At 71.4% G+C, this 113,895-nt stretch carries 106 protein-coding genes and 2 riboswitches (1 of these 108 only partly in view); of the genes, 48 read left to right on the forward strand and 58 right to left on the reverse strand.

Annotated elements, in window-relative coordinates:
- Positions 1–39: 39 nt before the first annotated feature.
- Complete coding sequence (locus tag IH26_RS0135145; protein ID WP_030440582.1) at positions 40–285, reverse strand: helix-turn-helix domain-containing protein; 246 nt, start codon at positions 283–285, stop codon at positions 40–42.
- A 303-nt stretch (positions 286–588) separates the two neighbouring features.
- Here IH26_RS0135145 and IH26_RS0135150 point away from each other — a divergent pair, with 303 nt between their 5' ends.
- Positions 589–798 carry a hypothetical protein gene (locus IH26_RS0135150; RefSeq protein WP_157437549.1) on the forward strand — a complete coding sequence of 70 codons (210 nt, stop codon included), beginning with the start codon at positions 589–591 and terminating at the stop codon, positions 796–798.
- 156 nt (positions 799–954) lie between these two features.
- Here IH26_RS0135150 and IH26_RS0135155 read toward each other — a convergent pair whose 3' ends face one another.
- Genes IH26_RS0135155 through IH26_RS0135165 form a run of 3 tightly spaced genes read right to left on the reverse strand, consistent with a single transcriptional unit; the run spans position 955 to position 4,508 of the window.
- The gene (locus tag IH26_RS0135155) at positions 955–1,383 is read right to left on the reverse strand and encodes an SseB family protein (RefSeq protein ID WP_245665800.1); all 429 of its coding nucleotides are present in this window, start codon (positions 1,381–1,383) and stop codon (positions 955–957) included.
- Positions 1,380–2,513, reverse strand: coding sequence for a hypothetical protein (locus IH26_RS0135160; protein WP_051809118.1), 1,134 nt, complete (start codon positions 2,511–2,513; stop codon positions 1,380–1,382). The genes IH26_RS0135155 and IH26_RS0135160 overlap by 4 nt, the downstream gene beginning before the upstream one ends.
- Before the next feature lie 6 nt (positions 2,514–2,519).
- Positions 2,520–4,508, reverse strand: a complete 1,989-nt coding sequence (locus IH26_RS0135165) for a phage holin family protein (RefSeq protein ID WP_030440586.1) — start codon at positions 4,506–4,508, stop codon at positions 2,520–2,522.
- A gap of 110 nt (positions 4,509–4,618) precedes the next feature.
- On the opposite strand from IH26_RS0135165, the gene IH26_RS0135170 reads away from it, so the two are divergent.
- A complete protein-coding gene (locus IH26_RS0135170) occupies positions 4,619–5,833 on the forward strand; it encodes a glycosyl hydrolase family 18 protein (protein ID WP_030440587.1) in 1,215 nt (404 codons plus the stop codon).
- Between the two features lie 57 nt (positions 5,834–5,890).
- Here the strand turns inward: IH26_RS0135170 and IH26_RS0135175 are convergent, their stop codons facing one another.
- Positions 5,891–7,174 carry an NAD(P)/FAD-dependent oxidoreductase gene (locus IH26_RS0135175; RefSeq protein WP_030440588.1) on the reverse strand — a complete coding sequence of 428 codons (1,284 nt, stop codon included), beginning with the start codon at positions 7,172–7,174 and terminating at the stop codon, positions 5,891–5,893.
- 287 nt (positions 7,175–7,461) lie between these two features.
- Between IH26_RS0135175 and IH26_RS0135180 the strand changes: the two genes are divergently transcribed.
- Positions 7,462–7,977 (forward strand): SigE family RNA polymerase sigma factor, encoded by a 516-nt coding sequence (locus IH26_RS0135180; protein ID WP_030440589.1) that lies wholly within the window; start codon positions 7,462–7,464, stop codon positions 7,975–7,977.
- Complete coding sequence (locus tag IH26_RS54390; protein ID WP_034216670.1) at positions 7,974–9,158, forward strand: TolB family protein; 1,185 nt, start codon at positions 7,974–7,976, stop codon at positions 9,156–9,158. Before IH26_RS0135180 ends, IH26_RS54390 begins: the two co-directional genes overlap by 4 nt.
- Positions 9,159–9,162: 4 nt before the next feature.
- On the opposite strand, the gene IH26_RS0135190 is transcribed toward IH26_RS54390, so the two are convergent.
- The 6 genes from IH26_RS0135190 to IH26_RS0135215 all read right to left on the reverse strand — a co-directional run bounded on the left by IH26_RS0135190 (position 9,163) and on the right by IH26_RS0135215 (position 15,929).
- On the reverse strand, positions 9,163–9,828 hold the full coding sequence (locus tag IH26_RS0135190) for a tetratricopeptide repeat protein (protein WP_030440590.1): 666 nt from the start codon (positions 9,826–9,828) through the stop codon (positions 9,163–9,165).
- Positions 9,829–9,856: 28 nt separating this feature from the next.
- Positions 9,857–11,116 carry a tetratricopeptide repeat protein gene (locus IH26_RS0135195; RefSeq protein ID WP_030440591.1) on the reverse strand — a complete coding sequence of 420 codons (1,260 nt, stop codon included), beginning with the start codon at positions 11,114–11,116 and terminating at the stop codon, positions 9,857–9,859.
- Positions 11,113–12,066 (reverse strand): cyclase family protein, encoded by a 954-nt coding sequence (locus IH26_RS0135200; RefSeq protein ID WP_030440592.1) that lies wholly within the window; start codon positions 12,064–12,066, stop codon positions 11,113–11,115. The genes IH26_RS0135195 and IH26_RS0135200 overlap by 4 nt, the downstream gene beginning before the upstream one ends.
- Before the next feature lie 10 nt (positions 12,067–12,076).
- Positions 12,077–12,664, reverse strand: a complete 588-nt coding sequence (locus IH26_RS0135205) for a TMEM165/GDT1 family protein (protein WP_030440593.1) — start codon at positions 12,662–12,664, stop codon at positions 12,077–12,079.
- 356 nt (positions 12,665–13,020) lie between these two features.
- Positions 13,021–14,613 carry an alpha/beta hydrolase gene (locus tag IH26_RS0135210; RefSeq protein WP_030440594.1) on the reverse strand — a complete coding sequence of 531 codons (1,593 nt, stop codon included), beginning with the start codon at positions 14,611–14,613 and terminating at the stop codon, positions 13,021–13,023.
- A 101-nt stretch (positions 14,614–14,714) separates the two neighbouring features.
- A complete protein-coding gene (locus IH26_RS0135215) occupies positions 14,715–15,929 on the reverse strand; it encodes an MFS transporter (protein WP_030440595.1) in 1,215 nt (404 codons plus the stop codon).
- A gap of 81 nt (positions 15,930–16,010) precedes the next feature.
- Between IH26_RS0135215 and IH26_RS0135220 the strand changes: the two genes are divergently transcribed.
- Positions 16,011–16,601, forward strand: coding sequence for a TetR/AcrR family transcriptional regulator (locus tag IH26_RS0135220; protein WP_030440596.1), 591 nt, complete (start codon positions 16,011–16,013; stop codon positions 16,599–16,601).
- Between the two features lie 4 nt (positions 16,602–16,605).
- Here IH26_RS0135220 and IH26_RS0135225 read toward each other — a convergent pair whose 3' ends face one another.
- Together IH26_RS0135225 and IH26_RS0135230 are read right to left on the reverse strand one after the other, a co-directional pair.
- Positions 16,606–18,363, reverse strand: a complete 1,758-nt coding sequence (locus IH26_RS0135225; protein ID WP_034216672.1) for an MFS transporter — start codon at positions 18,361–18,363, stop codon at positions 16,606–16,608.
- A 25-nt stretch (positions 18,364–18,388) separates the two neighbouring features.
- A complete protein-coding gene (locus IH26_RS0135230) occupies positions 18,389–18,829 on the reverse strand; it encodes a MarR family winged helix-turn-helix transcriptional regulator (RefSeq protein ID WP_030440598.1) in 441 nt (146 codons plus the stop codon).
- Positions 18,830–18,956: 127 nt separating this feature from the next.
- On the opposite strand from IH26_RS0135230, the gene IH26_RS58690 reads away from it, so the two are divergent.
- Positions 18,957–19,970 (forward strand): DUF4240 domain-containing protein, encoded by a 1,014-nt coding sequence (locus tag IH26_RS58690; RefSeq protein ID WP_084599349.1) that lies wholly within the window; start codon positions 18,957–18,959, stop codon positions 19,968–19,970.
- 48 nt (positions 19,971–20,018) lie between these two features.
- Positions 20,019–21,119 carry an alpha/beta hydrolase family protein gene (locus IH26_RS0135240; RefSeq protein WP_030440600.1) on the forward strand — a complete coding sequence of 367 codons (1,101 nt, stop codon included), beginning with the start codon at positions 20,019–20,021 and terminating at the stop codon, positions 21,117–21,119.
- 6 nt (positions 21,120–21,125) lie between these two features.
- Here IH26_RS0135240 and IH26_RS0135245 read toward each other — a convergent pair whose 3' ends face one another.
- Positions 21,126–23,384, reverse strand: a complete 2,259-nt coding sequence (locus IH26_RS0135245; RefSeq protein WP_157437550.1) for a putative bifunctional diguanylate cyclase/phosphodiesterase — start codon at positions 23,382–23,384, stop codon at positions 21,126–21,128.
- Positions 23,385–23,637: 253 nt separating this feature from the next.
- Between IH26_RS0135245 and IH26_RS0135250 the strand changes: the two genes are divergently transcribed.
- The 8 genes from IH26_RS0135250 (at position 23,638) to IH26_RS0135285 (ending at position 30,923) form a co-directional block, all read left to right on the forward strand.
- Positions 23,638–24,399, forward strand: coding sequence for a DeoR/GlpR family DNA-binding transcription regulator (locus IH26_RS0135250; protein WP_030440602.1), 762 nt, complete (start codon positions 23,638–23,640; stop codon positions 24,397–24,399).
- 50 nt (positions 24,400–24,449) lie between these two features.
- A complete protein-coding gene (locus IH26_RS0135255; protein ID WP_030440603.1) occupies positions 24,450–25,799 on the forward strand; it encodes an ABC transporter substrate-binding protein in 1,350 nt (449 codons plus the stop codon).
- Positions 25,799–26,728, forward strand: coding sequence for a carbohydrate ABC transporter permease (locus tag IH26_RS0135260; RefSeq protein WP_030440604.1), 930 nt, complete (start codon positions 25,799–25,801; stop codon positions 26,726–26,728). The genes IH26_RS0135255 and IH26_RS0135260 overlap by 1 nt, the downstream gene beginning before the upstream one ends.
- The gene (locus tag IH26_RS0135265; protein ID WP_030440605.1) at positions 26,725–27,540 is read left to right on the forward strand and encodes a carbohydrate ABC transporter permease; all 816 of its coding nucleotides are present in this window, start codon (positions 26,725–26,727) and stop codon (positions 27,538–27,540) included. Before IH26_RS0135260 ends, IH26_RS0135265 begins: the two co-directional genes overlap by 4 nt.
- Positions 27,537–28,526 carry a zinc-dependent alcohol dehydrogenase family protein gene (locus IH26_RS0135270; RefSeq protein WP_030440606.1) on the forward strand — a complete coding sequence of 330 codons (990 nt, stop codon included), beginning with the start codon at positions 27,537–27,539 and terminating at the stop codon, positions 28,524–28,526. Before IH26_RS0135265 ends, IH26_RS0135270 begins: the two co-directional genes overlap by 4 nt.
- 94 nt (positions 28,527–28,620) lie before the next feature.
- A complete protein-coding gene (locus IH26_RS0135275) occupies positions 28,621–30,141 on the forward strand; it encodes an APC family permease (RefSeq protein ID WP_030440607.1) in 1,521 nt (506 codons plus the stop codon).
- 21 nt (positions 30,142–30,162) lie between these two features.
- Positions 30,163–30,645 carry a hypothetical protein gene (locus IH26_RS0135280; protein ID WP_030440608.1) on the forward strand — a complete coding sequence of 161 codons (483 nt, stop codon included), beginning with the start codon at positions 30,163–30,165 and terminating at the stop codon, positions 30,643–30,645.
- Positions 30,633–30,923, forward strand: a complete 291-nt coding sequence (locus IH26_RS0135285) for a hypothetical protein (RefSeq protein WP_030440609.1) — start codon at positions 30,633–30,635, stop codon at positions 30,921–30,923. Before IH26_RS0135280 ends, IH26_RS0135285 begins: the two co-directional genes overlap by 13 nt.
- 152 nt (positions 30,924–31,075) lie before the next feature.
- Here the strand turns inward: IH26_RS0135285 and IH26_RS0135290 are convergent, their stop codons facing one another.
- Together IH26_RS0135290 and IH26_RS0135295 are read right to left on the reverse strand one after the other, a co-directional pair.
- Entirely contained in the window at positions 31,076–31,669 is a 594-nt protein-coding gene (locus IH26_RS0135290; RefSeq protein ID WP_030440610.1) for a hypothetical protein, read from the reverse strand.
- Positions 31,670–31,685: 16 nt separating this feature from the next.
- A complete protein-coding gene (locus tag IH26_RS0135295) occupies positions 31,686–33,944 on the reverse strand; it encodes a putative bifunctional diguanylate cyclase/phosphodiesterase (protein WP_030440611.1) in 2,259 nt (752 codons plus the stop codon).
- 135 nt (positions 33,945–34,079) lie between these two features.
- Between IH26_RS0135295 and IH26_RS0135300 the strand changes: the two genes are divergently transcribed.
- The 4 genes from IH26_RS0135300 to IH26_RS0135315 all read left to right on the forward strand — a co-directional run bounded on the left by IH26_RS0135300 (position 34,080) and on the right by IH26_RS0135315 (position 37,710).
- Positions 34,080–35,102, forward strand: a complete 1,023-nt coding sequence (locus tag IH26_RS0135300) for a glycosyltransferase family 2 protein (RefSeq protein WP_084599351.1) — start codon at positions 34,080–34,082, stop codon at positions 35,100–35,102.
- Positions 35,103–35,106: 4 nt separating this feature from the next.
- Positions 35,107–35,559 (forward strand): GNAT family N-acetyltransferase, encoded by a 453-nt coding sequence (locus tag IH26_RS0135305; protein WP_030440613.1) that lies wholly within the window; start codon positions 35,107–35,109, stop codon positions 35,557–35,559.
- Entirely contained in the window at positions 35,559–36,587 is a 1,029-nt protein-coding gene (gene pseI / locus IH26_RS0135310; RefSeq protein WP_030440614.1) for a pseudaminic acid synthase, read from the forward strand. The genes IH26_RS0135305 and pseI overlap by 1 nt, the downstream gene beginning before the upstream one ends.
- Before the next feature lie 163 nt (positions 36,588–36,750).
- Positions 36,751–37,710 (forward strand): NAD-dependent epimerase/dehydratase family protein, encoded by a 960-nt coding sequence (locus IH26_RS0135315; RefSeq protein WP_030440615.1) that lies wholly within the window; start codon positions 36,751–36,753, stop codon positions 37,708–37,710.
- Between the two features lie 277 nt (positions 37,711–37,987).
- On the opposite strand, the gene IH26_RS0135320 is transcribed toward IH26_RS0135315, so the two are convergent.
- From IH26_RS0135320 to IH26_RS0135365, 10 genes are all read right to left on the reverse strand, one after another.
- Positions 37,988–39,814: a class I SAM-dependent methyltransferase gene (locus IH26_RS0135320; RefSeq protein ID WP_030440616.1), complete on the reverse strand. Its 1,827-nt coding sequence runs from the start codon at positions 39,812–39,814 to the stop codon at positions 37,988–37,990.
- 400 nt (positions 39,815–40,214) lie between these two features.
- A complete protein-coding gene (locus IH26_RS0135325) occupies positions 40,215–42,392 on the reverse strand; it encodes an MMPL family transporter (protein ID WP_030440617.1) in 2,178 nt (725 codons plus the stop codon).
- Between the two features lie 71 nt (positions 42,393–42,463).
- Positions 42,464–43,108 carry a response regulator gene (locus IH26_RS0135330; RefSeq protein WP_030440618.1) on the reverse strand — a complete coding sequence of 215 codons (645 nt, stop codon included), beginning with the start codon at positions 43,106–43,108 and terminating at the stop codon, positions 42,464–42,466.
- Between the two features lie 28 nt (positions 43,109–43,136).
- On the reverse strand, positions 43,137–44,441 hold the full coding sequence (locus tag IH26_RS0135335; RefSeq protein ID WP_030440755.1) for a sensor histidine kinase: 1,305 nt from the start codon (positions 44,439–44,441) through the stop codon (positions 43,137–43,139).
- A gap of 53 nt (positions 44,442–44,494) precedes the next feature.
- The gene (locus IH26_RS54395; protein WP_034216673.1) at positions 44,495–46,789 is read right to left on the reverse strand and encodes a hypothetical protein; all 2,295 of its coding nucleotides are present in this window, start codon (positions 46,787–46,789) and stop codon (positions 44,495–44,497) included.
- Positions 46,786–47,970, reverse strand: a complete 1,185-nt coding sequence (locus tag IH26_RS0135345) for an acyl-CoA reductase (protein ID WP_157437553.1) — start codon at positions 47,968–47,970, stop codon at positions 46,786–46,788. Before IH26_RS0135345 ends, IH26_RS54395 begins: the two co-directional genes overlap by 4 nt.
- Positions 47,967–49,001 carry a LuxE/PaaK family acyltransferase gene (locus tag IH26_RS0135350; protein ID WP_030440620.1) on the reverse strand — a complete coding sequence of 345 codons (1,035 nt, stop codon included), beginning with the start codon at positions 48,999–49,001 and terminating at the stop codon, positions 47,967–47,969. Before IH26_RS0135350 ends, IH26_RS0135345 begins: the two co-directional genes overlap by 4 nt.
- On the reverse strand, positions 48,998–50,230 hold the full coding sequence (locus IH26_RS0135355) for an AMP-binding protein (RefSeq protein WP_030440621.1): 1,233 nt from the start codon (positions 50,228–50,230) through the stop codon (positions 48,998–49,000). Before IH26_RS0135355 ends, IH26_RS0135350 begins: the two co-directional genes overlap by 4 nt.
- Positions 50,227–50,964, reverse strand: coding sequence for an SDR family NAD(P)-dependent oxidoreductase (locus IH26_RS0135360; protein WP_030440622.1), 738 nt, complete (start codon positions 50,962–50,964; stop codon positions 50,227–50,229). Before IH26_RS0135360 ends, IH26_RS0135355 begins: the two co-directional genes overlap by 4 nt.
- The gene (locus IH26_RS0135365) at positions 50,957–51,202 is read right to left on the reverse strand and encodes an acyl carrier protein (RefSeq protein WP_030440623.1); all 246 of its coding nucleotides are present in this window, start codon (positions 51,200–51,202) and stop codon (positions 50,957–50,959) included. The genes IH26_RS0135360 and IH26_RS0135365 overlap by 8 nt, the downstream gene beginning before the upstream one ends.
- A gap of 231 nt (positions 51,203–51,433) precedes the next feature.
- Here IH26_RS0135365 and pseB point away from each other — a divergent pair, with 231 nt between their 5' ends.
- The 6 genes from pseB (at position 51,434) to IH26_RS0135400 (ending at position 57,671) form a co-directional block, all read left to right on the forward strand.
- Positions 51,434–52,417, forward strand: coding sequence for a UDP-N-acetylglucosamine 4,6-dehydratase (inverting) (pseB, locus tag IH26_RS0135370; RefSeq protein ID WP_030440624.1), 984 nt, complete (start codon positions 51,434–51,436; stop codon positions 52,415–52,417).
- Positions 52,417–53,541, forward strand: coding sequence for a DegT/DnrJ/EryC1/StrS family aminotransferase (locus IH26_RS0135375; RefSeq protein ID WP_030440625.1), 1,125 nt, complete (start codon positions 52,417–52,419; stop codon positions 53,539–53,541). The genes pseB and IH26_RS0135375 overlap by 1 nt, the downstream gene beginning before the upstream one ends.
- A gap of 4 nt (positions 53,542–53,545) precedes the next feature.
- On the forward strand, positions 53,546–54,376 hold the full coding sequence (locus IH26_RS0135380) for a hypothetical protein (RefSeq protein ID WP_030440626.1): 831 nt from the start codon (positions 53,546–53,548) through the stop codon (positions 54,374–54,376).
- A complete protein-coding gene (locus tag IH26_RS0135385; RefSeq protein ID WP_030440627.1) occupies positions 54,373–55,827 on the forward strand; it encodes a hypothetical protein in 1,455 nt (484 codons plus the stop codon). Before IH26_RS0135380 ends, IH26_RS0135385 begins: the two co-directional genes overlap by 4 nt.
- 19 nt (positions 55,828–55,846) lie before the next feature.
- Entirely contained in the window at positions 55,847–56,572 is a 726-nt protein-coding gene (locus tag IH26_RS0135390) for a cytidylyltransferase domain-containing protein (RefSeq protein ID WP_030440628.1), read from the forward strand.
- 100 nt (positions 56,573–56,672) lie between these two features.
- Complete coding sequence (locus IH26_RS0135400) at positions 56,673–57,671, forward strand: PseG/SpsG family protein (RefSeq protein WP_030440629.1); 999 nt, start codon at positions 56,673–56,675, stop codon at positions 57,669–57,671.
- On the opposite strand, the gene IH26_RS0135405 is transcribed toward IH26_RS0135400, so the two are convergent.
- Both IH26_RS0135405 and IH26_RS0135410 read right to left on the reverse strand, forming a co-directional pair.
- Positions 57,668–58,681 carry an NADPH:quinone reductase gene (locus tag IH26_RS0135405; RefSeq protein WP_030440630.1) on the reverse strand — a complete coding sequence of 338 codons (1,014 nt, stop codon included), beginning with the start codon at positions 58,679–58,681 and terminating at the stop codon, positions 57,668–57,670. The genes IH26_RS0135400 and IH26_RS0135405 overlap by 4 nt on opposite strands.
- 129 nt (positions 58,682–58,810) lie before the next feature.
- Positions 58,811–59,074 carry a helix-turn-helix transcriptional regulator gene (locus tag IH26_RS0135410; RefSeq protein ID WP_030440631.1) on the reverse strand — a complete coding sequence of 88 codons (264 nt, stop codon included), beginning with the start codon at positions 59,072–59,074 and terminating at the stop codon, positions 58,811–58,813.
- Positions 59,075–59,239: 165 nt separating this feature from the next.
- Between IH26_RS0135410 and IH26_RS0135415 the strand changes: the two genes are divergently transcribed.
- Together IH26_RS0135415 and IH26_RS0135420 are read left to right on the forward strand one after the other, a co-directional pair.
- Positions 59,240–59,713 (forward strand): response regulator transcription factor, encoded by a 474-nt coding sequence (locus IH26_RS0135415; RefSeq protein WP_030440632.1) that lies wholly within the window; start codon positions 59,240–59,242, stop codon positions 59,711–59,713.
- A gap of 22 nt (positions 59,714–59,735) precedes the next feature.
- A complete protein-coding gene (locus tag IH26_RS0135420; protein ID WP_030440633.1) occupies positions 59,736–61,214 on the forward strand; it encodes an MFS transporter in 1,479 nt (492 codons plus the stop codon).
- Here the strand turns inward: IH26_RS0135420 and IH26_RS0135425 are convergent.
- Both IH26_RS0135425 and IH26_RS0135430 read right to left on the reverse strand, forming a co-directional pair.
- A complete protein-coding gene (locus tag IH26_RS0135425; protein ID WP_030440634.1) occupies positions 61,208–62,227 on the reverse strand; it encodes a S66 family peptidase in 1,020 nt (339 codons plus the stop codon). The genes IH26_RS0135420 and IH26_RS0135425 overlap by 7 nt on opposite strands.
- 12 nt (positions 62,228–62,239) lie before the next feature.
- Entirely contained in the window at positions 62,240–62,863 is a 624-nt protein-coding gene (locus tag IH26_RS0135430) for a helix-turn-helix transcriptional regulator (protein ID WP_030440635.1), read from the reverse strand.
- A 229-nt stretch (positions 62,864–63,092) separates the two neighbouring features.
- Here IH26_RS0135430 and IH26_RS0135435 point away from each other — a divergent pair, with 229 nt between their 5' ends.
- Together IH26_RS0135435 and IH26_RS0135440 are read left to right on the forward strand one after the other, a co-directional pair.
- Positions 63,093–66,377, forward strand: a complete 3,285-nt coding sequence (locus IH26_RS0135435; RefSeq protein ID WP_051809126.1) for an ATP-binding protein — start codon at positions 63,093–63,095, stop codon at positions 66,375–66,377.
- A 9-nt stretch (positions 66,378–66,386) separates the two neighbouring features.
- Positions 66,387–67,247, forward strand: a complete 861-nt coding sequence (locus IH26_RS0135440) for an oxidoreductase (RefSeq protein ID WP_030440637.1) — start codon at positions 66,387–66,389, stop codon at positions 67,245–67,247.
- Here IH26_RS0135440 and IH26_RS0135445 read toward each other — a convergent pair.
- The 3 genes from IH26_RS0135445 to IH26_RS0135455 form a co-directional block, all read right to left on the reverse strand.
- Positions 67,244–67,954, reverse strand: coding sequence for a zf-HC2 domain-containing protein (locus tag IH26_RS0135445; RefSeq protein WP_030440638.1), 711 nt, complete (start codon positions 67,952–67,954; stop codon positions 67,244–67,246). The two genes, IH26_RS0135440 and IH26_RS0135445, sit on opposite strands and share 4 nt — an antisense overlap.
- Positions 67,951–68,472, reverse strand: a complete 522-nt coding sequence (locus IH26_RS0135450) for a sigma-70 family RNA polymerase sigma factor (protein WP_030440639.1) — start codon at positions 68,470–68,472, stop codon at positions 67,951–67,953. The genes IH26_RS0135445 and IH26_RS0135450 overlap by 4 nt, the downstream gene beginning before the upstream one ends.
- Before the next feature lie 144 nt (positions 68,473–68,616).
- Positions 68,617–69,792 carry a neprosin family prolyl endopeptidase gene (locus tag IH26_RS0135455; protein WP_051809128.1) on the reverse strand — a complete coding sequence of 392 codons (1,176 nt, stop codon included), beginning with the start codon at positions 69,790–69,792 and terminating at the stop codon, positions 68,617–68,619.
- Between the two features lie 275 nt (positions 69,793–70,067).
- Between IH26_RS0135455 and IH26_RS0135460 the strand changes: the two genes are divergently transcribed.
- From IH26_RS0135460 to IH26_RS0135475, 4 genes are read left to right on the forward strand one after another with little or no spacing between them, the layout of a single operon-like run.
- Positions 70,068–71,060 carry a magnesium transporter CorA family protein gene (locus IH26_RS0135460; RefSeq protein ID WP_169789871.1) on the forward strand — a complete coding sequence of 331 codons (993 nt, stop codon included), beginning with the start codon at positions 70,068–70,070 and terminating at the stop codon, positions 71,058–71,060.
- A gap of 39 nt (positions 71,061–71,099) precedes the next feature.
- Positions 71,100–71,375, forward strand: coding sequence for a protein kinase family protein (locus tag IH26_RS0135465; RefSeq protein ID WP_157437554.1), 276 nt, complete (start codon positions 71,100–71,102; stop codon positions 71,373–71,375).
- A 44-nt stretch (positions 71,376–71,419) separates the two neighbouring features.
- Positions 71,420–71,893, forward strand: a complete 474-nt coding sequence (locus IH26_RS0135470; protein WP_030440643.1) for a cysteine dioxygenase — start codon at positions 71,420–71,422, stop codon at positions 71,891–71,893.
- Between the two features lie 26 nt (positions 71,894–71,919).
- Complete coding sequence (locus tag IH26_RS0135475; RefSeq protein ID WP_051809164.1) at positions 71,920–72,330, forward strand: rhodanese-like domain-containing protein; 411 nt, start codon at positions 71,920–71,922, stop codon at positions 72,328–72,330.
- On the opposite strand, the gene IH26_RS0135480 is transcribed toward IH26_RS0135475, so the two are convergent.
- Positions 72,327–73,988 (reverse strand): MFS transporter, encoded by a 1,662-nt coding sequence (locus IH26_RS0135480; protein ID WP_030440645.1) that lies wholly within the window; start codon positions 73,986–73,988, stop codon positions 72,327–72,329. The genes IH26_RS0135475 and IH26_RS0135480 overlap by 4 nt on opposite strands.
- Before the next feature lie 84 nt (positions 73,989–74,072).
- Between IH26_RS0135480 and IH26_RS0135485 the strand changes: the two genes are divergently transcribed.
- The 4 genes from IH26_RS0135485 to IH26_RS0135500 all read left to right on the forward strand — a co-directional run bounded on the left by IH26_RS0135485 (position 74,073) and on the right by IH26_RS0135500 (position 77,136).
- A complete protein-coding gene (locus tag IH26_RS0135485) occupies positions 74,073–74,774 on the forward strand; it encodes a TetR/AcrR family transcriptional regulator (RefSeq protein ID WP_030440646.1) in 702 nt (233 codons plus the stop codon).
- A gap of 81 nt (positions 74,775–74,855) precedes the next feature.
- A complete protein-coding gene (locus IH26_RS0135490; RefSeq protein WP_030440647.1) occupies positions 74,856–76,391 on the forward strand; it encodes a GGDEF domain-containing protein in 1,536 nt (511 codons plus the stop codon).
- Positions 76,392–76,462: 71 nt separating this feature from the next.
- The gene (locus IH26_RS0135495) at positions 76,463–76,822 is read left to right on the forward strand and encodes a type II toxin-antitoxin system RelE/ParE family toxin (protein WP_030440648.1); all 360 of its coding nucleotides are present in this window, start codon (positions 76,463–76,465) and stop codon (positions 76,820–76,822) included.
- The gene (locus IH26_RS0135500) at positions 76,819–77,136 is read left to right on the forward strand and encodes a helix-turn-helix domain-containing protein (protein WP_030440649.1); all 318 of its coding nucleotides are present in this window, start codon (positions 76,819–76,821) and stop codon (positions 77,134–77,136) included. The genes IH26_RS0135495 and IH26_RS0135500 overlap by 4 nt, the downstream gene beginning before the upstream one ends.
- 7 nt (positions 77,137–77,143) lie before the next feature.
- Here IH26_RS0135500 and IH26_RS0135505 read toward each other — a convergent pair whose 3' ends face one another.
- Positions 77,144–77,701 (reverse strand): hypothetical protein, encoded by a 558-nt coding sequence (locus IH26_RS0135505; protein WP_030440650.1) that lies wholly within the window; start codon positions 77,699–77,701, stop codon positions 77,144–77,146.
- A gap of 17 nt (positions 77,702–77,718) precedes the next feature.
- Positions 77,719–78,750, reverse strand: coding sequence for a LacI family DNA-binding transcriptional regulator (locus IH26_RS0135510; RefSeq protein ID WP_034216677.1), 1,032 nt, complete (start codon positions 78,748–78,750; stop codon positions 77,719–77,721).
- Positions 78,751–78,823: 73 nt separating this feature from the next.
- On the opposite strand from IH26_RS0135510, the gene IH26_RS0135515 reads away from it, so the two are divergent.
- Complete coding sequence (locus IH26_RS0135515; protein WP_051809130.1) at positions 78,824–80,056, forward strand: MFS transporter; 1,233 nt, start codon at positions 78,824–78,826, stop codon at positions 80,054–80,056.
- A gap of 271 nt (positions 80,057–80,327) precedes the next feature.
- Here IH26_RS0135515 and IH26_RS0135520 read toward each other — a convergent pair whose 3' ends face one another.
- Together IH26_RS0135520 and IH26_RS0135525 are read right to left on the reverse strand one after the other, a co-directional pair.
- On the reverse strand, positions 80,328–80,672 hold the full coding sequence (locus IH26_RS0135520; RefSeq protein ID WP_030440653.1) for an Atu4866 domain-containing protein: 345 nt from the start codon (positions 80,670–80,672) through the stop codon (positions 80,328–80,330).
- A gap of 122 nt (positions 80,673–80,794) precedes the next feature.
- Positions 80,795–81,388: a TetR/AcrR family transcriptional regulator gene (locus IH26_RS0135525; RefSeq protein ID WP_034216679.1), complete on the reverse strand. Its 594-nt coding sequence runs from the start codon at positions 81,386–81,388 to the stop codon at positions 80,795–80,797.
- A 178-nt stretch (positions 81,389–81,566) separates the two neighbouring features.
- Here IH26_RS0135525 and IH26_RS0135530 point away from each other — a divergent pair, with 178 nt between their 5' ends.
- Together IH26_RS0135530 and IH26_RS0135535 are read left to right on the forward strand one after the other, a co-directional pair.
- Positions 81,567–82,463: an ABC transporter permease gene (locus IH26_RS0135530; protein ID WP_030440655.1), complete on the forward strand. Its 897-nt coding sequence runs from the start codon at positions 81,567–81,569 to the stop codon at positions 82,461–82,463.
- Positions 82,420–83,232 (forward strand): ABC transporter ATP-binding protein, encoded by an 813-nt coding sequence (locus tag IH26_RS0135535; RefSeq protein ID WP_051809132.1) that lies wholly within the window; start codon positions 82,420–82,422, stop codon positions 83,230–83,232. The genes IH26_RS0135530 and IH26_RS0135535 overlap by 44 nt, the downstream gene beginning before the upstream one ends.
- A 34-nt stretch (positions 83,233–83,266) precedes the next feature.
- Here IH26_RS0135535 and IH26_RS0135540 read toward each other — a convergent pair whose 3' ends face one another.
- Entirely contained in the window at positions 83,267–84,226 is a 960-nt protein-coding gene (locus tag IH26_RS0135540; RefSeq protein ID WP_051809134.1) for a coiled-coil domain-containing protein, read from the reverse strand.
- Between the two features lie 51 nt (positions 84,227–84,277).
- A riboswitch (cyclic di-AMP (ydaO/yuaA leader) is annotated at positions 84,278–84,418 on the reverse strand.
- A 208-nt stretch (positions 84,419–84,626) separates the two neighbouring features.
- A riboswitch (cyclic di-AMP (ydaO/yuaA leader) is annotated at positions 84,627–84,765 on the forward strand.
- Positions 84,766–84,770: 5 nt separating this feature from the next.
- Here IH26_RS0135540 and IH26_RS0135545 point away from each other — a divergent pair.
- Positions 84,771–85,838, forward strand: coding sequence for a coiled-coil domain-containing protein (locus IH26_RS0135545; RefSeq protein ID WP_030440658.1), 1,068 nt, complete (start codon positions 84,771–84,773; stop codon positions 85,836–85,838).
- A 53-nt stretch (positions 85,839–85,891) separates the two neighbouring features.
- Here the strand turns inward: IH26_RS0135545 and IH26_RS0135550 are convergent, their stop codons facing one another.
- From IH26_RS0135550 to IH26_RS0135580, 7 genes are all read right to left on the reverse strand, one after another.
- Positions 85,892–88,258 carry a glycoside hydrolase family 65 protein gene (locus tag IH26_RS0135550; RefSeq protein WP_030440659.1) on the reverse strand — a complete coding sequence of 789 codons (2,367 nt, stop codon included), beginning with the start codon at positions 88,256–88,258 and terminating at the stop codon, positions 85,892–85,894.
- A 58-nt stretch (positions 88,259–88,316) separates the two neighbouring features.
- Entirely contained in the window at positions 88,317–89,057 is a 741-nt protein-coding gene (locus IH26_RS0135555) for an HAD family hydrolase (protein ID WP_030440660.1), read from the reverse strand.
- A 91-nt stretch (positions 89,058–89,148) separates the two neighbouring features.
- Positions 89,149–89,631: an ATP-binding protein gene (locus IH26_RS0135560; RefSeq protein WP_051809136.1), complete on the reverse strand. Its 483-nt coding sequence runs from the start codon at positions 89,629–89,631 to the stop codon at positions 89,149–89,151.
- 57 nt (positions 89,632–89,688) lie between these two features.
- Positions 89,689–90,567 (reverse strand): hypothetical protein, encoded by an 879-nt coding sequence (locus IH26_RS0135565; protein ID WP_030440662.1) that lies wholly within the window; start codon positions 90,565–90,567, stop codon positions 89,689–89,691.
- Positions 90,568–90,662: 95 nt separating this feature from the next.
- Entirely contained in the window at positions 90,663–91,961 is a 1,299-nt protein-coding gene (locus IH26_RS0135570; RefSeq protein ID WP_030440663.1) for an ABC transporter ATP-binding protein, read from the reverse strand.
- 144 nt (positions 91,962–92,105) lie between these two features.
- Positions 92,106–94,226 (reverse strand): bifunctional glycosyltransferase/CDP-glycerol:glycerophosphate glycerophosphotransferase, encoded by a 2,121-nt coding sequence (locus tag IH26_RS0135575; protein WP_030440664.1) that lies wholly within the window; start codon positions 94,224–94,226, stop codon positions 92,106–92,108.
- On the reverse strand, positions 94,223–96,067 hold the full coding sequence (locus IH26_RS0135580) for a DUF5941 domain-containing protein (RefSeq protein ID WP_030440665.1): 1,845 nt from the start codon (positions 96,065–96,067) through the stop codon (positions 94,223–94,225). The genes IH26_RS0135575 and IH26_RS0135580 overlap by 4 nt, the downstream gene beginning before the upstream one ends.
- 141 nt (positions 96,068–96,208) lie before the next feature.
- On the opposite strand from IH26_RS0135580, the gene IH26_RS0135585 reads away from it, so the two are divergent.
- The gene (locus tag IH26_RS0135585) at positions 96,209–96,391 is read left to right on the forward strand and encodes a PspC domain-containing protein (RefSeq protein ID WP_211268815.1); all 183 of its coding nucleotides are present in this window, start codon (positions 96,209–96,211) and stop codon (positions 96,389–96,391) included.
- Positions 96,392–96,527: 136 nt separating this feature from the next.
- Here the strand turns inward: IH26_RS0135585 and IH26_RS0135590 are convergent, their stop codons facing one another.
- The 7 genes from IH26_RS0135590 to pdxH are packed head-to-tail and all read right to left on the reverse strand — an operon-like array spanning position 96,528 to position 102,362.
- Positions 96,528–97,265 carry a DUF4230 domain-containing protein gene (locus IH26_RS0135590; RefSeq protein WP_030440667.1) on the reverse strand — a complete coding sequence of 246 codons (738 nt, stop codon included), beginning with the start codon at positions 97,263–97,265 and terminating at the stop codon, positions 96,528–96,530.
- A gap of 39 nt (positions 97,266–97,304) precedes the next feature.
- Positions 97,305–98,477 (reverse strand): acyl-CoA dehydrogenase family protein, encoded by a 1,173-nt coding sequence (locus IH26_RS0135595; protein WP_030440668.1) that lies wholly within the window; start codon positions 98,475–98,477, stop codon positions 97,305–97,307.
- Between the two features lie 2 nt (positions 98,478–98,479).
- The gene (locus IH26_RS0135600; RefSeq protein ID WP_014687530.1) at positions 98,480–98,776 is read right to left on the reverse strand and encodes a type II toxin-antitoxin system VapB family antitoxin; all 297 of its coding nucleotides are present in this window, start codon (positions 98,774–98,776) and stop codon (positions 98,480–98,482) included.
- 37 nt (positions 98,777–98,813) lie between these two features.
- Positions 98,814–99,479 carry a nitroreductase family protein gene (locus IH26_RS0135605; protein ID WP_030440669.1) on the reverse strand — a complete coding sequence of 222 codons (666 nt, stop codon included), beginning with the start codon at positions 99,477–99,479 and terminating at the stop codon, positions 98,814–98,816.
- Positions 99,479–100,399: an aldose 1-epimerase family protein gene (locus IH26_RS0135610; protein WP_030440670.1), complete on the reverse strand. Its 921-nt coding sequence runs from the start codon at positions 100,397–100,399 to the stop codon at positions 99,479–99,481. The genes IH26_RS0135605 and IH26_RS0135610 overlap by 1 nt, the downstream gene beginning before the upstream one ends.
- Positions 100,396–101,709 carry an MFS transporter gene (locus IH26_RS0135615; protein WP_030440671.1) on the reverse strand — a complete coding sequence of 438 codons (1,314 nt, stop codon included), beginning with the start codon at positions 101,707–101,709 and terminating at the stop codon, positions 100,396–100,398. Before IH26_RS0135615 ends, IH26_RS0135610 begins: the two co-directional genes overlap by 4 nt.
- The gene (gene pdxH / locus IH26_RS0135620; protein ID WP_157437555.1) at positions 101,706–102,362 is read right to left on the reverse strand and encodes a pyridoxamine 5'-phosphate oxidase; all 657 of its coding nucleotides are present in this window, start codon (positions 102,360–102,362) and stop codon (positions 101,706–101,708) included. The genes IH26_RS0135615 and pdxH overlap by 4 nt, the downstream gene beginning before the upstream one ends.
- 173 nt (positions 102,363–102,535) lie before the next feature.
- Here pdxH and IH26_RS0135625 point away from each other — a divergent pair, with 173 nt between their 5' ends.
- From IH26_RS0135625 to thpR, 4 genes are all read left to right on the forward strand, one after another.
- On the forward strand, positions 102,536–103,642 hold the full coding sequence (locus tag IH26_RS0135625; protein WP_030440673.1) for a citrate synthase 2: 1,107 nt from the start codon (positions 102,536–102,538) through the stop codon (positions 103,640–103,642).
- Between the two features lie 47 nt (positions 103,643–103,689).
- Entirely contained in the window at positions 103,690–104,808 is a 1,119-nt protein-coding gene (gene serC, locus IH26_RS0135630; RefSeq protein ID WP_030440674.1) for a phosphoserine transaminase, read from the forward strand.
- 287 nt (positions 104,809–105,095) lie between these two features.
- Positions 105,096–106,172: a septation protein SepH gene (sepH, locus tag IH26_RS0135635; protein WP_030440675.1), complete on the forward strand. Its 1,077-nt coding sequence runs from the start codon at positions 105,096–105,098 to the stop codon at positions 106,170–106,172.
- The gene (thpR, locus tag IH26_RS0135640) at positions 106,169–106,657 is read left to right on the forward strand and encodes an RNA 2',3'-cyclic phosphodiesterase (protein ID WP_281179823.1); all 489 of its coding nucleotides are present in this window, start codon (positions 106,169–106,171) and stop codon (positions 106,655–106,657) included. The genes sepH and thpR overlap by 4 nt, the downstream gene beginning before the upstream one ends.
- Positions 106,658–106,678: 21 nt before the next feature.
- Here thpR and IH26_RS0135645 read toward each other — a convergent pair whose 3' ends face one another.
- Positions 106,679–107,320 carry a TetR/AcrR family transcriptional regulator gene (locus IH26_RS0135645; protein ID WP_051809166.1) on the reverse strand — a complete coding sequence of 214 codons (642 nt, stop codon included), beginning with the start codon at positions 107,318–107,320 and terminating at the stop codon, positions 106,679–106,681.
- Between the two features lie 53 nt (positions 107,321–107,373).
- Here IH26_RS0135645 and IH26_RS0135650 point away from each other — a divergent pair, with 53 nt between their 5' ends.
- Positions 107,374–107,709, forward strand: a complete 336-nt coding sequence (locus IH26_RS0135650) for a cupin domain-containing protein (RefSeq protein WP_157437556.1) — start codon at positions 107,374–107,376, stop codon at positions 107,707–107,709.
- Here the strand turns inward: IH26_RS0135650 and IH26_RS0135655 are convergent.
- The gene (locus IH26_RS0135655) at positions 107,706–108,137 is read right to left on the reverse strand and encodes a hypothetical protein (protein ID WP_245665806.1); all 432 of its coding nucleotides are present in this window, start codon (positions 108,135–108,137) and stop codon (positions 107,706–107,708) included. The two genes, IH26_RS0135650 and IH26_RS0135655, sit on opposite strands and share 4 nt — an antisense overlap.
- A gap of 121 nt (positions 108,138–108,258) precedes the next feature.
- On the opposite strand from IH26_RS0135655, the gene IH26_RS0135660 reads away from it, so the two are divergent.
- On the forward strand, positions 108,259–110,946 hold the full coding sequence (locus IH26_RS0135660; protein ID WP_030440680.1) for a DEAD/DEAH box helicase: 2,688 nt from the start codon (positions 108,259–108,261) through the stop codon (positions 110,944–110,946).
- On the opposite strand, the gene IH26_RS0135665 is transcribed toward IH26_RS0135660, so the two are convergent.
- The 3 genes from IH26_RS0135665 to IH26_RS0135675 all read right to left on the reverse strand — a co-directional run.
- Positions 110,930–112,363 (reverse strand): MFS transporter, encoded by a 1,434-nt coding sequence (locus IH26_RS0135665; RefSeq protein WP_084599357.1) that lies wholly within the window; start codon positions 112,361–112,363, stop codon positions 110,930–110,932. The genes IH26_RS0135660 and IH26_RS0135665 overlap by 17 nt on opposite strands.
- A gap of 69 nt (positions 112,364–112,432) precedes the next feature.
- Positions 112,433–112,879 (reverse strand): MarR family winged helix-turn-helix transcriptional regulator, encoded by a 447-nt coding sequence (locus IH26_RS0135670; protein WP_051809141.1) that lies wholly within the window; start codon positions 112,877–112,879, stop codon positions 112,433–112,435.
- Positions 112,880–112,990: 111 nt separating this feature from the next.
- Positions 112,991–113,895, reverse strand: the 3' portion of a protein-coding gene (locus tag IH26_RS0135675) for an NCS2 family permease (protein ID WP_030440683.1). It continues 541 nt past the right edge of the window; 905 of the gene's 1,446 nt are visible here — the last part of the coding sequence; its start codon lies off the right edge, out of view; it ends in the stop codon at positions 112,991–112,993.

Consider the following 113,895-nt stretch of genomic DNA (forward strand, 5'->3'; position numbering starts at 1 on the left):
GCAGGAATACCAGCGCACCCACACCAGCCGCTACCAGCATCAATACGACCTCGCCGCCTGACCAAGATCGAGAAAGTCACTCAGCGCAAAACGCACCCCGCCCTTGGCCTGGAGAACCCTGTCAAGCGCCTTGGCGACGTCCAGGGTGGGATGCCGATGGCCGTTTTCAATCTTGCTCAGATGGCCGGGGTCAAGCGGCGCGCTGCGCGACAGCTCCCGCAGGGACATGCCTCGCGCATGTCTCATACGGCGCAAGACCGTCCCAAAGCCCTCGGTTTCGGCCACGTCTCATCATTCCGATTCTGGCCAGGGCGTTGTCAAGGCGGGAACTGCCAACTGGCAACACCTGGAGGGTTGCGCTTACCGCGTCAAGACTTGCCATCGGGTTCCTGGCACGCCCTGCCGGCCCCTTCCCGCCCTTCGGTTCGCCCGTCGAGCAGGAAGGCCAGTCCTGCTGACGATTGCGCGGAAGGAAGGAACGAGACATGCAACGCCATCGGCCTACACGGTGTGGTTTGCCCCGGTTCGGAATGAGTGGCCGCTGATGACTCCCGGCCAGGAATGGCGTTCACGCGGAAGCGACTGAACATGAACGGGAAGCTGACCCAGGCCGCGATCGGCGAGCCCGAGATTGACGATTGGTGGGACGAGGACGATGAGGAGGATCTCACCGTCGGCTACTCGCTCATGAAGGCCCTGGCGGCGGAGTATCAGCTGGTCCAGATCGCACCCGGCGTCTGGTGGCACTCGAACACCCCCGAGGATCCAGGCGCGTACTGGCTGCCCAAAGCACCATGAGTGGTAACGGGGCCGCCAGGTGGCGGCTGTCCTGCCGGTCGATCGCGGTCAAGTCGAGGGTTGGTCTTGGGCCGGGCCCGCCCGGCGGCCGGGGTCGGGGTCGGTGTTGCAACCAGCGGCCCTGGCGCGCCGGGGACTCGTCGGACGCTCGTACGGTCAAGGGCGCGGAAGAGAAACGCCAAACCCCTGGCCCACCGCGGACTGTGCTGTCTTCTTGCTGATGACGAGGCTGATCGGGCGGGTTGCGCTGTTGACGAGGATGCCATCGCAAGCGGGGTTGTCGGCCGCCATCTTCAAGAGCACTTGACCGGGTACGCCGGCGTTGCATTGCGATCCCGGCGCCTGGGCCGCCGTCTCGGGATCGGCGAAGGCGAGGATCCGGGGCTGGCCGTCGCCGTGCGTGGTGCGGCCGACCGAGAAGCCGGGGCCGGTGGCGGGCCTTCCCTGCGCGTCGTGGGTCACCGTCCCGATGCCGACGACGCCGACGACCGAGTCGCGGAACAGCGTCAAGAACTGGGCGTAGCTCTCCGCGCTGTTCTTGTCCGCGTGCTCGGCCATGAGATCGGACATCGGGGTATCGCTCACCGTGGCACCGTAGCGTGCCTCCCGACGCCCGGGGATGGCGGGAAGATGGCCAGCCGGCGGCGGTCCTGGCCGTCGATCGTGGTGAAGTCGCCGCCGGCCAGCAGGACGCCGGTTGCTCTGTTCAGGCTCAGCACGCGTACGCCGACCACTCCGTTGCCCTGCGGCGCCCACGTGGACAGCTCGCCGCCGGCGGTCACCGCGGCCAGCTTGTGCCGCGTCACGGAACCGTCCATGCACGCCCCATGCACCCCGTTCTTGCTGGTCAGGCACGCGCTGTCGAAGTGGCCGCCGACATACGTCACGCCCTTGCTCACCACGATCGCCGCCGCGTCGCCGTCGAAGACCCGCTGCCAGCGCAGCACACCGGTCGGCCCGTACGCGATCGCCCGCCCGCCCACGCCGGCCGTCGCTACGTCGACCCCCGCCGGGTCCGGCGCGATCGCCCGCACCTCGGCCGGCACCTTCGGGCGGAACGCCGGGTCGACCCGGCCGGTCACCGCCTGCACCGCCGCCAGCCGCAGCGTGCCGCGCTCGTCGTCGACCTGGTGGAACGCGCCGCCGACGTAGACCCGGCTGCCCTGGGCGGCCAGCGCGTGCACGGCGTCGTCGGTGGCCGGCCGCCAGGCCGCGTCCAGGTCGCCGGTGGCCAGCGAGAAGGCGGCCAGGTTGGCGCGCCGCCGGCCGTCCACGGCGGCGAAGCTGCCGCCCAGGTAGAGCCGCCCGTTGCCGGTGGCCAGCGCGTACGCCGTGCCGGTCAGCGTGTGCTGGAACGGCAGCACGTCGCCGTTCGGGGCGATCCGGGCCAGCGAGTCGCGGTCGTGCCCGCCGACCGCGTGGAAGTCGCCGGCCGCGTAGATGCTGTCGGCGGTGGCGGCCAGCGCCCGTACCGTGCCGTCGGCGGCCGGCGCCCAGCTCAGCAACGCGCCGGTGCGCGCGTCGAAGGCCGCCAGCCGCTCCCGTGGATAGCTGTGCCCGCGATAGGTGGCGCTGGTGAAACTGCCACCGAGATAGACCACCGAACCGACGTGGGTGATCGTGTAGACGCCGCCGTTGAAGGTGGGTCCCGCATCGGCCGCCGGCAACGGCAGGCCGAACAGAAAGATGGCCACCACGGTCAGGAAACTGGGCACGCACCGTTAACCGTCGCGCATCCGGGAAAGTCTCGGCTCGAGGTCGAGAACCGGCGGCTCGATGGAGCGCAGGCCCAGCATCTCCAGCCACTCGACGAGCTGGTGGTGGACCGCGTCGGCGCCGTTCAGCTCGGGCCGGGCGATCGGCCACCGGGCCGGGTGCACGAGCATCGCGTCGGTCTGCCAGCCGCCGAGGCCGCCGTGCGAGCCGACCAGTTCCTCGAAGGCGGCCACCTCCTCGGTGACCGGGTCCACGCAGCTGATCAGCACGAGGTCGCCGACGTGCGCGGACTCCTGGTGGCGCAGCAGGTCGGCGCGGGCGTGCGGCCCGTACGGCAGCAGCGGGTCGACGCCCTCGACGGTGTCGTCCCGCAACCGGTGCAGGCCGGAGGTGCCGAACGCGACCGGGCCGTCGTCGTCGCGGACGACGACCAGGCCGACGCCCGGATGCGCGGCGAGCCCGGGAATCAGCCGCGGGTGGGCGCGGTCGATCTCGGCCCGGGTCGCCCGGTGGCCGTACTCGGTGAGGTAGAGCAGCGACAGGTTCCCGGAGGAGACCACCATCGGCGCCGCCTCCCCGGACACCCGCTCGACCAGCTCGTCGAGGGTCTCGCCGTAGCGCTGCCGGAAGGTCGCGCCCTGACTCTGCCCGTGGTCGGAGAGCACCACGATGTGGTAGCGCCGGGCCGCCTCGGGCGCCAGCCGCTCGAGCACGCCGAGCATCCGGTCCAGGCTTTCCAGCTGCCGCATCGACTCCGGCCGGGCCGGGCCGGCGTGGTGCGCGACCTCGTCGTAGTCGACCAGGTCGCAGTAGATCGACGGCGCGCCCCGGGCCATCTGCTCGGCGACCAGCGAGATGTTCACGTCGCGCAGCAGCATCGAGGCCGGGCGCAGGGCCAGGAACGCGCCCGAGCGGCTGACCCGGGGCAGCAGGTTGCGGCGGCGCTGCAGGCGGGCCTGGTGCAGCTCGGTGAAGACCTCGCCGACGCCGAGCACGAGCGCGCGGGTGAAGCCGTACGGCGAGGCCATGAACGCCGCCCAGCCCCGCGCCGACCGGCCGGGCAGCGCGGCGTGGCTGACGGTGAGCAGGTTGACCGCCGCGTCGCCGCTGAACGCGTTGCCGATGCTCACCCCGCCGTCGCACAGCAGCCCGCGGCCGTCGCTGAACCGCCGCTCGATCAGCGCGGCGTCCCGCGGCCGGTTGGAGACCATCAGCCTGCCGGTGTCCTTCTCGTACCAGCGGAAGCCGGGCACCTGCCGGGAGGCGCCGTGCAGGATGCCGGCCTGCGAGCCGGGCGTGGTGGACGGCAGCCCGGTGTGCCAGCCGCGCATGGTGTGGCTGCCCGAGCGCAGCCAGTGGCCCAGCGTCGGCAGGTTGCCGGCCCGGACCGCCCAGCGCAGCACCGGCTCCGAGAGCCCGTCCAGCTGGATCATCAGCAGTCCCGGCTCGGTACCCGGCCGGGGGCGACGCAGGGTGAGAAGTGAGCCGCCGGCGGTGCGCCGCCGCACCCCGCGCATCAGCCGCTTGGCCTCCTTGACGAACGTGTCGTCGGTGCCGCTGTCCAGCATCCAGTCGAGGATCGCGGCGAAGACCACGGCCAGGATCGCGGCCAGGACCAGCGACGGCAGCCCGCTGATCCGGTTGGCCGGGTCGATCTCCAGCGCCACCACGATCACCGCGATCTGGGCGATCAGGCCGAGCAGCATCGCGCCCCAGCCGCCGAGCGCCACGATGCCGACCAGCAGCAGCGGCCGCAGCACCGCGCCGACCCCGGCGACCAGCAGCACCAGGCCGAGCGTGTCCACGATGTCGGAACTCGCGACGCCGGGCATGAGCCACAGCGTCGCGGTGAGCACCACGAAGGTGACCAGCGCGCTGCGCAGCACGGCCCGGGACCGGCTCAGGATCCGCCGCCAGCTCAGCAGGGCACGCAACTCGGCGCCGCGGTCCCCGAGGACCGGCGCCGACGAGTTGTCCTGCGGGCTTACGGCCACGGGGCAACAATCGCACAATGCGCCGCCCCGATGGCCTGCCGTGCCTCGAATCACCCCGCCACCCTCCCGGGGGAAAGACGAGGCCGCGACGCACCGCTACGTTCGGCCCGGTGCGTCTGCTGCTCGCCCTGCCGCTGATCCTTCTCGCCGCTTGCGCGCCGCCGGCGAAGTCGCCTCCGGGGCCCGTGCCCGCCCGCAAGGTGGTCGGTTATTTCACCGACTGGGGCGTCTACGGCCGCGACTTCCAGGTGAAAGATCTCGACACCGGCGGGGCGGCGACCAAGCTGACCCATTTGCTGTACGCGTTCGGCAAGGTCGACGGCGGCCGATGCGCCGCGGCCGACGCCTGGGCCGACTACCAGAAGCCGATCTCGGCCGGGCGCAGCGTGAACGGCGTCGCCGACCGGCCGGACGCCCCGCTGCGCGGCAACTTCGGCCAGTTGCGCGAGCTCAAGGCCGAGCACCCCGGGCTCAAGGTGCTCTGGTCGTTCGGCGGCTGGACCGGCTCGGCCGGCTTCACCGAGGCGGCCCGCGACCCGGCCGCGTTCGCCGCCTCCTGCCGCGCGCTGGTCGACGACCCGCGCTGGTCGGGCGTCTTCGACGGGATCGACCTGGACTGGGAGTACCCGAACGCCTGCGGCCAGCAGTGCGACTCCAGCGGGCCGGCCGCCCTGCCCCGGCTGCTCGGCGCGCTGCGCTCGGCGTTCGGGCCCAGGGCGGTGCTCAGCGCGGCGGTGCCGGCCGACGTGGGCAAGCTGGCGCGGGCCGACTACCGGGCCGCCGCCGCGACGGCCGACTGGCTGAGCGCGATGACCTACGACTACTTCGGCACCGGCGGGGACGGCGGCGGCGACCCGTCCGACCAGCACCGCACCGAGCCGCACTCGCCGCTGACCACCTATCCCGGCATTCCGCGCTCGGACGCGACCGCCTCGGCGTCCATCGACAAGCTGCTCGCCCTCGGCGTACCGGCGGGAAAGGTTTTGCTCGGTATCGGTTTCTACGGCCGAGGCTGGACCGGCGTGACGGCGGACGGCCCGGGCGGCTCGGCGAGCGGCCCGGCCGACGGCCGCTACGAGAAGGGCCTCGAGGACTACGAGGTGCTCGCGAAACGCTGCCCACCGACCGGCGTCGCCGGCGACACCGCGATCGCGCGCTGCGGCACGCAATGGTGGTCCTACGACACCCCGAGCACGATCAAGACCAAGATGGCGTACGCCCGCGACAAGGCCCTGGGCGGCGCCTTCGCCTGGGAACTCTCCGGCGACACCCCCGACTCTGCCCTGCTGACCGCCATCGCCACCGGCCTCGCCCAGCCGTCCTGACCCAAGGGTCTGTCCTGCCGGTCACGCGGGGCTGCGGCGTGACCGGCAGGACAGACCCTAGTCCGCCGACTGGCTCTCCAGCGGGACCGCGTCGGCGGGGACCAGTCCCAATTGGACGCCGTGCCGGCCGAGCAGCGCGTCGAGCAGCCAGTCGCCGGCCACCCGCACCCGGTTGCCGGGCATCGACAGCAGGTGATAGCCGCGGGTCACCACCTTGGCCGGGAATCCCTTGACGGCCACGCCGAGCGGATTCGCCGCCGCGTCCAGGCCGCCCAGGTCAACCACGAAACCAAGATCATGATGTTCGTACGCGCGGCGCCGGCCCCGCCCGTACGACGCCGCGATGTTGAGCGCCGCGGTGTGCCCGTGCCGGACGGCGTGCTGGGCGGTCATCCCGGTCAACTGGCCCGGCATGGTCAGGTCGGGGACCGCCGCGGCGTCGCCGATCGCGTACACGTCCGGATAGCCGGGCACGGTCAGGAACTCGTCGACCACCAGCCGGCCCTCGCGGGTGGCCAGGCCGACGTGGTCGACCAGCGGGTCGGGCCGGACGCCGACGCACCAGATCAGCGATTTGGTCGCCACGTACTCCCCGGTGGACAGCCGGACGCCGGATGCGCTCGCCTCCTGCACGCTGGTCTCGGTGCGGATCTCGACGCCGCGCTCGCGCAGCACCGCGTCGGACGCGTCGGCCAGCCGCTTGTCGAGCGAAGGCAGCACCCGCTCGGCCGTGTCGATCAGCAGCCAGCGCGGCCGGCCGTGCAGCACCGGCCAGGGTTTGACCAGGTCCCTGGTGTAGAGCACGCCCTGCGCCGCCACCTCGGTGCCGGTGTAGCCGGCCCCCACCACCACGAAGGTGCAGCGCGCCTGCCGCTCGGCGTCGTCGGTGGCGTTCCCCGCCATCTCGATCTGCCGGGTGATGTGATCGCGCAGGTAGAGCGCCTCGGAGATGTTGCGGAAGCCGTGCGCGTACCGGCCCACGCCGGGCACCGGCAGCAGCTTGTTCACGCTGCCCACGGCGATCACCAGCCGGTGGTAGCCCATCTTGCCGGCGCCGCCCTCGGGGTCGGTGTAGCTCACCGTACGGCCGTCGAGATCGAAGCCGTCCGCCTCGCCGAGCACCACCCGCACCCCGGGCAGTGCCCCGGCCAGCGAGACGGTGACCCGCCGCGGCTCGAGCAGCCCGGTGGCGACCTCGGGCAGCAGCGGCAGGTAGAGGAAGTAGTCGGTCGGGTTGATGATGACGATCTCGGCGCTGCCGTGGGACAGCTTGGCGAGCTTACGGGCCACCGTGAAGCCGGCGAATCCGGCGCCGACGATCACGATCCGGGGACGTGCCATGCCGGTCCTCCCTTCGAGAAGCCTCCCCCACGCTAGTCAAATCTCGGCGGGATGACCGTTCGGCCGATCCGGAAAATCGACCGAACGGCCGTCGGCCGCCGTCGGCCGAATTCACGTCTTCATTAACGTCGGCCGGTGCCCACACGGGGAGGCATCGAACGGCGGGGGCCTCATCGGGTTGCTGGGGCGATCGTTTGGGCGAAGGGGGAGGCGTGGCGACCAGCGCGGTAGTTGAGCCGCCTGGGTACGCTCACGACTCCCTCTACCCCCCGATCGGACACTTCGCGATGGACGCCCGAGAGGCCGACTATGCGCATTTCGTCCGCACCAGGACGTACGCATTGTTGCGCTCGGCGTACCTTTTGACCGGAGACCAATTCCTCGCCGAAGACCTCGTTCAGGAAGCCCTCGCCCGTACGCATCGGGCCTGGCACCGCCTGGAACGGCCGGAGCATGCCGAGGCGTACGCCCGGAAGGTGATGTACCACGCACAGGTCTCCCTCTGGCGGCGGCCGAAGGTCGCCGAGGTGCTGCCCGGCGAGCTCGACCCGGAACCGGCCGGCGACGACCCCGCGGAGGAGGCTGTGCAGCGGGTCACCCTGCGCCGGGCACTGCTCACGCTGACCGCCAAGCAGCGCGCGGTGATCGTGCTGCGCTTCTTCGAGGACCGCACCGAGGCCGAGGCCGCCCGGCTGCTCGGCGTCTCGATCAGCACGGTCAAGACGCAGACCCGCCGCGCGCTCGAGCGCCTCCGCGCGCTGCTGCCCGACCTGCGGGTGCTCACCCGGGAGCGCCGCCGGTGACCGGGGGCCTGCGCGACGCGCTGCACGAACTGGCCGACATCGTCGAGCCGGCCGACCTCTACGACCGCGCCGTCCGCCGCTCCCGCCGGATAGCCCGCCGGGAGGCCATCGTCGGCACCGGCGCCGCGCTGACCGCGATCGGGCTGCTGGCCGGCGGCCTGTGGCACCTGCCGGCCGACGAGTCGAAGCAGCCGCCGCACGCGCTGAGCGGCCCGGCCGCCACGTCCCCCGCGCCGATACCCGCGATACCGCCGGTCGCCACCCAGCGGGCCCCGGCGCCGACTCACCCGCGCCCCGCGCCGACCAGCGCGGCCCCGCATCGCGGGAACCAGCCTCCGCCCGCCTCGCCGACCGCCACCCCGGCGTCCCGCGCGCTCGCCGACCTGCCCGGCCACGTCTTCTACCGGCAGGCCGGCGCCGACCCCGACGTGCTGCGTCTCTCCCCGGCCGGCGCCGGCGTCGAGACCGTGCTGCCCAAGGCGCCGTCGCCGGTCGGCATCTCGCCCGACGGCAAGAGCATCGCGTACGCGGTGGGCGGCACCCTGCTCGTCGAGCGGTCCGGCGGCGTGCCGCGGCCGCTGGCCACCGGCGTGCGCACCGCCGCCCAGGCACCCGTGTGGTCGCCCGACGGCGGCCGGCTGCTGGTCGACACGTCCGCCCCGGTGGTCGTCGAGGTCGACTCGGGCGCGGTCACCCCGCTCGCCGCCTCGTTCGCCGGTGGCCGGCATTTCCGCTGGTCCGGCGATGGCAGCGCGCTGGTCTACGCGACCAGCTACTGCGCGCTGAAGGTCTCGGCCGGTGGCACCGATTCCGCGGTGCCGGTGCTCGGCGACAAGCAGGCCGAGAACAACCCGGCCGGGCTGGCCGCGTGCCAGCCGACCAGCGTCGACGCGACCGGCGGCCGGGTCACCGTGCCGCTGCAGAGCACCGGCGAGACGAGCGCCGACGCCCCGGACACGGCGGACGCGGTGGTGGACACGGTCACCGGCGAGGTGGTGCCGCTCCCGGTGGCCGGCAGCGTGGTGGGCGCGTCCTTCGGCCCGACCGGAAACCTGCTGGTCCGGGCCCGGCAAGGCGGGCGGACGACGCTGTCGGTCTTCGCGCCCGGCGGCAAGCTGCTGGTGCAGGCGACCGAACCGGCGGCGCTGAACGGGCTCGAGCTCTTGGCGTACACCCGATAGGTTTTCAGTCCTTTTTGCGGCCGAAGAGTTTGAAGCCGCGCTTCTTGGGAGCGGCTTCGCGGACGGCCTCGCCGTTGAGCACGGCCAGCCGGTGCTGGGCGGCCGGATTGTCCGGTTCCATCCGCAGCGAGGTGAGCAGCGCCCGCCGGGCCTGGTCGATGTGGCCGAGCGCGTCCAGCGCCAGCCCGTGCGTGAAGTAGTAGTGCGCCTCGTTAGGGTCGAGCCCGATCGCGGTGCGCGCGGCCTGCTCGGCGTCGGCGAACTGCCGGTCGGCGGTCAGCAGCGCCCAGGCGACCCGGTCGTGCCAGAGCGGATTCTTCGGGTCGGCGATCACCGCGCGGTACGCCATGCTCACCGCGTCGTCGTGCCGGCCGAGCAGGCTGAGCGCCCGGCTCGCGGTGGCCGGCCCGCGCGGATCCTCCGGGGCCAGCGCGATCGCCTTGTTCGCCGCCTCCAGCGCGGGCTGGTTCTCGCCGAGGGCGAGCCGCAGCCGGGCCATCAGCAGCCAGGCCTCGACCGACGACGGATCGGCGGCGAGCACCGGCTCGAGCGTGCGGACCGCCTCGGCCGGATCCATCCGCTCGAACAGCGCCGCGGCCCGGGCGATGCCCTGCCGGGTCGGGCTCGCCTCCGGCGTGGCGGCAGCAGACTGGGCGAAGTCGGAGGACACGTGTCCATCTTCGGCGATTTGCCGGATTTCAGGAGCGGATTCCGCGGAACCCTTTGTGACGCGCGCGACGCCGGCGCACCAGAACGGCGAGGCCGACCCCGGCCGCCGTCACCAGCAGCAATGCGGTGACCGAGAGCCACCAGGTCGTGCTGGTCGCGCCCACCTCCAGCACGATCGCGGCCAGCATGCAGCCGATCACGACCCACCAGAGCACGATGTTCACCCGGTCGACCGCGAGGTTCACGCCGGCCGAGCGGACGTGCGCGTTCGACGCCGAGACGGTCAGCAGCCGCACCGCGAAGCCACCGATCGCGGCCACCCCGAGCAGCCAGGGCAGCGAGCGGGCCGGCGCCACGGTCGCGGTCAGCAGCAGGGCGAGGCAGAGCGCGGCGCCGATCGCCGCGATCCGCTGCCGGCCCTGGGTGAGCACGGTCATCAGGTACGCCCGGAGCGAGCGGTCCAGCCGCGTCACGAAGTAGGCCGCGAACCCGATCGGGGCCAGCGCCGCCACCCCGGCCAGGACCCGGGCGCCGCCCACCGAGAACTGGGTCATCCGCCAGCCCACGTATGCGAGCACGGCCAGCAGCACCGCGGTGTAGACGAGGAACCGGCGCAGCGCCACGTCGAGCATGAACCGGCTGGCCTGCTGCCGCGGGTCGGCGCGCAGCGCACCGGCCAGCCCGCTCGCGCCCCGGGCCAGCCGGCCCAGCGCGAACGGGTTCCGGTGCACCACGTCCAGCGTGGCCAGCTCGTGCTGGGCGACCGCGTTGTCCGGCTCGAGCGCGAGCGCGTCGCGCAGCGCCTGCCGGGCCCGGTCGGTGTAGTCCAGCTGCTTCATCACCATGGCGTAGGTGAAGCGGAAGTCCGCCTCGTTCGGGTCGAGCCGCACGGCCAGCCGGGCGGCGTGCTCGGCCTCCACCGCCCGCCGGCCGTCGCCGAGCAGCGCCCAGGCCAGCCGGTTGTGCCGGTACGCGTTCTCCGGCTCCAGCCGGGCGGCCCGCTGCGCCACCTCGATCGCCTCGTCGTGCCGGTCGAGCCCGGTCAGCGCCCGGCTGAGCGCGCCGAGCGCCTCGGCCGACTCGGGCGCGATCAGCACGGCCTGGTGGGCGGCCTGGTACGCCGGCTCGGGCCGCTTGAGGGCGAGCTGGGCGTGCGTCATCAGCACCAGCGCGCGCACGTTGTCCGGCTCGGCGGCCAGCACCGGGCCGAGCAGCTCGGCCGCGGCGGTGGCGTCGCCGCGCTGGAACTGCACGGCCGCCATCGCGACGGCCGTGCCGGCTTCGGTCATTCGTCGACCGTAGTTGGCAGCCACCCGGCCGAGCGGGTGTGGTCGTGTGGCTCGTACCACGGCATGCGCGCGAAGGCCCGGACCGGGAACGTGCCGAAGCCGCTGATCCGCGGTGGCGCGGCGGTGAAGCGGGCACCGGTCGGCGGCAGCTCGGCCAGGCCGGTGAGGTGCTCGACGATCGGGATGCCGGCGGCCAGCAGGAGGCTGTGCGCGGGCCGCTCGCCGCCGGCCGCCGCCGAGGTGTCGTCCAGGTTGACCGCGTCGATGCCGACCAGCGCGGCCCCCCGCTCGACCAGCAGCCGGGCGGCGTCCGCGGTCAGGTACGGGTGGTTTTCGGCGTACGCGGGCGTCCCCCAGTGCCGGTCGCCGCCGGTGTGCAGCAGCACCGCGTGCCCGGCCACGGTCAGCGACTCGAGGTCGCCGGCCTCGACCGCGCGCCGCCCGCTGCCGACCGCGCGGACCACCACGGCCGGCAGGTCGGCGAGCCGCCCGAGCGGCAGCCCGGCGAGGTCGGTGCCGTCGGAGTACCGGTGCCGCGGACTGTCCAGATAGGTGCCGGTCTGCCCGATCAGGTCGATCCGGTCCATGCTGAACTCGGTGCCCTCGGCATACCGGGACCGGGAGTCGGCCCAGGTCAGGTGGGGGCTGATGACCGGGCCGGGCAGCCCCGGGTAGGTCGTCAAGCCGTCCGAGATGACGTGGCTGAGCTCGACGAACTCGAACCGGGCCGGCGAGTCGCCGGTCGGTTCGGCCGGCTCGCCGAAGACCCGCGCCGCGTCCAGCTCGACCCGCTCGACGTCGCGCAGGCCCAGGGCGGTCACCAGCAGCGCCGCGATCTCGGGCCGGGTGACGTCGGGGTGCGGCACGTCGATCCGCAGGCCCTGGATCCGCAGGCTGCCGCCGCCGGTGAGGTTGACGGCGGCGTCGAGCTCCGCCCGGTACTGCAGCACGGCTGCTCCCCTATCCCAGTTTGATGATCGCTTCCACGATCAGCCAGATGCCGAAGATAGCGAAGAGGGCGGCGGCACCGAATCTGATGACCCGCTCGGGCAGGTGCCTGCCGAGCAGGCGGCCGACCAGGATGGCCAGCGCGTCGGCGGCGACCATGCCGAGCGTGGAGCCCAGCCAGGTGCCGAACCAGCCGTGCTGGGTGGCCAGGGTGATCGTCGCGAGCATGGTCTTGTCGCCCAGTTCGGCCAGGAAGAACGCGCCGCCGACGGCGAGGACGGCGGATCCGGTCGTACGCTCGGCCTTGTTCTTCTCGTCGTCGGTGAGCTTGTCACCGCGCAGCGTCCAGGCGCCGAAGACGAGGAAGGCCAGGCCGGCGATCAGGGAAATCCAGCCGGTGGGCAGCGTGGCGCCGAGGCCGTAGCCGATGCCGACCGAGACCAGGTGCACCAGCGCGGTGGCCACGGTGATGCCGATCAGCACCGGGACCGGCCTGAAGCGGGTGGCGAAGGTCAGCGCCATCAGCTGCGACTTGTCGCCGAGCTCGGCCACGAAGATGACCGCGAAGCTCAGCGCCAGCGCCGCGAGGAATCCGTTCACGAAAAACTCCCGGGTGATCGGGACCGGGAGGAAGACGCCGGGGCGACCTCGACCCGGCCGTCAGGAACAACAGCCAAGTCGAAGGTCTCGCTCGCCTCGAAACGAGGCCGCGCGGCCGGACCCTGGAAACCCGGGATCAGCATGTCGACCGCGACGTTAGGAGCTACTCCCCTTCGCAAGACGAGCCTACCCGGCGGGTCTCTCGGCCCGCCCGGGTACGTGGCCATCCTCACTGAGCTGAGCTGAGCTGGCTCCGCTTCGCTCCGCGGGCGATCGCCCCTTCGGGGCTGATGGGCGGCCAGCCGTTTTCCCGACGCCGCAAACCCCGCGGCGCCGGCAAAACGGTTGCCCGCTCATCAGCGGGGCGATCGCGGGCCGATGATCTCCCGTTCGAGCACCAGCCGGGCCTGCTTGGCGACCGACGCGCCGTTGAGCGGGTTCGGCGGGGGCAGCGGCGGGCAGCGCTTGTCGGAGCGGTCACCCTTCCGGCGCTTCGGCAGCGTGCCGTCGGCCAGGTAGTCGGCGACCGCGTTGTCCACACAGTCGTCGCCGAAGAGCGAGCCGGCGTGTGTGGTCCCGCCGACGCCCTCGATCAGCACCGCCTTCGGGAACAGCTTGCGCACCTCGAGGCTGCCGCTGAACGGGGTGGCGGCGTCGTTCGTCTCGCTGAGCAGCAGGATCGGCGGCACGGTCTCGCCGGAGACCGTGGTGGGCACGCCCGCCTTGGCCGGCCAGGTGCGGCACGGCGCGTTGTACCAGGCGTTCGCCCAGGTCTCGAACGGCGCCCGGCGGTGCACCGCCCAGTTGTCCGAGCTCCACTTGGTCCAACTCGTCGGCCAGGGCGCGTCGGAGCACTGCACGGCCAGGTAGATCGCGTAGCCGTTGTCGGCGTCCTTGCCGGGCGGGTTGTTCCGGTCGTACAGCTTCTTGAGCGGCTCCGGGTCGTGCTTGCGGGTCCAGGCGCTCCACGCGTTCGCGATCTCCTCCCAGCCGAAGACGTAGTACCCGGCCTGCAGGAAGATGTCGGTGAACTCGGACGAGCCGAGCACGCCGCCGGCCGGCGCCTTGTCGAGCTTGACCCGCTGGGCGTAATAGAGCCGCTGCACGGCCTGCTCGGTGCGGCCCAGGTGGAAGACCTGGTTGTACTTCGCGACCCAGCCGAAGTAGGTCCGGATGTTCTTGTTGAACGCGATGTCCTGGTCGAGGTTCGAGTCGTACCAGACGCGGGTCGGGTCGACGTTGCCGTCCAGCACCATCCGGCGCACCCGGGACGGGAAGAAGGTGGCGTACACCTGGCCCAGGTAGGTGCCGTAGGAGAAGCCGTAGAAGCTGATCTGGGTGGCGCCCAGCGCGAGCCGGATGCTGTCCATGTCCCGGACGGTGTCCTGGGTCTTCAGGTGGTCGAGCAGCGGGCCGCCGACTTTCGCGCAGGCCTTCGCGTACCCCTCGGCCTTCTTCAGCCAGGCGGTCTCGATCGCCGTGGTGCTCGGCACGTACTCCGGCCGGTTGTACCCGGCATAGGTGTTGTCGCAGGTCAGTTCCGGCGTGCTGGAGCCGACCCCACGAGGATCAAAACCGATCCAGTCGTACGCGTCACCCGCGCTCTTCGGGACCAGCGACCCGACCACCGCCAGGGTCTGCCCCCTCGCCCCCGGCCCGCCCGGGTTGACCAGCATCACGCCCTGGTACTTGTCGTCCGGGACGGTGTGCTTGATCCGCGAGACGGCCAGCTGGGTCTTCGGCCCGTCCGGGTCCTTGTAGTCGATCGGCACGGGCAGCACGCCGCACTCGGCCTTGCGCGCGAGCAGCGACGGATCGGTGCAGGTGCCCCAGGTGATCTGCGGGAACCAGCCCGTCCGGTGGCCTACCGGCTCGGCCTGAGCCCCGGTCGCCGCGGCGCCGACCACCGCCAGGGCGATCGTCATGGCCGCCGCCAGAAGTCTTCTCATGCTCAGCCCTCTCGTGTCCGATTCGCCCCAATATGCTGCGGCGTGGACGGCCGCATTGGGGCCGCCCACGCCGGGGACGCACGAAAGAAAAGCTGTTCGGACTAACGCGTGCGTAGACGCTGGGCGATGAGGGCCAGCGCGCCGAGGACGGCCACCGACACGCCGTAGACCAGGGCCACCGGGTGCAGGCCGAACGAGGTGGCGGCGAAACCGGCGATCACGGCGGGGACGCTGAACGCGGTGTACGCGATCACCAGTGCCACCGCGAGCAGTTCGCCCCGCTCGTGCGGCGCCGCCAGGGTGGCCAGTGTGCCGAACGAGGCGAGTGCCGAGGCGCCGAAGCCGATGCCGGAGATCACCGTGCCGACCGCGGCCAGCGTGACGCTCGACCACTCCAGGCCCAGCACGCTGACCACCGAGCCGAGCGTGAGCAGGGCGGCGGCGACGGTGAGCACCCGCGGGATGGGCTGCTTGCGCATCGCGTACGAGGTGATCGCGCCGGTCCCGCAGAGCAGTGTCACGACGAACCCGCCGACCAGGTGGTTGGTCAGCCCGAAGACGCCGGCCGCCACCGACGGGCCGAGGGACAGGTAGAGCCCGCCGATCGCCCAGCTGGCCACGATGATCGGGACCAGCGCCAGGACGTCGGCCCGCAGCCGGGACGGCACGCCCAGCCGGGGGGCGAGCGAGGCGACGGCGCCGGGGCGGCGGGCCGAGGTCTCCGGGATGCGGGCGACCACGTAGCCGGCCAGCACCATCGCGGCCAGCAGCAGCGCCCAGACCAGGTGGGTGGGCTCGGGAGCGAACTGGACCAGGGCGCCGCAGCCGAGCGCGCCGACGGCCAGCCCGGCGACCGGGGCGATGCCGTTGATCAGGCCGGCCCGGCCGGGCGCGTGCGGCGGGTTGAGGTCGACCAGGGCGGCGCCGAGCGTGGTGAGCGCCGCGCCGGTGGCGATGCCCTGCAGCAGGCGGGCCACCAGCAGCACGGTCACGTCGCCGGCGGTGAGAAAGAGCGCGAGCGAGGTGGCCTCGAGCGCGATCGCGGCGGCGAGCACCGGGCGGCGGCCGATGTGGTCGGAGAGCGCCCCGAGGGTGAGCAGCGCGCCGATCAGGCCGAGCACGTAGACCGCGAAGACCACGGTGAGCGTGGTCGGCGAGAAGCCCCAGAGGTGCTGGTAGACGACGTAGAGCGGGGAGGGCGCGGCGGAGGCGGCCGCGAAGGTCACGAAGACAGCGGCGATCGCCGCGAACGCGACCGAGCGCGACAGTCGCCGCTGGTTGCGGACAGCCGGCCTGGTGTCGGCGACGGTGGTCATGAGGTTCCCCCCGGGTTGACTAACAGACAGGTCTGTCTGCCTCGACGAGGGTAGACAGGTCTGTCTGGTATCGTCAAATACATGTCCGCCGCATCACCCTCCGCCCCGGTGAAGAAGCCGTCCGCCCGCGAGCGCCTGCTCGCCGCGGCCGACGAGCTGTTCTATGCCGAGGGCGTGCACACCGTCGGGATCGACCGCATCATCGAGCGGGCCGGGGTCGCCAAGGCGTCGCTCTACAGCAGCTTCGGCAGCAAGGAAGAGCTGGTCCGGGCGTACCTGGAAAATCGGCACCAGATCCGCCGCAAGCGGCTGCTGGCCGGCCTCGAGCGCTTCGACAACCCGCGCGACCGGCTGCTCGGCGTCTTCGACGTGCTCGCCGAGCTGACCGCCACCCCCGGCTTCCGCGGCTGCGCTTTCTACAACGCCAGCGCCGAGTCGGTGGCCGAGGGCGGCGCGGTCGAGCAGGTCTCGAATGCCAATCGCGCCTGGACCAGGGGGCTGTTCACCGAGCTGGCCCGGGACGCCGGGGTCGCCGACGCGCCGGCCCTGGCCGACCAGCTGATGATCCTCTACGACGGCGCCTCGGTCGGCGCGCGGATGGACAAGCAGGCCGGCGCGGCGGCGCTGGCCCGGGCCGTGGCCGCCCAGCTACTGGCGGCCGCGACCCGGTAACGCGTTACTTCGAGTCGATCGGCTCGGCCACGCCGGTGGCCGCCGACAGCGGCTGCGCGTCGGAGATCTCGGCCTTGGCCGCGGCCTCGCGGCTCACGAAGTCGGCCGGGGCCTTCTTCCCGCGGACGAGCGAGGCGATCGCGCCGACCACCAGCAGGCCGATCGCCATCCAGAAGACGATCACCAGCCCGTCGTGGAACGGATCGGCGATCAGCCGCGGGAAGAACTGGAGGCCGGTGAGCTTGGCCGCGTTGGCCGCCGGCAGCGCCCCCAGCACGTGCGGGCCGAGCAGCTGGCCGATCGGGTTGTAGCCGAGGAACGCCGCGAACAGGGTGCCGACCGGCGGCAGCTGGGCGATCGTGTTGGCGGTCGCGGCCGGCACGCCCTGCTGGGTCAGGCCGGCCGAGAGCGTGTGCGGCAGCGAACCGGCGAGACCGGCCACCATCAGCGAGAAGAAGATGCCGATGGAGAGCACCTGGCCGGCGTTCTGGAAGGTGGCCCGCATGCCGGAGGCGGCGCCGCGCATGTTCGCCGGGACGCTCGACATGACCAGGTTGGTGTTCGGCGCCGCGAACAGGCCGCCGCCCAGGCCGTTGATGAAGATCAGCACCGCGAACACCGCGTAGTTGAAGTCGCCCGGCAGCGCCAGCAGGCCGACGAACGACGCCGCCATCACCAGCAGGCCGCCCGCCGCGAACGGCCGCGGGCCGAACTTGTCGGACAGGTAGCCGGAGATCGGGCCGGCCGCGAGGAAGCCGATCGTCAACGGGAGCAGGTAGATGCCGGCCCACAACGGGGTGGACTCGTAGCTGTAGTGGTGCAGCGGCAGCCAGATGCCCTGCAGCCAGATGATCAGCATGAACTGCAGGCCGCCCCGGGCCACGCTGGCCAGCAGGTTCGCGGCGTTACCGGTGGCGAACCCGACGTTCTTGAACAGCCCGAGCGGGAACATCGGCTCGGCGACCCTGGACTCGATGACGCCGAACACGATCAGCACGGCCACGCCGCCGATCAGCCCGGCCAGCACCCACGGGTTCGTCCAGCCCTGGGTGTGACCACCGTACGGCTGGATCCCGTACGTGATCGCGGCCAGGACGGCGGTGAGGCCGACGGCGAAGGTCGCGTTGCCCCACCAGTCGATCTTCGCGTGCCGGCGAACGCCGGTGTCGTGCAGCGACCGGTACGCCCAGACGGTGCCGAGCACGCCCAGCGGGATGTTCACCCAGAAGATCGAGCGCCAGTCCCACTCGGCGAGCACGCCGCCCAGCACCAGGCCGATGAACGAGCCGGCCAGCGCCGAGACGATGTTCACGCCGAGCGCCATGCCCCGCTGCGCGGCCGGGAACGCGTCCGTGATGATCGCCGCGGAGTTCGCCATCAGCATCGCGCCGCCGATCGCCTGGACCACCCGCCAGCCGATCAGCCAGAGCGCGCCGCCCCCGCCGTCGAACGGGTCGAGGGACAGGATGATCGAGGTGATCGTGAAGATCGCGAAGCCCGCGTTGTAGATCTTGACGCGGCCGTACATGTCGCCGAGCCGGCCGAGAGTGACCACCAGCACGGCGGTGACCAGCATGTAGCCCATCAGCATCCAGAGCAGGTAGCTGACGTTGCCGGGCTCGAGCGGGTTGACGTTGATGCCCTTGAAGATCGCCGGCAGCGAGATCAGCACGATCGACGAGTTGATCGTGGCGAGCAGGTTGCCGAGCGTGGTGTTCGACAGCGCGACCCATTTGTAGCGGGGGTGATCCACAGAGAGCACGCGATAGTCCTTCGGGTTGTACTGATCAGGAGGCGAGCAGGCCGCTGAGCCGGTCCAGCGCGGGCAGCGCCGCGACCAGCGCGGCGTGTTCCTCGGCGGGCAACTGCTCGAGCAGCGCGGCGAGCGCCCGGGTGCGCCCCTCCCGGCGCCGGGCCACCGCCTCGCGACCGGCATCGGTGATGGTCACGACCACGGCCCGGCCGTCCTCCGGGTCCGAGCCCCGGCGGGCCAGCCCCTCCTTCTCCAGGCGGGTCACCAGCTGCGTCATCGCGGGCTGGCTGACCCCCTCGGGCGCGTGCAGCTCGCAGAGCCGGCGCGGGCCGCCGCGGTCGAGCCGGTGCAGCGTCGACGCGGCGGTGAGGCTCAGCTCGGAGCGCGGGGTGAGACGGCGGAGCAGTTCGTAGAAGCGCTCGAAGCCGGCCGCGATCGCCGCGTCCTCAGCCGAGAGGGAGGTTGTCTGCCGCACCTCCCAGTTATATCACTGCCTTATACAGGTTTATCCTCGACGTGACGCAGCGCTCATCGCGCAATTCGCCCAAACGTGCCGTACGCGCCTGCTCTGCCCGGCGCGGCGGTGGTGACAGCATGCGGTCATGGACGAGCAGACCTTCTGGGACCTGGTCGACCGGCTCGGCCCCGATCCGGCCGACATCGACCGCCTGGTCGACGAGCTCTCCGACCACGGTGCCGCGGACATCCGGGACTTCGCCGACCATCTGGCCCGGGCGCTGCACGCGCTGGACACCCCGGACCACTACCGCGCGGTGGCCGCCTCGGGCGTTTCGTTCCTGGGCGTACGCTGCGCGGCCGTCGCCGCCGGCGCCAGCGCGTACCGGAGGGTGTTGAGCGCGCCCGCCGCCCTCGCCTCGTACACCGACCGGCCCGGCGCCCACCTGCTCCCGGTCGCCGAGCGGGCCTTCCGCACCTCCACCCGCGGCGACTGGCAGCACCGGCCCGAGGTCGACACGCACGCTGTGCCCCTACCCAAGCCTGGACTATCAGTCGGCGGAGCTGTGCCCCTACCCAAGCCTGGACTATCAGTCGGCGGAGCTGTGCCCCTACCCAAGCCTGGACTATCAGTCGGCGGAGCTGTGCCTCCACCCACGCCTGGACCATCCGTCGGCGGAGCGTGGCTGCGGCCGCACATGGGCACCACCGACGAGGGCAGCGCCCCGCAGGACTACATGATCGCGCTGCGGCACGTGGCGCTGACCCTGGACGCCGACCCGGCCTGGCGCGCCTGGTGGGGGCGCTCCGGGCTGGCCGCCTGCGAGCTGGGCATCGTCGCCGAGGGCCGGCTCGACCACCTGCGGCCCAGCGCGGACATCCGTCGCTGCGGCGACCGGCTGCGGGCCAACTTCACCTGCGCACTGCCCGGCGAGGGCGCCGATCTGGCGAGCCGGGCGGCGACCGAGGTGCGCGGCATGTTCGAGGTGATCCGGCAGGCCATGTCGATGCCCGGGCTGCCACCGACTCCGCCGGTGCCGACCCTGCCGCCGAACGTCCCGCAGGTGCCGTTGACCACGAAGCCGCTCCCCGAACTGCCGGCCGAGCTCGAGCAGCAGGGCTATCTGACGCTCACCCAGATCCAGGAGTTCTTCGGCTGACGGATATCTATCCTTCCCGGATATACCCTCAGCGTATACGCTGAGGGTATGGAGACCATTTCGCGCCGGAGCTTCACCGCGGCCGCGCTCGCCGTCGCCGCCGCCATCCCGCTGGGCCTTCCGGGTCGCGCCATCGCCGCCCCGGCCCGGCTCCACCTGCCCCGTCCCACCGGGCCCCACCCGATCGGGACCGTTCCGGTGCTCCTGGTCGACGGGTCCCGCGACCTGATGATCAGCGTCTGGTACCCCGCCCGGAGCGTCGAGCGGTGTCCGCTGGTGCCGTACACGCAGCCGGCCGTGCTGCGGGACCTCCTGGAGAACGCCGGCTTCCCCGCCGACGTCGCCCTCGCGCCGATCACTTCGGGCCACCTCGGCGCGCCGGTGCGCCGCGGGCGCTTCCCGGTCGTCCTCTTCTCGCACGGCGCGCACGATCAGCGGGCCGACACCACGATCACCGTGCAGGAGCTGGCCAGCCACGGGTACGTGGTGGTCACGGTGGACCGCACCGACGACGCGTTCGTCGAGTTCCCCGACGGGCGGGTGCTGGTCCCGTCGGAGGACATCCCGATGGGGCCGGCCGACTTCGCGGCCGACATCCGGTTCGTGCTCGACCGCCTCGACGAGCTGTGCGCCGGGCGGGTGCTGCCGGCCGGCCTCGCCGACGCGCTCGACCTGCGCCGGGTCGGGATGTTCGGCTGGTCGAAGGGCGGGTCCGCCACCGCCCGCGTGCTGTTCGCGGACCGCCGCGTCCGGGCCGGGCTGAGCCTGGACGGCCCGATGGAGCCGGCCGTCGACGGCGTGCTGGACCGGCCGTTCATGATGATGACCGCGGAGTTCACCCGGGCGGCCGAGCCGGCCGTCGCCGAGTTCTGGTCGCAGCTGCGCGGCTGGCGGCTGAACGTGCAGGCCGACGGCGGGCTGCACCGCTCGTACACCGATTATCAGCTGTTCGTCGCGCAGCTGGCGCGGGCGACCGGGATGAGCGAGGCCGAGCTGGAGGGCTGGAACGGCACGCTCGACGCGGGACGGGCCGTCAAGATCCAGCAGGCGTACCCGCTGGCGTTCTTCGACCTGCACCTGCGCGGGCGAGACAACCACCTGCTGTCCGGTCCCAGCCGGGCCTTCCCCGAGGTGCGCTACCTGCCCTGACCCGAGTCACTCGCACTCGTTCGGCACGTCCACCGGGAACAACAGGTCGTCGAAGGCGGATCGGGTGAGCGGCTCGGCGAAGTAGTAGCCCTGCCCGAGCTCGCAGTTGCCGCCGGCCAGCGAGGTCAGCTGGTCGGCGTGCTCGATCCCCTCGGCGACCGTGGACAGCTGCAGCGCCCGGCCCAGCTGGATGATGCCGTGGGTGAGGGCGGCCGCGGTCGGCTCGTCCACCACGTCGTCCACGAAGGACTTGTCAATCTTGATGATGTCGACCGGAAAGCGCCGCAGGTAGGCCAGCGACGAGTAGCCGGTGCCGAAATCGTCGATGGCCAGGCGTACGCCCAAGTCCTTGATCTCATGCAGCCGTTGCAGCGTGGCCGGGCGATGATCGACCAGCAGCGACTCGGTCAGCTCGAGGGTCAGCCGGCCGGCCGGCAGGCCACTGTTGTCCAGCGCCGACTGCACCACCTGCGGCAGCGTCGACTGCTCCAGCTGTACGGCCGAGATGTTCACGCTCACGGTCAGCGGCATGCCGGCCCGGCGCCGGTTCCACTCGGCGACCCGCTGGGTGGCCTCGCGCAGCACCCACTCGCCGATCGGCACGATCAGGCCGGTCTCCTCGGCCAGCGGGATGAAGTCGATCGGCGGGACGACGCCGCGGGTCGGGTGCTGCCAGCGGATCAGCGCCTCCACCCCGGAGATCTCGCCGCTGGCCAGGTGCACGATCGGCTGGTAGCGCAGCTCGAACTCGTGCCGTACGAGCGCGCGCCGCAGGTCGGCCTCGAGGTCGATGGTGGCCTGGAACTCGGCCCGCATCTCCGGCTCGAACCGCTGGAACTTGTCCTTGCCGTGCTTCTTCGCCTGGTACATCGCGAGGTCGGCGTCGACCAGCAACTCCTGGGCGGTGTGCTCGCCGGGCCGGCTGAACGCGATGCCGATGCTGGCGCTGACGTACGCCTCGGCGCCGTTGAGCTCGAACGGCCGGCGCAGCTCGTCGAGCAGCCGGGCGGCCACCGGCTCGGCCAGGGCCGGATCGGACATCCGCGGCAGCAGCACGGCGAACTCGTCGCCGCCGAGCCGGGCCGCCGTGTCGCCCTCCCGCAGGCAGGAGCGGATCCGCTCGGCGACCCCGACCAGCAGCTGGTCGCCGGCCGCGTGCCCGAGCGAGTCGTTGACCACCTTGAACCGGTCGAGGTCGATGAAGAGGACGGTCGCGCCCTCATCGTCGCCGATCAGGGCCTCCTCCATCCGGGTCTGGAAGAGCGCGCGGCTGGCGAGGCCGGTCAGCGAGTCGAGGAACGCCAGGTTCATCGCCTCGAGCGTGCGCGAGTCGGTGAGCGCGAGGCTCAGGTGCTCGGCGAACGCTTTGATCATTTCCTGGGCCGGCTTGTCCCACTCCCGGGCCCGGGTGTACATGCCGACGGTGAGACAGCCGACCGCCTTGCCGTTCTCGTGCACCGGCGTGGCCATCACCGACCGCAGGTGAGCCATCTGCATCGCCGGGATGACGATCGGGGAGACCGTGTAGTCCTCGATCATGATCAGCTCGTCGCCGAGGACGGCCAGGCCGGAGGCGCCGCCGGCGGACAGCGGCACGCGCTGCACCCGGGCCTGTACCGCCGCGGGCACCCCGGTCGCGGCGGTCATGCTGCCGGTGTGCGGGTCGTCCCGGTCGACCAGGTTGAAGGTGGCCATCTCGACGTCGAGCAGCTCGCTGGCGGCGTCGGTGACCGCCTGGAAGATCTCGTCGACCGGGTTGCGGCGGGCGATCGCGCGCTGGATCTCGGTGAGCTTCTCGAAGAGGCGCTGGCGCTGCTGGAGCGAGTCGTGCAGCCGGTCGTTCTCCTCGGCGTACCGGCGCTCCGACTCGATCATCTGCAGCGAGTGCAGGCTGAGCTCGAGCACCCGGGCGATGCAGCGCAGCAGCGTGACCTGCTCGGCGCTGAACGGGACGTCCCCGCGCCGGCCCAATACCAGCAGACCCGGCGCCTCGGTCTCGATCGGGGCGGAGGTGACGGCGTGCGGGACGCCAGCCAGATCCAGCGTGTGGCGGCGGCCGGCGGCGACCTCCGTCAGGGCGTACGCCGGGACCTCGTCCGCGGCGAGCCCGACCGCGGCGACCACCCCGTCGTCGATCATCAGCACCGCGACGTCGGCCCGCAGCGCCTGGGCGGCGCACTCGACGGCAGCGCGCTGTGCGGCCGGACCGCCGGGCCGGTCGGCGACGACGGAGAGGAACTCCGTCAGTTGCTGAGTCGCGAGCACGGCATGTCAGTCGGCCGGGCCCGGAGCCACTTGAGGAGAACGACCCGGGCATCGTCGGGCACGAAGTGGGCGGTCCGACCAGAGAAACGGGCATTCGTTTTGTCGGACTTGTTGGGGTAAGCAGGCAAATACGCTGTGGGACACGAGGGGGCAACGGGCACGGATGCCACGAAGTTGCCTGGACGGTGATGCGGGCCACACGATTTCCCCGGTGTTACAAATACTCCACGGCTGAAGCGGAGGAGGTGGCGAGGTGAATTCCGACGAACGGCACCACCAGATAGTCACGCTGGCCCGCCGGCACGGCGAGGTCAATGTCGCCAAGCTCGCCGCCGAACTCAACGTCTCGGCCGAAACAATTCGCCGCGACCTGCGGCTGCTTGAAAAGCATGGCCTGATCCGGCGTACGCACGGGGGCGCGTACCCGGTCGAGACCGCGAAATTCGAGACCGACCTGGCGATCCGGACCACGCGCGGGGTCCCGGAGAAACGGCGGATCGCGGCCGCGGCGGCCGGCCTGATCGGCGACGCCGAAACGATATTCATCGACGAGGGATTCACCCCGCAGCTCATCGCCGAGGCGCTGCCCACCGACCGGCCGCTGACCGTGGTGACCGCCTCGCTGCACACCGCGGCCTGGCTGGCCGCCTCGACGCCGGCCACGGTGCTCCTGCTCGGGGGCAGGGTACGCGGCCGGACGCTGGCCACCGTCGACCACTGGGCGGCCGGGATGCTCGCCGGCTTCGTGATCGACCTGGCCTTCATCGGCGCGAACGGGATCTCCCGCGAGTCCGGACTGACCACCCCGGACCCGGCGGTCGCCGACATCAAGGCGCACGCCGTCCGCTCCGCCCGCCGACGGATCTTCGTCGGCATCCACACCAAATTCGGCGTCCGCACGTTTTGCAAATTCGCCGAGGTAGCCGAATTCGAAACGCTGGTCACGGACACCGCGCTTCCGGTTTCCGAGGCGCACCGCTACGCGAGGCTCGGACCGCAGGTCATCCGGGTCTAGCAAGAAATCGCTTTCCCCCAGCCGTTTTCGCATAAAACGGAGGTTCCACCATGCCCAAAAAACTCGCCCTGGCGGCGGCCGCTCTCCTTTTCCTGACCACCGCCTGCTCGGGCGCCGGCTCGACCGGCGGCAGCAGCGGCGGCGGTGACGACAAGACGATCACCGCCCTGATGGTCGGCAACCCGCAGATGGAGGACATCCAGAAGCTGACCGCCGACAACTTCACCAAACAGACCGGGATCACGGTGAAGTTCACGATCCTCCCGGAGAACGAACTACGCGACAAAGTCACCCAGGACGTCGCGAACCAGGGCGGGCAGTACGACGTCGCCACGGTCGGCGCGTACGAGGTGCCGATCTGGGCGAAGAACGGCTGGCTGCACGAGCTCTCCACGCAGGCCCAGGCGGATGCCGGCTACGACGCCAACGACCTGCTCAAGCCGATGGTCCAGGCGGTCAGCGGCGAGGACGGGAAGATGTACGCGGCGCCGTTCTACGGCGAGTCCTCGTTCCTGATGTACAACAAGGACCTGTTCGCGGCCAAGGGCCTGACCATGCCCGAGCACCCGACCTGGGCGCAGGTCGCCGACTTCGCGGCCAAGCTGAACGACAAGAGCAAGGGTGTGGCCGGGATCTGCCTGCGCGGCCTGCCGGGCTGGGGCGAACTCTTCGCGCCGCTGACGACCGTGGTCAACACGTACGGCGGAACCTGGTTCGAGAAAGACTGGACGCCGAAGGTCAACGCGCCCGAGTTCACCGCGGCCACCCAGTTCTACGTCGACCTGGTGAAGAAGTACGGCGAGTCCGGCGCCCCGCAGGCCGGCTTCACCGAGTGCCTCAACACGTTCGGCCAGGGCAAGGCGGCCATGTGGTACGACGCGACGTCGGCGGCCGGCACGCTCGAGGACCCGAACGCGAGCAAGGTGGCCGGCAAGGTCGGTTACGTGTACGCGCCGGTCGACAAGACCGAGTACTCCGGCTGGCTGTGGACCTGGGCGTGGGCGATGCCGAAGACCACCAAGAAGGCCGACGCCGCCTGGAAGTTCATCTCCTGGGCGACCAGCAAGGACTACGAGAACCTGGTCGGCGCGAAGCTCGGCTGGTCCCGGGTGCCGTCCGGCAAGCGCACCTCGACGTACAGCAACCCGGACTACCTGAATTCGGCCAAGGCGTTCGCCAACGTCACGCTCGGCTCGATCGAACACGCCAACCCGCAGAACCCAGGCCTGCAACCGCGGCCGGCGCTGGGCGTCCAGTACGTCGGCATCCCGGAGTTCGCCGACCTCGGCACCAAGGTGTCGCAGGAGGTGAGCGCCGCCATCGCGGGCAGCACCACGGTCGACAAGGCCCTGGCCGACGGCCAGAAGATGGCCGAAGACGTGGCGAAGAACTACAAGTGATGACCACCATGGTGGCCCGGCCGGACGAGCGGATCCAGCCGCCCGTCCGGCCCACCAGGGGCGGCCCGAGGGAACGCTGGATACGCCGGGCACCGCTGCTGCCGGCCCTCGTCTTCGCGATCGTCATCACGCAGATCCCGTTCCTCTACACGCTCTACCTCTCCACGCTGCACTGGAACGCGCTCAAGCCGGGCAAGCACAAGTTCATCGGCTTCGACAACTACGTGACCGTGCTGACCGACGAGCGGCTGCGCGCGGCGCTGGTCAACACGGTGATCCTGACGGCCGGCGCGGTGATCTTCTCGATGATTCTCGGTCTCGGGCTGGCTCTGCTGCTGGATCGCAGCTTCGTCGGGCGGCCGATCGTCCGGACCCTGCTGATCACACCGTTCCTGGTGATGCCGATCGCGGCCGCCCTGCTATGGAAGCACGCGATCTTCAACCCGGCGTACGGCCTGATCAACGGCATCTTCGGCGGCTCGACGGACTGGATCTCGTCATACCCGAAGGGCGCCGTGATCACCACGCTGGTCTGGCAGTGGACGCCGTTCATGATGCTGATCCTGCTGGCCGGCCTGCAGTCGCAGTCGACCGAGGTGATCGAGGCGGCCCGGGTCGACGGCGCGAAACCCTGGCAGATCTTCCGCTGGATGACCCTGCCGCACCTGCGGCAGTACCTCGAACTGGGCGGCCTGCTCGGCTCGATCTACCTGGTCAACACGTTCGACGCGGTCTTCAGCATCACCCAGGGCGGGCCGGGCACGGCGACGACCAACCTGCCGTACGAGATCTACCTGACCACCTTCCGCAAGTTCGAGTACGGCGAGGCGTCGGCGGCCGGCGTGATCGTGGTGCTCCTGACGATCATCGTGGCCACCTTCGCGCTGCGGGTCATCTCGAGCCTCTTCCGGATAGAGGAGCACCGATGAACAAACGGATCGGCAACACCGTTTGGGGCACGGTCGCCTGGATCGCCGGGATCGTCTTCGTCTTCCCGGTGATCTGGATGGTGCTGACCAGCTTCAAGCAGGAGGAGGCGGCCGCCAGCAACCCGCCGGCCTGGGTCTTCACCCCGACGCTGCATCAGTACGAGCAGGTCTTCGACCGCAACATCACGCCGTTCCTGCTCAACTCGCTGATGGCCAGCGTCTTCTCCACGCTGCTGGTGGTGAGCCTGGCGACGCCCGCGGCGTACGCCCTCTCGCTGCGCCCGGTCGCGAAGTGGACCGACGCACTGTTCTTCTTCATCAGCACCAAGATGATGCCGGCGGTCGCGGCATTGCTCCCGGTCTATCTCCTGGCGAAGCATCTAGGGATGCTGGACAACATCTGGACCATGGTCATCCTCTATACGGCGATGAACCTGCCGCTCGCGGTCTGGATGATGCGCAGCTTCCTGCTGGAGGTGCCGCGCGAGGTGCTGGAGGCCGGCGAGGTGGACGGCGCGTCGCTGCCCACGTCGATTCGGAAAATCATCATGCCGATCGTCTCGCCGGGCCTCGCGGCCACCGCGCTGATCTGCTTCATCTTCGCCTGGAACGAGTTCTTCCTGGCGGTGAACCTGACCGCGACCAACGCCGGCACCGCGCCGATCTTCCTGGTCGGGTTCATCTCGTCCGAGGGGCTGTTCCTGGCCCGGCTCTGCGCGGCGGCGACGCTGGTCTCGCTGCCGGTGCTGATCGCCGGCTGGGTGGCGCAGAACAAGCTGGTCCGCGGCCTGTCGATGGGAGCCGTCAAGTGAAAGCAGCCGTCGTCGTCACGCCCGGGACGATCGAGATCCGGGAGGTGCCCGACCCGACCCCCGAGCCGGCCGAGGTGGTGGTGCGGCCGGCCGCGGTCGGCATCTGCGGCACCGACCTGCACATCATGGACGGCGAGTTCGCCCCGGCGTTCCCGATCGTGCCGGGGCACGAACTGGCCGGCGAGATCGTCGCGGTCGGCTCGGCGGTCACCGGCTACGCGGTCGGCGACCAGGTGGCCGTCGACCCGTCGCTGTACTGCGGATACTGCTACTACTGCAAGCGGGCCCGGGGCAACCAGTGCGAGAACTGGGCCGCGATCGGGGTGACCGTCCCGGGCGGCGCGGCCGAGTTGGTGGCCGCGCCGATGGCGAACCTGTTCAAGCTCCCGGCGTCGCTGCCGGCGCGGGACGCGGCGCTGATCGAGCCGCTGTCCTGCGCCGTGCGCGGCTTCGACGTGCTGCCCCGGCGGCTGGCCTCGTCGTACCTGATCTACGGCTCCGGCACGATGGGCCTGATGATGCTGGAGCTGGCCAAACGCTCCGGCGCCGAGTCGGTGTCCATGGTGGATTTAAATCCTGCACGGCTGGCGGCCGCGAAACGGCTCGGCTGCTCGGCGGCGACCACCGTCGCCGACGAGCTGATCGCGCCGCGCGGGTTCGACGTCGTGATCGACTGCACCGGCGCCCCGGCGGCCATAAGGGACGGATTGTCCCGAGTCGGCCGCGGTGGGACGTTCCTCCAATTTGGCGTGGCAAACTATGACGCACGGGTGGAAATCGAGCCGTACGAGATCTATCGCCGCGAGATCACCATTACCGGGTCGATGGCGGTGCTGCACAGCTTCGACCGGGCCGGGCAGATGCTCGCCGCCGGCGTCCTCGACCCATCGATATTCGTCTCGCACAGATTCCCGCTGACCTCGTACGCGGCCGCGCTCGATCAGTTCCGCCGGGGCGAAGGTCGGAAAATCCTCATCGAACCGTGAGGTCGGCGGCCGTTCGTGCCATTCCTCTGACCGAAAGTGAGTGAACCGACACGGGTAGTTGGCAGATCCCCGCCCGATCAGGCTTACTAGATCAGTGGGTACCGCCGAGGATCCTCCCCCGACCCTCGCACCAGCGCGCGTCGGCGTCGCCGCGGTCACCTTCTTCGCGCTCGCGGCGACCGCTCCCCTCCTCGTCCTGATCACCGTCGTGCCCGCCGCCCTCGCCCGCGGCGGCGGGCCGCTCGTGCCGCTCGCCTTCGTCGCCGTCGCGATCGTCCTGGTCTTCTTCGCCGCCGGCTACGCGGCGATGGCCCACCGCGCTCCGTACGCCGGCGCCATCTACTCGTACGTCTCCCGGGGTCTCGGCCGGCCCGCCGGGGTCGCCGCCGCCTGGCTCGCGCTCGGCTCCTACCAGGCCCTTCAGCTCGGCATCTACGGCGTCGCCGGGGTCGCCGCCGCGCCCCTGCTGCACAGCTGGTTCCACGTCGAGGCGCAGTGGTGGCTGGTCGCGGCCGGCTGCTGGCTGCTGGTCGCGCTCGGCGGCATGATCCGGGTGGAGATCCTCAGCGGCCTGCTCGCCCTGCTGGTGCTGGCCGAGGTGGCGGTCGCGGCCGGTTACGCGGCGGCCAACGTGATGGCCCCGGCCGGCGAGCGCTTCGCCCGGGAGTCGTTCCTGCCCGCGCACCCCGCCGCGATCGACCGGCCGGCGCTCGGGCTGCTGCTGGCGGTCGGGGCGCTGACCTTCGCCGGTTTCGAGACCACGGGCACGTATGCCGAGGAGACGATGCGCCCCCGGCGAGAGGCCGGTCATGCCACGTACGCCTCGGTCGTGGTCTTCGGTTTGCTTTTGGCCTTCTGCTCCTGGTCGGTCCTCGTCGGCACCGGCCCGGGCCAGGTCACCGCGCTGGCCCGCGCCCGCGGCCCGGAGTTGTTGTTCGACCTGGCCGGCGCCCGCCTCCCGCCGTGGGCGGTGACCACCGGCCGGGCGGTGCTGCTGGCCGCCCTGGTCGCGGCCGCGTTGTCGCTGCACAACGCGATGGCGCGGTATCTGTACACGCTCGCCCGGGAAAACGTGCTGCCCGCCGGGCTGGCCCGCACGGCCGCCCGCACGGCCGCCCCGCGAACCGCCTCGCTCACCCAGTCGGCGGCCGCCGCGATCGGGTTGGCGGTCGTCTACCTGGCCGGCGTCCGCTCCCCCGCGGCCGTCGCGCACCGGCTCACCGTCGCCGGCGGCCTCGGCGTGCTGGTGCTGCTGCTGGCCACCTCGCTCGCCGCCCTGCTGCACCTCAACCGGGTGCCCAACGGCGAGGGCGCGTGGGGCCGCTTCCTCGCCCCGATCCTGTCCACAGTGGCCCTCGGCACGCTGGGCTACCTGGCCTTCTCGAACATCCCCTCGCTGCTCGGCGTGCCACCCGACTCGGCGCTGGTCTGGCTGGTGCCGGCCGGATCGGCCGCGGTCGCCGGGGCCGGGCTGGTGCACGGGCTCGCCCTGCGCAGCGCCCAGCCGTTGCGCTATGCGGGCATCGGCCAGGGCGGGACAGCCATCGTCGTGACACCGAGAGTGCCGCACCCCCGCGAGCCGGGGGCGCATCGACCGGAACGGGTGAATCGCTGAACTGACGGGAGGTGACCGGACTTGTCGACCCTTACTCTGGCTCTGCCGCTGGCGTACTACGGGCGGGTCTTTCCAGCGGCGTCGGCCGCGCGGGCGGCCTCGGCTTCGGCCGCGCTGGCGTCACTCACAGAACGCGAGCGCGTCTGGGCGCTCGGGCTGGACGCGGCAACCGGGCGGTTCCGCCCCAACGAGGCGGAGACGGCGGTATTGATCGAGACGGCCCTGGGCGTACGCCTGATCCGAGCCCCGAAGTGGTCCCGCGCCGACTGGTTCGACGAGCACGGCGTCACCTACGACGCGGTCGGCCCGTTCGCGGCCGGCCGGTTCGAGCAGCAGTGGCGGCGCTTCTCCGAGCAGATCCTGTTGCACCTGCGCAAGGCCGACCTGGTCCCGGTCGACGTCTCCCTGTTCACCCGCCCGCAGGTGCGCACCGTCGAGCGCTTCATCGCCGACCGCCGCCTGACCCCGCGCGTCTTCACCCTGGGGCACCCATGGCCGCGCTGATCATGGTCCGCCCCGACCGCGACTGGCAGTCCTCGGGCGGCCTCTTCGACTGGACCCTGGAATACCTGATCCCCCGAGTCTCCGACGAGAAGACGGCCGACTGGCTCCGCACGATAGTCGAGGAAAACCTCGGCATGCTGTGGATCCCCGACCTCCCCGACGACACCCAGGCGGAAATCTACGACCTGCTCCGCGCGGGCGTGGTGGCCGCGGCGGCCCACGAGCTACCACCGGCCGCGGTCGACCAACTGCGCGAATTGGTCGCCCTGACCTACTGACCTTGGGCCGGGCCCGCCCGGCAGCCGGAGTCGGAGCCGGTGTTGCAACTCGCGGCCCCGGCGCGCCGGGGACTTGGCTTTGCTCGTACGGTCGAAGGCGCGGAAGGGAAACGCTCAGATCTCACGGCGCCTGGCGTTTGTGAAGCGGTCCGTCAGGCGAATGGGGGCTGGGTGGGTGCTGCGTACTGGGAGGCGGCCTGCTGGGCGGCGAACGCCTGAGCGGCGAACGACTCGTGGGCCTTGTCGAACTGGACCGCCTGGCCGCCGTCGATCACGTGGCCGTTGGCGCGCATGACCCAGCTACCGCCGCGGAGGGCGACGATGAGGCCGGTCAGGAGTAGGAGGAAGCCGATGAAGGCCGCCAGCCCGCCCGAGCTGTCCGGCAGCACGCCGGTCAGCGCGAAGGCCACCACGCCCGCGGCCAGGATGCCCAGCCCCATGATGACGCCCTGCTTGCGCTCCTGTTTGCAGCGGGCGCAGAACGGCCAGGCCGGTGCGACGACCGACTTGCGGATGGCCGCGGTGACGATGACGAACACGAGCAGGGCGGCCAGCAGCAGGAGGTAGCTCCAGCCGGGGTTGCGGGAGATGAACGTGACGCGTTTCTGCTCGACGGCCGGCTCACCGTGCCGGGCACAGACCGTAGGAGTCCCCCAGCCCGTCGCCACGAACTGCGCCGGAATCCTGACCTCGACCGCCACCGTAACCTCCACTCGCGCATTGATCGGCAGCAGCAGATCGTCCATGGTGTGGCGGCGAAATTCAAGCGGCCTGCGTGGTGGTCAGCAGGTCACCGAACTCCTCGGGCGACAGCGGCTGGGCGAAAAGGAAGCCTTGCGCCGATCGGTACCCCAGCTCGTGCAGCCGGTCCGCCTGGTCGAGCGTCTCCACCCCCTCGGCGATCGCCTGCAGCCCGAGCGCATCGGCGAGCTGCAACACCGTGGCCGCGACCGGCACCCGGCCCGCTTCGGCCTGGGTGAACGTGCTGTCCAGCTTCAGCTGGTCGATCGGGCAGTCGTGCAGCATGGTCAGCGACGAGTGCCCGGTGCCGAAGTCGTCGAGGGCCACCCGGACGCCCAGCGAGCGCAGCGCGGCCAGCGTCGTCGACGACTCGCGCGCGTCAACCGGCATCGACTCGGTGATCTCGAGGGTGATCCGGTGCGGCGGCACGCCGTACTCGTCGAGCAGGGCGGCCACCGAGGCGGCGAACCCGGGCTCGCGCAGGTCCCGCGCCGAGACATTCACATTGAGTACGGCCGGGGCGTCCTCGCCGTGCGCCGCCGTCCACAGCGACAGCTGCCGGACCGCCGCCCGCAGCACCCAATTGCTCAGCGGCACGATCAGCCCGGTCCGCTCGGCCAGCGGGATGAAGCTCTGCGGCGGCATCGTCCCGTGCGTCGGATGCCGCCAGCGGACCAGCGCCTCGGCCCCGATCACCCGCCGGTCGGGCAGCGCCACGATCGGCTGGTAGAGCAGGTAGAGCTGGTCGCCGTCGATCGCGTCGCGCAGCTCGGCGCCGAGGTGCGCGTGGTCCGCGCCCGCCTGGGCCATGTCCGGCGTGAAGTGCAGCGACGCGGTGCCGGCGATGGCCTTGGCGGCGTACATCGCGATGTCGGCGTGCCGCAGCAGCAGGCTGGCGTCGTCGCCGGAATGGCCGTCGGCGATCCCGATGCTGGCCCGGATCGGCAGCTCGTGGCCGTCCGCGAGGACGGGCGCCCGGAGTGCCTCGATCATCCGCTGGGCGGCGAGGTCGGCGGCATCCGGGTCGGCGCCGTCGAGCACCACCACGAACTCGTCGCCGCCGAGCCGGGCCACCGTGTCCTCGGCCCGGATGCAGGCGTTCAGCCGCTGGGCGACCGCGATCAGCAGCAGGTCGCCGACCTCGTGACCGAGGGTGTCGTTGACCTCCTTGAAGTCGTCGAGGTCGATCAGCGCGACCGCGACCGACCGCTCGCCGGGCGCGGTCAGGGCCTTGTCCAACCGCTCGTGGAAGAGCGTGCGGTTGGGCAGCTGGGTCAGCGAGTCGTGGGTGGCGCCGTGGTCGAGCCGGTTCAGCAGCCGGCCGTTGTCCAGGAACGCGGTGATCTGGCGGACCACCACCAGCGCGGTCAGCGCCACCGCGCTGAGCACGATGACCTGGCGGTCCGGGGCGGACGCCGGCAACGCCACGCTCAGCAGCAGGCCGTCGACGGCGGCGATCGCCACGTACGGCAGGAAGCTGAAGGACCGGCGGCGGCGCTCGCGGATCCCGCGGCGCGGTGTGTAGTCGGCGGCCTGTTGCCGGTCGGCGGCCCAGCCGGCGAGGAAGAAGATCAGCGGCATCGCGACGATGTCCGGGAACAGGTGCGGGTCGATGGGCTCGAGCAGCGGGCGCAGGGTCGGCCCGACCGCGCCGACCAGCACCCCGAGCCCGATCAGCCGGAGCGCGCCCGGGTCGACGAACCCGGCCGGCCGGGTCAGGATCACCTTGGCGACCGCGAAGACGGCCAGCAGGGCCAGCGTGGTGAGCGCCAGCGAGATGTAGAGCGCGCTCCGGTCACCGTCGCGCAGCGCGTACCGGGTGGAGAAGTGCCAGGCGAAGACGGCGCAGGCCAGCATCACCGTGCTCGCGTCCAGGACGATCCGGAACAGCTCGCCGCCGCTCTGCCGGCCGAACGGCAGCCGCAGCAGCGCGTAGATCAACAGAATGATGGCGAGGCCGTCGAAGAGCATCTGGCCGGGGCTGACATGCTGGCCGGCCGGATCGGCGGTGGTGATCATGTCGTACGCCTGGGCGATGCTGCCGAGGCCGGTCAGGACGGCCACCGGGAACAGGTGCCGCCAGAAGCGCCGGGTCGGCTCGGGCAGGTTCCCGGCCCTGGCCGTACGCCAGAAGCTCGCCACCAGCAGCGTCGAGCCGCCGACGCTGGGCAGCCAGAGCACGGGCCAGGGCAGCACCGGATGGATCGCGTCGATCGTGAGCCCGGCCAGCGCCAGCCCGGTGAGCAGGGCGGCGGTGAGCCGGGACCAGAGCACACCCATCCGTCAGCCTCCTCGACCCGCTTCTGCGGGCCTTGGATCGGCCGGTGACCGCCGGAGGTGAGCAATTGCCCGACTAATACCTTCCGGAAACCTCTCGTTTACCTTTGGTTCATCTAAGTGAACAACATTCGTCCGGTGCCCGTTCGGTTGAGCGTCGTCGTGCCGGTGTATCGCGTCGAGACGTACCTGAAGCAATGCCTGGATTCCGTCCTGACCGGCGAGGAGCGGGTCGAGGTCGTCGCGGTGGACGACGCCTCCCCCGACAGCTGCGGCGATATGCTCGACGCGTACGCCAAGAATCACCCGAATCTCCGCGTTCTGCACCTCTCTCGGAATGTCGGCCTGGGCCTGGCCCGCAACGCCGGGCTGGCCGAGGCGACCGGCGACTACGTCTGGTTCGTGGACAGCGACGACTGGCTGCCGCCCGGCTCGGTGCGCGCGGTGCTCGACGCGCTCGACGCCGAGGAACCGGACGTGCTTCTGATCGACCACCTGCGCGTACACGAGGACGGCCGGAGCAAGCCCGACGCGAGCTCGCCGCTGCTGGCCGGCGAGCCGACGCTGACCCGGATGCTCGCCGTGCAGCACACCGCATGGAACAGGATCGTGCGCCGCGAGTTTCTGCTGCGCAACGACCTGCGCTTCGGCCCGGGTTGGTACGAGGACGTCTCGTTCAGCCATCCGGTGCTGCTGGCCGCCGACCGGATAGCCGCCCTCGACCGGGTCTGCTACCTGTACCGGATCGGCCGACCGGGCGCGATCACCGCAACTCGAAGCGACCGGCACTTCGAGGCCTTCGAGCAGTACGACCGGCTGCTGAAGTGGGCGGCCGCGCGCGACCTGTCGCCGGAGATCCGGGCCCAGCTGTTCACCCTGATGATCAGCCACCTGCTGGTGGTGGCCGGCAACGACGGCCGGATGCACCCCGGGGACCGGCGGCGGTTCTTCCGGCAGGCGACCGCGCTGTACCGGCGGCACCGGCCGGCCGGCTACCGCCCGCCGAGCGGGATGCGCGGTCTCAAGCATCGGCTGGTGGCGACCGGCGCCTATCCCCTGTACGCGCTGCTCAGGTCCGGTTACCGAGTGGCCGGGCGGCGCCGCCGGAAGCCCGAACCGACACCTCCGGCAGCGGCGGCTCAGCGGGCGTCCGTAATCTGAACTCGTGCTGAGACCTGCCGAGTACACCGATCGCGATCTCATCCTGCCCTGGCGCAACCATCCGTCGGTCCGGGCGGTGAGCCTGACCACACACGAGATCAAGCCGGAGGAGCACGCTCGCTGGTGGGAAAAGCGCTGGCGCGACGTGCTGATCTACTCCGATGATCGGGGCGTCCCGGCCGGTGTGGTGATCTTCGACGGCACCACCTGGTCCTTCTACCTGGATACGGTGGGCCTGGGCGACCGGCTGCTCGCGGCCTGGATGCGCCTGGAGAAGGAGGCCGTCGAGTATGCGTTCGGCACGCTCGGCCTGGAAACGCTGGGCGGCGAGACCCTCGCCGACAACAAGCAGGTCCTCGCGCTGCACCGGCGCTTCGGCTTCAAGGAGACGCGCCGCTACGAGCGACTCGTCGACGGCGAGATGAAAACGGTCGTCTGGACCGAGAGAGGGAAGTAATGGCACAGTTCGGGCCCGACAAGCGGCCGTACATCGTCGCGGAGATGTCCGGGAACCACAACGGCTCCCTCGACCGGGCGCTGGCCCTGGTCGACGCGGCGGCGGACGCCGGCGCCGACGCGATCAAGATCCAGACGTACACCGCGGACACCCTGACCCTGAACGTCAAGCACCCCCGTTTCCAGCTCTCCAAGGGCCACGAGCTGTGGGGCGGCGAGTACCTCTACGACCTGTACGAGCGCGCGCACACCCCGTGGGAGTGGCACCAGCCGATCTTCGAGCGGGCCCGCGAGCGGGGCATCACCCCGTTCTCCAGCCCGTTCGACCCGACCGCCGTGGACCTGCTCGAGAAGCTCGACGCCCCGATGTACAAGATCGCGTCGTCCGAGGCCACCGACCTGCCGCTGATCCGCCTGGCCGCGAGCACCGGCAAGCCGATCATCATCTCCACCGGCATGGCCTCGGTGAAGGAGATCGCCGCCGCGGTCGAGGCCGCCCAGGGCGCCGGCGCGACCGACGTGACGGTGCTGGCCTGCACGGCGTCGTACCCGTCCCCGCCGGAGGAGAGCAACCTGCGCCGCATCCCGGTGCTGGCTCAGATGCTCGAGGTGCCGATCGGCCTGTCCGACCACACGCTGGGTATCGGCGTCCCGGTCGCCGCGGTCGCCTTCGGCGCCTGCCTGATCGAGAAGCACGTGACCCTGGACCGCGCCGACGGCGGCGTCGACTCGGCGTTCTCCCTCAACCCGGCCGAGCTCAAGCTGCTGCGCGAGGAGTCCGAGCGGGCCTGGCAGGCGCTGGGCACCACGCACATCGGCCCGACCGAGCACGAGAAGGAGGGCCTGCGCTTCCGCCGCTCCCTCTACGTGGTCACCGACGTCAAGGCCGGCGACAAGGTCACCCCGGAAAACGTCCGCTCGATCCGCCCCACCGGCGGCCTGGAGCCCGACGCGATCGGCTCGGTCCTCGGCCGCACCTTCACCACCGACGCGGCCAAGGGCACCCCCCTGACCTGGGATCTGATCTAAGACCCTTGCGCGTACGAGCGTGAGAACAGTCCCCGGCTTGCCGGGGCCGCGAGCTGCAACACCGGCTCCGACCCCGGCCGCCGGGCTGTTCCGGTCCTATTTCCCAACGCCTCGACTTGTAGAACGATGTCGATGGGTCTATGGGTCGGAGCTGAGGTGTCCCGTGAAGGTCTTGGTGACCGGTGGGGCCGGCAACATCGGGTCGCACGCGCTGCCGGAGTTGGTCGCGCACGGCCACACCGTGCGCTCGTTCGAGCGGTCGACCACGGCCGGCCGGCGCGCGGCGCGTGACCTGCCGCCGGGCGTCGAGGTCGTCTGGGGAGACATCACCGATGCCGCCGCGGTCCGGGGCGCCGCCGCCGGCGTGGACGCGGTGGTTCACCTGGCGGCGGTCATCCCGCCGGCCGCCGACGAGGAGCCGGAACGGGCCCGTGCGGTCAATGTGGACGGCACGGCCAACGTCGTGGCGGCGTGCCGGGCGCAGCCGACCCCGCCGCGGCTGCTGTTCTCGTCCACCTTCGACGTTCACGGTTACACCTTGGACAAGCCGCCGCCCCGGCACGTCGACGATCCGCTGGTCGCGACCAACCCGTACACCGAACACAAGATCCAGTGCGAGGAGCTGATCCGGCAGTCCGGCCTGACCTGGTGCATCTTCCGCTTCGCCGACGTACCGATCCTGGCCGTGCGGGACCCGCACCCGATCATGTTCGAGATCGGCTTGGACAACCGGATCGAGGCGCTGCACGCCGACGACGCCGGCCTGGCGATCGCCCGCGCGGTGGAGACGCCGGAGGTCTGGGGCCGCATTCTGTTCGTCGGCGGCGGACCCACCTGCCAGCTGACCTATCGGGAGTACCTGACCCGGCTACTGGCGGCGATGGGCGTCCCGCCGCTGCCGGATGACGCGTTCAGCACCGCGGTCTACGCGACCGACTGGATCGACACCGCCGAAAGCGAGGCACTGCTGCACTACCAGCGCCACGACTTCACCGACATCGCCGAAGCCGTGGCGGCGAGTCTCGGCTGGAGGCGACGCCTGGTGCCACTGGTCGGCCCGCTCGCCCGCCGCGCGATCCTGCGGCTGTCGCCCTACCGCAGCCGATCGGCCCCCAACCACTGACCCGGCCAAGACCACGCCGACGCTTCAGTCGCACTCGTATCTCGCTCAGCCAGTATCTCGCTCAGCCAGTATCTTGCTCAGCTAGGGATAGCCCGACAGCCGGGGCGGGCTGGTCTTGGGGTCGGGCCCGCCCGGCGGCCGGAGTCGGAGCCGGTGTTGCAACCAGCGGCCCTGGCACGCCGGGGACTCGTCTGGAGCTCGTACGGCCAAGGCAGCGAAAGCAAACCGCCTAGCTCGAGTTAGCGGAAAGCGCCTAGCTCGAGTTAACGGTAAGCGCCTAGCTTGAGTTTTTCAGGCGGCGGAGGGCTTTGCGGCCGTCTCGGCGGGCCGCTCGGTACGCCTCCTTGCCGACGACCATCACGCGGCCCGCGAAGCCCTTGCGGTAGAACTGGATCTCGCGATCGAGCTTGCTCAGCGTGTTGTCGCGGGACTGGATGATCTGCTCGGTCCACTCCATCATCGCGAGCAGGTGGCTGGCCTCGTAGCGCTGCCGCCAGAGCGCCTCGGTCAGTTCGCGGAAGCCCTCGATGTCCACGCTCGCCGTGCCGGGGGTGATCGCCAGCAGCTGCAGGCGGCGCTGGTCGCGCGCCTCCAGGGTCAGCTCGTGCTCGGCCGCCTCCAGCGTGATGTGCAGCTCGACGGCCGCGCGGACCTGGTCGTCGGTCATGCCGCGGCCGGTCATACCGAGCAGCGTCGCGGTCAGGTCGACGGCGCTCGAGGTGATCGGCCATGGGTGCGAGCGGCCCGAGGTGATCAGCTGCACCGCGAACTCCCAGAGGGCGCGGGTCAGGGCGGTCTCGTAGTCGATCGGCTCGATCGGCTCCCAGCGGGTCGGCAGCAGGACCGGGCCGTCGGGGGTGACCAGCAGGTCGGCCAGGCCGGCCAGCGCGATCGGGCCGGCCAGGCGGCCGTCCACCGCCTGGGCGCGCAGCCAGGTCTCGTACTGGGTCAGCTCGACGCGCAGGTGCCGCAGGTCGGCGGTGGCGGCCAGGTGGAGCAGCCGCTCCTCCAGCACGTAGCCGGCGTCGGTGCCGGGCGCGGCCGGCTCGGCGATCCGGCGCAGGCCCTCGCGCTCGATCGGGCCGGTCAGCGGCTGCAGCACGGTGGTCCGGATCTCGCCGGTGTCGGTGGCGCTCACCTCGTACGCGAAGGTGCCGCGAGAGTCGCCCACCAGCAAGTCGTGGGCCGCGGCGGACGAACCGGACGCCCGGGCGATCACCAGCCAGGCCGGCGCCACCGTCTCCTCGGCGGCGGCCCGCAGCGCGCGGGCGACCAGCCGGCGCGGGTCGCTGAGCACCGGGCGGCCCCGGAAGGCGGCGGCGAACGCCTGGTTGAGCGCGGTGCCGAGGCGGGGGCGCAGCGGGGCGGAGAGGTTGCCGAGCAGGCCGGGGCCGACCAGCACGGTCGGCGTGGCCGGCTCGGGGAACGCGGCGTAGGTGACATCGACCACCAGGCCGGCGACGGTGAGGCGGTCGACCAGCTGCTCGCGGGAGGCCGGGCGCTGCGGGTCGTTCTCGTCCAGCGGGTACCAGTCCGCGTCCTGCGCCTGGTGGCCGCCGGGCGCGAGCCGCACGGTGTGGTGCACGCCGAGGTGGTTGTCGTGGGTGAGCAGGAGCACGCCGTCGGGGCGGACCGCCTCGGCCAGCCGGTCGAGGAGCTCGGCGGCGGAGAGCTGGTCGCCCTCGGCGGAGTTGAGCCGCTCCACCCCGTCGAACGCCACCACCAGGTCGAACCGCTCGGCCGGGTCGACCTTGACCGCCGCGCCGGCCAGGACGGTGACCTGGGGGTGGGCGCGGGCCGCCTCCTCGGCGTCGACCAGCGAGCGCACCAGCCAGGTGACCGTGGCGCCGGCGTCGACCAGCGCGATGACCAGGTCGTCGGCGATCGGGCCGGCGATCAGCACCGAGCGGCCGGCGCCGGCGTGCTCGCCGAGCAGGTGCCGCAGCACGGCGCCGCGCGGCACCTCGGGGCCGCGGCGCGGGTCGCGATCGGTCCAGGAGAACATCTCGCCGCCGATCCGCCGGAGATTGGGCAGCGACGGGGCGCTGAGGGCCGCGGTGTAGTCCGTGCCCTGCGTGGGGATCAGGGCGGCGGCTTCCGACATGCTTATACCTCTCGTTGACTCACCGGGTTCGTGCCCCCGCAGAACGGCGCGCACCATATCACCCAAGCGTAAGTCAGAGATGTATTCCTGCAATGTGCAGTGACATTGGTCGATTGCCCGCTTTGTCCCTGTCAACGGGGATGTGAGCGGCATCACAGCCCCTCCGCCCCACCTGCCCCGTTTGCCGGCGCCCGCCGCCCGGAACACGGCCTAAAGTGGACGCTCGCAACGTGAATTATTTTCAGACGCGAGGTCCCTCGGACCGGTCGGGGACAAACGCCGCCACGTTTTCCCCGACCGCTCGCGGCCGGCCCGGCGCGGGGTCCTGCCCCCACCGCGCGTCGGGCCGGCCCGTGTGCCCCGCCCGTTTCCGGGCGGGGCACACGCTACTTTCGGAGAATCAGGCCACCGGGGTCAGCGCGCGCTCCTCGCGGATCGGCTCCGGCGCCGTGACCGGCTCGTGCGCGATCTGCGGCAGCCAGTTCAGCCAGCGCGGCAGATACCAGTTCCGGTCGCCGAGCAACGCCATCACGGCCGGCAGCAGCACCGCCCGGATGATCGTCGCGTCCAGCAGCACCGCCGCGGCCAGGCCCACGCCCAGCTGCTTGGTCGAGGCCAGCGGCAGCGTCGCGAACAGCGCGAACACCGCCACCATCACGACCGCGGCGCTGGTGATGACGCCCGCCGTGCGGCCGATCCCGGCGTGCACCGCCTGCCGGGTGGACAGGCCGCGGTCGTAGCCCTCGCGGATCCGGCTGAGCACGAAGACGTGGTAGTCCATCGACAGGCCGAACAGGATGATGAACAGGAACAGCGGCATCCAGTTGATCAGCCCGCTCGCCGGCTCGAACTGCAGCTGCTTCGCGAAGTGGCCGTACTGGAAAACCCAGACCAGCATGCCGTACCCCGCGGCCACCGAGAGCAGATTGAGCACCACCCCGGTGATCGCCACCACCACGGACCGGAACGAGACGAGCAGCAGCAGGAACGCCAGGCCCAGCACGAAGCCGAACACCCAGGGCAGGCTGGCGTCGAGCCGCGCGTTGAAGTCCGCGTTCACCGCCTTTGACCCGGTGACCAGCGCGGTCGCCCCGGGAGCGTCGCCTAGGGTGGCCGGCACGACATCGGTGCGCAGGTGGGTGAGCGCCTTGTCGCCGACCAGGCCGACCGAGACGACCGCGACCGTGCCGGCCGGGTTGATCTTCACCTCGACCGGGCCGGTGAGCTCCCCGCCGCTCCCGGCCACGGCCGTCCTGAACGCGGCCAACTGCCGGTCGAACGCGCCGCCCTTGACCGAGGCCGCCTCGACCACGACCCGAGCCGGCGACGTCTTGCTCGGGAACGCCGCGTCGACCGCCTTGTACGCCCGCACGATCGGCGCCTTCGGCGAGAAGTCCTCGATGCCCTGCCCCTTGGTGTGCAGGTCGAGCACCGGCGACGCGATCACGGCGAGCGCGCCGACCGCGACCAGCGCCGAGATCAGCGGCTTGGCCAGCACCAACCTGAGGAACCCGTGCCACAGCCGGCCGTCGCCGCGCTTGCGGTACAGCCCGGGGATCTTGACGGCGTCGACCTTGTCGCCGAGCGCCGAGAGCATGGCCGGCAGCACGGTCAGCGAGCCGAGGATCGCCGTCGCGACGACCAGGATGGTGCCGACCGCGAAGCTCACGAACGTGGTGTCGAAGGTGAAGAACATGCCGGCCATCGCCACGATCACGGTGAGCCCGGAGACCCAGATCGACCGGCCGGAGGTCTGCGCGGCGATCACCAGGGCGCGATGCGGATCGGCCCCGGCGCGCCGCTCGTCGCGTTCCCGCTTGATGTAGAAGAGGCAGTAGTCGACCCCCACCGCCAGGCCGACCAGCAGCATCACGTGCATCGTCGTCTGGTCGGCCGGTGCGAGCCGGCTGGCCGCGGCGAGCAGCCCGATCGCGCCCACCACCGCGGTGACCGCCAGCGCCACCGGCAGCAGGGCCGACACCACCGCGCCGAAGGCGACGAGCAGGATGCCCAGGGTGACCGGGATGGAGAGCATGCCGAGCCGGCTCAGCCCGTGGTCGAGCGCGTCGCCGATCAGCTTGTCGCCGCTCGCCGAGCCACCCTCGGCGATGTAGAGGTCGGCGTGTGCCGCCTGCACCCGGGCGACCGTGTCGAGCGCCGGGCCGACCCGCTCCTTGGCCGTCTCCGGGTCGCCGGTGATGCCGAAGGTGATCAGCGACGAGCGCTTGTCCGGCGACTCGATCGGGGCCTGCACGCCGGTCACGTCGGCGGTGCTCTTGAGCTGCTTGGTCAGGTCGGCGAGGGCGGCCGTACGGTTCGTGCCGGCCCGGTTCTGCACGATGACCATCTCGCCGGCCGGCTCGACCGGGAACCCGGCCGCCGCGACGATGTGGTCGGCCCGGCCCGAGTCGCCGTGCCCGTAGTCGGCGTCGACGGCGTCCCGGGTCCCGATCTGTCCACTCAGGATGGTGACGCCGACCACGAAGGCGATCCAGCCGAGGATCGCGAGCGTCCGGTGCCGGGCGCTCCACATCGCGGCCCGGGCCGCGATGCCCTTGACGTTCTCCCGTGTCTGCATGGCACTGACGCTAGGGAGAACGGCGATCACGATCGATGTGGTTGACTCCCGTCTTGGGGGTAGTGCTAGCACTACCCCTGCAGGTACGCGAGCACCGCCAGCACCCGCCGGTGCTGTTCCTCGTCCTGGTGCAGGTCCAGCTTCGTGAAGATGTTGCGGACGTGCTTCTCCACCGCGCCCTCGGTGACCACCATCTTGCGGGCGATCGCGGTGTTCGACATGCCCTCCGCCATCAGGCCGAGCACCTCCCGCTCGCGCGGTGTGAGGTTGCGCAGCGGGTCGTCCCGGCGGCGGCGCACCAGCAACTGGCTGACCACCTCGGGGTCGAGCACGGTGCCGCCGCCGGCCACCCGGCGCAGCCCGTCGAGGAACTCGCCGACCTGGGAGACCCGGTCCTTCAACAGGTAGCCGACCGCGCCCAGGCGGTCGGCGAGCAGGTCGTCGGCGTACGAGACCTCGACGTATTGGGAAAGCACCAGGATCGGGGTGCCGGGCACCAGGGCACGCGCCTCGACGGCGGCGCGGAGCCCCTCGTCGGTGTGCGTGGGCGGCATCCGGACATCCACGATGGACACATCCGGCTTGTGCTCGGCGATGGCGGACACGAGGGCAGGCCCGTCGCCGACGGCCGCCACCACGGTGTGGCCGTTCTCCTCGACGAGCCTGATCAGACCCTCGCGCAGCAGCACCGCGTCATCAGCGATTACGACCCGCATGCCGCCAATGCTGTCAGATCCCCGGGTTTCATAGGGGCAGCGCGGCCGTGAGCCGTGTCCCGCGGCCGGCCGGGCTGTCCACCGCCAGCACCCCGCCGGCCGCGCGCACCCGGTCGTCCAGACCGGCCAGGCCGTGCCCCTTGGCCAGGCTGGCGCCGCCGATCCCGTCGTCGGCGACGGTGACCATCAGGCCGGTGGCGATCCGCTCGACGCTCACCTGCACCTCGCTGGCCTGGCTGTGCTTGGCGACGTTGGTCAGCGCCTCGGCGACCACGAAGTACGCGGTCGACTCGACGGCCGGCGCCAGCCGCTCGAACATCGGCGCGTCCAGGTCGACCGGGACGGTGCAGCGGCCGGCCAGCGCGGTGAGCGCCGCCTGCAGGCCACGGTCGACCAGGATCGGCGGCGCGATGCCGCGGGACAGGGCGCGCAGCTCGTCGAGCGTCTCCCGGGTCTGGGTGAGCGCCTCGGCCACGGCGGCCCGGGCCGCGTCGGGGTCGGTGGCGAACTGCTGCTCGGCGCGGCCGAGATCCATCGCCAGCCGGACCAGGCGCTGCTGCGGGCCGTCGTGGATGTCGCGCTCGAGCTTGCGCAGCGCGGTGGCCTCGGCCGAGACGGCGGCGGCCTTCTGCTGCTGGGCGACCTCGCGGGCGGCCTCGGCCTGGGCGACCTGCTCGCGCAGCTCGTTGACGCCGCAGAGCAGGCCCCGGGCGAAGTACGCCTCGAGCAGCGCCGAGCCGCGGACGACCCAGTACAGGGTGCCGGCGAAGAAGACCCCGGTGGCCAGGTAGAACGCGACCTTGACGCCGTACGTCCCGTTGACGCCGAGCAGATCGGGCAGGTCCTGGTTGCTCGGCTCGTCCGGCAGCGCCCAGCCCCACAGGCCCCAGGTGAAGCCCTGGAGCGCCCCGGCCCACCAGGTCACCACGAAGGAGAAGGAGATCGAGCTGGGGATGAAGCGGAACATGCCGTGCAGCAGGTCGAGCCAGCTCTGCCCGTCGGACAGCGGGGCGAGCAGCCGGCGGGGGAACCCGTCGCCGGTGGGCTTCTTGTAGTACGGGTGCTGCAGCTTCCGACTGAAGACCGGGCCGATCCGGGCGCGCTCCAGCACCGCGAGACCACGAGCCACATACATCGCGCCGAGCAGGATCGGCAGCCCGATCCAGATGATGCTCAGCCCGATGCCGAGCCAGAAGATGGTCATGCAGAGCACGACCCCGATGAGCCCGAGCGGGAACCCGACCAGGACGTACTGCGTGTCGATGCCGAGCTGGCGGAGGATCCGCCGACGCGGGGCGGGGGTCGTCGTCGTCATGTCACTGACGCTAGGCATCGACCGGCCCCCCTCCGATCCCGCTGACCGCCGAATCGACGGTAGGGCTAACCCTACTGGAGCTCGTAAACGGTGACCGGCCCCGCGACGTGCCGCACGGTGGCGCTCTGGGCGAGCCGGGGCGAGATGGGGCCGACCCGGCTGTCGGCGAAGAGCCAGCGTACGTGGTACTGGGTGCGCAGGGTGGCCACGTCGGCCGGGTCGCCCTGGGCGAAGACCCGCTCGTTCAGCGCGAACCGGTCGGGGTAGGGGGCCGGCTGGAGCGGATACCGCTTGCCGTTGATCCCGTCGGCGGCCAGCGCCTGGTCGGTGTATCCCCAGCTCTCCACCAGCGCCCGGCGGCCGGTGAGCGCGGACACCCAGAAGGCGCGGGCGTCGCACTCGCCCTTCGGGCTGTAGCGCAGGCAGTGCACGTTGGTGGCGATGATGTCGTCGGTGCCGGAGTGGTGGTCGAGCCACTGCGCGGCGGCCATCTCGTCCCGGGTGACCGACGGGTTCGTCTTGCTGACGGCAGGCTGCAGAGCGTGGCGTATCTCGGGCTTGATCCGCAGGACGAAGCCGCCGAAACCCGCGCCGAGCACGGCCGCGACCAGCGCGGCCGGCAGCGCGCGCCGGGCGACCGGACCGCGCCGGACCAGCAGCGCCACCGCCACCACGACGACCGCCACCACGGCGGTGAGCAGCACCGGCTCGAGCAGCGCCCAGGACCAGGCGCGGACGGTGTGCACCTTCGGGGCGGCGAACTTGGGCGCGACGATCGCCCAGACCGCGCCGGCAACCAGCCCACCCAGCAGCGCACGCGGCCCGGGGGCACGGTCGGCGAGCAGCCAGACGGTGAGGACCGTGGCGAACGCGAGCACGCCCGACCAGAAGTAGATCTGGCTGCCGGAGGGGTGCCAGAACAGCCACATCCCGCCGGCGCCGGCCACGGTGACGCCGGCGAGCAGCCAGGCGGCCGGGTCCCGCCCGGCCCGGCCGGTCGCGAGCAGGGCGAGACCGGCCAGCCGGCTGATCTGCATGAGCAGCCACCAGCCGATCAGCGCGCCGATGAACAGCAGGCCGCCCGCCGAGGCGTCGGCGAGGCCGAGCGGCACATTGCCGTCGTTCAGGTCGTGCGCGCCCAGCGTCTGCCGGTACGGCAGGAAGATGTCGAGAACCGAGAGCGGTTGCACCTTGAGGGTGCCCGCGCCCCCGCCCGCGAACAGCTTGTACCCGATCAGCATCGCGGCAAGGGCGGTCCCGAACAGGATGAGGGTCGCCCGCAGCCGCTCCCGGTGCCAGAAGAAGACCGCGAGCCCGGCCGCGGCGAGCCCGGCCACGACCGGTGGCAGGCCGCTCGACTTGGCGCCCGCGACGGCCACCCCGAGCGGGAAGACCAACGCCCAGGCCCAGCCGATCGCCCGCCCGCGCAGCACGTCGGCGGCGACCGCCAGCAGCAGCCCGACCAGCGGCAGCTGATAGCTCTCCGACGGGCTGAGGTAGCTGAGTGTAGCGCCGCTGACCGCGGTGACCGGCGAGCCCAGAATCAGCGGCAGCCCGGTCACCGCGAGCACGCCGCCGAGCGCGCCGGCCCACCACTTGCCGGCGAGCTGCCGGGCGAGGGCGGCGGCGACCAGCGCGGTGAGCGCCATGATCGGCGGCAGCCAGAGCCGGAGCAGAACGGTCGCCGGGTCGATCTTCGTGATCATCGCGGCGGTCGCCATGTCGGCGTCGGAGAGGTAGTGGTAGCGCAGGGTGTCGCCGGCCAGCTGCGGCACCTGGAACGGCATCGACCGCATCAGCTCGCGGACCAGGGCGAGGTGGTAGCCGAGGTCCTGATACCAGGAGGCGTCGGCCGGCGGCAGCGGCGTGTTGCGCCAGGTGGTGCCGAGCGAGAGCACGGCCATCGCGATCGCCACCGCGATCCCCCACGACCAGACCGCCGGCAACGGCTGCGGGTCGGCTATCCGCCAGTGCCGGCGCAACCGCGGGACGGCCACGAAGAGCAGGATGATCAGCAGCGGCCAGCCCGGGAGCAGCACCTGCAGGCCGGTCGCGGCGGCCAGCGCCCAGCCGACGAGCATCAGGAGCAGGCCGGTCGCGCCGCCGAGGCCCAGGTCTTCCGGAAGGTTGCCACGGCTGCCGCGCAGCGCCCGGTGCACGAGCGTGCCGGGCAGCAGCACGGCGAGCGCGAGGTAGACCGCGTACCGGGCGATATCGAAGGCCGGGGTGCCGGTCGCGTGCAGCATGGCGCCGGTGACCACGGCCGGGATCAGCCAGGGCACGACCGACAGCAGCAGCCGGCGAGACCGCGGGGCGGGCGGCGGCGGTGCCACCTCGGCGGCCGGTTCGAGCAGGGCCTCGGTCACGACGCGACCACGGTGGTCAACCGGGTGAACTCGTGCGGCAGGTCGTAGCCGTCCCAGATGGCGCTGAAGGTCAGCGCCGAGCCGAACGGCACGATCCGGTCGACCCCGCGGCCGGCCAGCGCCAGCGCGAACGCCCGCAGCTCGGCCGGCGCGAAGCCGAAGTGGCTGAAGGTCTGGTCCTGCCGGTTCATCGCCGGCACCAGGTCGAGCAGCGAGCCGACCTCGGCGAACGGGAACGCGCCCGCGCCGATCCAGCGCCGCGGCGCGTCCGGCACGGCGGCCAGCGACATCGCGGTCACCGTGTTGGCCGGGAAGTCCAGCGCGGTGACCGCGCCGGTGGCGGCCAGGCCGTACGCGTTGACCCGCTTCTCCACCGCCATCGCCGCGTCGACCTGCCAGCCGCGCTGGTCGACCACCTCGAGCAGCAACTCGATGAACTCGGCCCGTACGTCCGCGGTCTCCGTTCCGACCAGGAAGACGGTGCGCGGCGAGGAGCAGGCGGCCTGGTCGAACCAGTACGCGTCGTTCGTGAAGCCGACCACCGCCGCGCGCCGGGCGGCCGGGTCGGCGGCGCGCCAGCCGGCCGCCGAGATGGCCGCCCAGGACGTACGGTCGGGGAAGGTCAGGTCGCGGGCCGAGGGCCGCAGCGGGTGCTTGCGGATCGCCTCGACCGCGGAGTCGCCACCCCAGATCACCCGCAGGTCGGCCCACTGGCTCAGGGCCGCGGTCAGCACGTCGTCCCGGCCGTAGGTGACCATCCGCTGGGTACGCCGGATCACCGGGTCGGCGTCCACCTCGTTCAGCGCGTCGAGGATCGCGTCGGCCGCCCCGGCGGAGCGCGAGGAGATGCGTACCACGTTGTGGTTGCCGGCCAGCGCGGAGAGCGCCCACGAGTAGACGAAGATGGTGTCCACGTTCGCCGGCGGCACGTGGAAGACGTTGCCGCGCGGGAAGACGATCGCGTCCTCCCGGCGCATCCGGCTCACCGCGCGGTTGAGCTCGGCCGGCCGCAGGAAGTAGCCGAGCGAGCCGAGCTCGGGGTGCCGCCGGGCGACGGCCGGGGCGAGCAGCTTGCGGGCCACCTTGGCGAGGAAGTCGACGACCCGCTCGTCGCCGACGGCCAGCCGGTCGTCGACCGGGGCGGTCAGGTCGCCTTCGGAGCCGAACCGGAACTGGATCACGCCGCCTCCCGGTACGTGTCGGAGCAGCCCCGGGCCTCGGCCCGCGGCAGCCGGCCGCTGACCGAGAAACGCTTGCCGGGCCAGTCGCCGTCGTCGATGCCGTGCACCACGCCGAGATCCTCGGTGAGCAGCACGTGCCCCGGGTACGAGGTGGGCAGCGTGCTCACCACCTCGAGCAGGCCGGTCTCGCCGGGCGGCAGCTCCCGCCAGGTCACCGGGTCCCGCACGATCACGTCGGCGAAGTCGGGGCAGTACAGCGAGCCGCCGGACGGGCCCTCCAGGAAGATCGTGCCGATCTGCTCGACCATGCCGTAGAAGTTGTGGGTGCTGACCAGCCCCACCTCGGCGAGGCGGGCACGAAAAGCGGAGGGGGAGACCGCCTGGTCGACCAGCTTCTTCCAGCCGCCGGAGTGGATCAGGATGCCGTTCGCGAGGTCCAGGTTGTGGTCCCGGGCCACCTCGTACAGGTGCAGCCAGACCATGTAGGTGAAGCCGAAGATCAGGAAGGGCGCGTCGCCGTGCTTCTCCAGGAAGCCGCGGATCGCGTCGAGGTCGACGTGCCCGTCGTTGTCGAGCGCCCAGACGTGGTCGCGGCCGAACGTCGACATGCCGAGCACGCCGGCGCCGCGGGCGCTGAACGAGCGCCGGTCCTTGAGCATGGCCTTGGTGTCGACCAGCAGCATCGGCAGCCGCTTGGGGCCGAGCACGGACTGCACGGTCGCGCCCAGCTGCCGGGTCTGGGTGGCAGCCGCCGCTTTGTCCAGATAAATCCGGCTAACTTCCCCCGTCGTACCGCTGGACGTCAGGACCTTGAAGACCTCGTCGTCCGGAATGCTCTTCAGTTCGAGATTCTTGAAGAGCCGCACGGGCAGCCAGGGCAACTCGGCGACGGAGGACGCCCCCTCGTAACCGTTGGCCGCCAGGATCCGGTCGTACGGCGCGCAGCGCTGACGGTGATGGGCGACGAGCGCGGAGAGGTCCTTCAGCAGGACCTCCTCCTTCACCGCCTGCGGAAGGGTGAAGACACTCACAGCGACGCCTCCAAGGCGCGGTAGTCGACCTTGCCGTTGGGCAGCAGCGGCAAGGACTCGATGCTACGCACGACCACGCCGGAGAAATGTGTCCCCAGCCACTCGGCGATTTTGGTACGCAGGTCGCGGGCCTCGTCGTCCGAGATGCCCTCGGCGTACACGATCAGCTGGTCGCCGCCGGGCACCGCCGCCACCGGGAAGTTCTTCTCCACGTCGTCCAGGTTGATCCGGACGCCGAAGACCTTGCCGATCCGCTTGGCCCGGCCGGTGATGAACAGGAAGCCCTCGTCGTCGATCCGGCCGAGGTCGCCAGTGGGCAGCACGCCGCCCATCTCGTCGCCCTTGACCAGGTCGGCGGCGGTTTCGGCGTACCCCATCATGACGTTCGGCCCGCGGTAGACGACCTCGTCGTCGGGCGAGATGTCGAACGACCCGCCGGGCAGCGCGAGCCCGACCGACCCAAGCTTGTCGGTCAGTCGCTCCGGCGGCAGCGTGGCCATCCGGGGCGCGGCCTCGGTCGTGCCGTACATCACGTAGAGCGAGCCGCCGACCGTCGCCATCCGCTGCGCGAAGTCGCTGATCAGCTCGGTGCGCAGCCGGCCGCCGGCCTGGGTGAGCTTGCGCAGCGCCGGGTACTTGGCCGGGTCGAAGCGCAGCCGGCGCAGCATCTCGTACTGGTAGGGGACGAACGCCATCGAGGTGACGCCGTGCTCGACCGCGGCGGTCCAGAAGTCGCGCTGCATGATGCCGGTACGCTCGAGGATCACCGTGGCCCCGCGCAGCAGGTGCGAATTCAGGACCGACATCCCGTACGAGTAGAAGAGCGGCAACGTGGTGATCGCCACGTCGTCCGCACCGATGTCGAGAACGGTCGCGATCTGCTCGGCGTTGGTCAGCACCGCCTCGCGGGACAGCCGGACCAGCTTGGGGTTGCCGGTCGAGCCGCTGGTGGTGAACAGCACCGCCAGGTCGGGATGCACCTCGTCGGTGGCGAACCGCTCGGCCCAGTGCGCGACGTCCGCCTCCGGGTCGAGCAGCATGACCGGCCGGCCCAGCCGGAACGCCGCGAGGTACCGCGCGATGCCGGAAATAGTCGTGGAAATCGGGTGAAACACCAGCGGGCCGGGCTCGGCGGCGAGCGTGGCCTCCGCCGCGTCGATCGCCTCGGCCGTCAGCGTCTCACCCGTCGCGGCGTCGATCACACGCGCGCCGGGGTGAAGCAGGTTCACAGCGTCAATCCTCCATCCACTCCGAGAATCTGGCCGGTGACGAACCGGGCCTGCTCGGAGAGGAGGAATGCGATCACGTCGGCGACCTCGTCGGCCTCGCCGAGCCGGCCCAGCGCGGTGTCGGCGATCCGCTCCGCGCGCCCCTTCTCGTCGAGCGTGTCCAGCATGTCAGTGGCGATGAAGCCCGGCTCCACCGCATTGACCCGGATGCCCTGCGGCCCCAACTCCTTGGCGGCCGATTTTGCCAGGGCCGCCACGGCGGCCTTGGACGCGGCGTAGACGGCCTGGCCGGCCACACCGCGCGTCGCGGTGATCGAAGACACCAGAACCACCGCGGGCGTACGCCCACGGGCCAGCAGGCGCGCGGCCCCGCGCAGCGTGTACGCCGCGCCGGCCGAGTTCACCGCGAACAGCCGCTGGATCGTCGCGTCGTCGGTCATGCCCAGCATGCCGGCGGCGTGCGTGCCCGCGTTGACCACCAGCGCGTCGAGCCGCTTGAAGTTAGCGAAGGCCAGCTGCATGAGCGCCTTGCTGGTGGCCGGATCGCCGATGTCGCCGTGCCCCGTGAACGTGGTCACGTTGAACTTGGCCGCCAGATCCTCGGCGACCGCGGCGACCGCCTCGGCGCCGTGGCCGTGCAACAGCAGGTCGTAACCGCGCTCGGCGAGCTTCTGCGCGGTCGCCCGGCCGATTCCGCGGGAGGCCCCGGTGACCAGGGCCACCCGGTCAGTCATTGATGGTCACCCCGTACTTGCCGAGGATCCGCACGGCCTCCGCGAAGCTCGACATGTTGATCACGTCGTCGGTGTCGATCATGACCGAGAACTCGTCCTCGATGGTCGCGATCAGCGACATGTGCGCGAGCGAATCCCACTTTTCGTTGTCCTGGTAGTGCAGATCGTCCACGGGCGCATCCGCCGGAAGATCCAAAGCGGTGCGGAACGCTTCCCGCAGTTTCTGCAGCTCGGTCACGGTCTCTCCAGGGTGGGGTGGGCAGAGGGCTCCTACCTTCTTACAGGGTGCTGGACGACACGACCAAGCCAGGGTTAACAGGAGGTGAACGCAAGGTATCCTTTTCCATCCCGCCTGGAAACGCCACGGAGAGTGGTTATGCTTCCGGCTCGTACTCCATCCAACCGCCCCACCCGCCACCCTTGAGCGGACTCAAGGCCTCCTAGTTCGCCGACCCCTCGGAGCCCCATCGTGTCTGAAATCAGCGGATCCTCGATCCTCGTCACCGGTGCCACCGGATCGTTCGGGAAGGCGTTCCTCAATTACGCCCTGACACATCTGGACCCGCAGCGGATCGTGATCTTCTCCCGGGACGAGCTGAAGCAGTACGAGGTCCGCCAGCTGTTCGGCGACGACAAGCGGCTGCGCTTCTTCCTCGGCGACATCCGCGACCGCAACCGGCTGGCGCGCGCGATGCACGGGGTCGACTACATGATCCACGCGGCCGCGCTCAAGCAGGTCGACACCGCGGAATACAACCCCTCCGAGTTCGTGGCGACGAACATCAACGGTTCGCAGAACGTGATCGACGTCGCCATCGACGCCGGGGTCAAGAAGGTGGTCGCGCTCTCCACCGACAAGGCGTCCAGCCCGATCAACCTGTACGGCGCGACCAAGCTCGTCGCCGACAAGTCGTTCATCGCCGGCAACCACTACGCCGCCACCCACCCGACCCGGTTCTCGGTGGTCCGCTACGGCAACGTGATGGGCAGCCGCGGCTCGGTCGTGCCGCTGTTCCGCCGGCTGGCCGCCGAGGGCAAGAGCCTGCCGATCACCGACAAGCGGATGACCCGCTTCTGGATCACGCTGCCCCAGGCCGTGAAGTTCGTGGTCGACTCGTTCGACAAGATGGCCGGCGGCGAGCTGTTCGTGCCGCGCATCCCGAGCATGCGGATCATGGATCTGGTCGAGGCGGTCGCGCCCGGCTCGGCGACCCACGAGACCGGCATCCGCCCCGGCGAGAAGCTGCACGAGGAGATGATCGCCTCCGACGACAGCCGCCGTACGCTGCGCTTCCCGGACCGCTACGTGGTGCAGCCGGTCGTCGCGAGCTGGGGCTACCAGGAGCCGGAGGGCGGCGAGGAGGTCGCCGACGGCTTCAACTACCGCTCGGACAACAACGACCTGTGGCTGAGCATCGAGGACATGCGCAAGCTCATCGACGAGGAGAAATGATGCTGCCGTACGGGCGGCAGTCGATCGACCAGTCGGACGTCGAAGCGGTCGTCGCCGCCCTCGGCAGCGACTGGCTCACCACCGGCCCCCGGGTCGCGCAGTTCGAGAAGGACATCGAGGCCGTCGCCGGCGCGCCCGCGGTCACCGTGACCAACGGCACAACGGCGCTGCACGCGGCGTTCGCGGCGACCGGCGTCGGCCCCGGCGACGAGGTCGTGGTGACCCCGATGACGTTCGTGGCCACCGCCTCCGCGGCGGCCATGTTCGGCGCCACCGTGGTCTTCGCCGACGTCGAGGACGAGACGGCCAACCTGGACCCGGCCGCCGTCGAGGCCGCGGTCACCGGCCGCACCCGGGCCATCGCCGCGGTCGACTACGCCGGTCACCCGGCCGAGTACGACGCGCTCCGCAAGATCGCCGAGCCGCTGGAGGCGCTGCTGATCGGCGACGCCGCGCACGCGATCGGCTCCACGTACCACGGCCGGCCGGTCGGCACGCTCGCCGACCTCACCACGTTCTCGTTCTTCCCGACCAAGAACCTGACCACGGCCGAGGGCGGCGCGGTCGCCTCGACCCGGGCCGACCTGCTCGACCGGGCGCGCACCTTCAAGAACATCGGCATGGTCCGCGAGCCGGAGCGGCTGCGCCGCCGGGACGAGGGCGGCTGGTACTACGAGGTGCAGTCGTTCGGGCAGAACTACCGCCTGCCCGACGTGCTCTGCGCGCTGGGCAGCTCGCAGCTGAGCCGGCTCGCCGAGTTCAAGGCCACCCGGCAGCGGCTGACCGCCCGCTACGACGAGTTGCTCGCCGACGTGCCCGGCCTGCGCCTGCCGATCCAGCGCGAGGGCGTCGACCCGATGCGCCACCTCTACCCGGTGCGCATCCTCGACGGCCGCCGCCGCGAGGTGTACGACAAGCTCCGCGCCGCCGGCATCCTGGTGCAGGTCAACTACATCCCGGTGTACTGGCACCCGGTCTTCGAGGACATGGGCTACCGCCGCGGCCAGTGCCCGGTGGCCGAGCGCTTCTACGATGAGGAGCTGTCCCTGCCGCTCTTCGTCGACCTCACCGATGCCGATCAGGATCGCGTCGTGGAGGAGCTTCGTCAGATCCTGGGGAGCTGACCGGGTGCACCACGCCAACCACTTCTACGGCCACGCGCACGTGCTCGCCGAGTACTGCGGCCTGGATCCGGAGCACCCGCCCCGGATCGAGGGCTACGTGCAGCACGGCTGGAACGTGGTGGACGGGCTCGGCCTCGGCACGCCGTACCTCCCCGGCAAGCCGATCTTCGTGTGGTCCGAGCAGACCCGGCGGCGCGCCTGGTCGATGGGGCGCCGTCAGGCCACGGTGATCGGCGCGCCGTTCCTCTACCTGCTGCGGTTCGCCCCGCCCCCGCCCGACCCGGCCACCCGCGCCGGCACCATCTGGTACCCGTTCCACGGCTGGGAGAGCCAGCAGGTGAAGGGCAGCCACCGCCGGCAGATCGACGAGATCATGGCGATCGAGACCGGCCCGGTAACGTTCTGCCTGTACTGGAACGAGTACCGCAACGACAAGGTCCGCGCCGAGTACGAGAAGGCCGGCCGGGTGATCTGCCACGGCTACCGCGGCTACATGTGGCAGGACACCGACATCAAGTTCCTGCACAACCAGCTGGGTGAACTTCGCGCCCACCGACGGGTGGCCTCCAACCGGCTGAGCAGCGCCGTCTTCTACGGCGCCGCTGCGGGCTGCGAGCCGGCCGTCTACGGTGACCCGATGCATCTGGAGCGGGAGGACCGCGCCGTCGCCGAGCGCATCCGCCGGCAGTGGCCCGAGCTGCACGGCGAGCGGCCCGAGCCGGCCGCGGCCCGCCGGTCGGCGCTGGCCGAGCTGGGCGAGGACTACCTGGCCTCGCCCGCCGAGCTGCGCGCCATGCTCGGTTGGAGCCTTGACCGCGCGGCGGTGCCCGCATGATCCGGCTGATCGGCGGCGAGATGCCCGGGTGGAACGAGGACCGCCCGCCGGCTGGCGGCGCCCTGTACGGCTACCTGGCCGACCGGCTCCCGGCCGGGGCGCGCGTGCTGGTCGCCGGCCCGCACGAGCACGCGCTGATCGAGGCGCTCGCCGCCCGGACCGCGGTGACCTGCCTCGTCCGCTCGCAGCCCGAGGCCGAGCGGCTCGACGCCGCCGGCCTCGACGTGCTCTGCGGCACGCTGAGCAAGCTCACCGAGGCCGACCGCTGGGACGCGGTCGTCGCGTTCGACGGCGTCGGCCGGCTCTGCTCGGTCGAGGGCCCCCAGTACGACTGGGCCGAGTGTCTCCGGGCGCTCCGGAACGCGCTGCTCCCCGGCGGCCTCCTGCTGCTGACGGTCGAGAACGAGCTGGGCGTGCACCGGCTGGTCGACCCGGCCGCGGCGACGGCGGCGCGGACCGACGACGCCTGGCGGTCGCTGGGCGAGTTCGACGACAGCATGCCCGGCAGCCCGGCCCGCCTCACCGACCGGCTGGCCGGCGAGGAGCTGACCCTCGACTGGCTCGGCGCCGCGTGGCCGTCGCCCGCCGCGCCGACCCTGATCGCCACCCCGGAGGCGCTCCGGACCGGGCCGGCGGACGCACTCGCCGCCGCGGCCGCGAGCGCGGTCGCCACCGCGTACGCGAATCGTCCCGCTCTTTCCGACCCCCGCCGGCTCGCCGCATCCGCGGTGCGCGGCGGCATCGGAGCCGAGCTGGCCGCCGCCTGGCTGGTGATTGCCCATCGTGCGCCCCGCCCGGCCGCCACGCCGGCCCTGCCGCCGGTGCTGCTCGGCGACGGCCAGGTCCGCGAGGTGGCCCCGGGACCGGACGGCGCCTGGCCGCTACCGGCCGGCCGGCTGCTCGAGGAACTGCTGCTCGGCGCCTGCCTGCGGCACGACCTGCCGACGGTGCGCCGACTGCTCACCGGCTGGATGGCGGCGCTGCCGGCGGCCACTCCGGACAACGTGGTGGTGGCCGGCGAGACCTTCACCCGGCTCGACCCGGGCGTCCCGGCCCGCGCCGACGTCCTGCGCGGCTTCGCCTCCACACTGCTCACCGGCGGGTACGCGCACCCGTGGCCCGCCGCCACCGACCTGCGGACGCTGACCGCGATCCTGCACGGCGCCGCCGGCCTGCCCGGCGACGTCCCGGCGATTCCGCCCGGCGAGGACCCGCCGGTGCCGGATTCCCGCCGCGAACAACAGGAGCAGATGCGTGCCCTGCGCCGCCTGCTCGCCGACGCCGATGCGCGTGCCGAACTGTACGAACGCGAGATCGCCAAACGAGATGCGGAATTGACCAAAGCTCGTGTTCAAATTGCCACTTTCGGCGGTACCTTCGGCTACCGCATGGCCAAGCTTGGGTATGGCGTAGCGCGGAAGGCCCGTCAGCGCCTCCGAAAACGAGCATAAGCCCCCTTAAAGGACATAAATGACATCCCTCGGCATCATTCAGGCGCGGATGGACTCGTCCCGCCTCCCCCGCAAGGTGCTGCTCAAGCTCGGCGGCCGGTCCGTCCTCGAGCGGGTGGTCCGCGCCGCGCAGGCCAGCGGGGTCCTCGACGAGCTGGTCGTGGCCACCACGACCGAGGCGGCCGACGACGCGATCGTCGCCGAGTGCGCCGCGATCGGCGTGGCCTGCCACCGCGGGCCGGTCGACGACGTGCTCGCCCGCTTCCTCGGGGTGCTCGACCAGCACGAGAGCGACATCGTGCTGCGGTTCACCGCGGACAATCCGCTGATCGACCCGGCGATCATCAGCCGGGCGCACCGGGTCTTCGTGGCCGCCGGGGCCGACTACCTGAGCACGTCGCTGGCCCACACGCTGCCGCGCGGGCTGGATGTCGAGATGGTGCGCACGCCGGTGCTGCGGCAGGTCGACGCGCTCGCCACCGACCACCACCGGGTGCACGTGACGTCGTACATCTACACGCACGCCGACGACTTCGACGTGATCGGGCTCACCCTGCAGCCCGACCTGTCCCACCTGCGGCTCACGCTGGACACCGAGGACGACTGGAAGCTGATCGAGGCGATCGTCGACCACTTCGGCGACGAGCCGGTAGAGCTCAAGAAGGTGGCCGCCTGGCTCACCGAGCGCCCCGACCTGATCGAGCTGAACGCGCACGTGCTGCAGAAGGCGCTAGTCCAGGCATGAACGACTGCACCGAGCGGCCCCGTGCCGACTGGCCCAGGGGCGAGCTGCGCACCCAGGCCGCAGGCGAGGGCCAGGAGGGCATGCCGAAGGTTGGCTCCGCGTGACGATCGTCGGTATTCGCTGCGACGCCGGTGCCCGCACCGGCGTCGGGCATCTGGTCCGCTGCGTGGCGCTCGCCGAGGAGCTGGTGGCCCGCGGCGCCGGCGTTCGGTTCCTCAGCGACCTGGGCGGCGTGGCCTGGGCCGAGGCCCAGCTCAGCCAGCGCGGGCTGCCCGGGCATCCGCCGCCGTTCGACCCGGTCGGCCTGGTCGCGGCGGTCGAGCGGCTGGAGATCGACGCGCTGGTGATCGACTCGTACACGCTGCCGCCGGCGCACAGCGTGGCGGTGCGCAAGACCGGGCGCCGGGTGCTGGCCATCGTGGACGGCGATTTCCGGGGGCAGACCGCCGACATCTACGTCGACCAGAACCTCGACGCGCGGATCGACGTCGAGGACGCGATCGGGCTGGCCGGGCTGGATTACGCGCTGCTGCGCTCGTCGGTGCGCTCGCTGCGGCCGGTGACCCCGCCGGTGCACCGCCCCGGGCGTACGCCCAAGGTCGTGGCCTTTTTCGGCGGAACCGACGCCTACCGCGCGGCGCCGCAGGTGGCCGCGCTGCTCACCCGGACCGGCGTCGGTTTCGACGCCACGGTCATCGCGGCGAACGAGGAGCTGAACGCCGAGCTCTCGGCGATCCCGGCCGGACCGGGGCAGCGCTTCGAGATCATCTCGCCCACCGACGACCTGCCGAAGCTGCTCGCCGGCGCCGACCTCGCGGTCAGCGCCAGCGGCACCTCGACCTGGGAGCTGCTCTGCCTCGGCCTGCCGGCCGCGCTGGTGTGGGTGGTGGACAACCAGATCCTGGGGTACGACCGGACGATCGCCCGCGGTTACGCGGCCGGCCTGGGGCAGCTCGGTCACCTGGGCGACGACGCGGTGTCGACGCTGCGGGCCCTGCTCACCGACGCGTCCTGGCGCACCGAACTGGCCGCCAAGGCGTGGGCGGCCGTCGATGGGCGCGGCGTGGAACGCGTGGCTTCCGCGCTGCTCGAGCCCTAAGGCTGGGTGACCTCGATGACCACCTTGCCGACCGCGTGCTGCTCGACCGCCTCGTGCGCGTCGGCGACCCGCTCGAACGGGTAGCGCAGGATCGGCAGCCCGGCCTCCTCACCGACCCGGAAGGCGCCGGTGTTGACCGCCTCGGCCACCGCCGCGACCGCGTTGTCCTTCTCCTCGGTCGTGGTCGTGTAGGTCAGCACGAAGTCGAGGCTGACGTTCTTGAGCATCGCCTTGAAGCTCGGGATGGTCACCTCGCCGCCCACGTAGATGCCGATGTTGCCGCCGGGCGCGACCGCGCTGAGGTCGGCCCGCAGGTTCTCGGTGTTCACCTCGACGACGACGTGCGCGCCGCCGGGGGCCAGCTCCTTGACCCGGGCCGCCAGGTCCTCCTCGCGATAGTTGATCACCGCGTCGGCACCCGCGGCACCGGCGAGATCGGCCTTCTCCTTCGAGCTCACCGTGGTCAGCACGGTCGCGCCGGCCCACTTGGCCAGCTGGATCGCGGCGTTGCCGACCGCGCCCGCGCCGCCGGCGACCAGCACGGTGCGGCCCGCCAGCGCCCCCGGTTCCAGCCTGGCCGGGCCGTCGCTGGCCAGGGTGAGGCAGCGGTGCGCGGTGAGCGCCGGGATGCCGAGCGCGGCGCCGACCTCGAACGGGACGTCGTCGTTCATCCGCACCACCTGGCGGCGGGGCAGCACCACGTACTCCTGGGCCGTGCCGTTCGCCCGGCCGTAGCCGGCGTCCCAGACCCAGACCCGGTCGCCCGGCTCGAGCCCGCCGACCCCCTCCCCGACCGCGTCGACCACGCCGGCGCCGTCCTGGTTGGGCACCCGGGGCGGGGTCACGCCGTCGGGCACGCCGCGACCCGCACGGGTCCCGGTGTCGGTGGGATTGACCGCGGACAGAACGACCCGGACCCGGACCTCACCCGCGCCGACGGGCGGCGTCTCCCGCTCGACGATCTGCAGGACGGCGGCGGGCCCGGGCTCTTCGAAGACAGCAGCGCGCATGCCTCCACCCTAGGCCTGTCCTGCCGGTCACGCGGGGCTGCGGCGTGGCCCGGACGGTGCCAGACGGCGTCAGACCCGCCACCATCGCCGCGGCGTCCTCGTCCCTCGCCGGCCGGATCATCGGCTCCCTCATGGCTCCCGGCCGAGGGAGTCGAGGAAGGCGTCGAGGCCGATCTCCGGCTCGGGCGCGGGCCGGCAATCGACGAACAGGCCGAGGGCGGAGATCACCTTGAAGACCAGGCCGACCTCGACGGTGGGCTTGCCCGCCTCGAGGTCGGACAGCCAGCGGCGGCTGACCGTTGCCCGGGCCGCCAGGTCGGCCTGGCTGAGGCCTGCCTCCCGCCGGCACTCGCGCAGGTAAGACCCGAGATCTTCACAGTTGCTCAGTCGCATTTCTCGCCCCGCGTGTGCGCGTACGTACACATCCTAGGGGTTGTGCACGTACGTGCACACTGGCCGCCATGTGCGCGTACGCGCGCAACCTCGAAAAGGGCTCAGCGGCTTCCGGCGGGGTGCCGAACAGCAAGGATGTCCGCACCACAGCTCCTGGAGGCACCCGTGTCAACCGTGCTCATCGCCGACGACGACGCCGACCACCGCGAGCTGCTCACGCTCGCCCTGCGCCGCGCCGGGTACGAGGTGGTCACCGTCGACGACGCGGCCGCCGCGATGACGGCCCTGCTCGCCGGCGGCTTCGACGCCGCGCTGCTGGACGTCCGGATGCCCGGCGAGTCCGGCATCGAACTGTGCCGGCGGCTGCGGGCCGAACCGGCCACCGCCCTGCTCCCGGTGATGCTGATCAGCGCCGACGTCAACGACCAGCGGATCCTCGCGGCGCTGCAGGCCGGCGCCGACGACTACCTGACCAAGCCGTTCCACCGGGCCGAGCTCTGCGCCCGGCTGGACAACGTGCTGCTGCGCAAGCCGGTCACCGCGGCCAGGTCGGCGAGCGCCGCCACCGCCGCCGCGATGGCGGCCACCCGGGCAATGCGCGGCTGCGTCGCCCCGGAGCAGGACCGCCGCTCGGCGTAAAGATCGGCGTAAGGTCGGCGTCATGGCCGTCGATGACACGCTGCTCCGCTATCACACCGCGCGGGGCCGCTGGGTCCTGTTCGCCACCGTCCTCGGCTCCAGCCTGGCGTTCATCGACGCCACCGTGGTCAACATCGCGCTCCCCTCGATCGGCCGGGACCTGCACGCCGACGCGGCCGGCCTGCAGTGGACCGTCAACGGGTACGCGCTGAGCCTGGCCTCGCTGATCCTGCTCGGCGGCTCGCTCGGCGACCGGTTCGGCCGCAAGCGGATCTTCATGATCGGCATCGCCTGGTTCGCGATCGCCTCGCTGCTGTGCGGCCTGGCCCCGAGCATCGAGCTGCTGATCGGCGCCCGGGTCCTGCAGGGCATCGGCGGGGCGCTGCTCACCCCCGGCGCGCTCGCCATCCTGGAGGCCTCCTTCCAGCAGGAGGACCGCGCCCGCGCGATCGGCGCCTGGTCCGGCCTGGGCGGCATCGGCGGCGCGTTCGGCCCGTTCCTCGGCGGGTGGCTGGTCGAGGCCGGCAGCTGGCGGTACGTCTTCCTGATCAACGTGCCGGTCGCCGTGCTCGTGCTCCTGGTGACCGCCCGGCACGTGCCGGAGTCGCGGGACCCGGCCGCGGGCCGCCGCTTCGACATCGCCGGCATCGTGACCGGCGCGATCGGGCTCGGCGGCCTCACGTACGGCTTCACCGCCTGGCCGACGCGCGGCCCGGGTGACCCGATGGTCCTGGTCTCGCTGGCGGTCGGGGTCGCCGGGCTGGTGGCGTTCGTGCTGGCCGAGCGCCGCTCGGCGCAGCCGATGGTGCCGCTGGAGATCTTCCGCCACAAGGCGTTCGCCGGGGCCAACCTGGTCACCTTCCTGGTGTACGCGGCCAACGGCGGCATCTTCTTCCTGTTCGTCATCAACCTGCAGGTGGTGGCCGGGTTCAGCCCGCTGGCGGCGGGCACCGCGATGCTGCCGGCAACCATCCTGATGTTGCTGCTGTCGGCCCGCTCCGGCGCGCTCGGCCAGCGCATCGGCCCGCGGATCCCGATGACCGTCGGGCCGCTGATCTGTGCGGTCGCCGTGCTGCTGATGTCGATGATCGGGCCGGGCGCGTCGTACCTCACCGACGTGCTGCCCGCGGTGATCATCCTGGGCCTGGGCCTGTCCACTCTGGTGGCGCCGCTGACCGCCACCGCGCTCGGCTCGCTCGACGACGCGCACGCCGGCATCGCCTCGGGCGTCAACAACGCGGTGGCCCGGGCTGCCAGCCTGCTCGCGGTCGCGATCCTGCCGCTGGCGGCCGGGCTGGGCGCGGGCAGCCTCACGGTGTCCGACCAGCTGCACCCGGTCTTCCGCAACGCGATGCTGATCTGCGTGGGTCTGATGGTCGGCGGCGCGGCGCTGGCGTTCGTCCTCATCCCGAACCGGATCACCAAGCCCACGCCGCCGCGCAGCTTCTGCGACCCGTGCTCCCCGCCGGTGCAGGCCAGCGCCAAGAGCGGGGCTCAGTAGTGGGCGATGATCCGGCGCCCGGGGCCGTCCACGGTCATCCGACCGCCGTACGGCAGGATCCACTGCGGCGCCGTGTGACCGAAATCGACACCGAAGACGGCCATCGCCGACGGGTGGTAGGCGGCCAGCGCCCGTAACACCGCGTCCCGCTGCTCGTCCCGGTAGCGGGCCCGGTCCTCCTGGGGCGGCCGGTTCTGCAGGTTGCTCGCCTTGGCCGTGGCGACCAGCACCGCCGGGAACTGCTCCAGGAGGCCGCGCTCGCCCGCGTTGCGCAGCATCCGGAACACCTCGCCGGCCGGCGGCATCTCCTCCGAGGTCTCCAGCAGCAGGACCGATCCGGCGTACGCGTCACTCGGCTTGATCCATCGGTTGGCGGCCAGGTTCCAGTGCAGTATCTCCAGGTTCCCGCCCCAGGCCGGCCCGGTGACCACCCGATCGGCCCGGTGCCAGTGGAAGCCCGGACTGGACACCCGCGGCGCGGACCGGGTGAGCGCCGCCGGGTCGGCCCAGTCCAGCTCCTCGTCGCTGAACTCGGCGACCGGGGTGATCTCCAGATCGACGGTCTCGAAGAGCGCAGCCCGCAGCGAGGTGAGGTGCTCGGGATCCGCGCCGCCGCCCCGCGCGAGGTGCACCATCGTCGAGCCGCCGTGGTAGGCGGGCACGCCGTGCAACGACAGCCAGTTCAGGATGTTGGTGTTGTCGGAGTAGCCGAAGAAGGGCTTCGGGTCGGCCACGAACGGCGCCGGGTCCAGGTGCGGCAGCACGGTGATCTGGTCGTCGCCGCCGATGGTCGCGAAGACCGCCCGGATCGCCGGGTCGGCGTACGCGGCCATCAGGTCGGCGGCGCGCTCCGCCGGGGAGCCCTGGTGGCGCGTCGTCGGATATTCCACCGGCTCGAGACCCAGCAGCTCACCGATCCGCCGGACGCCGAGGTCGTGCACGGCGGGGAACAGCCGCGGAGCGGCGAACGACGGCGACAGCACGGCAACTCGATCGCCTGGCTTCACTTTCATCTGCCGAACGTACTAAATCATCCCGGCGCGCAGGGCGTAGGCGACGGCGTGCGACCGGTTGCGCAGCTTGAGCCGGTGGGTGACTCCGTAGATCACGTTCTTCACGGTCCGCTCGGAGTAGCAGAGCTTGCCGGCGATCTCGTTGGTGTCGAACCCGTCGGCCATCAGCCGCAGCACGTCGATCTCCCGCGGGGTCAGCCCCGACGCGTTCAGCCCGTTCGGCGCCAGCACGTCCCGCTGCATCCGGTCGACCTGTTTGAGCAGCTCGCCGATGAGGTTGGGGGGCAGCACCCCGCCCCCGGCCGCGGCCGCCCGCACGCTGTGCGCGAGCCGCTCGGTGGTCACCGCCGAGCGCGGCAGGATCGCCACCACCCGGCACTCGACCGCGGTCAGCAGTTCGGCCTCGGCGACCTCCTGGCAGACCAGCACGATCGGCGCGCCGGTCTCGGCGCCGGCCCGGCGCAGCGCGGACACCACGTCCGGGGTGAGCCGCTCGGCGGCCGCCACCAGCACCTGGGCGTCCGCGCGCTGCTGCGGGCGCAGCAGCGAGATGTCGCCGCGGAACTGCAGCAGCGCCGCCAGCCCCGCGTGGCTGACCGGATCCATCGCCTGCAATGCGACCCTGACCTGTTCCATGGCCGACCCCTCCCGACGCGCCCAGCGTGGAGCAAGTGTCGGAGAAGGTTCTTCAGGAATTCTTCAGAGATCCTTCATCGCCGTACGAGGGTCGGTAGGCCAGTTCAGCAGAGGCGCGATTCGCCGCGGAAGGGGTAGCGCGGAGAACTGCCCGTCCGTGCGGTTTGTGTTATCCATTGACACCCGGCCCGTCTCCCTCGAAGTTGGGTTCACCGACTCGGGAGGACAAGTGCCAGAGGCTTTGCGCGCCAGCGTGCTGGGGCCGGTGCGCGCCTGGGTGGGGGATCGCGAGATCGACCTGGGCGCCGCCCGGCAGCGGGCCGTCTTCGCGGTGCTCGCCGCGCACGCCGGACGGCTGGTCGGGCGGGACGAGCTGATCACCGCGATCTGGGGCGACTCGCCGCCGGCGACCGCGGCCGGCAGCGTCTACACGTACGTCTCGGGCCTGCGCCGGGTGCTCTCGCCCGGCCAGCTGACCAGCGCGTCGGGCGGCTATCTGCTGCGGCTGGAGCCGGGCGAGCTGGATGCCGGCCGGTTCCAGCAGCTACGGGCGGGGGCGGCCGAGCTGCTGACGGCCGGCGACCATCGCGGCGCCGCCGGCCGGCTCGAGGAGGCGCTCGCGTTGTGGCGCGGCGACGCGTACGCCGGCCTCGCCGGGCCCTTCCTGGAGCTGGACCGGCAGCGCCTGGCCGAGCTGCGCCTGGCCACCGCCGAGCAGCGCGCCCGGATCCTGGTCGACCTCGGCGGCGACGACAGCCTGATCGCCGAGCTGACCGGCCTGGTCAAGGACAACCCGCTGCACGAGCCCCTGCACGAGCTGCTGATGCTGGCCCTGCACCGGGCCGGCCGGCACGCCGAGGCGCTGGAGGTGTTCCGCGCCGCCCGCCGCACGCTGGTCGCCGAGCTCGGCATCGAACCCGGGCCGGCCCTGCGCGAGCTGCAACGCCAGGTACTGACCGGCACGGCCCAGAAAGAGCCGATCCGGACGGTCGTGCCGACCGCCGTGGCCAGGGCGCTGCGGGACGGCCTGGCCGGGCGGGACTGGATCGGCCGCGAGACCGAGGTCGATCAGCTGCGCGGGTACGTACGGCAGCTCGCGGCCGGCTCCGGCGGCGCGGTCTGGATCGAGGGCGAGCCGGGCATCGGCAAGACCGAGCTGCTCACCCACGCGTTCGCCGACGCGGCCCGCTGCGGCTGCCGGGTGGCCTGGGGCGCGGCCGACCAGCTCGGCTCCCGGGTGCCGCTGCAGGTGCTGTCCCGCGCGCTCGGCCTGGAGTCGGCGACCCGCCGGCCGCACGGCCCGCTGGCCGAGCCGGACATCGCCGAGGACCAGATCGTCGCCGCCGTCCGGGCCGCCTGCTCGGCCGCGCCGCTGATCCTCATCGTCGACGACATGCAGTGGGCCGACTCGGCCACCCAGCGGGTCTGGGAGCGGCTGCGCGGCCTGGTGACCCGGCTGCCGTTGCTGCTGGTCGCCTCGTCCCGGCCGGGCGACCCGGCCGGCCCGCCGACCGCGCTGCGGCTGCGCCCATTGCGGCCGGCCGAGCTCGACCGGCTGGTCGCGGCGCTGGTCGGGGCCCCGCCCGGGGACAACCTGCGGGCGCTGGTCGCCCGCTCGGGCGGCAACCCGCTGTTCGCCCGCGAGCTGGTCGGCGCGCTGCGGCAGCGGGACGCCGTCGAGGTGGCCGGCGGCCGGGCGGACATCGGGCCGGAGGTGACCGTCGAGCCGCCCCGGACGCTGATGGCCGCCGTGCACGCCACCCTCGACCTGCTCTCCGGCTCGACCCGGGAGGTGCTGCGGCTGGCCGCGCTGCTCGGCTCGGAGTTCTCGGTGAGCGAGGTCGTGGCGGTGACCGGCCGCTCGGCGCTCGACCTGGTCGGCGCGCTGGAGGAGGCGCTGGCCGCGAGCGTGCTGGTGGACAGCGGGACCGACCTGGCGTTCCGGCACGCGTACCTGCGGCAGGCGCTGGTGGAGAGCGTCCCGCCGGCGCTGCGGGCGGGGCTGCACCGGCACGCGGCCGAGGTGCTGGCGGCCGGCGGCAGCGCGGTGACCCGGGTGGCCGAGCAGCTCGTGGCCGAGACGCCGGCGGTGGACACCTGGGTGCTGAACTGGCTGCTCGCCCATCACGCCGAGGTGGTCCGGCGGGCGCCGCAGATCGCCGGCGACCTGATCCGCCGTACGCTGCGGACCGACCTGCCCTCCGCGGCCCAGCGCGGCGTCCTGCTGGTGGCCCTGGCCCGGCTGGAGTTCCGCCGGCAGCGATTCCCGATGACCGAGGCCGAGGAGGCGATGAGCCTCGCCACCGACCCCGGCGACCGGGCCGAGATGCGCCAGCTGCTGGCCACCATGCGGCACCGCAGGGGCGAGGAGGCCGAGGCGGTCGCGATGCTGCGGGACGCGGTGGACGACCCGCGGGTGCCGGAGATCTGGCGGACCCGGCATCGGGTGCTGCTGGCCAATTTCCGCCGTGGCGACCTGGACGACCTGGACCGCGCCGAGCGCCGGGCCCGGGACGTGCACGCCGAGGCGGTGGCGGCGGGCCAGCCGTACGAGACCGCCTTCGCCCTGCAGACGATCTGGCTGACCAGTTCGATCCGGCGCGACCACGAGCGCGCGCTGCGGCACGTCGACCAGGCGCTGGACGTGGTGGCCGGCCGCGCCGAGCTGGCCGGCACGTACTTCGACCTGCTGGACAACCGCCTGTTCTCGCTGCAGAACCTGGACCGGCTGGACGAGGCGCAGAGCACCCTGCGCCGGGCCGCCGAGTTCGCCGCCGCGCACCGGCTGCCGGCCGGTCTCCAGGTGGCGACCGCGGTGCAGGACTACTGGCTGGGCCGCTGGGACGAGGCGCTGGCCGAGGTGTCCGCGGTGACCGAGGACGGCCCGGGCATCACCCGGCACGGCATGCGCGAGCCGGGCGCGGTGACCATGCTGCTGCACGGGGTGGCCGCGCTGATCGCGCTGCACCGGGACGCGCGCGACCTGGCGGCCGCGCACCTGGATGCGGCCGACGCGGTGCCGGCCAGCGAGGCGGAGCGGGAGAACTGCGACTTCCTGCTGGTGGCCAGGGCGCTGGCGGCCGAGCGGCGGGGGCAGGACGCCGAGGCGCTGGAGATGCTGGCGCCGCTGCTGCAGCCCTCGTACGCCCCGATGATGCTGCGCCACCAGTGGCTGCCGGAGGTCATGCGGCTGGCCCGGCGGCTGTCCAGGATGGACGTCGCCGAGCGGGCCGCCGCGATCTGCGCCGCCGAGGCCGCCCATGAGGTACGCCCGGCCCGCGCGCACGCGGCGCACCTGCGCTGCCAGGCGCTGCGCAGCGGCGATCCGGGGCCGGCCCGGGCCGCCGCCGAGCACTACCGGCAGGTGGGCCGGCGGTTCGAACTGGCGGCCGCGCTCGAGGACGCGGCGATGCTCAGCGGCGAGCGCCCGGACGAGGCGTTGCGCATCTACACCTCGATGTCGGCGCGCTGGGACATGGCGCGCATATCACTGTCCATAGCTTCGGCGGGTTAACTAGGAGTCGTGACGAACGAACAAGTGGTCTTCGGCGGGGATCTGCCCGTCAACCGGGTCGGCTACGGAACCATGCGTCTCACCGGCTGGCCGCAGGGCAACCGGCCGGATCGTGACACCGCGCTCGCGGTCCTGCGGCGGGCGGTGGAGCTGGGCGTCAACCACCTCGACACCTCGAACTACTACGCGCGGGACGGGGTGGCGGCCAACGAGTTGATCCGGACGGCTCTGCACCCGTACCCGCAAGGTTTGGTCTTGGTCACCAAGGTCGGCGCGCTGGTGGAGGGCGACGACATCGCCAAGCCGGCCGCCGAGCACTCCGGCCTCACCGCCGACGGCCTACGCCGCGGCGTCGAGGCGAACCTGCGGTCGCTCGGCGTGGACCGGATGGACGTGGTGAACCTGCGGATGGGCGACCGGGGGCACGACGGATCGGCGTTCGAGCCCGCGCTGGAGACCCTGATGGCGCTGCGGGCCGAGGGCCTGATCCGGCACATCGGCATCTCCAACGTGAGCCGGGCGGAATTCGACCGGGCCCGTGGCATCGCCGACATCGTCTGCGTGCAGAACCTCTACAACATCGCGGACCGCGACGACGACCCGCTGATCGACGCGTGCGCCGCGGCCGGGATCGCCTACGTCCCGTTCTTCCCGGTCGGCGGCGGGTTCCGGCCGCTGGCCGCCGAGCGGCTGAGCGCGGTGGCCGAGCGGCTCGGCGCCACGATCCAGCAGGTGGCGCTGGCCTGGCTGCTCGCCCGCTCACCGAACGTGGCGGTCATCCCGGGCACCGGCTCCGTGGCGCACCTGGAGGAGAACGTCGCGGCCGGCCGGCTGCGACTGGACGAGAAGGACCTGGCCGAGCTGGGTTAATCCACGTTGGCCGTGCCGAGCGGGTGGCCGTCGTGATCGGCCACGGTCACCGACTGCACGTCGTCGATCTGGAACGAGCTGGCCCCGATCACCTTGGCGTTGCCGGACGGGGTCGGCCCCCAGGCGGCCGCCTGCTCGACCTCGCCGTGCATGCTGCGTACCTGGCAGAGGAACGGCCCCTCGCCGCGCAGCTTGGTCACGTCGAGCGCCACCGAGACGCCCCAGGTCTTCGGGGTCAGCACCGCCTCGCCGGCGAGTCCACTGCCCTCGGCCGCCTCGAACTGCGCGGTCACCAGCTGCGGGCTGGGCAGCACCGACGGGGTCGTGGTCTCCCGGTTGCCGCGGATCACCCCGATCCCGATCACCGCGGCGACCACCACCACGGCGGCCGCGGCCAGCCAGCGCACCCGGGCGATCCGGTTCTCCCGGGAGCGCTCGGCCCGCATCCGGCGCAGCAGGCCCTCGACGTTCTCCGCGGTCGGCCGGGCCGACATGCTGATCGGTGCTTGCGCACCGCCGGGAAACGCACGCTGGGCGTCGGGCAGGCGTTGCAGCAGCTCCGGTACGGGCGCCAGCCGCTCCAACTCGTCGCGGCACTCGTCGCAGTCGCGCAGGTGAGCGTCGAGCCGGTCGGTGTCCGCGTCGTCGAGGCCGCCGAGCAGGTAGCCGCCGAGCAGTCGACGCAGGTCGTCGTGATCGGGGTTCACCGCAGCACCCCCATCTCCTCGAACGCCGTCCGTAACGCCCGGACCGCGTAATATGCCCGTGATTTCACCGTTCCCTCGGGCACGGACAACCGCCGTGCGGTCTCCGCCACGCTCTGCCCCTCGTAGTACATCGCCCGGACCACGGCCTGATGCTCGGCGGAGAGCCGCTCCAGCGCCTCGGCCACCAGCCAGCCCTCGACCAGCTGGTCGACGTTGTCCTCGACCGGCATGGTGTCGACCGCGATCTCGTCCGCCACCAGGTGCGGCCGGCGCTGCTCGGCCCGCCAGGCGTTGGTCACCACGTTGCGGGCGATGGTCAGCAGGTACGAGCGGGTCCGCCCCTGGTCGGTGTCGAGGTGATCGATGTGTTTCCAGGCGCGCAGCAGGGTCTCCTGCACCATGTCCTCGGCGCGATGCCGGTCGCGCACGTAGCGCAGGACGAAGCCGAGCAGGACCGCATAGTGCTCGTTGTAGAGCGCGGTCATCAGCTCCTCGTCGGGGCTCACCCGTCGCCTCATCCGCGCCATGCCCTTCCCCAGCATCCGTCTGCCACCCACTTGTACACCGTCACGGTGAAGCGGGTTCGATCGGAGCCGCCGGATCCCGGACAGGGCGATGCCCGGTCCCCCTCGCCGGGACCGGGCATCGCGTCACTGAGAACCTCAGGAAGAGGACGGAGAGGGCGTGGCCGAGGCCTGCCTCTTCTGGTATGCACAGAAGCCGGCGCCGCCGTAGCGGAAGGTACGCGGGGGGGTATTCACCGCGGCGAACTTCTGGATCGGATAGAAAGCCGGCCCGTCGTAGAAGAGGGGGTTCACGGCCGGGCCATTGAGGTACGCGACGCTGGCCATGTACGCCGCCGCCGTGGATTGGTCGCCCCAGGCGCCCGTGCCCATGTCGGTGTCGCACGGCTGCAGGCTCTGCGTCGCCGTCTCGCCGAAGGCGTGGAGCTGGCCGGTGCGGGTGAACGTGGTGCCCTGATCGGTCCACAAATTCTCGGGGAAGTAGCCGATCCACTCCGAGTCGAAGGCGATCCACCAGGCGCCGTCGGAGTATTGAATGCCGAACTTCTTGGTGACGCCGTACGCGAGGGTGTCGCCCGGCTTGAGGTTCTTGCTGTACTGCTGGAAACCGCAGCCGTTGTAGCAGGTCGGCTTGTGTTCGACCCAGTGGAAGACGAACAGGTGCGGGTCGTCGTCGCCGTTCACCGCGCGGTCGACCGTCCAGCCGAGCTCGACGGCCTCGCCCCCGTCGGCCGACCGCACCGCGATCTCGCCGAGCGAGTGACCGTCCTGGTCGCCCAGCCTCGGCTTGCCGATCGTGACGTTCACGTACAAGCCATCCGACTCGGCCGGATCCTTCAGCGAGCCCTGATGCATGCCCTGATACAGGTAGCAGGGGTCTTTCGTGTCTTCGCAGGTGGGGCCGCTGCTGGACGCCGACGGGTCGGGCTCGGGCGACGGCGGCGCCGCGGGGCGCGCCCCGGACTGGGACGAGAGGACCTCCGACAGATCGCCCTTCGGCGCGTACCGCCCCCGCGGCAGGATCGAGCCGCTCGTGTCGTTGGAGGCGGCGTCCAGGCCGTCCGCCCGCAGCGTCCGGGCGCTCACGCCGGCACGGTCCTTACGCACCAGTTGCGGGCGGGCGCCCCACGGCAGCAGCGCGGGCGGCGTCGAGAGAGTGTCCGCCGAGCTGGTCGGCGTGGCGGCGACCGGCTGCTGGTCGGTGGAGTCGCCGATCTGCTCGGCGCCCGCGTTCAGGGTCGAGGCAACGCCCAGGGCGCCGACCACGGCGACCGCGATACCGGCGGCCAGCAGGCCGCGGCGTGACTTCAACACGTGTCCGTCCTCGTTGATCGTGTGGTCGGAGGTGTGGGCGAGGGGGCCTCCGGCACCGGTTCTCGGCGGCGCCCGTCACCATATAGCCTTCTCGATTCGAGGTGACCCTGCTGACGGGTTTTCCGCCTTAACGGCTGAGGCCGGGAACCGATCTGGTGAGGCAAACCGTAATTTCGGCGACGCAGCGTGTCGGCGTGATTGCGGAGGGCGGATTTCACGCCTGGATCGGAAAGAGGCAAAGTGCCACGAGCTTCTTTCCGGACTAGCGTGTGGACATGGGTGGGATCCGGGTCTTGTCGCTCACCGGCGGAGGCGTCGTGACGCACGCCCTGGCCGAGGTCGCAGCCCTGCTGGAGCGGCCGGACGCGCTGGTGTGGGTGGACATTCCGGAGTGCAGCGACGAGGCCGTCGCGCTGCTCACCGACGTGCTGGGCTGTCATCCCCTTGCCGTCCGCGACTGTATGCAACGGAATCGCGTGCCACGTGTCCGGATTTATCCGCATCAGCAGCTGGTTATCCTGCACGGACCGGAGCGGGGACCGTCCGGGCATGTGCACTATCTCGAACTCGATCAGATAATCGGCGAGAAGTACGTCGTAACCGTGCACGGCCCGATCAATCCGAACCTTTCTCTCGATGTCGCACTACGGGAGACCGACGGGGTCCGGCGGCGGCTCGAATCCGGCCGGTTGCGCCCCAATTCGCCGTACGATCTCTCGTACGCGATCACCTCCGCCTTGATCCACCGACTCGAAACGTTCATCGAGGAGATCACCACCGACGTGTGGCACCTCGAGCAGCGGGTCACCAGCGGGCACATGGGCAACCCCGAGGAGTTCCTCGAGGAGCTGTTCCAAGCCCGGCACGGCCTGCTCGCGGTGCGCACGATGGGCGCGCTCGGCGCCGAGGTGTACGGCCGGATAGCCGCCCTCGAGGCCCGGGTGCCGGCCGACGACCGCCCGCTGGTCAACGACGTGGTCGACCAGCTCAACCGGATCCGCGGGCTGGCCGACGGCGAGCGCGAGTACCTGCAGGGTGTGATCGAGTTCTACCGGGCCCGGGCCGAGACCAAGATGACCATCGCGGCCGAGCGGCTCGCCGTGATCGCCGTGGTGACCCTGCCGATCACCGCGCTCTCCTCGATCTACGGCATGAACGTCATCGTCAACACGCACACCCACGTAGCGCAGCTGATCGCCGTCCTGGTGGTGATGGCCGTGATGTCCGTGCTGCTGCTGGGCTGGGCCAAGCGCCGCGGCTGGTGGTAGGCGGCCCATCCGCGCGGGCCCGCGCTCCGAACCGGGGGCATGACCGGGGTGGATGATCGTTACCGAGTGGTCCGGCTGCTCGACGAGGACGAGCTGGGCCGGGTCTGGCTGGCCGAGGACGAGGTGCTCTGGCGCTGGGTGACGCTGCGGGAGCTCGCCGACGGGCTGCCGATCGGCTCGGCCGTGGCACGGCTGCCGGCCATGAAGATCTACAACGCGGTCGTCTGGAGCGAGCGCTCCTGGATCGTCATGGAGTTCGTCGCGCGACCCGCCCTCAGCATCGGCCGGGCCGCCGTCCCCTCCCCAGGGAGCTAAGCCTATAGTCTCTATAGGCATTGTATGCGAACCGAGGAGCTCCCGTGACCGTCGTCGATCTTCGCCTCGACCATCTCGCCCTGGCCGCCCGCTACGCCGCCGAGCCCGAGCAGTGGCCGGTGGCGCCGCGCTACAACCCGGTCAGCCGGTGGTACCAGCGCCTGCACGTGGCCGACGATCACGAGGTCTGGCTGCTCACCTGGCTGCCCGGCCAGGGCACCGACCTGCACGACCACGGCGGCTCGGCCGGCGCGTTCCACGTCCTCGCCGGCACGCTCACCGAGGACGCCGTCACGACCCCGGCCGGCGCCCCGCCGCGCATCGTCGGTCGCGAGCTCGGCGAGGGCGCCGGGCGGCGGTTCGGCAGCCGGCACATCCACCGGATCACCAACCGCTCGTCGCGCCCGGCGGTGAGCATCCACGTGTACGGCCCGGCACTGACCACGATGACCCGGTACCGCCTCGGCGCCGACGGCCTCGAGACGCTCACCGTCGAACAGGCGGGGGTGCAGTGGTGAGCGCTTCAGTGACCGGCGCCTCATTGATCGGCGCCGACGCTCCGCCACCCGGCTCCGCCGGCATCGCCGAGATCCTGGCCGGCGCCCGGGCCCGGCTGCGCCGCGTCGGCCCGCACGAGACGGCCGAGGCCCTGGAGCGCGGCGCCGTCCTGATCGACATCCGGCCGGCCGCCCAGCGCGCCGAGTTCGGCGAGATCCCCGGCGCGGTGATCATCGAGCGCAACGTCCTCGAGTGGCGGCTCGACCCGCGCAGCGACGCCCGATTGCCGTTCGCCGAGAGCTACGACCTCGAGGTGATCGTGACCTGCCAGGAGGGTTACACCAGCAGCCTGGCCGCGGCCGCGCTGCAGGACCTGGGCCTGCACCGGGCCACCGACCTGGCCGGCGGTTTCGCCGCGTGGCGAGACGCCGGCCTGCCGGTGAGACGTGCCGATTAGTGTTCCGCCGCGTCCGGTCTGGCCTTCTTCGGGAGCAGGAAGGACAGTCCGAAGGCGAGGAGCAGCAGGATCAGCGTGACGCCGGTGGTCCGGATCGTGGCGTCCTGGAAACCGGCGCGGACCTGCTCCTGGGCGTACGCCTGGACCTGGGGTGCCGGTGCGCCGGCGCCCTGGCAGCTGGCCGGCACCGCGTCCGGGTCGTTCTCGGCGGTGCGGTCGCGCAGGCACTCGCGCAGGCCGGTGACGACGGCCGGCTGCGCGTCGGCGGGCACCCCGGCCGTGGTGAGCACCGTCCGCACCTCGGCCGCCGAGCCGTCCACATGCGATGCCACCTGGCCGGGCAGGATGGCGAAGAAGATGGTGCCGAGCACGGCGATGCCGAAGGCGCCGCCCAACTGCTGCACCGAGGTGAGCGCCCCGGAGGCCGAGCCGGTCTCCTCGGTGTCGACGCCGGCCAGCACGATGTTGAAGAACGGCGCCATCGCCAGGCCCATGCCGGCGCCGAGCAGCACCAGAGCCGGAATCATGTGGTACGGCGTGATGTCCGCCCCGGCCAGCCGTACGGTCAGCGCGAAGCCCGCGGTGCCGACGATCATCACGGCCGTGCCGATCAGCAGCAGCTTGCGCCCCAGCTTCTCGGCCAGGCCGGCGCCCGCCGCAATGAAGCCGGCGACCGTGCCCAGCGCCTGCGGCAGCGTGGTGAGACCGGCCTTGAGCGGCGAATATCCCAGCCCGATCTGCAGGTAGAAGGTGAACACCAGGCCGGTGCCGATCAGCGCGGCGAAGAAGACCAGGCCGACCGCGAGCCCGCCGGAGAACGCGCGCTTGCGGAACAGGCTGGGCGTGACCAGCGGGTCGAGCCGGCGCCGCTCGCGCCCGGTCTCGTAGATCGCGAACAGTCCGAACACGATCACGCCGGCGGCCAGCAGCACGAAGCACCAGACCGGCCAGTCCAGGTCGCGGCCCTGCACCAGCGGGTAGAGCAGCAGGAAGGCGCCGACCCCGGCGAGCAGCACGCCCAGGACGTCCAGGCGCGGCGGACGCGCGCTGGAGAATTCCGGCAGGAACCGCAGCGCGCCGAAGACCGCGAACAGGCCGAGCGGCAGGTTGATGAAGAAGATCATCCGCCAGCCCCAGTCGAAGTAGTTCGCGTCGACCAGCCAGCCGGCCAGGATCGGGCCGCCCACCGAGGACAGGCCCATCACCGGGCCGAACGCGCCGAACGCCTTGGCCTGCTCCTCGTCGGAGAACATCTGCTTGATCATGCCGAGGCCCTGAGGCAGCATGACCGCGCCGAACAGGCCCTGCACCGCCCGGCCGATGATCAGCTGGGCCGGCGACTGGGCGAGACCACAGGCCAGCGAGGCGAGCGTGAAGCCGGCCGCGCCGATCAGGAACATCCGGCGGCGGCCGAAGATGTCGCCGAGCCGCCCGCCGGTGAGCAGGCCGATCGCCATGGCCAGGGTGTAGGCGGCGCCGAGCCACTGGATCAGGCTGTACGCCCCGCCCAGCTCGGCGCGGATCGACGGCCCGGCGATGTTGGTGACCAGGGCGTCGAGCAGGTCCATCACCTCGACGGCCAGGATCACGAAGAGTGCGACCCACCGATATCGGTACGCGGTGGGCGTGGTGGCCGTCTTGTCGAGTACGGCTTCCATCGGGAGTCCCCCTGAACGGTGTTCGTTGGTTACGAACACCGTTCTACTGGCGAACACCGTTCGCGTCAAGTAAGTTATCCGACGATGAAAGAGTCGCCGTTCCTCCGGCGGGCGATCAAACCCCAGCGCCCCGCCAAGAACCCGCTCGGCCGCGACGAGATCGTGCGGGCGGCCCTGCGGATCGTGAAGACCGAGGGCATCGACGGGGTCAGCATGCGGCGCATCGCCGCCGAGTTCGAGACCGGTCCGTCCAGCCTCTACGCCCACGTGACGAGCAAGGACGAGCTGCTCCAGCTCATGTTCGACGAGGTCTGCGGCATGGTCGAGATCCCCCCGCTGGACCCGCCGCGGTGGAAGGAACAGATCCTCGAGATAGCCCGGGCGAGCCACCGCATCCTGCTCGACCACTACGATCTCGCCCGCGCCGCGCTCGCCATCGTCCCCACCGGCCCGAACGCGCTGCGCGCCTCGGACGCCATGATCGGCATGATGCTGGCCGGCGGCGTTCCCGCCCAGCACGCGGCGTGGGCGATGGACCGGATCTTCTTGTACGTCACCGCGGACGCGTACGAAATGTCCATCTGGCGCGGGACGGCCACCGAGGAGGAAGCGTTCCCCGCCGAACTCGAGAGGGACCTGCGGGCATACTTCGAGCAGGTGCCGGTCGATCTCTACCCGAACATCCGCGCGCACGCGCAGGAGCTGGTCAGCGGCGACGCGGAGGCCCGCTTCGAGTTCGGCCTCGCCCTGCTGGTCGACGGCCTGGGCAAATATGTCACGAAATGAGCGATCGACGATGTCTTCAACATCGACAATCCGTTGTCGTCAGGCGTAGTTGATCTGAACGGTTTTGTTGATACTGGGTCGATGGAAGGCCTGCCGGTCCCGGTCACCGCGTTCGGTCCGCTGCACCTGCTCGTCCTGCGCGTGCACCGCCTGGCGAACACCGGCCGCGGGCACGAGGCGATCGCGGCCGCCGACGCGTACCTGGCGCTGGCCCGCGCGTGCGGCGACGCCAAGAGCATCCCGTACCTGATCCAGGGCAAGATGTACGCCAACCTGCACATGGGCCGCTACCCGGAAGGCGCTGAGCTCGCCGAGCGGCTGTTGCGCCTGCACCGCGCCAACGGCTCGGCGCTCGCTGAGGCCAAGACCCTGTGCGACCTGGCCCACTTCGACATCCTCCGGTCCCGCTACGTCGACGCCATGCGCAACCTCGCCCGGGCCGCCGTGCTGATGGACGCGCCGCATCCGTACCGCGACCGCCGGGTCTCCGCGCTCTGCTCGTTCGCCGAGGCGGCCACCGCCGCCGAGATGTACGAGAACGCGGCCGCCGCCTACGAGCAGCTCAGCGAGACCACCAGCGCGTTCGACCTGGTGCACGCGATGACGTTGCTCTACTGGGGCCTGCGCCTGGACCACATCGGCCGGCACGACGAGGCGGCCGACCGGCTGCACCGCAGCGCCGCGATCACCCGCCGGCACGCCGACCAGCGCCCCGACGACATGGGCACGGCGGCCATGCTGGCTCTCACCCTGGCCAAGCTCGGCGACGTGATCCCCGCGGAAAAGCTGGCCCGCGAGGCGATCATGCCGCTGCGTACGGCCGAAAGCTTCCAATACGCCCGGATGGCCCACCTGGCGCTCGGCATCAGCCTGCGCGCCCAGGGCGCCCTGGCCGAGGCCCGCACCGAGATCGTCGCGGCCGGCGAGCTGTGCGCCTTCGGCGGCCGGCCCGACGAGCAGCCGATCATCCGGTTCGAGCGGGCCCTCACCGCGCTCGCGCTCGACGACGGCCAGTCCAGCCGCGACCTGTTCGACGCGGTCGCCGGCCAGACCCGCGAGCTGTGGCGGATGCGCCTGCAACGGGTGGCGATGCTGCGCCAGGCCCGCCAGCAGGAGGAGGCGGAGTCGGCCCGGGCCCGCGCCGAACGCGAGGTGCTCCGCGACCCGCTGACCGGCCTGGGCAACCGCCGCCGCTTCGACCTGCTGCTCGACCGCATCGACTCGGGCCGGCTGGCCGAGCCGCTGGTCCTGCTGCTGGTCGACGTCGACCACTTCAAGGCGGTGAACGACGCCTATTCGCACTCGGTCGGCGACCGGGCACTGCGCGAGGTGGCCCGCATCCTGCGCGCCCACTGCCGCACGGAGGACGTCCCGGTTCGCTACGCCGGCGACGAGTTCACCGTGTTCCTGCGCGGCGACCTGCAGGTGGGCCGGGAGGTGGCCGAACGCATCCGAGCCGCGGTGGCCAACTCCGACATCATCCCGGGCGTCCGGCTCACCGTGAGCGTCGGCCTGGCCGCCCTGACCCCCGGCATGACCGGCGACGCCCTCTTCCGAGCCACCGACGACCGCCTCTACGCCGCCAAATTCAGCGGCCGCAACACCATCGCCTCCTGACCCCACGCGCCGATCGGGCTAGGCTGCAGGTATAGCATTTTCTACACTTGCCCCACGCCTATACCAGGCTAGTGACTACCGCCGAGTGGGACATCTACCTCGTCTCCGAAGTCAGGGAGTGGATCGATGGTTTGGACAGCGCCTCGTACGCGCGAGTCCAGGCACTCGACCTTCTCGCCGAAGCAGGCCCCGGACTCGGCCGTCCACTCGTCGACACCATCCACGGCTCCGCCTTGGCCAACCTGAAGGAACTGCGGCCCGGCACCGTGCGGATCCTGTTCGCCTTCGATCCATGGCGGTCGACCATCCTCCTGGTCGCCGGCGACAAGTCAGGCAGATGGAACGAGTGGTATCGGACAGCGATGCCGCTGGCCGAACAGCGATACGAGGTCTACTTGACGGAACGCGGCAACCAGGAGGGCGGGGAATGAGCGGCTACTCGCGCTGGCAGGACATCCGGGCCGAGTACGTCGAGGCCGCTGGCGGCGAGGACGCGGTCACGGCCGGAAAGCAGGAACTGCTCGCGACCGTGCTCGGCCACCGGCTGGCCGAGGTGCGCCGCGCTCGCGGCTTCACCCAGCAGCAGGTCGCCGAGCGGATGGGGATCACCAAGGGGCGGGTATCCCAGATCGAGCAGGGCAAGGTCTCCGGGCAGGATGTCGTCGCCCGCTACGCCGAGGCGCTCGGCGGCCGCCTCCACCAGGCCATCTACTTCGACGACGGGGACATCGCGGCGATCGCCTGACGGCGCGTCACAGGGGTTTGACGACGCCGGATTTGCCGCTGTAGAGGCTTCGGGAGCCGTCGGCCCGGCGCGGCGTGTCCGGGGCGTCCAGCCAGATGATGTACGGCGCCCCCGTCGTCAACCCGGTGATGGTCGTCGTGGTCGTGCAGCCCGCCCCCGCCGGCACCGTCTGCCACGACGGCGCCGGCTGCGCGCCCGCGACCAGCCCCTGCAACACCGCCGTGATCCGGTAGTACGACCCGTACGCCGACGGCCACTCGACCTTGAACCCCCCGGTGATCGGCGTGATGTTCATCGGGATCAGCACCTCGCCCGAGTCCGGCCACCCGATCGCGCACCCGGCCGAACTGGTCGACAGGAACGACACCGACGGCAGCCCGGCCGGCCGGGTACCGCTGTAGAAGGGGCCCACCGGCGTCGACGTAGGGCTGCCCGACTGGAAGAGCACCCACGGCCCCCTCGTCGGCGTCGGCGACGAGGTGGCGGACGGCATCGGCGCGCTGCCGCAGCCGGCCAGCCCGACCGGCAGCGCCGCCAGCGCCAGCACGAACGCCCGGCCTCGCATCCGACCCCTCCCTACCCCTACTCTCCGATCGGCCCGCGCGCCCCCACACTTAGCGGCGCCGGGCCGGTGGTGCCGCGGATGACCAGCCGCGGCGGGATCACCGTCTCCCGGTGGACGACGTGCGCTCCGGCGATCCGCTCGACCGCGCGCGCCACCCCCAGTGTCGCCATCGTGTCGATGTCCTGGGCGACCGTGGTCAGGTCGATGTGCGCGAGCCGGCTGAAGCTGCTGTCGTCGTAGCCCACCACGCTGATGTCCCCGGGCACGTCCAGCCCGCCGCGCCGCAGGCCGTCGAGCAGGCCGGTCGCGCTCAGGTCGTTGAAGGTCGTCACCGCGGTCGGCGGATCGTCGAGCAGTTCCCGAGCCGCCCGGGCACCGTCTTCCTCGCCCGGACCACCCAGAACCACTCTTGTGTACGCGTCGAGCCCGTGCCGCCGCATCGCCTCCCGATAGCCCTGTCGCCGGTCGGCCGACGCCACCATCCGGCCGCCGTCGACGTGCGCTATCCGGGTGTGGCCGAGCCCCACGAGGTGGTCGACGGCCAGGTGCAGCCCTCGGGGATCGTCGGTGCGTACCACGTCGACGGCCTTGTGCCGCACCCCACGCATCATCGACACCACCGGCAGCCGCCCGGCCAGCGCCGCCAGCTCGGCGATCGGCAGCTGCGGCCCGAGCAGCACCAGCGCGGCGCACCGGTCCTGCAGCAGCCCGGCGATCGCGGTGCGCTCGTCCCGGCGCGGGGTCACCGCGCTCAGCGCCAGCTCGTACCCGAGCCGGTCGGCCGCGTCGTACAGCCCGATGAGCATGTCGTCGTGGAACGGGTGCCGGACCGCGAAGACGACGCCGAGCAGCCGGCTCTCCCCGCTGCGCAGCAACCGGGCCCGGCTGTCCGGCTGGTAGTCGAGCCGGCGAGCCACCTCGAGCACGCGTTCCCGGGTGGTCGCGCTCGCCCCCGGCGCGTCCCGCATCACGATCGACACCAGGGCCACCGACACGCCCGCCTCGGCGGCGACGTCGGCCAGCGTGGGTCGCCGCTCCCCTGCGCGCATGGCCGGGAAGTTTACCTGTGATCACTAGAACGTTCTACGACGCGACGGCCTAGAACGTTCTAGAGTCGTTGGCGTGGAGAAACTTGCCGCCGGCCGGCGCTGGGCCGCCCTGCTCGCCCTGGCCCTGGGCGGCTTCGGGCTGGGCCTGACCGAGTTCGTCGCGATGGGCCTGCTGCCCGACATGGCCCGCGACCTGTTGCCGACCGCGTACGCGCACTCCAGCGCCGGCGCCGTCGCCAAGGCCGGCTGGATGATCACGAGCTACGCGCTCGGCGTGGTGGTCGGCGCGCCCACGATCGCGGCGCTCACCGCCCGGGTGCCCCGCCGCCGGCTGGTGGTCGGGCTGCTCGGCCTGTTCGTGCTCGGGACGGTGGCCTCCGCGCTGGCACCCACCTTCGGGCTGGTCCTCGCCGGCCGGTTCGTCGCGGCCCTGGCCCACGGCGCGTACTTCGGGGCGGCCGGGCTGCTCGCCGCGGCCATGCTCGGCCCCGGCAACGCCGGGCGCGGCTTCTCGATCGTGCTGGGCGGGCTGACCGCGGCCAACGTCTTCGGCGTCCCGCTGATCACCGGCCTCGGGCAGGCGGCCGGCTGGCGGGTCGCGTACCTGGCGGTGGCCGGTGTCTTCGCGCTCACCCTCATCGCCGTGCTGCTGGTGGTCCCCGAGGTGGCGGCCGCGCCCAACGGCTCGCCCCGGGACGAACTCGCCGCCTTCCGGCTCCCCCAGGTCTGGCTGGCGGCCCTGGTCGCCGCGGTCGGCTTCGGTGGCTTCTTCGCGGTCAACAGCTACATCGCGCCGGTCACCACGCACGTCACCGGCCTGCGCGAGTCGGCGGTGCCCTGGGCGCTGGCCGTGATGGGCCTCGGCATGACCGTCGGCAACGCGCTCGGCGGCATCGCCGCGGACCGCAACCTCAAGCGCAGCGTGCTGCTCGGCTTCGGCGGCATCATCGCCTCGGCCGTCCTGTTCGGCCTGACCGCGCGGCACCCGGCCGGCCTCTTCGCCGGCGCCTTCCTGGTCGGCGCGGCCAGCCTGTTCGCCGGCCCGGCGCTGCAGGCCCGGCTGATCGCGGTGGCGCCCGGCGCGCAACTGATGGGCGCCGCCGTCAACCAGTCGGCCAGCAACATCGCCAACAGCGTCGGCGCGGCCCTCGGCGGCGCCGCGATCGCGGCCGGCTGGGGCTACCTGGCCTCGGCCTGGATCGGCGTGGCCCTGGCGGTGATCGGTCTGGCGCTCGCGGTGCAGAGCTTCCGCCTGGACACCCGAGCAACGACAAACGCCGACCGCCCAGAGGCGGCGCTCGTCTAGGGCCAACGCCGCTCGGTTAAGGCGGGGGTGGTGCTGTCGAGGGTGTGTTGTTCGGGCAACGGAAAGCGGAGTTCCGGTGTTGAGGCAGACCTTAACCGAGCGGCGTTGCGTCTAGGGCAGCGCCGATCACGCCCCGGCCGTAGCCCACCCTCCCAAGGGGGAGCCCCCTCAGGTCATTGTCGCGGGGAATTGCGGTCTTGGGCGGGTGCGCCGACGCGCCCTGTGGACAACCCCGGACCTGTGGAAATCCGCGGGTGATCGGCGGAATGTGCTAACCGACGGCCGGGCTCAGGTGGTAGCCGGCCATCTCCAGTTCGCCCACGCCCAGCGTCACTGCCGTGAACAGGCCCGAGTCGTCGCTCAGGGTCATCAGCGAGCCGTCGATGTGATACGTGCCATGTGCGTGCCGCCTACGTCCGGCGACCTGCCCGTCGTACGTGCCGTCGGAGAAGATGTCGAGGCGGACCGTGCCGTCCTCGCTCAGCCAGACCCCCACCGGCGCCGAGGTCTTGACCCGGGCGGGTGTCTGCCCGCCCCGCTCGGCCGGCCGGCCGCCCATCACGCGCTTGAGCAGCGCGGCGGCGTCGACGACGGGGTGCTCGACGGACGGACGCATTGCGGCTCCTGGGCTCGGAGAGGAGGATGGCCCCTACCTTCGGCGGCGACGCGCGATTGCCGAGTGCCGCCCGGGTGCGGTTCGGTTGCCGACGATCAGCTCAAGACCCATCACGGCGGCGATCAGGCGCGCAACGCCCCCATCACGGCGGCGATCAGCTTGTCGAGGTAGTCGTCGCCCAGCGGGGTACGGGCGACCGCAAGCCGCCAGTACAGCGGGCCGAGGATCAGGTCGACGGCCACCTCCGGGTCGGTGCCCTCGGGCAGCTCGCCGCGCGCCACCGCCTGGCCGATCAGCTTGTCGCCGACCGCCTGCTGGTGGGTGCGCAGCGCCTTCTGGAGGGTCTCGGCGATCTGCGGGTTGCGCGAGGCCTCGGCCATCAGGTCCGGGATGATCTGCGAGGCGATCCGGTGTTGCAGCGCCCGGCTTACAATCATCATCAACAACTGCAGGTCGCCGGCGAAGCTGCCGGTGTCGGGGAGCGGCACGCTGCGACCCGCCACGTCGGAGACGATCTCGAGGACCATCTCGAGCTTGTTGCCCCAGCGGCGGTAGACCGCGGTCTTGCCGACGCCGGCCCGGCGGGCCACCGCCTCGATCGAGAGCCGGCCATAGCCCACGTCGGCCAGCTCCTGCATGACCGCATCGCGGATCGCCTTCGTGATGTCGCCTCGGAGCACCGCCGCGCCGGCGGGTGCACGCTTCGCTGTCGTCACGCGATCACTATACGCCAGGACGTAACGGTTGCGTTCCGCCGTTTGGTCGGATAGCCTCGCACCACGTCGATACGAACCCGTTCCATCGACAACGGCTTGGCATGCTGAAGTTGTGTTCTCGCGGAAAGCATCTGGTCCCGATTCCCCGGTCGGGCCGACGAGATCGGAGCACCACTCCATGGCTCAGACGACCGTCGTCGAGTCCTACACCGGGCCATCCGCCAAGGAGCTGGCCCGGAAGTATGGACTAGGCGCCGCCGGGCGACTGCCCAGCCTGCTGGAATACACCCGGCAGCTGTGGGCGTACCGGCACTTCATCTGGGAGTTCGCGGGCGCCAAGGTCTCGGCCGCGCTCGGCAACACGCGGCTGGGCATGGTCTGGCAGGTCCTGACCCCGCTGTTCAACGCGGGCGTCTACTACGTGATCTTCGGCGTGCTGCTGAACACCAAGGGCGGCGTCCACAACTTCATCCCGTACCTGTGCACCGGCGTCTTCATCTTCGGCTACACCCAGTCCGTCGTGCAGGCCGGTATCCAGGCGATCAGCGGCAACCTCGGGCTGATCCGGGCGCTGCACTTCCCGCGGGCCAGCCTGCCGCTCTCGATCACGCTCGTCGAGGCGCGCAACATGATCGCCTCGATCGCCGTGCTGATGGGCATCGTGCTGCTCACCGGCGAGCCGATCAACCTTCAGTGGCTGCTGCTGGTCCCGGCCCTGCTCCTGCAGACGATCTTCAACGCCGGCTTCGCGATGCTGGTCGGCCGGCTCGGTTCGAAGCTGCACGACCTGCGCCAGCTCATCCCGTTCATCATGCGCGTCTGGATGTACGGCTCGGCCGTGCTCTACCCGGTCACCCGGTTCACCGAGCACCTGCACGGCTGGAAGCTGAACCTGGTCCTGGCGAACCCGATGCTGGTCTACATCGAGCTGATGCGGCACGCCCTGATGGAGAACGTGAAGCTGGCCGCCTCCCCGACCCTCCTCTGGACCGAGGCGGTCATCTGGGCCGTGGTCATGGGCATCGGTGGGTATGCGTACTTCTGGCGTGGAGAGAAGGGTTACGGCCGTGGCTGACGAAGAGCGGATCCCCACCGTCATCGCGGAGAACGCGCACATCATCTACCGCATCCACGGCTCGGTCTCGGCCGCGCAGAACTCGCCGGTGAGCAGCTTCCGGCGGTTGGTGACAAGGACCAAGAGCGCGGCCGTACGCGAGGTCCACGCGGTCAAGGGGGTCAACTTCATCGCGTACAAGGGCGAGGCGATCGGCCTGATCGGCACCAACGGCTCGGGCAAGTCCACGCTCCTGCGGGCGATCGCCGGGCTGCTCCCGGTCGAGGCCGGCGGCGCGATCTACGCGGCCGGCCAGCCCTCGCTGCTCGGCGTGAACGCGGCGCTGATGAACGACCTCTCCGGCGAGCGCAACGTGGTCCTCGGCTGCCTGGCCATGGGCATGACCCCGGCCGAGGTCAAGGGCCAGGTGGACGACATCATCGAGTTCTCCGGCATCAACGAGCGGGGCGACTTCAGCTCGCTGCCGATGCGGACGTACTCGTCCGGCATGGGCGCCCGGCTGCGCTTCGCGATCGCCGCGGCCAAGAAGCACGACGTGCTGCTCATCGACGAGGCGCTGGCCACCGGCGACGCGAAGTTCCGCAAGCGCAGCGAGCAGCGGGTCCGCGACCTGCGCGCCGAGGCCGGCACCGTCTTCCTGGTCAGCCACAGCGAGCAGTCGATCCGGGACACCTGCGAACGCACGATCTGGCTGGAGAGCGGCGAGCTGCGCGCCGACGGCCCGACCGAGGACGTGATGAAGGAGTACGAGACCTACGTCAAGAAGTAGGCGTAGATCTCGTACCCCTCCGGGGTGAAATCCCTCAGATCACCGACAGGTGTACGTGGTTGGTGTGGTCGCTGGACGGGTCGCCGTTGCCTCGGGTGTACGCCTTCCAGCCGCTGCTGGGCAGCCAGATGCGTTTGAACCAGATGACGTAGAGCACGCCCAGTTTGTCGGAGTTGTTGATGAAGTAGTTGGCCAGGTTCGTCCCGTACGTCTTGCTGGCGCCGGTCGCGACCCCGCCGAAGCCGCCCGGGTCGGCCGCGAAGTCGCAGGCCCGGCCCTTCGGATGCTCGCCGCTGTTCTGCTCGCGCCAGCAGTGCACGTAGTGCGTGAAGCCGGCGGCCTGGGCCTGCTGCATGGCGTGCAGCATGCGCAGGGTGATCCGGCCACTGCTGGTCGGGTCGTCCACCATGCCGCTGCCACCCTGGAACGCGGACGCGCCCTTGCTGGTGCCACCGTCACTCGGCTGCGGGTCGTCCTGGCCGGCGTTCGCCGCCTTCAGCGCGCCCTCGGCCTGCGCCTTGCGCCGGGCCATCAGGTTGACCTGCTTCTGCTGGTCCGCGACGGTGGCGTCGATGGCGAGCTTGGCCTGGGCCTGGCTGTCCCGGGTGGTCTCGAGGTCGCGCAGGATCGCCCGCTGCTGGACCCCGACCGTCTCGAGCATCTCGGCGCGGTCCAGGAAGCCGGCCGGCGAGTCGGCGGTGACCAGCGCGCTCATCGGGCCGAGCCGGCCGGTCTTATAGGCCTGCTGGACGATCACGTCGAATGCCTTCTGCTTCGGCCCGACCTCGGCGTCCAGCTGCTTGAGCTGGGCGTTCAGATCGGCCTGCCGCTTCTGGCCGGCGGCCAGCGCGGCCTTGGCGTCGAGCCAGCCGCGGGAGGCCGCCTCGAGCTGCGAGGTCAACGACTTGGAGCCGCCCTCGCCGTCGTCGCCGGTGCCCGGCGCGGCGGAGGCCGGGCCGGCGACCGCGACCGCCAGGCCGGTGACGGCCATCATCAGGGCGAGCGTCGCCGCTAATCGGCCGCGGACAGAAATGTGCCGCACAACAGTTCCTTCCGTCGGCCGCCGACCGGGTTAGCTGACGGGTTCGGGATGGAAGCGATCCCTACCGCTCGCGCGGATTCACCCCAAAACGGGAAACGGTGGTTCCCCGGCTCGCCCTCGCGGGCGATTAGGCGGCGATCTCCGTGTGGAGATCGGCTCCGACCATACCCATGATATCGATTGATCGACAGTTCTCGTACTCTGCGCAATTCCGCGATGACCCGTGGTCACTTTCTTACGGAACGTCGCCGGAGGATTACTGCATTGACATTCTTTGAACCCTTAAGGCCGGCTTGAGCTCGGGTAAACTCTCCGACGGCTCTGCCGTCGTGGCGCCGCCCCCGAGGCGCCGGCAGGGCCACCGCCCAATCGCCGTGAGGCGAGCCGGGGAACCAATGTTCCTCACCACTGGGGTGAATCCGCGCGAGCGGTAGGGATCGCTTCCGTCCCGAACCCGTCAGCTAACCCGGTCGGCGGATAACCGGAAGGAACTTGGATGACCGTACGCCCCCGCCGGTGGCAGACGCTTGCCCTGGCACCGCTCGTGGCGCTCTCGTTCCTGGCGGCGCCCACCGCCCCCGCGAGCGCCGACCCTGACACCTCTTCCTCTTCCTCTTCCTCTTCCTCGTCGTCCGGCTCGTCGGCCACGCCGGACGAGGGCTCGGACGAGGTCGAGGCGAACGCCACCCTCAACGACGTGCTCGAGTCGTCGAACCGCAAGTACGTGCAGGCCAAGGCCGCGGTCACGAAGTCGACCGCGACCCAGAAGCAGCTGGGCACCAAGATCGCCGAGGCCGAGGCCAAGCGGGACGCGCTGATTCCCGAGGTCAACGCGATCGCCGCGCAGCAGTACGCGATCGGTCACATCGGCACCGCCGGCTACCTGCTCGGCAGCCAGGGGCAGGACGACTTCTTCGCCAAGGCGGTATCGCTCGAGGAGATCAACACCCTGCACGATCGCAAGCTGCACGAACTCAACGCGGCGATCGACGAGGTCACCGCGACGAAGTCGGCGCTGGACGCCGAGGTGAAGGCGCAGCAGACCAACCTGCTCGCGATGCAGAAGCAGAAGACCGCGGCCGAGAACGCGCTCACCCTGGTCGGCGGCACGAGCCTCACCGGCGGCTTCGTCGACGCGGTCTCGAAGGTGGCGGCGCCCGCGCCGCGCAACGCCGACGGCGGTTTCTCCCCGGAGAAATGCACCGTCGACGATCCGACCACGGACGGTTGCATCACTCCGCGCATGCTGCACCTCTACCAAGAGGTGAAGAAGGCGGGCTTCAATCGATTCGTCGGCTGTCACCGCAACGGCGGGCCGTTCGAGCATCCGAAGGGCCGGGCCTGCGACTGGTCCCTGCAGATGAGCGGATTCTCCAACGCGCACAACGCCGACATGAAGAACTACGGCAACAACCTGATGGCGTTCCTGGTACGCAACGCCGACCGGTTGGGCATCTACTACGTCATCTGGTACAAGCAGATCTGGTTCCCCGCGACGGGTAACTGGCACGCCTATCACGGCGTCAGCGCGCACATGGACCACGTACACGTATCGGTGCTTTAGCCGCCCGACGAGAAGGCCCCCGCGGAACTGGCGGGGGCCTTTGTCGTTTTCGGTCAGTCCTGCGGCGCCCGGCGCACCGGGGCGCGACCGGCCGGCTGGGTGGGCGGCGGCCCGACCGGACCGGCCGGCGGGATCGGCACGCTCACCGGCTTCACCTGGGTGACCTCGACCTCCTTGCCGTGGTGCAGCAGCACCAGGCGGGCCGAGCCGCCGCCGTTGCGCAGCGAGTAGGTCACCTCGTCGGCGGTCACGTTCACCCGCAGCCGCAGACCCCGCCAGAGCAGCGAGAACTCCAGGTTGTTGATCCGGCTGGGCAGGCGCGGCGCGAACGACAGCTGGCCGTTGAAGTCACGCATGCCGCCGAGGCCGGCGATCAGCGAGATCCAGGTGCCGGCCAGCGACGCCACGTGCACGCCGTCCCGGGAGTTCTGGTGCAGGTCGTGCAGGTCCATCAGGGCGGCCTCGCCCAGATAGTCGTGCGCCAGCTCGAGGTGGCCCACCTCGGCCGCCATGACCGCCTGGATGCACGCCGACAGCGAGGAGTCCCGAACGGTCCGGGCGTCGTAGTAGGCGAAGTTGCGCTGCTTCTCCTCCGGGGTGAACGCGTCGCCCCGGATGTACATCGCCATGACCAGGTCGGCCTGCTTGACCACCTGCTTGCGGTACAGGTCGAAGTACGGGTAGTTCAGCAGCAGCGGATAAGCCTCCGGCGGCGTGTTCTCGAAGTCCCACTCCTGCAGCCGGGTGAAGCCCTCCGACTGCTGATGGACCTGCAATTCCCGGTCGTACGGGATGTGCACGGCCGCCGCGGCGTCCCGCCAGGAGGCCATCTCCTCGTCGTCCACGCCCAGCTTGCGGGCCAGGTCGGGGTGGCGCTTGGCCGCCTCGACGGCGCTGAACATGTTCTGCTGCGCCATCAGGTTCGTATAGATGTTGTCGTCCACCACGGCGGTGTACTCGTCGGGGCCGGTGACCCCGTCGATGTGGAAGCGGCCGTGCCGGTCGTGGTGACCCAGCGACCGCCACAGGCGCGCGGTCTCGACGAGCAGCTCCAGCCCGACCTCGCGCTCGAAGTCGTAGTCGCCGGTGGCCTGCACGTACCGGCGGACCGCGTCGGCGATGTCCGCGCCGATGTGGAAGCCCGCGGTGCCGGCCGGCCAGTACGCCGAGCACTCCTGCCCGCGGATCGTCCGCCACGGGAACGCGGCGCCCTGCAGGCCCAGCGTCTGCGCCCGCTCCCGGGCCAGATCCAGCGTCGAGTGCCGCCAGCGCAGCACGTCGGCCGCCGCCGAGGGCTGGGTGTAGGTCAGCGCGGGCAGTACGAACGTCTCGGCGTCCCAGAACGTGTGGCCGTCGTAGCCGGGGCCGGAGAGACCCTTGGAGCCGATCGGCCGCTGCTCGGCCCGGGCGCCGGCCTGCAGCGTGTGGAACAGCCCGAAGCGGACCGCCTGCTGCACCTCGGGGTCGCCCTCGACCCGGACGTCGGAGTGGTCCCAGAACGCGTCCAGGTACTCCCGCTGGGCCTCGACCAGACCCTCCCAGCCGTCCAGCCGGGCGCTGGCGAGCGCGGCGCCCACCTGGTCGCGGATGGCCGGCAGCGAGCGGCTGCCGGACCAGCCGTACGCGGCGAGCTTGACCACCCGCAGCTTCTGGCCCGGCTCGAGCTTGGTGGCCACCGTGGTGCGCAGCCAGTCCGGGTGGCCCTCGGTGGTGATCGCGTGCTTGCCGGGGGTCTCGATCAGGTGCTCCATGGCCGCGGCCATCCGCAGGTCGCTCGCCTTGGTGCGGTGCACCAGCAGGCCGCCGGTGCGCTGTTCGAGCATCTCCTCGGCCTGCAGCGGGTGGTCGAGCACGGCGGCGACCCGCGGGTCCTTGCTCATCGGCGGCAGCTGCTCGTTGGCGACCAGCTCGGACTGCAGGATCAGCCGGGCGGACGCGTCGAGCGGCTCGACCTCGTACAGGAAGGCGACCACGGCGCGCTGGGTGAACGAGACCAGGCGTACGGTGCGGACCCGGATCGCCTGGCCGGAGGGCGAGACCCACTCGACGGTCCGCTCGAGCGTGCCGGCCCGCAGGTCGAGCACCCGCTCGTGGGAGCGGAGCTCGCCGTACCGCACGTCGAACGGCTCGTCGTCGACCAGCAGCCGCATGAGCTTGGCGTTGGTCACGTTGATCATCGTCTGGCCGGACTCGGGGAAGCCGTAGCCGGCCTCGGCGTACGGCAGCGGGCGCAGCTCGTAGAACGAGTTCAGGTACGTTCCCGGCAGGCCGTGCGGCTCGCCCTCGTCCAGGTTCCCGCGTATCCCGATGTGCCCGTTGGCAAGCGCGAACACCGACTCGGACTGGGCCAGCAGGTCCAGATCGAGCCGGGTCTCCCGGATGTGCCAGGGGTCCACGGGATATGCCCGTTCACGGATCACGGTGGTGCCTCTCGAATGAAAAAGAGAAAGTGGTGAAGATATAAGCGCTGATACGGGCTCAGCGCTTCAGGAGTTCGGACAGGTCTGTGACAACGATGTCGGCCCCGTGCTCCAACAAAGCGTCACGCTGCCCGACGCGGTCCACTCCGACCACGATCCCGAAATTGCCGGCCCGACCTGCGGCGACGCCTGCCTGTGCATCCTCGAAGACGGCACACGCCTCCGGCGGCAGGCCCAGCAGTTTTGCCCCGTACAGAAAAGTGTCGGGTGCCGGCTTGCCTGGCAAGTGTTGCTCACGGGCGGTCACGCCGTCCACGCGCTCCTCGATGAGGTCGGCTATACCGGCCGCCTCCAGCACGTCCTTGCAGTTGGCGCTCGCCGAGACCACGACGCGCCGCAGTCCCGCGTCTCGCGCGGCCTTGAGGTACTCCACCGAGCCCTCGTAGACCTGCACGGCGCCCTCTTTGATCTTCTGGAGGACGAGGATGTTCTTCTTGTTCCCGATGCCGTTCACGGTCAACTGGTCAGGACCGTCGGCGGGGCTGCCCTCGGGCAGGGTGATACCGCGAGAGGCGAGGAAGGTACGGACGCCGTCGGCGCGTGGCCGACCGTCCACGTAACGCTGGTAGTCGGCGCCGGAGTCGAAGGGCACGAACGGAACGTCGTGCTGAGCCGACCACGTCTCGAGGAACGTGTCGAACGTCTGTTTCCACGCAGCATTGTGCACGAGTGCGGTCTGCGTAAGCACGCCATCAAGATCGAAAAGGCATGCGGTCACATGGGGAGGTAGTCCGAGCACGCGCCCAATGTAGTCGCATGCGGCCCGTCGCGAGCCCCGAAGGGCGCCTTCACGTTTCCGACAGGCTTTACGCCCTGTTCAAACTGCTGTTTCAGTTAGGTGACGTCCGGCGTGGCAGCGCGATCCGCAGCCCGATCGTGGTACCGATCGGGCCGGTCGCCACGGTGACCTCGTCGCAGAGCTGGTGGGCGAGCCAGATGCCCCGGCCGCCCACCTCGAAGGCCTCGGGCACCTCGGGCCGGCGCAGATAGTGCGCCGGGATGCCGGGGCCCGAGTCGGTGACCGTGCACCACGCCGAGCCGCCGGCCAGCCAGAGCACCGCACGCCCCTGGCCGCCGGCGTGCAGCACGACGTTGGTGATCACCTCGTTGACCGCGAGGACGAAGCCGTGCAGCCGGTCACCGACCAGGCCGGCCGCGGCCAGCCGGCCGGAGACCTCGTGCCGCACCACGGCGATCTCGTCCCGCCCGAAGCGGCGGTCGAGGAGCTGGGAGGCGTCGGTGGGCGAGCCGCTCAGGACGCTCGACTCCGCACCGGGAGCCGAACGCAATCTCTGGCCGATTCTCTCCTCCACCGTCGTGCAGCCTACGCGGTGTCCCCCGCCCGTGGCACGAGGCACCGACGATCACCCTCAGAAGAGGTGCGAGATCGTCTTGAAGATCTCGGCGTAGAAGTTGCCGTCGATCTCCCGGTACAGGCTGAACGGCTTGCCCGGGCTGCCGAAGAACGGGCGCAGCGTCCACGCCAGCTGGGTGCCCACGAAGCCGAACAGCAGGATCCAGATGTAGAGCAGGGTCATGCTGGGCGGGGTCTGCCCGCCGGCCCGGGCCGGTGCCGGCCGCTGGATCGGCTGCAGGACGTACCCGAGCGGCACCTGGACCTGCTGCGCGGGCGGCGCGGCGCCGTTGCCCGCGCCGACCGCCGCCGGCACCTTCTCCTCGGCCGGGACAGCCGCCGCCTCGGCCGGGACCGGCACAGCCTCGGCCGGAACGGTCGAGGCGACCGGCGGGGCGAGCAGGCCGTGCTGGTTGAGGACCCGCATGCCGTCGGTCATGAAGCGCAGCCCGACCAGCGCCGACAGCGCCAGGATCGCCACGTTCAGCAGCTTGAAGAACTGGTAGTTGGGCGCGGTGATCAAGAAGAACAGGCTGATCGGCGCGAACGCGAGCGCCAGCATCGCGGTCACGGTGAGCGCCACCATCACCAGGGCCAGCGACTGCCGCACCGACAGCCGGGCCCCGAAGACCAGGTTGAACAGGTACAGGGTGGGCAGGCAGATGGCCAGCGTGGCCAGGAACAGCAGCGGCAGCTTCACGGCCGAGGTGCCGGCCATCGCCGCCGAGTGGAACGAGCCCAGCACCGCGCCGTACACCGCCAGCGCCAGCACCGTGCTGGCCAGCATCTGACCCACCAGGCGGGGCAGGTCGCGGTCCTCCACCAGCTGTCGCCACACGCCTTGCCGGTCGCGCAGGATGCGTTCGATAACCAGCAATCCGGACGCACTCGCCAACGTGCCCACCTCCACCGGTCGGTACGTCGATACGCCGTCGCATCGACGTGTGCGCGGAACGGTAGTCGATCCCGTCAAGTGCGGAAAGGGGCCCGTCACCGCCAACCGACGTCGATGCGGTCGCCGCGTTCGTCGAAGAAGTGCAGCATGTCCATCCGCACCGCCACGGCGAGCGGGTGCCCGGGCGAGACCGCCGGGTACGGCGCCAGCCGCACCGCCAGCTCGGCCGGCCGCCGGTGGTGCCGGCCCGGGTCGAGCACGCTGGCCCGCTCCTCCGGGGCCTGGACCGTCGCGGTGCTGGCGGCCGTACCGCGGCCGGCCAGCTTCTGCAGGGTGCTGCCGAAGCGCCGGAACGCGCCGTTGGGCTCCGGGTCGGGCTTGCCGGTGCCCATCTCGTCCACCACGATCGCGGTCGCGCCGATGTCCAGATAGGCCAGCGACTCGTGCCCGTGGTGCTCCAGGTAGCGGATCCGGCCGCGGAGGATGTCGCCCTGCACGTCCGGCGACACCGGGGTGAGCGCCTCGGCCCGCATGCCGACCACGATGCGCTCGCCGTGGTAATGCGCCACGGCCCGCGCCCGGATGTCGTTCCACGGCAGGTAGAGCGCCTGGTCGCCGAGGTTCAGCGCGACGTACTGGTCGAGGTGTACGTAGACCGAGGCCTCGAGCAGGTTCATCCGGGGCGAGCCGAGGAACGCGGCCACGTAGAGGGTGGCCGGCCGCCCGTACACCTGGGTGGGGGTGCCGACGTCCTGCAGGATGCCCTTGCGCATGATCGCGACCCGGTCGGCCATGGTGAGCGCCTCGGCCTGGTCGTGCGTGACGTACATGGTGGTGACGCCGAGCTCCCGGGTGAGGCCGGTGATCTCGGCGCGCAGCTCGGCGCGCAGGCCGCTGTCGAGGTTGGACAGCGGCTCGTCCATCAGGAAGAGGCCGGGGCGGCGCACGATGGCGCGGCCCATCGCGACCCGCTGGCGCTGGCCGCCGGAGAGTTGACTGGGCTTGCGCCCGAGCACGTCGCCGATGCCGAGAGCGCTTGCGACGTCGCCGACTCTCTCCAGTCGGTTGTTGGTCTCCATACCGGACAAACGCAGCGGAAAGCCGATATTGTCGTTCACCGTCATATGCGGATAAAGCGCGAAATCCTGGAAGACCATGGCGATACTGCGATCACGCGGCGCCAATTCGAGCACGGGGTCACCATTGAGGAGAATGTCCCCTTCGGACGGATCCTCCAGGCCCGCGATCATCCGGAGAATCGTCGATTTCCCGCAGCCGGACGGGCCCAGGAGCACGAGAAACTCACCGTCCTCCACGTCGAGACTCACGTGATTGACGGCAACCGTGCCATCGGGCCAGATCTTGGTGACGTCCTTCAGCAAGACGGTGGACACCGTCTCTACCTCCTGCCGGGGAAGCTGGCAACGATCGCGGCCCGGGGATGACCGGCGATCTAGCTCACTTTGACGAGGAGTATCGATATGCCGCCATCGGGTGAACGTGCCATTTGCGCACAGTAGCGGACTGATTACGGCAGATTAACGCGGGTCGCGAAAGACCCGGCGAACCACGCGTTCGGCCGCGCCGCCGTCGTCGAGACCGCAGAACCGCTCCCGGAACGCCCGCCGCGCCGCGTCGTCCCAGCGGCGCTCCTGGAAGATCTTGACGAGCTCGTCGAACTCGGTGGCGACCGGGCCGGGCGGCTGGGCGAGCAGGTCGAAGTACACGCCGCGCAGGTCGCGGTAGACCGGCCAGTCGGGCGCGAAGATCACCAGCGGCCGGTCGAGCACGGCGAAGTCGAACATCGCCGACGAGTAGTCGGTCAGCAGCACGTCGGCGGCCAGGTAGAGATCCTCGACGACCGGGTGGCCGGCGACTTCGGCGAAGTAGTGCTCGCGCACCAGCAGATCGGTGTCCGGGCCGAGCGCCCCGGCCAGCCGCTCGACATCGAGGACCCGGGCGCCCTTCGGCAGCCACTCGCGGTGGGTCGGCATGTACAGCACCACCCGCCGGCCCGGCGCGATGCCCAGCCGCTCGCGGACCGCCGCGACCTCGGCCGCGGTCGCCGTGGCCAGCCGGTCGTTGCGCGGGTAGCCGACCTCCAGCGTCTCGTACGCGCACGGATACGCCCGCTCCCAGGCGATCGTGCTGTGCGCGTTCGCGGTGACCGAGAAGTCCCAGCGGTCGGCCCGGCGCATCTGCCCGGTGAAATCGGTGTCCCGGACCGCGGCCGGGTGGTCCAGCTGGTCCATCCCCATCATCTTGAGCGGGGTGCCGTGGTGGGTCATCACGTGCGTGGTGCCGCGCCGCTTGACCGTCATATTCGGCCAGTTGACGTTGTTGATCAGGTAGCGGGCGCGGGCCAGGGCGCGGTAGTAGGCCCGGGAGTCCTCCACCACGTAGTCGACGCCGGGCGGGACCGCCGCCACCCTCGATCGGCCGACCACCCAGACCGCGCGCACCTCGGGCACCAGCTCGGCGGCCTTCGCCGCGATCGCCGCCGGGTTACACGCGACCCCGCGATACCAGTACGCGGCGTACAGGGCGAGCGACGGATCCACCGGACGCAGGAGTTGGAGCCGGTAGTAGAGGCGGCCGAACACCTGCCGGCCGAGCCGCACCAGCTTGCGGCGCGGGCGGCCGGCCCGGCGCTGCAGGTCGCGGGTGACCCGCATCGCCACCTCGGCGACCAGGTACGACCGGTACGCCCCGCGGCCCACGAACCGATAGCGCAGCCCTTCCCCGCTGCCCGGCGACGAGAAGGCGCCCCGCGGCGGCCGGTGTCGCTGATACATCTCGGTCATCCGGGCGAAGAACCGGCGACGCGACCCGACCGGCACCCGGGCGTCGTGCCGGAGCACCCGCGTCAGGTGCCAGAGCATCCGCTGGAACAGCAGGTCGCGCACCTCGTCGCCGTACGCCGCCGGCCGGGCCTCGGCGTACTTGGCGCACAGCCCGAGCGCGTGCTCCCAGTGCTCGAAGACCTCGAAGTGCCGCTCCCCCACGGTCCGGGTGATCGCCCCGGTGCGCCGCTGGCGGTAGTGCACGCAGGTGCGCGGCAGGCCGCTGATCCGCGGCGCGGCCACCATCAGCGGGAAGGTGAACGAGACGTCCTCGTACCAGCCGGCCTCGAAGGCCAGGCCGAGCCGGTCCAGCAACTCCCGGCGAATCACCCGGTTCCAGGCCACGTGCAGCACGTTCAGCACCTGCGGCCACTGCTCGACCGAGAAGACCCGGGGCGCGTCGCCGAGCACCGCCCCGGCCGAGCCGCTCTGCACCGGGCCGTCCCAGTGCACCCGGTCCCAGCCGACCACCAGCACGTCCGCCTCGGTGGCGCGCAGCCGGCCGGCGACCGCGGCGAGCGCGCCGGCGGCCAGCCAGTCGTCGCTGTCGAGGAACCAGACGTACGTCCCGCGGGCGTGCTCGAGGCCCAGGTTGCGGGCGCGGCCCAGGCCGACGTTCGCCGGCGAGGTGAGCACCCGGACCCGCGGGTCGCGGGCCGCGTATTCGGCGAGGATCCGGCCGCTGTAATCGGGCGAGCAGTCGTCCACCGCGACGATCTCGAAGTCGTCGAAGGACTGCCCCAGCACCGAGTCGAGGCACTGACGCAGGTACCCCTGAACCCGGTAGACCGGAAGGACGATGCTCAGAAAGGTCACGACCGCAGCCAGTCCGCGACGGCGCGCCCGAGGAACGAGCCGCCCACCACGGCGGCCAGCCCGGCCTCGGCGAGCGTCACACACCCGGCCAGCGTGGACACCGCCAGCGCCAGCACACGGATGTCCCAGCCGGCCAGCGCGCCGGTGCCGCGACCGGCCGGCGCGCCCTTCTCCATCCGGGCGGTCAAGTCGTAGTGCCGCAGGGCCAGCGCGAACAGCAGCAGGAAGAGCACCGGCGTGGACACCGAGCCGGCCCAGCCGACCGCGACCACGTACAGGTACTCGGCGGCGCGCAGGGCGGCCGGGACCAGCCAGTCGAGCGCGCCGCCGTGCCGGGCCCGGGCCGGCAGCCCGGCCGCGAGCACGAGCAGCCCGACCACCCCCACCGTCCCCTTGGCCGGCGGCTCCACCCAGCCGAACAGCAGGGCCGCCACCAGCACGAGGGCCGCCACCGCGCCCACCGCCGCGAAGGTGAGCGGGGAATGCAGGCCCGGGGCGGCCAGCAGATGGCGGACCAGCGGGCCGTCGTCGCGGTGCCGGGCGGTGTCGACCTTGTCGAGCACCCCGACCCCCATCGAGAGTGACCGCAAAGAGCGCAGGGCGAGGGTGTACGCGAAGGCGAGCAGCCCGCAACCGGCCACGGCGCCGAGCGCGACCCGCCCGTCGGTCAGCATGGCCAGCACGGCGATCAGCGCCCACCGCTCGCCGATCGGGAAGACCACGATCCGCTTCAGCCAGTACGCCGCCGAGCCGGCCTCGCCCTGCACCCGGGTGGAGGCCGCGGTGAGCCGGGCGCCGACCCCGCCGGCCGGCGGGGTCGGCCGGGCCGCGGCCTCGTCGTGCAGCGCGCCGTACCACGTGTCGGTCATGTGCCGGACGGTCTGCAGCACAATCGCGGTGATCGCCAGCGGCCACGCGTACGGCAGGCCGATCCGCTCGGCGCCGGCCGCGAGCCCGGCGTACACCGCGTACTCCTTGGCGCGGTCGGCCATCGTGTCGAGCCAGCCGCCGAAGGTGCCGAACGTGCGGGTGTAGCGGGCCAGCTGACCGTCCACACAGTCGAGCACGAAGCCGAGGTAGAGCAGGACGCCGCCGGCGATCATCGCGGGCCGGGACGCCTGCCCGAAGGCGACCGCGGCCAGCCCGGCGAGCAGCACGGACAGCCAGGTCACCGCCGTCGGCGAGAGGCCGAGCCGGGCGGCGGCCCGGGTGACCGCCGGCGACCAGGTGCTCACCGCGTACGTGGTGAAGAAGTCGTCCTGCTCCTTGACGGCCAGCCGCAGGCGGGCGGCCTCCTCGTCGACGGCGGCCACCTCGGCCCGGGCCTCGGCCAGCTCGGACGAGGTGCGCACCTGGGTGGCCCGCAACAGCCGCACCGCGGTGGCGACCGGCACCACGCCCGCGTCGAGCAGCGCGGCCAGCAGATCGGGGCGGTCGGCGACCTTTTCCAGGGTGGGCAGGTCGGCCGGGGCGACGCAGAGCGCGCCGAGGTAGCGCACGGTGCCCGCGCCCGGCTCGGCCGGCAGCAGCTTGCCGCGCTCGTCGCGCAGGTCGCCGGCCGGGTCGGCGACGACCAGCGCGGTGCTGCGGCCGCCCGGCTCGGTGGCGAGCGTCCGCAGCAGGCTGGCGTGCGCGACGAGATTGTCGGCGCAGATCAGCACCCGCTGGTTGGCGTCGTACGCGCGGCGGGAGAGCGCCCGCAGCGCGCCCGGGTCGTCGAGCCGCTCGACCTCGGAGGCGCCGGCCGCCCGTAGCGCGCTGACCAGGTCGGCCACCAGCCGGGTGGCCTCGGGCGGGTCGAGGGCATCGCCGCCGCCGGCGGAGAGGACGGCCAGCGTCACGGGGTTATCACCGGCTTGACCGGGGTACGGGTCACCCTTACGGGAACCGGACCGCCCATCTCCACCTCGGGACGGAGGGAAGCCAATCGCGGCGCCCCTACCGTCGAGACAAGACCACAGCGAGTGAAGGAGAAAACGATCGTGACCCGCCGCCTCGCCCGCCCCCGCGACGACCGCTGGATCGCCGGCGTCTGCTCAGGACTGGCCCGCCGCTTCGGACTCTCGTCCGGCGTGGTGCGCCTGCTCTTCGTGCTCTCCTGCCTGCTGCCCGGACCACAGTTCGTCATCTACCTCATCCTTTGGGCCTTGCTGCCCAACGAGTGAGGGTTGGAAAAAGTCAGGCGCGCCCACCCATCCGTGGGGCTTCCGGGGGCTCGGCCCCCGGAACCAGCATGGCGAGTCGTCGAGGTCCGCGCTTGCTGCGGACGCGCCCACCCCACCCAACGACGAGTGAGGTCGACTACGGTGTCGTAAAGGTGACGGTCACCGAGGTGTAGCCGAGGCGGGTGAACAGGCTCTCCAGCATGTGCTGGGTGTTGTCCCGGGCCCGCTGGTCGAGGCCGCTCGACCGGGCCGCCTCGGTGATCCGCTGCTGGGACAGCTGGTAGACCCGCTGCTGCTTGTCGGTGTCGCTCTTGAACGCGTCGCCGATGCTGGTCAGCAGCCCGCGATCCTCCTCGACCACGTAGCTCTTCTGCAGGTCGAGCGCGGCGTCGCCCTGCTGCGGCGGCGGCAGCGTCAGCTTGATCGTCTTCTTGTCGTTGTCGACCTGGAGCGCCTTGTCGGAGAGCGAGGAGAAGTCGACATACTCCTCGACGGTGCCGGAGCCGACGAACAGGATGCGCCGGTTGATCAGCCAGTCGGGGACGTATTTCCGGTCGTCCTGCAGGTCGACGATCACCTGGAAGGTGCCGTCGGCCGCCACATAACGGCTCAGGTCGCGCATGGACTGCAGCAGCACCGGCTGGCTGCGGTCGGTGGTCTGCTTGTCGAACGGGTTGTCGAAGCTGGGCAGCACATTGAGCGAGCGCAGCCCGAAGCAGGCGGCGACGATGACGGCGAAGACCACACCGAAGAAGATGAGGACGCGAGCGACGATGCTCCTGCGTGGGGGATCGGGAACGGCGGCCGACGGCTCGTCGTCGGGGACGGCCGGATATTCCCTCGTGGGTTCGTCGACATCCGGTGACTGGGCCATACCCATAAGGTACGAGAGGGGTACGACAGTCGCACTCGCTCAGCCGGCGAAGGCGCTCAGACCGGTCAATTTCTGACCTATCACCAGCTGGTGGATCTCCGAGGTTCCCTCGTACGTGAGCACGCTTTCGAGGTTCGCCGCGTGCCGCATGATCGGGTACTCCCCGCTGATGCCGTTGCCGCCGAGGATCGTGCGGCACTGCCGGGCGATCTTGATGGCCTCGCGCACGTTGTTCAGCTTGCCCACGCTCACCTGCTCGGGTCGCAGCGCCCCGGCCGAGTCGCGCAGCCGGCCCAGGTGCAGCGCGAGCAGGAAGCCCTTCTGCAACTCCAGCGCCATGTCGGCCAGCTTGGCCTGGGTGAGCTGGAACCCGGCGATCGGGCGGCCGAACTGCTCCCGGCTGCCGGCGTAGTCGATCGCGGTGGCCACGCAGTCGCGGGCCGCCCCGAGCGCGCCCCAGACGATGCCGAACCGCGCCTCGGTGAGGCAGGACAGCGGCGCCTTCAACCCGAGAGCACCGGGGAGCCGAGCCGAGTCCGGCAGGCGCACCTCATCCAGGGTGATCTCCCCGGTCGACGACGCGCGCAGCGACATCTTGTGCTTGATCTCCCGGGCGGAAAAACCGGGCGTATCGGTCGGAACCGCAAAACCGATTACGTTATCTGAAGCTCGCGCCCAGATCACCGCGACGTCGGCCAGCGGCGCGTTGGTGATCCACATCTTGCCGCCGCTCAGCACCCAGTCGGCGCCGTCGCGGCGGGCCCGGGTCGACATGGTGGCCGGGTCGGAGCCGTGGTCGGGCTCGGTCAAGCCGAAGCAGCCGAGCAGCTCGCCGGCCGCCATGCCGGGCAGCCACCGCTGTTTCTGCTCGTCGGACCCGTACTTCCAGATCGCGAACATCGCCAGCGAGCCCTGCACGCTGACCAGCGAGCGGACGCCCGAGTCGGCGGCCTCCAGCTCCATGCAGGCCAGGCCGTAGGAGACCGCGTTGGCGCCGGCGCAGCCGTACCCGGTCAGATGCATGCCGAGCAGGCCGAGCTTGCCGAACTCGAGGGCCAGGTCGCGGACGGGGGTGGCGCCGTTCTCGTACCAGTCGGCCACATACGGGCGGACGCGCTCGTCGGCCACCCGGCGACAGAGCGCGCGGATGTCGCGCTCCTCGTCGGTCAGCAGGGTGTCGAGATCGAGGAGATCCAGCGGGGCGACCGGCATGATCAGCCCTCGACGACCAGGACGCGGGCGTGGATCTGGTTGCGCTGCTGCAGGGCCGCCCGCAGCGCGCGGTGCAGCCCGTCCTCCAGGTAGAGGGCGCCCTGATACTCCACGACGTGCGGGAAGAGGTCGCCGTAGAACGTCGAATCCTCGGCCAGCAGCTTGTCGAGCGCCAGCTCGCGTTTCGTGGTGATCAGATCGGCCAGCCGGATCGGCCGGGGCGGAATCTCGGCCCACGCCTTGAGCGTGGTGTGGTGATCGGGGTACGGGGCACCGTCCCGGACCGCTTTGAAGATCACGTCGAGTTTCCTCCCCTCTCCCGGTCCTGGTTACCGGCTAGCCTAGCCCGGCCCATCGGCCATGATGCACTACCTCGTCTACCGGGCGATGCCCCCGCTTCAGTGACGGTGACCTCTTGTCCGGGGCGGGGTAGCCCACCGAGAGGGTTCCGATCGGGTGGAACTGCGCCGGCACCCCGAAGGCCGCCTGGAAGTCGGCCACCGTCTCGGCCGGGATGCCGAAGAAGCACGAGCCCAGCCCCTCGTCGACGGCGCTGAGGTGCATGAGCAGCGCGGCGAAGCCGGTGTCGATGTCCCAGTACGGCACCGGCCAGTGCTTCTCCGAGCGGTCCGTCCAGCCCTTGTCCGGCTGCGCGTACCGGTCGAGGTAGGCCGACTTGTTCGCGAGGCAGACGACGAGCACCGGGGCGTTGCGCATGCGGGTCAGCCAGCCTTTAGTCCTTTCAGGGGCGGCGGGCGGGGCGGTCGGATGGCAGTCGCCGCGCCACACCGGCTCGGCCTCGCCGCCGGTGGTCACCGACCAGTAGCGATCGCGGTCGGCCGGCTCGGTGAGCACCAGGAAGCCCCAGCCCTGGGAGAACCCGGCGCTCGGCGCGCGCAGGCCGTGCTTGACGATCTTGTCGACGACCTCCGGCGGGACCGGGCGGTCCGCGTCGTACGTGCGCACCATCCGCCGCCTGCGGACCACCTCGGCGAACTCCATCAGTGCCGGATCCCCCAGCTGGCCGTCCAGGGCTCGCCCGGCGCCAGGACGATCAGGTCGCGGCCGGTCCGGAACGCGTCCGGCGGGCAGGTCATCGGCTCGATCGCGACCGACCGGCGGAACCGCTCGCCGTGCAGGGTGTCGCCGGAGAAGACCTGCCAGTACTTGAACTTCTCGTCGGCCCAGACCACCACCTTCGCCGGGGAACCCGGGTCGGCGATGGAGACCTCGGTGAGCCCGGCGGCGTCGTGCTCGATGTCGGCGAACGTGGTGTCCAGCACGAGATCGCCGATCTTGCGAGGCTGGGTGAAGTCGTACTCGGTGCCGGCCACGCTCGCCGAGCCGATCGGCAGCAGCCGGCCGTCGGCCTGGATGCGGGTCTTGCCCGGGACGTGCAGCAGGATGTCGTCCACGGCGACGCCGGGCAGCTGCAGGTACGGGTGGACCGAGTAGCCCCACGGCGCGTTCGTCGGGCTGTTGTTGACCACCTCCTGCTCGCAGCGCAGGCCCTCGGCCGAGATCTGCCAGCGCGTCCGCAGGGTCAGCCACCACGGGTAGCCGACCTGGGCGGGCAGCTCGTACTGCAGGGTGATCGCGTCGGCGGCCTGCTCGACCGGCGTCCAGCGGGCCCAGTTGGCCAGGCCGTGGATCGCGTTGTGCCGGGCCGGCTCGGTCAGCGGCAGCTGGTACGACTGCCCCTCGAAGGTGTACTTGCCGTCCCGGATCCGGTTGGGCCAGGGCGCCAGGATCTGCCCGGCCGACGCGGGCGACAGCTCGTCGGCCTCGAAGCCGTCCAGCACCGGCACGTCGCCGACGGAGTAATGGCGCAGCACGCCACCGACCTCGACCACGACCGCCCGGGCGTTGCCCGCCTCGATCGACCACTGGGTTCCGGATATCGCCGGTACGACACTTGTCATGGCTCGAACACTATCGGTTCGTCACCTTTTCGGGGGCTACCCGGAGGCCGGTAACGTATCAATGCCGGGAAGGCCGCGGCCAGCCCGAGGGCCAGCCCGGCCGCCAGGAAGCCGCCGCCGGACCAGGCGACGGTCGTGCCGGTGAGGCCGGCGCTCGCGCCCGCCCGCAGGTCACCGAGCCGCGGCCCGCCGGCCACCACCACGATGAAGACGCCCTGCAGCCGGCCGCGCATCCGGTCGGGCGCGAAGGTCTGCAGCATCGACTGCCGGTAGACGGCGCTCACCAGGTCGGCCGCGCCGCCCACGGCGAGCAGCAGCACCATCAGCCACAGCTGGTGGGCCAGGCCGGAGAAGCCGATCGCCACGCCCCAGCCGACCACCGCCAGCACCAGCGCCACGCCCTGCCGCTTGACCCGGCCGATCCAGCCCGAGCCGAGGCCGGCCACCACCGAGCCGATCGCGATCGCCGCGTACAGCCAGCCGATCGCCGCGCCGCCGCCGAACCGGTCGGTCGCCACCTCGGGGAACAGCGCCCGTGGCATGGCGAACACCATGGCGATGATGTCCACCGCGAAGGAGAGCAGCAGGACCGGCTGGGTGACCAGGAACCGCAGGCCGTCGACGATGCCGCGGAGGCCGGCCGAGGGCTTCTCCTCGCCCTCGGCGTGACCGAGAGGCGGGATCGGCGGCAGCTTCCAGGTGGCCCAGAAGGAGACCGTGAACAGAGCCGCGTCGACCAGGTAGGCCACGGTCACGCCGGTGCTGGTGGTGGCCACGCCGAAGATCAGGCCGGCGGCCAGCGGGCCCAGCACTCCGCCGGCGGTGGTGGTCGTGTAGCTGAGCGTGTTCGCCGCCGGGACCAGACCGCCCGGCACGATCCGCGGGATGATCGCCTGCCGGGTCGGCGAGCTCACCGCGAAACCGGCCGACTGCAGCGCGGTCAGCGCCAGCAGCAGCCAGCCGCTGCGCACCCCGGCCAGCGCCTGGGCGAGCAGCCCGACCGTCGACAGCCAGGCCAGGACCGAGCTGGCGATCAGCAGCTTGCGCCGGTCGATCACGTCCGCCGCCGCGCCGCCCCACAGCCCGAAGATCAGCAGCGGGACCAGGGCGGCGACACCGAGCAGGCCGACCCAGCTCGAGGAGTGGGTGACCGCGTACATCTGGACCGGCACCGCCACCGAGGTGAACTGGAAGCCGAAGAACGACACCCCGTTGCCGATCCACATGCGTCGATAGGCAGGGATCCTCAGCGGGCGGGTGTCGATCATCCAGGAGGTGCGCTCGGCCTCCTCGACGACGTCCTGGCTCATGGGGCGAGCCTTTCCAAGATCCAGGACTCGTTTGCCGTACGCCGGAAGCGCAGCCGATCGTGCAGCCGGTTCGAGCGTCCCTGCCAGAACTCCACCGTCTCCGGCCGGACCCGCAGGCCACCCCAGTGCGGCGGGGCCGGCACCGGACCGTCCCCGAAGCGCTCAACCGCCGCCGCCAGCCCCGCCTCCACCGCGGCTCGGTCGGCCAGCACCCGCGACTGCGGGCTCGCCCACGCGCCCAGCTGCGAACCGCGCGGGCGGGAGGCGAAGTACTCCTCGGTCTCGGCCCGCGACACCCGCTCCACCGCCCCTGCCACGATCACCTGGCGCTGCATGGCAAACCACGGAAAAACCAGGCTTGCGTACGGGTTGGCCGCCAGTTCCGAGCCCTTCCGCGACTCGTAATTGGTGAAAAAGGTGAAGCCCCGCTCGTCGTACTCCTTGAGCAGGACGGTGCGCGCCGAGGGCCGCCCCTTCGCACTTGCGGTCGCCACGATCATCGCGTTCGGCTCGGGCAGCCCGTAGGCCGCCGCGTCCGCGAACCAGGCCGCGAACTGGCTGGTCCAGCTCCCGGCGAGGTCGTTCTCCAGCAGTTCACCACGCTCGGTGTAGTCGCGCCGCATCACCGCGGGCGAGGGGGGTTCCACGGTCACGAGCGCTCCTAAGGAAATACTTTCCGGTTCAACGACCGTAAGTCGGAGCGGGCCTTACGTCAGCTCGGAAAGGATGGGTGTCGTCCAGAGCACATCGCATCACCACCATCGGACGGGCAATATGAAGAACTCATAGCGTTTTTTCACAGGGAGACCTGTCTCAATTGAGTGCCGTGTCCGATTTCAAGCCGGGCCTCGAGGGCGTCGTCGCCTTCGAGACCGAGATCGCCGAGCCCGACCAGGCCGGCGGATCCCTGCGCTACCGCGGGGTGGACATCGAGGACCTGATCGGCCAGGTCTCCTTCGGCGACGTGTGGGGGCTGCTGGTCGACGGGAAGTTCGGCCCCGGCCTGCCGCCCGCCGAGCCGTTCCCGGTCCCGGTCCACTCCGGCGACATCCGGGTCGACGTCCAGTCCGCCGTGGCCATGCTCGCGCCCTACTGGGGGCTGCGCCAACTGCTCGACATCGACGACGAGCAGGCCCGCCGTGACCTCGCCCGGGTGTCGGTGACCGCGCTCTCGTTCGTCGCCCAGGCCGCCCGCGGCCTCGGCCTGCCGGCCGTCCCGCAGAAGGACATCGACAAGGCCGGGACGATCGTCGAGCGGTTCATGCGCCGGTGGCGCGGCGAGCCCGACCCGCGGCACGTCAAGGCGGTCGACGCGTATTTCATCTCGGCCGCCGAGCACGGGCTGAACGCGTCGACCTTCACGTGCCGGATAGCCGCCTCGGTCGGCGCCGACGTGGCCGCGTGCATCTCGGCCGGCATCGGCGCGCTCTCCGGCCCGCTGCACGGCGGCGCGCCCTCCCGGGTGCTGCACATGATCGAGGCGGTGGAGCGCAGCGGCGACGCCGAGGGGTACGTCAAGGGCGTCCTCGACCGGCACGAGCGGCTGATGGGCTTCGGTCACCGCGTCTACCAGACCGAGGACCCGCGCGCCCGGGTGCTCAAGAACATCGCCCGCGAGCTGGGCGCGTCCCGCTACGACGTGGCCGTCTCGCTCGAACGGGCGGCGCTGGCCGAGTTGCGGGCCCGCAAGCCGGACAGGGCGATCGCCACCAACGTGGATTTCTGGTCGGCGGTGGTGCTCGACTTCGCCGAGGTGCCGGCGCACATGTTCACCTCGATGTTCACCTGCGCCCGGGTGGCCGGGTGGAGCGCGCACGTGCTCGAGCAGAAGCGGCTGGGCCGCATCCTGCGCCCGAGCCTGCGCTACATCGGGCCGGGGCCGCGCAAGCCGAACGCGGTCGAGGGCTGGGAGGCGCTCGCGCATAATGGGTGACCGTGACTGAGCCAACCCGCGGCGGAAAACAAAATGACAAACCGTTGATGAGCATCGCGATCCCCGAGGACCTCAAACCGGTAGACGGCCGCTTCGGCTCCGGCCCCAGCAAGGTGCGCCCCGAGGGCGTCGAGGCGCTGTCCGCGGTGTCACGCACGTACCTGGGCACCTCGCACCGGCAGAAGACGGTGAAGAACCAGGTCGCCCGCCTGCGCCGCGGCCTGGCCGAGTTCTTCGCGCTGCCCGAGGGGTACGAGGTGATCCTCGCCAACGGCGGCACCAGCGCGTTCTGGGAGGTCGCCACCTTCGGCCTGATCCGCGACCGGGCCCAGTTCGCCGAGTTCGGCGAGTTCGGCGCCAAGTTCGCCAAGGCCGCGGCGGACGCGCCGTTCCTGGCCGACCCGACCGTGCACAAGGCGCCCGGCGGCCAGGCGGCGTTCCTCACCGCCGAGGCCGGCGTCGACGTCTACGCGTCGGTGCAGAACGAGACCTCCACCGGCGTGGCCGTGCCGGTCCGCCGGGTCGCCGGCGCCGACAAGGGCGCGCTGCTGCTCACCGACGCGACCTCGGGCGGCGGCAGCCTCGACGTCGACCTGCGCGAGACCGACGTGTACTACCTCGCCCCGCAGAAGGCGCTCGGCTCGGACGGCGGCATCTGGCTCGCGCTGATGTCCCCGGCGGCGATCGCCCGCGCGTACGAGATCAAGTCGTCGGGGCGGTACATCCCGCAGTTCCTCGACCTGGTCACGGCGATCGAGCAGTCCCGCCTCGAGCAGACGTACAACACCCCGGCGCTGGCCACCGTGTTCCTGGCGGCCGAGCAGCTGGACTGGATGAATGCGCAGGGCGGCCTCTCCTGGGCGGTCAAGCGCAGCGCGGAGAGCGCGGCGGCGATCTACGGCTGGGCCGACAAGTCGCCGTATGCGACGCCGTTCGTCACCGACCCGGCGCTGCGCTCGGCCGCGGTGGCCACCATCGACTTCGCCGAGGGCGTCGACGCGGCGGCGATCGCCAAGGTGCTGCGGGCCAACGACGTGGTGGACACCGAGCCGTACCGCAAGCTCGGCCGCAACCAGCTGCGCATCGCGCTCTACCCGACGGTCGACCCGTCGGATGTGACCGCGCTGACCGCCTGCATCGACTACGTGGTGGAGCGGCTGTCCTAGGCACGAGCGTGACCACGCACTTCAGCCCGGATGGTCGCGCTGCGGCCCCGGCCATGCAGTGAGCTCGCGCTGAGCATCGAGAGCCGCGGTTCGTGCTCTTGGTCACTCCCCCCTCGTACGATATGGGAGTTTTATGAAGTTGAATGGTCTTTGCTGTCGACGAGTTTAAGATCATCTCCCCAGGTCAGCGAACATGAGACCTCGTGAATAACGGCGCGCCTCCCCCATTGGGTTACCCGGACGCGTACCGTGTTGCAGACGGCAGGCCCACGGAATGGAGGCAACGCATGCGGCCGGTACGCTTCGTCGCCCTTTCCGAGGACGGTCAGGCCCTGGTGCTCGCCGATGAGGTCGGCCGGCTTCTGGCCCTCCCTCTCGACGACCGGGTCAACAGCGCGGTGGCCCACGAGCCGCACCTGGCCCCCTCCGGCGCGCCCATCGCCGCGTCCACTCCGGAGTCCATGGCCTCGCTGTCCCCGCGCGACATCCAGGCCCGCATCCGCTCCGGCGAGTCCGCCGAAGACGTCGCCCGCATCGCCGGCGTCCCGGTCGACCGCGTGCTGCGCTATGCCGGCCCGGTGCTGCAGGAGCGCGCCATGCTCGCCCAGCATGCGCGGCGCACCCGCCTGAAGACCTCCGACTCGGGCGCCCCGCTGGCCGAGGTGGTCGACAGCCGCCTGGCCCAGCACGGCATCGACACCGAGAAGATCTCGTGGGACGCGTTCCGCCGCGAGGACGGCACCTGGCGGATCATCGCGACCTGGCCCTCCGGCAAGGCGACCGCCCAGGCCATCTGGGATCTCGACAAGGGACGCCAGGTCGTCTCCCCGCACGACGACATGGCGCAGTACCTGTGCGCCGAGCGCCCCACCCAGATCCTCGGCCAGGAACCGGTCCCCGAGCGCACGTTCCTCGAGCAGCGCGGCGGCCACGGCCTGCCCGGGCCCGCCCGCACGACCGAGCCGGCCCGCGGCGGCCACTCGCTACCCACCCCCGAGACCACGACGCCTCGCCCGACCCGCGACCCGATCCGCTCCGGCCGCGACGCCCTGCTGGCCTCGCTCGACCGCCCGCTGGGCGGCGGCCGCGGCCTGGACGGCCCAGAGCCCCGACGCCCCGTCGCGGGCGGCGCCGCGGCCCTGCTCGGCGGCGGCTCCGGCTCGGCCTTCGACGAGGACGCCGACCTCCCCAAGGAGGTCCCGGCCGTGCCCTCGCTGGCGGTGCTGCGCCCGCGGCGCACCGTCGGCCAGTCCGGCGCCCAGTCAGGCACCGGCGAGACCGACGAGACCAAGCCCCGCAAGCGCCTCCCCAGCTGGGATGACGTCCTGTTCGGCGGAGGCCCCGCCGCCCGCGAGTCATCCTGACCCGCCTCTTCGTAGCCCTCTTCCCACCGGAGCCGGTGATCCGGTCGCTGCGCGCCGCGTTGCCGCCCGGCGCGCCCTTGACCAAGCCCTCCAAATGGCACATCACGCTGGTCTTCCTCGGCGAGGCACCGCCCGGCGAGGTGTCGGCGGTCCTTTCCGAGCTCCGCCCCGGCGCCAGTTTCTCCCTACGGCTCACCGGCGGCGGGCGCTTCGGCACCGCCGCCTGGGCAGGCGTAGCCGGCGATCTCGAAGCCCTGACGGCCTTGCAGGGCGGGATCAAGTCCCTTTTATCCGCCTCGGGGTATTTATCGGATGCACGCCCCTACCAGCCCCACCTGACCGTCTCGTATCGCGGCGACCGTGCGACAAGCACGGCGCTGGCCGCCCATGAGAGCACACCGTGGACGGTCACCGAGTTCGCACTCGTGGAAAGCCGAGACGGCAACTACGACCGGCTGCAGTCCTGGCCGCTCGCCGACCACTGACACGAACCCCCACCGCAACAATCACGCCCCCGCATCTCCGAGCGCTCGGCCGGGGTCTGGGGCAGCGCCGCAGGGTCTTCCCACAGCCGCAGCCAGCAACGCCTGCCCCGAAGACCGCATCAGCTCAACGGCGTCCGAACGGGACAACCCGGCGATATCGACCAGCCAGATCAACGACTCGATCCCGGTAGTGGCCCGAATAGCGATCGCCAACCGCCGCACATCAACCTCAGGATGCGACGACCGCAACGGCTCCAACGCATCCACGATCCAATCGATCGCCCGCCCCCGCCGCAGCACAGGCTGATCCGCTCCCGGCGACAGCGAGAGCCGCAACGAGGCCCGCAACTGCGGCTCCCAATCAAGATTGACCCGGCCGAACTCCCGCAACACCAGATCAAGCCGAGCCGAAGCATCATCGGCAGGCGCATCCGGCGGCAACAACGACCGCTGCGAGATCTCCGGATGCGCCGCCAACAGCAGCGCCCGCTGACTCGGAAAATACCGATAAGCCGTCGTACGCGAAATACGCGCCTCGGCAGCGGCTTGCTCAACCGTCGGATCCACTCCGTCGGCCAACAACCGCCGAACCGCGGCAACCAACGCCTCCCGAGTGCGCGCCTTCTGGTCACGCCGACCGGTGGCTTCATATGGTACTGCCATCACCATAATGGTACCGTAGTCCCATCTTGACGATGCAGGGAGGGCACAACCACATGGATCCCACCGAGGTAAGCCCCGACCTCTACGCGACAGTCTTCGAGAACGATCGAGTACGAGTCCTGAAATATCGGGACAAGCCGGGTGATTGCACCAAGCCGCACACCCACCCCGACTCGGTCATGGTCACCCTGTCCGCGTTCCGCCGCCGCATCTTCTCCGGCGACCGCAGCGTCGAGGTGGAGATCCCGGCCGGCGCGGTGCGCTGGGTCGGCGCCCAGGAGCACTCCGGCGAGAACATCGGCGACACCGAGACGGTCTCCATCTTCATCGAGCTCAAGGAACCCGGCCCCGCCACCGCCGAGGCGCCCCTGGGCCCGACCGCCGGCTAGCGCAGAACCAACCCGGCCGCCTGCAGCTCGCTCTCCACCCGCAGCCGCTCGAGATCCCGATCCATGCCCTCCAGCGGCTCGAGGTGCTCGCTCACCCCCAGGCACTGGCAGGCAAGACAGAGCCGCACGTCGTACGCGCTCAGCACGGCAGCCCGCCACTTCTCCGACAGCTGGGTCGGCCCGCCGCGGCGCTGCCGGCCCAGGCGGCGCAGGTCACAGGCGATCTGCTCGATCGAGGGCGTACCCAGGACGACCGGCACCGGCCCATCCGAGCGCAGCGCCCGGTCAAGCCGCCGAAGCGCCCGCCCATCACGCCGGAACCGACCCAGGACCATCTCGTCACCATTCACCACGGCCACCACGGCGCACGAAACGCACAGCAGCGTCAGCAACACCGCCGAAAGCACCACCACGTGCGCCAGGCCCACGGACAAGACGCTAGGTCGCCAATTCCCGGCCTGCTATACCCATTCGGCCGACCGGGCCTGCCAATCCACGACATTGGCGGATCCCGGACACGGGCGTCCCCCAGGTACGCTCGGGGCCCTCATGCAGCCGTCGACCGTCCTTGCCGTTCTCGCCGAGCTGGCGCCGGCCGGCGGCGACCGGGTGCTCGACGTGACCCGCGGCGGTCAGCCGCTGGCCTGGCTCGAGGACGCCGAGCGGGCTCGCCGCCGTGCCGAGATCGACCGCCTGGCTGCCCTGGACGCCCTGCACCGCGAGGAGCGGCTGCTGCGCCGCGGCTGGGGCTTCCTGGCCGGCCGGGCCGAGGCGGACGGCAAGGTTCGCAAGATCCGGGTGCCGCTGCTCAGCCAGCCGGTCCGCCTGGAACGCGGCCTCACCGGCTATCGCGTCGTCCCGGCCGGCGACCTCGAGGTCACTCCCCTGGTGACCGATCGCGACCTGGCCGCGGCCCTGGAGTCGGCGCCCGGGCTGGCCGCGCCCGGCTGGCTCGACGCGATCGGCAGCAAGGCGTGGCTGCGCTCGGCGGCCGAGGCGACCGGCCTGACCGTGGACGCGCTGGTCGAGGAGAGCAGGCACATCCCGGCCGACCGGATCGTGCTGGTCGCCCGGGCGGCGCTGTTCGTGGTGCGGGACGTCTTCGGCGGCGGCCTCCAGGACAGCCTGCGCAGCTGGGCCGGGCGCGACCTGAGCGGGACGGCGCTCGCCGCGATCTACGGCGCCGGCGCTTCCGGCGGGGATGATCAGCCGGACGACTCGCCGGTCCTCTCGCCGCTTCCGCTGACCGGGGCGCAGGCCGAGGTGGTGGCCCGGGCCCGGACGGCGCCGATCACCGTGGTCTCCGGGCCGCCGGGCAACGGCAAGAGCCACACGGTCGTGGCGGCGGCGCTCGAGGTGGTGCATCGGGGCGGGTCGGTGCTGGTGGCGACGCAGTCCCCGCACGCCGCCGAGGTGCTGGCCGGGCTGCTGGCCCGCTATCCGGGACCGACGCCGGTGCTCTTCGGCGACGCGGTGCGCCGGGAGGGCCTGGCGGCCGAGCTGACCGCGGGCGCGGCGCAAGGACCGAGCGAGCGAGACCTGCGTGCCGATCTCATGGCCGTTCAAGAAAACCACGCTTGCGTACGCCGAGAGCGCGCCGAAATCGCGGCGGCCCTCGGCCGGGAGCTCTCGGCCGAGGGCCTGCCGGCGTGGGAGCCGCGGTTGCCGGCCCTGGCCGTGGACGTGCCGGGCGCGTTCGCCGACGACTTCGACCCCGCCCGGTTGCGGCGGAAGGGCCTCGCCGGCTGGTGGGCCCGGCGCCGGCTGGGGACCCGCCGGGGCGTACCGCCGGAACGGGTGAGCGAAGCGATCGCCGCGGCCACCGCCCGCCGCGACGCCGCGCACCTGGCCGCGACCGGCGGCACCGACCTCTCGTCGCGCTGGCTCGCCCTGCACGCGGCCGAGGAGAAACTGGCCACCGCGGTCGGCACGGCCATGCGCAATGGCGCCCGCAGCGAGCAGCGCTGGGACCGCGAGGCTCGCCGCGGCGCCGCATCGCTGGCCGCGGCCCTGCGTGCGGGCCGGAACCGCCGCCGCGAACTGCTCGCCCAGCTGGACGCGCCGCCGGTGGTGCGCGCGCTGCCGCTGTGGATCGGCACGGTGGCGGACGTGGAGGACCTGCTGCCCGCCGCGCCCGGCATGTTCGACCTGGTGGTGATCGACGAGGCGTCGCACGTCGACCAGGTGCGGGCGGCGCCGGTGCTGGCCCGGGCCCGCCGCGCGCTGATCGTCGGGGACCCGCGGCAGCTGCGGTTCGTGTCGTTCGTGAGCGATCTGGACGTGGCCGGGGTGCTCGACCGGCACGGCGCGGACGAGCGGCTCGACGTGCGCCGGGTCAGCACGTACGACCTGGCCGCGGGCGCCGCGCCGGCCACCTGGCTGACCGAGCATCACCGCGGCGCGCCGCACCTGATCGGGTTCTCGGCGCGGCGCTTCTACGCGGACCGGATAGCGGTGATGACCCGTACCCCGGCGGCCGAGGCGACCGACGCGATCGACGTGGTGCAGGTGCCCTCGGCGACCCTGTCCGGCGAGGTCGACACGGTGCTGAAGGTGGTCGGCGACCTGGTCGCCGAGGGCCGCCGCGGGATCGGCGTGATCTCGCCGTTCCGAGCCCAGGCCGAGGCCCTGGAGAAGGCACTGGTGGCCGCCTACCCGGTCGAGCGGATCGAGGAGCTGGGGCTACGGGTCGGCACGGTCCACGCCTTCCAGGGCAGCGAGGCCGAGGTGGTCGTGGTGTCGCTGGGTCTGCTGCCCGGCGACCCGGCCGGCCGGCGGCGCTTCGTCACGGACCCGCACCTGTTCAACGTGATGATCACCCGAGCCCGACGCCGCCTGATCGTGGTCACCGCCCTGGAGACCGCCGACGGCCTGCTCGGCGACTACCTCACCTACGCCTCCACGGCACCGGGTCACCAGCCGGACATTTCTGATTTATCCGGAGGGTGGGTCGGTGAGCTGGCCGCCGAGCTCGAGCGGCTCGAGGTGGTCGTCCGGGTCGGTTACCGGGTCGGGCCGTGGGTCGTCGACCTCTGTGTGGACTCGGACGACCAACCCATCGGCGTCCTCTGCGGACCGCACCCCGACGGCGCCGAGGCCCACCTGGAACGGCAGCGCGCCCTGCACCAGGCCGGCTGGCGACTGATCGACGCCTTCGCCAGCCGCTGGGCCGACGACCCGCGCCGCGCCGCCCTGGAGATAGCGGCGGCGCAGCGCCCGGTCAGCGCCGCCAGCTGAGCGCCGGCTCGTCGTCCGCCTCGGCGATCTCCGTGTCTTCCGGGACCGGCGCGTCGTCCCCGGCCTCCGAGACCACCGGCGGCGTGTCGAGCACCGCGACCGCCGGCCCGTCCGCCCGGACCTCCGCCGGCGCCTGCTCGCGGTCGCGGACCCGGTGCACGATTTGCACGCTCGGCCGTGGCCGTACCCGCAGCACGATCCGATCCCCGCTCACCCGCAGCTGCCACACCAGCGCCGCCACCGCGGCCAGGAAACAGACCAGCCCGGCGCCCCAGATGCTGGACGGCACCCCGAAGTGGTCGCCCCACCAGCCGACCGCCGACGCCCCGATCGGCGTCGTCCCCAGGAAGACCAGCACGTACAGCGCCATCACCCGGCCGCGGTACTCGCCGTCGACGCCCATCTGCACCCGGTGGTTCGCGGCCTGGGCCAGGAACACCGAGAAGAACCCGGTCGGCAGCAGGATCGCCATCGCCACCAGGAAGCTGGGCGCGAACCCGACCGCGAACTCCAGCAGCCCGAACGCCAGCGCCGCCCCGAGCACCAGGTAGATCCCGGGCCGGGCCCGCCGCGCGCTGCCGGCGAGCGCGCCGCAGAGCGAGCCGACCGCGAGCATGGTGGTGAGCAGCCCGAACGAGGACGGCCCGGCGTGGAAGTCGATCTTCGCGAGGGCGGCGAGGGTGACCGGGAAGTTGAAGCCGATCATGCCGACCACCGCCATCAGGCTGATCGGCAGCAGCAGGTCGGACCGCTTGCGTACGTAGTGCAGGCCGTCCAGCACCCGGGCGTCCTTCTGGGCCACCGCGTCCTTGCGGTACAGCTCGCCGGGCCGCATCGTCAGGTAGGTGAAGACCGGCGCGATCGCCAGCACGGTCGCGATCAGGAAGACCGGCCCGGTGTTGAAGACCGCGAGCGCTATCCCGGCCAGCGCCGGCCCGCTGATCCGGGCCATGTTGAAAGTCGCCGCCGAGAGCGCGAGCGCGTTGGGCAGCAGCCGGATCTCCACCAGCTCGGAGACGAACGCCTGGCGGACCGGGGTCTCGATGGCGTTGGCGATGCCGAGCAGGCCGGCGAAGAGGAACACATGCCAGAGGCGTACGACGCCGGAGGCCACCAGGATGGCGAAGACGACCGCGGTGATCGCGAAGGCCGCGTTGGCGACGACCAGCAGGTGGCGCTTGTCATAGCGGTCGGCGAGCCGGCCGCCATAGAGGGTGAGCAGCAGGACCGGCGTGAACTGCAGGGCGGCCACCGAGCCGAGCGCCCCGGGCGAGTTCCCGGACAGGTCGAGCACCAGCCAGTCCTGGGCCGTGAACATCATCCACACCCCGACCAGCTTCACGAGCTGCCCGGTGGCGAAGATGCGGTAGTTACGAACCCGGAGGGACCGGAACGTGGTATTCAGCACTGCCCGCACTAGGCTGCGCCTCCCTTATCCGCCGTACGCGTCATCGACATGTGATGAAGCGCGGCGACCCGGAGGCGGTCAGGCGCGGGCGACCTGCTGCAAGATCTCTGCAGCCCGGACGAGCACGGCCCGATCCTCGGGCTCCAGCGCGGCCAGCTGATCGGCCAGCCACTCGTTGCGCAGCTGCTCGAACTGGGCGTAAACCGCCCGCCCCGGCTCGGTGGGCGCCAGGATGACCTGCCGACCATCGGTGGGGTGCGGGGTGCGGATCACGAGACCGCGCTCCTCCAGCTTTCCGACGATCTTGGTCATCGTCGGGGGCTGGACCCGTTCGACATCGGCGAGCTCGCGCGGGGTCAGCGCGCCGGCCAGCTGCAAGCTGGTCAGGGCGGAGAGCTGGCCGGGGGTGAGATCGCCGACTGGGCGGGTCTGCCGGACCCGCCGGTTGAGCCGCTGGATGGCCTCGCGCAGCGTCCTGGCCAGCTCGTCCGCTGCCCCTCGCTCCGTAGCCACCGGCAACTCCATCACGATTCTTAGCCTAGCTAATGAGCTTGGCTAACGACCATCGATTACGCGTATGACCGCCGTCACCGGGCCCGCGTCGGCCGGCCCGGTAGACGGCAGTCTAGATACGCCCTAGTGCATCCAGGTCTCCAGGGGACCACGGCAGAAGTACAGGACGAAGAGCGCGGCCACGCCGTACAGGATGGGGTGAATCTCGCGCGCCCGGCCGGTGGCGAGCTTCAGGACGACGTACGTGATGATCCCGGCGCCGATGCCGTTGGAGATCGAATAGGTGAACGGCATGATCGTGATCGCCAGGAACGCCGGCACCGCGATGGAGTAGTCGCTCCAGTCGATGTTCCGGACCGCGGTCATCATCAGGAAGCCGACCACCACCAGCGCGGTCGAGGCGGCCTCGAACGGCACCACCTGCACCAACGGCGACAGGAACATGGCCAGCAGGAACAGCCCGCCGGTGACCAGGTTGGCCACGCCGGTCCGGGCGCCCTCGCCGACCCCGGCCGCACTCTCGATGAACGACGTGTTGCTGGACACACTGGCCGCGCCGCCGGCCGCCGCGGCGATCGAGTCGACCAGCAGGATCTCCCGGGTCCGCGGCGGCATCCCGTTCTCGTCGAGCAGGTCGCCCTCCTGGCCGATCGCGACCATCGTGCCCATGGTGTCGAAGAAGTCGGTGATCACCAGGGTGAAGACGAACATCGCGCAGACCAGCCAGCCGGCCCGCGACCAGGAGTTGAACAGGTCGAAGTGCCCGATCAGCGACAGGTCCGGCGTGCTCACCACCTTCTCCGGCAGCTTGGGCACGTTCAGCGACCAGCCGTGCGGGTTGGTGGCCGAGGAGCCGACCTTGGCGATCGCCTCCACGATGATCGCCAGCACGGTGGTGCCCAGGATGCCGATCAGGATCGCGCCCTTCACCTTGCGGGCGAACAGCACCAACGAGAACAGCAGGCCGATCACGAAGACCATCGACGGCCAGGTCAGCAGCGTGCCGCCGAGGCCCAGTTCGACCGGCA

The sequence above is a fragment of the Actinoplanes subtropicus genome (genome assembly GCF_000721705.1).
GTDB classification, from domain to species: Bacteria; Actinomycetota; Actinomycetes; order Mycobacteriales; family Micromonosporaceae; genus Actinoplanes; species Actinoplanes subtropicus.

What these genes read in the sequence shown, in the direction of transcription:
- IH26_RS0135150 (WP_157437549.1), top strand. Translation starts at nt 589, where the DNA reads ATGAACGGGAAGCTGACCCAGGCCGCGATCGGCGAGCCCGAGATTGAC.
- IH26_RS0135175 (WP_030440588.1), bottom strand. Translation starts at nt 7,174, where the DNA reads ATGGCACGTCCCCGGATCGTGATCGTCGGCGCCGGATTCGCCGGCTTC.
- IH26_RS0135180 (WP_030440589.1), top strand. Translation starts at nt 7,462, where the DNA reads ATGGACGCCCGAGAGGCCGACTATGCGCATTTCGTCCGCACCAGGACG.
- IH26_RS0135195 (WP_030440591.1), bottom strand. Translation starts at nt 11,116, where the DNA reads ATGACCGAAGCCGGCACGGCCGTCGCGATGGCGGCCGTGCAGTTCCAG.
- IH26_RS0135210 (WP_030440594.1), bottom strand. Translation starts at nt 14,613, where the DNA reads ATGAGAAGACTTCTGGCGGCGGCCATGACGATCGCCCTGGCGGTGGTC.
- IH26_RS0135215 (WP_030440595.1), bottom strand. Translation starts at nt 15,929, where the DNA reads ATGACCACCGTCGCCGACACCAGGCCGGCTGTCCGCAACCAGCGGCGA.
- IH26_RS0135220 (WP_030440596.1), top strand. Translation starts at nt 16,011, where the DNA reads ATGTCCGCCGCATCACCCTCCGCCCCGGTGAAGAAGCCGTCCGCCCGC.
- IH26_RS58690 (WP_084599349.1), top strand. Translation starts at nt 18,957, where the DNA reads ATGGACGAGCAGACCTTCTGGGACCTGGTCGACCGGCTCGGCCCCGAT.
- IH26_RS0135240 (WP_030440600.1), top strand. Translation starts at nt 20,019, where the DNA reads ATGGAGACCATTTCGCGCCGGAGCTTCACCGCGGCCGCGCTCGCCGTC.
- IH26_RS0135255 (WP_030440603.1), top strand. Translation starts at nt 24,450, where the DNA reads ATGCCCAAAAAACTCGCCCTGGCGGCGGCCGCTCTCCTTTTCCTGACC.
- IH26_RS0135260 (WP_030440604.1), top strand. Translation starts at nt 25,799, where the DNA reads ATGACCACCATGGTGGCCCGGCCGGACGAGCGGATCCAGCCGCCCGTC.
- IH26_RS0135265 (WP_030440605.1), top strand. Translation starts at nt 26,725, where the DNA reads ATGAACAAACGGATCGGCAACACCGTTTGGGGCACGGTCGCCTGGATC.
- IH26_RS0135285 (WP_030440609.1), top strand. Translation starts at nt 30,633, where the DNA reads ATGGCCGCGCTGATCATGGTCCGCCCCGACCGCGACTGGCAGTCCTCG.
- IH26_RS0135290 (WP_030440610.1), bottom strand. Translation starts at nt 31,669, where the DNA reads ATGGACGATCTGCTGCTGCCGATCAATGCGCGAGTGGAGGTTACGGTG.
- IH26_RS0135295 (WP_030440611.1), bottom strand. Translation starts at nt 33,944, where the DNA reads ATGGGTGTGCTCTGGTCCCGGCTCACCGCCGCCCTGCTCACCGGGCTG.
- pseI (WP_030440614.1), top strand. Translation starts at nt 35,559, where the DNA reads ATGGCACAGTTCGGGCCCGACAAGCGGCCGTACATCGTCGCGGAGATG.
- IH26_RS0135320 (WP_030440616.1), bottom strand. Translation starts at nt 39,814, where the DNA reads ATGTCGGAAGCCGCCGCCCTGATCCCCACGCAGGGCACGGACTACACC.
- IH26_RS0135325 (WP_030440617.1), bottom strand. Translation starts at nt 42,392, where the DNA reads ATGCAGACACGGGAGAACGTCAAGGGCATCGCGGCCCGGGCCGCGATG.
- IH26_RS0135330 (WP_030440618.1), bottom strand. Translation starts at nt 43,108, where the DNA reads ATGCGGGTCGTAATCGCTGATGACGCGGTGCTGCTGCGCGAGGGTCTG.
- IH26_RS0135335 (WP_030440755.1), bottom strand. Translation starts at nt 44,441, where the DNA reads ATGCCTAGCGTCAGTGACATGACGACGACGACCCCCGCCCCGCGTCGG.
- IH26_RS0135360 (WP_030440622.1), bottom strand. Translation starts at nt 50,964, where the DNA reads ATGACTGACCGGGTGGCCCTGGTCACCGGGGCCTCCCGCGGAATCGGC.
- IH26_RS0135375 (WP_030440625.1), top strand. Translation starts at nt 52,417, where the DNA reads ATGCTGCCGTACGGGCGGCAGTCGATCGACCAGTCGGACGTCGAAGCG.
- IH26_RS0135385 (WP_030440627.1), top strand. Translation starts at nt 54,373, where the DNA reads ATGATCCGGCTGATCGGCGGCGAGATGCCCGGGTGGAACGAGGACCGC.
- IH26_RS0135390 (WP_030440628.1), top strand. Translation starts at nt 55,847, where the DNA reads ATGACATCCCTCGGCATCATTCAGGCGCGGATGGACTCGTCCCGCCTC.
- IH26_RS0135405 (WP_030440630.1), bottom strand. Translation starts at nt 58,681, where the DNA reads ATGCGCGCTGCTGTCTTCGAAGAGCCCGGGCCCGCCGCCGTCCTGCAG.
- IH26_RS0135410 (WP_030440631.1), bottom strand. Translation starts at nt 59,074, where the DNA reads ATGCGACTGAGCAACTGTGAAGATCTCGGGTCTTACCTGCGCGAGTGC.
- IH26_RS0135420 (WP_030440633.1), top strand. Translation starts at nt 59,736, where the DNA reads ATGGCCGTCGATGACACGCTGCTCCGCTATCACACCGCGCGGGGCCGC.
- IH26_RS0135425 (WP_030440634.1), bottom strand. Translation starts at nt 62,227, where the DNA reads ATGAAAGTGAAGCCAGGCGATCGAGTTGCCGTGCTGTCGCCGTCGTTC.
- IH26_RS0135430 (WP_030440635.1), bottom strand. Translation starts at nt 62,863, where the DNA reads ATGGAACAGGTCAGGGTCGCATTGCAGGCGATGGATCCGGTCAGCCAC.
- IH26_RS0135450 (WP_030440639.1), bottom strand. Translation starts at nt 68,472, where the DNA reads ATGAGGCGACGGGTGAGCCCCGACGAGGAGCTGATGACCGCGCTCTAC.
- IH26_RS0135460 (WP_169789871.1), top strand. Translation starts at nt 70,068, where the DNA reads ATGGGTGGGATCCGGGTCTTGTCGCTCACCGGCGGAGGCGTCGTGACG.
- IH26_RS0135465 (WP_157437554.1), top strand. Translation starts at nt 71,100, where the DNA reads ATGACCGGGGTGGATGATCGTTACCGAGTGGTCCGGCTGCTCGACGAG.
- IH26_RS0135480 (WP_030440645.1), bottom strand. Translation starts at nt 73,988, where the DNA reads ATGGAAGCCGTACTCGACAAGACGGCCACCACGCCCACCGCGTACCGA.
- IH26_RS0135485 (WP_030440646.1), top strand. Translation starts at nt 74,073, where the DNA reads ATGAAAGAGTCGCCGTTCCTCCGGCGGGCGATCAAACCCCAGCGCCCC.
- IH26_RS0135490 (WP_030440647.1), top strand. Translation starts at nt 74,856, where the DNA reads ATGGAAGGCCTGCCGGTCCCGGTCACCGCGTTCGGTCCGCTGCACCTG.
- IH26_RS0135500 (WP_030440649.1), top strand. Translation starts at nt 76,819, where the DNA reads ATGAGCGGCTACTCGCGCTGGCAGGACATCCGGGCCGAGTACGTCGAG.
- IH26_RS0135505 (WP_030440650.1), bottom strand. Translation starts at nt 77,701, where the DNA reads ATGCGAGGCCGGGCGTTCGTGCTGGCGCTGGCGGCGCTGCCGGTCGGG.
- IH26_RS0135510 (WP_034216677.1), bottom strand. Translation starts at nt 78,750, where the DNA reads ATGCGCGCAGGGGAGCGGCGACCCACGCTGGCCGACGTCGCCGCCGAG.
- IH26_RS0135520 (WP_030440653.1), bottom strand. Translation starts at nt 80,672, where the DNA reads ATGCGTCCGTCCGTCGAGCACCCCGTCGTCGACGCCGCCGCGCTGCTC.
- IH26_RS0135530 (WP_030440655.1), top strand. Translation starts at nt 81,567, where the DNA reads ATGGCTCAGACGACCGTCGTCGAGTCCTACACCGGGCCATCCGCCAAG.
- IH26_RS0135535 (WP_051809132.1), top strand. Translation starts at nt 82,420, where the DNA reads ATGCGTACTTCTGGCGTGGAGAGAAGGGTTACGGCCGTGGCTGACGAA.
- IH26_RS0135540 (WP_051809134.1), bottom strand. Translation starts at nt 84,226, where the DNA reads ATGATGGCCGTCACCGGCCTGGCGGTCGCGGTCGCCGGCCCGGCCTCC.
- IH26_RS0135545 (WP_030440658.1), top strand. Translation starts at nt 84,771, where the DNA reads ATGACCGTACGCCCCCGCCGGTGGCAGACGCTTGCCCTGGCACCGCTC.
- IH26_RS0135590 (WP_030440667.1), bottom strand. Translation starts at nt 97,265, where the DNA reads ATGGCCCAGTCACCGGATGTCGACGAACCCACGAGGGAATATCCGGCC.
- IH26_RS0135595 (WP_030440668.1), bottom strand. Translation starts at nt 98,477, where the DNA reads ATGCCGGTCGCCCCGCTGGATCTCCTCGATCTCGACACCCTGCTGACC.
- IH26_RS0135605 (WP_030440669.1), bottom strand. Translation starts at nt 99,479, where the DNA reads ATGGAGTTCGCCGAGGTGGTCCGCAGGCGGCGGATGGTGCGCACGTAC.
- IH26_RS0135610 (WP_030440670.1), bottom strand. Translation starts at nt 100,399, where the DNA reads ATGACAAGTGTCGTACCGGCGATATCCGGAACCCAGTGGTCGATCGAG.
- IH26_RS0135615 (WP_030440671.1), bottom strand. Translation starts at nt 101,709, where the DNA reads ATGAGCCAGGACGTCGTCGAGGAGGCCGAGCGCACCTCCTGGATGATC.
- serC (WP_030440674.1), top strand. Translation starts at nt 103,690, where the DNA reads ATGAGCATCGCGATCCCCGAGGACCTCAAACCGGTAGACGGCCGCTTC.
- sepH (WP_030440675.1), top strand. Translation starts at nt 105,096, where the DNA reads ATGCGGCCGGTACGCTTCGTCGCCCTTTCCGAGGACGGTCAGGCCCTG.
- IH26_RS0135645 (WP_051809166.1), bottom strand. Translation starts at nt 107,320, where the DNA reads ATGGCAGTACCATATGAAGCCACCGGTCGGCGTGACCAGAAGGCGCGC.
- IH26_RS0135650 (WP_157437556.1), top strand. Translation starts at nt 107,374, where the DNA reads ATGGATCCCACCGAGGTAAGCCCCGACCTCTACGCGACAGTCTTCGAG.
- IH26_RS0135660 (WP_030440680.1), top strand. Translation starts at nt 108,259, where the DNA reads ATGCAGCCGTCGACCGTCCTTGCCGTTCTCGCCGAGCTGGCGCCGGCC.
- IH26_RS0135670 (WP_051809141.1), bottom strand. Translation starts at nt 112,879, where the DNA reads ATGGAGTTGCCGGTGGCTACGGAGCGAGGGGCAGCGGACGAGCTGGCC.